Origin of the sequence: Pseudidiomarina tainanensis, assembly GCF_900115255.1 — a bacterium.
GTDB classification, from domain to species: Bacteria; Pseudomonadota; Gammaproteobacteria; order Enterobacterales; family Alteromonadaceae; genus Pseudidiomarina; species Pseudidiomarina tainanensis.
Genome location: NZ_FOYU01000003.1, coordinates 229678 through 340660, shown reverse-complemented (window position 1 = coordinate 340660; position 110983 = coordinate 229678). Strand labels below are relative to the sequence as shown.

117 protein-coding genes (1 of these 117 cut by a window edge) are annotated in these 110983 nt (G+C 47.8%); 49 read left to right on the top strand and 68 right to left on the bottom strand.

Annotated elements, in window-relative coordinates:
* Nucleotides 1-244 precede the first annotated feature (244 nt).
* Entirely contained in the window at nucleotides 245-793 is a 549-nt protein-coding gene (locus tag BM292_RS10265; RefSeq protein ID WP_092858227.1) for a gamma carbonic anhydrase family protein, read from the top strand.
* 7 nt (nucleotides 794-800) lie between these two features.
* Here BM292_RS10265 and BM292_RS10260 read toward each other — a convergent pair whose 3' ends face one another.
* The 3 genes from BM292_RS10260 to imuA are packed head-to-tail and all read right to left on the bottom strand — an operon-like array spanning nucleotide 801 to nucleotide 5960.
* A complete protein-coding gene (locus BM292_RS10260) occupies nucleotides 801-3917 on the bottom strand; it encodes an error-prone DNA polymerase (protein ID WP_092858225.1) in 3117 nt (1038 codons plus the stop codon).
* Entirely contained in the window at nucleotides 3901-5319 is a 1419-nt protein-coding gene (locus BM292_RS10255) for a Y-family DNA polymerase (protein ID WP_092858223.1), read from the bottom strand. The genes BM292_RS10260 and BM292_RS10255 overlap by 17 nt, the downstream gene beginning before the upstream one ends.
* Nucleotides 5316-5960 carry a translesion DNA synthesis-associated protein ImuA gene (gene imuA, locus BM292_RS10250; protein WP_092858221.1) on the bottom strand — a complete coding sequence of 215 codons (645 nt, stop codon included), beginning with the start codon at nucleotides 5958-5960 and terminating at the stop codon, nucleotides 5316-5318. The genes BM292_RS10255 and imuA overlap by 4 nt, the downstream gene beginning before the upstream one ends.
* A 133-nt stretch (nucleotides 5961-6093) precedes the next feature.
* Between imuA and BM292_RS10245 the strand changes: the two genes are divergently transcribed.
* Nucleotides 6094-6996 carry a 1-acylglycerol-3-phosphate O-acyltransferase, YihG family gene (locus BM292_RS10245; RefSeq protein WP_092858219.1) on the top strand — a complete coding sequence of 301 codons (903 nt, stop codon included), beginning with the start codon at nucleotides 6094-6096 and terminating at the stop codon, nucleotides 6994-6996.
* A 29-nt stretch (nucleotides 6997-7025) separates the two neighbouring features.
* Here the strand turns inward: BM292_RS10245 and BM292_RS10240 are convergent, their stop codons facing one another.
* From BM292_RS10240 to BM292_RS10215, 6 genes are all read right to left on the bottom strand, one after another.
* A complete protein-coding gene (locus tag BM292_RS10240) occupies nucleotides 7026-7622 on the bottom strand; it encodes a thiol:disulfide interchange protein DsbA/DsbL (protein WP_092858217.1) in 597 nt (198 codons plus the stop codon).
* A 38-nt stretch (nucleotides 7623-7660) separates the two neighbouring features.
* Complete coding sequence (locus BM292_RS10235; RefSeq protein WP_092858215.1) at nucleotides 7661-8659, bottom strand: serine/threonine protein kinase; 999 nt, start codon at nucleotides 8657-8659, stop codon at nucleotides 7661-7663.
* The gene (ccoG, locus tag BM292_RS10230; RefSeq protein WP_092858267.1) at nucleotides 8652-10067 is read right to left on the bottom strand and encodes a cytochrome c oxidase accessory protein CcoG; all 1416 of its coding nucleotides are present in this window, start codon (nucleotides 10065-10067) and stop codon (nucleotides 8652-8654) included. The genes BM292_RS10235 and ccoG overlap by 8 nt, the downstream gene beginning before the upstream one ends.
* A gap of 97 nt (nucleotides 10068-10164) precedes the next feature.
* Complete coding sequence (locus BM292_RS10225) at nucleotides 10165-11406, bottom strand: Zn-dependent hydrolase (protein WP_092858265.1); 1242 nt, start codon at nucleotides 11404-11406, stop codon at nucleotides 10165-10167.
* Between the two features lie 283 nt (nucleotides 11407-11689).
* The gene (locus tag BM292_RS10220; protein ID WP_092858213.1) at nucleotides 11690-12217 is read right to left on the bottom strand and encodes an alkylhydroperoxidase AhpD-related protein; all 528 of its coding nucleotides are present in this window, start codon (nucleotides 12215-12217) and stop codon (nucleotides 11690-11692) included.
* 77 nt (nucleotides 12218-12294) lie between these two features.
* The gene (locus BM292_RS10215) at nucleotides 12295-12846 is read right to left on the bottom strand and encodes a peroxiredoxin (protein WP_092858211.1); all 552 of its coding nucleotides are present in this window, start codon (nucleotides 12844-12846) and stop codon (nucleotides 12295-12297) included.
* Nucleotides 12847-13043: 197 nt separating this feature from the next.
* On the opposite strand from BM292_RS10215, the gene BM292_RS10210 reads away from it, so the two are divergent.
* Nucleotides 13044-13958 (top strand): hydrogen peroxide-inducible genes activator, encoded by a 915-nt coding sequence (locus BM292_RS10210; protein ID WP_092858209.1) that lies wholly within the window; start codon nucleotides 13044-13046, stop codon nucleotides 13956-13958.
* 32 nt (nucleotides 13959-13990) lie between these two features.
* Here the strand turns inward: BM292_RS10210 and BM292_RS11765 are convergent, their stop codons facing one another.
* Nucleotides 13991-14416: a hypothetical protein gene (locus tag BM292_RS11765; protein WP_177203834.1), complete on the bottom strand. Its 426-nt coding sequence runs from the start codon at nucleotides 14414-14416 to the stop codon at nucleotides 13991-13993.
* Nucleotides 14417-14550: 134 nt separating this feature from the next.
* On the opposite strand from BM292_RS11765, the gene BM292_RS10200 reads away from it, so the two are divergent.
* Together BM292_RS10200 and BM292_RS10195 are read left to right on the top strand one after the other, a co-directional pair.
* Nucleotides 14551-15687, top strand: a complete 1137-nt coding sequence (locus BM292_RS10200) for a PQQ-dependent sugar dehydrogenase (protein ID WP_092858207.1) — start codon at nucleotides 14551-14553, stop codon at nucleotides 15685-15687.
* A 2-nt stretch (nucleotides 15688-15689) separates the two neighbouring features.
* A complete protein-coding gene (locus BM292_RS10195; protein WP_092858205.1) occupies nucleotides 15690-17678 on the top strand; it encodes a TonB-dependent receptor family protein in 1989 nt (662 codons plus the stop codon).
* A 66-nt stretch (nucleotides 17679-17744) separates the two neighbouring features.
* Here the strand turns inward: BM292_RS10195 and BM292_RS10190 are convergent, their stop codons facing one another.
* Complete coding sequence (locus BM292_RS10190; protein WP_092858203.1) at nucleotides 17745-18425, bottom strand: type 1 glutamine amidotransferase domain-containing protein; 681 nt, start codon at nucleotides 18423-18425, stop codon at nucleotides 17745-17747.
* An 80-nt stretch (nucleotides 18426-18505) separates the two neighbouring features.
* On the opposite strand from BM292_RS10190, the gene BM292_RS10185 reads away from it, so the two are divergent.
* Both BM292_RS10185 and BM292_RS10180 read left to right on the top strand, forming a co-directional pair.
* The gene (locus BM292_RS10185; protein WP_092858201.1) at nucleotides 18506-19000 is read left to right on the top strand and encodes a PH domain-containing protein; all 495 of its coding nucleotides are present in this window, start codon (nucleotides 18506-18508) and stop codon (nucleotides 18998-19000) included.
* The gene (locus BM292_RS10180; RefSeq protein ID WP_092858199.1) at nucleotides 18993-20474 is read left to right on the top strand and encodes a PH domain-containing protein; all 1482 of its coding nucleotides are present in this window, start codon (nucleotides 18993-18995) and stop codon (nucleotides 20472-20474) included. The genes BM292_RS10185 and BM292_RS10180 overlap by 8 nt, the downstream gene beginning before the upstream one ends.
* Nucleotides 20475-20497: 23 nt before the next feature.
* Here the strand turns inward: BM292_RS10180 and BM292_RS10175 are convergent, their stop codons facing one another.
* The 6 genes from BM292_RS10175 to BM292_RS10150 form a co-directional block, all read right to left on the bottom strand.
* Nucleotides 20498-21907, bottom strand: coding sequence for a glycosyltransferase family 2 protein (locus BM292_RS10175; RefSeq protein ID WP_218151682.1), 1410 nt, complete (start codon nucleotides 21905-21907; stop codon nucleotides 20498-20500).
* Nucleotides 21894-22976: a HEAT repeat domain-containing protein gene (locus BM292_RS10170; protein ID WP_092858197.1), complete on the bottom strand. Its 1083-nt coding sequence runs from the start codon at nucleotides 22974-22976 to the stop codon at nucleotides 21894-21896. The genes BM292_RS10175 and BM292_RS10170 overlap by 14 nt, the downstream gene beginning before the upstream one ends.
* The gene (locus tag BM292_RS10165; protein ID WP_092858195.1) at nucleotides 22957-23730 is read right to left on the bottom strand and encodes a YaiO family outer membrane beta-barrel protein; all 774 of its coding nucleotides are present in this window, start codon (nucleotides 23728-23730) and stop codon (nucleotides 22957-22959) included. Before BM292_RS10165 ends, BM292_RS10170 begins: the two co-directional genes overlap by 20 nt.
* Entirely contained in the window at nucleotides 23727-24122 is a 396-nt protein-coding gene (locus BM292_RS10160; RefSeq protein ID WP_092858193.1) for a response regulator transcription factor, read from the bottom strand. The genes BM292_RS10165 and BM292_RS10160 overlap by 4 nt, the downstream gene beginning before the upstream one ends.
* A gap of 79 nt (nucleotides 24123-24201) precedes the next feature.
* Nucleotides 24202-26769, bottom strand: coding sequence for an EAL domain-containing protein (locus tag BM292_RS10155; protein WP_092858191.1), 2568 nt, complete (start codon nucleotides 26767-26769; stop codon nucleotides 24202-24204).
* 51 nt (nucleotides 26770-26820) lie between these two features.
* On the bottom strand, nucleotides 26821-27282 hold the full coding sequence (locus BM292_RS10150; protein WP_092858189.1) for a methyltransferase family protein: 462 nt from the start codon (nucleotides 27280-27282) through the stop codon (nucleotides 26821-26823).
* A gap of 47 nt (nucleotides 27283-27329) precedes the next feature.
* Here BM292_RS10150 and BM292_RS10145 point away from each other — a divergent pair, with 47 nt between their 5' ends.
* Nucleotides 27330-27896, top strand: a complete 567-nt coding sequence (locus tag BM292_RS10145; RefSeq protein ID WP_092858261.1) for a gamma-glutamylcyclotransferase — start codon at nucleotides 27330-27332, stop codon at nucleotides 27894-27896.
* On the opposite strand, the gene BM292_RS10140 is transcribed toward BM292_RS10145, so the two are convergent.
* From BM292_RS10140 to BM292_RS10110, 7 genes are read right to left on the bottom strand one after another with little or no spacing between them, the layout of a single operon-like run.
* Nucleotides 27893-28369 (bottom strand): hotdog fold domain-containing protein, encoded by a 477-nt coding sequence (locus tag BM292_RS10140; RefSeq protein ID WP_177203833.1) that lies wholly within the window; start codon nucleotides 28367-28369, stop codon nucleotides 27893-27895. The genes BM292_RS10145 and BM292_RS10140 overlap by 4 nt on opposite strands.
* A gap of 3 nt (nucleotides 28370-28372) precedes the next feature.
* Nucleotides 28373-29485 carry an ABC transporter permease gene (locus BM292_RS10135; protein ID WP_092858185.1) on the bottom strand — a complete coding sequence of 371 codons (1113 nt, stop codon included), beginning with the start codon at nucleotides 29483-29485 and terminating at the stop codon, nucleotides 28373-28375.
* 1 nt (nucleotide 29486) lies between these two features.
* Nucleotides 29487-32213, bottom strand: a complete 2727-nt coding sequence (gene rbbA, locus BM292_RS10130) for a ribosome-associated ATPase/putative transporter RbbA (protein WP_092858183.1) — start codon at nucleotides 32211-32213, stop codon at nucleotides 29487-29489.
* Nucleotides 32213-33280 (bottom strand): HlyD family secretion protein, encoded by a 1068-nt coding sequence (locus BM292_RS10125; RefSeq protein ID WP_092858181.1) that lies wholly within the window; start codon nucleotides 33278-33280, stop codon nucleotides 32213-32215. The genes rbbA and BM292_RS10125 overlap by 1 nt, the downstream gene beginning before the upstream one ends.
* 34 nt (nucleotides 33281-33314) lie before the next feature.
* A complete protein-coding gene (locus tag BM292_RS10120; protein ID WP_092858179.1) occupies nucleotides 33315-34253 on the bottom strand; it encodes a phospholipase A in 939 nt (312 codons plus the stop codon).
* Nucleotides 34240-35274 carry a saccharopine dehydrogenase family protein gene (locus BM292_RS10115; RefSeq protein WP_092858177.1) on the bottom strand — a complete coding sequence of 345 codons (1035 nt, stop codon included), beginning with the start codon at nucleotides 35272-35274 and terminating at the stop codon, nucleotides 34240-34242. Before BM292_RS10115 ends, BM292_RS10120 begins: the two co-directional genes overlap by 14 nt.
* 1 nt (nucleotide 35275) lies before the next feature.
* Nucleotides 35276-35734 carry a YccF domain-containing protein gene (locus BM292_RS10110; protein WP_092858175.1) on the bottom strand — a complete coding sequence of 153 codons (459 nt, stop codon included), beginning with the start codon at nucleotides 35732-35734 and terminating at the stop codon, nucleotides 35276-35278.
* Between the two features lie 130 nt (nucleotides 35735-35864).
* Here BM292_RS10110 and BM292_RS10105 point away from each other — a divergent pair, with 130 nt between their 5' ends.
* Both BM292_RS10105 and yghU read left to right on the top strand, forming a co-directional pair.
* The gene (locus BM292_RS10105) at nucleotides 35865-36269 is read left to right on the top strand and encodes a BON domain-containing protein (RefSeq protein WP_092858173.1); all 405 of its coding nucleotides are present in this window, start codon (nucleotides 35865-35867) and stop codon (nucleotides 36267-36269) included.
* A 133-nt stretch (nucleotides 36270-36402) separates the two neighbouring features.
* Nucleotides 36403-37266 (top strand): glutathione-dependent disulfide-bond oxidoreductase, encoded by an 864-nt coding sequence (yghU, locus tag BM292_RS10100; protein ID WP_092858171.1) that lies wholly within the window; start codon nucleotides 36403-36405, stop codon nucleotides 37264-37266.
* Nucleotides 37267-37322: 56 nt separating this feature from the next.
* Here the strand turns inward: yghU and BM292_RS10095 are convergent, their stop codons facing one another.
* A complete protein-coding gene (locus BM292_RS10095; RefSeq protein ID WP_092858169.1) occupies nucleotides 37323-37568 on the bottom strand; it encodes a GlsB/YeaQ/YmgE family stress response membrane protein in 246 nt (81 codons plus the stop codon).
* A gap of 136 nt (nucleotides 37569-37704) precedes the next feature.
* Between BM292_RS10095 and BM292_RS10090 the strand changes: the two genes are divergently transcribed.
* Entirely contained in the window at nucleotides 37705-38067 is a 363-nt protein-coding gene (locus tag BM292_RS10090) for a PadR family transcriptional regulator (protein WP_092858167.1), read from the top strand.
* Nucleotides 38048-39406, top strand: a complete 1359-nt coding sequence (locus tag BM292_RS10085) for a permease prefix domain 1-containing protein (protein ID WP_218151681.1) — start codon at nucleotides 38048-38050, stop codon at nucleotides 39404-39406. The genes BM292_RS10090 and BM292_RS10085 overlap by 20 nt, the downstream gene beginning before the upstream one ends.
* A gap of 8 nt (nucleotides 39407-39414) precedes the next feature.
* Here the strand turns inward: BM292_RS10085 and BM292_RS10080 are convergent, their stop codons facing one another.
* Together BM292_RS10080 and BM292_RS10075 are read right to left on the bottom strand one after the other, a co-directional pair.
* Nucleotides 39415-40332, bottom strand: coding sequence for a cation diffusion facilitator family transporter (locus BM292_RS10080; protein WP_092858163.1), 918 nt, complete (start codon nucleotides 40330-40332; stop codon nucleotides 39415-39417).
* 10 nt (nucleotides 40333-40342) lie between these two features.
* On the bottom strand, nucleotides 40343-40591 hold the full coding sequence (locus tag BM292_RS10075) for a hypothetical protein (protein ID WP_092858161.1): 249 nt from the start codon (nucleotides 40589-40591) through the stop codon (nucleotides 40343-40345).
* 147 nt (nucleotides 40592-40738) lie between these two features.
* On the opposite strand from BM292_RS10075, the gene BM292_RS10070 reads away from it, so the two are divergent.
* Both BM292_RS10070 and BM292_RS11885 read left to right on the top strand, forming a co-directional pair.
* Nucleotides 40739-41032 carry a type II toxin-antitoxin system ParD family antitoxin gene (locus BM292_RS10070; protein ID WP_092858159.1) on the top strand — a complete coding sequence of 98 codons (294 nt, stop codon included), beginning with the start codon at nucleotides 40739-40741 and terminating at the stop codon, nucleotides 41030-41032.
* Nucleotides 41032-41190, top strand: a complete 159-nt coding sequence (locus BM292_RS11885; RefSeq protein ID WP_092858157.1) for a CcdB family protein — start codon at nucleotides 41032-41034, stop codon at nucleotides 41188-41190. Before BM292_RS10070 ends, BM292_RS11885 begins: the two co-directional genes overlap by 1 nt.
* A gap of 691 nt (nucleotides 41191-41881) precedes the next feature.
* Here the strand turns inward: BM292_RS11885 and BM292_RS10055 are convergent.
* Nucleotides 41882-42238, bottom strand: a complete 357-nt coding sequence (locus tag BM292_RS10055; protein WP_245751911.1) for a DUF2489 domain-containing protein — start codon at nucleotides 42236-42238, stop codon at nucleotides 41882-41884.
* Nucleotides 42239-42303: 65 nt separating this feature from the next.
* Entirely contained in the window at nucleotides 42304-43146 is an 843-nt protein-coding gene (locus tag BM292_RS10050) for a hypothetical protein (RefSeq protein ID WP_092858153.1), read from the bottom strand.
* Nucleotides 43147-43511: 365 nt separating this feature from the next.
* On the opposite strand from BM292_RS10050, the gene BM292_RS10045 reads away from it, so the two are divergent.
* A complete protein-coding gene (locus BM292_RS10045; protein WP_281247512.1) occupies nucleotides 43512-44486 on the top strand; it encodes an integron integrase in 975 nt (324 codons plus the stop codon).
* A gap of 10 nt (nucleotides 44487-44496) precedes the next feature.
* On the opposite strand, the gene glmS is transcribed toward BM292_RS10045, so the two are convergent.
* The 17 genes from glmS to BM292_RS09960 all read right to left on the bottom strand — a co-directional run bounded on the left by glmS (nucleotide 44497) and on the right by BM292_RS09960 (nucleotide 61334).
* Entirely contained in the window at nucleotides 44497-46329 is a 1833-nt protein-coding gene (gene glmS / locus BM292_RS10040; RefSeq protein ID WP_092858149.1) for a glutamine--fructose-6-phosphate transaminase (isomerizing), read from the bottom strand.
* A gap of 5 nt (nucleotides 46330-46334) precedes the next feature.
* Nucleotides 46335-47699, bottom strand: coding sequence for a bifunctional UDP-N-acetylglucosamine diphosphorylase/glucosamine-1-phosphate N-acetyltransferase GlmU (glmU, locus tag BM292_RS10035; protein WP_092858147.1), 1365 nt, complete (start codon nucleotides 47697-47699; stop codon nucleotides 46335-46337).
* A 135-nt stretch (nucleotides 47700-47834) separates the two neighbouring features.
* Nucleotides 47835-48251: a F0F1 ATP synthase subunit epsilon gene (locus tag BM292_RS10030; RefSeq protein WP_055439922.1), complete on the bottom strand. Its 417-nt coding sequence runs from the start codon at nucleotides 48249-48251 to the stop codon at nucleotides 47835-47837.
* Between the two features lie 17 nt (nucleotides 48252-48268).
* Entirely contained in the window at nucleotides 48269-49654 is a 1386-nt protein-coding gene (gene atpD, locus BM292_RS10025) for a F0F1 ATP synthase subunit beta (RefSeq protein WP_055439921.1), read from the bottom strand.
* 39 nt (nucleotides 49655-49693) lie between these two features.
* The gene (gene atpG, locus BM292_RS10020; RefSeq protein WP_092858145.1) at nucleotides 49694-50560 is read right to left on the bottom strand and encodes a F0F1 ATP synthase subunit gamma; all 867 of its coding nucleotides are present in this window, start codon (nucleotides 50558-50560) and stop codon (nucleotides 49694-49696) included.
* A gap of 57 nt (nucleotides 50561-50617) precedes the next feature.
* Nucleotides 50618-52159, bottom strand: coding sequence for a F0F1 ATP synthase subunit alpha (gene atpA, locus BM292_RS10015; protein ID WP_092858143.1), 1542 nt, complete (start codon nucleotides 52157-52159; stop codon nucleotides 50618-50620).
* A 14-nt stretch (nucleotides 52160-52173) separates the two neighbouring features.
* The gene (gene atpH, locus BM292_RS10010; RefSeq protein ID WP_092858141.1) at nucleotides 52174-52707 is read right to left on the bottom strand and encodes a F0F1 ATP synthase subunit delta; all 534 of its coding nucleotides are present in this window, start codon (nucleotides 52705-52707) and stop codon (nucleotides 52174-52176) included.
* An 18-nt stretch (nucleotides 52708-52725) separates the two neighbouring features.
* Nucleotides 52726-53196: a F0F1 ATP synthase subunit B gene (atpF, locus tag BM292_RS10005; protein ID WP_092858139.1), complete on the bottom strand. Its 471-nt coding sequence runs from the start codon at nucleotides 53194-53196 to the stop codon at nucleotides 52726-52728.
* A 48-nt stretch (nucleotides 53197-53244) separates the two neighbouring features.
* A complete protein-coding gene (atpE, locus tag BM292_RS10000) occupies nucleotides 53245-53478 on the bottom strand; it encodes a F0F1 ATP synthase subunit C (protein ID WP_055439916.1) in 234 nt (77 codons plus the stop codon).
* Between the two features lie 59 nt (nucleotides 53479-53537).
* Nucleotides 53538-54395 (bottom strand): F0F1 ATP synthase subunit A, encoded by an 858-nt coding sequence (gene atpB, locus BM292_RS09995; protein WP_092858137.1) that lies wholly within the window; start codon nucleotides 54393-54395, stop codon nucleotides 53538-53540.
* Between the two features lie 16 nt (nucleotides 54396-54411).
* Complete coding sequence (locus BM292_RS09990) at nucleotides 54412-54807, bottom strand: ATP synthase subunit I (protein ID WP_092858135.1); 396 nt, start codon at nucleotides 54805-54807, stop codon at nucleotides 54412-54414.
* A 73-nt stretch (nucleotides 54808-54880) separates the two neighbouring features.
* Nucleotides 54881-55783 carry a ParB/RepB/Spo0J family partition protein gene (locus BM292_RS09985; RefSeq protein WP_092858133.1) on the bottom strand — a complete coding sequence of 301 codons (903 nt, stop codon included), beginning with the start codon at nucleotides 55781-55783 and terminating at the stop codon, nucleotides 54881-54883.
* A 14-nt stretch (nucleotides 55784-55797) separates the two neighbouring features.
* Nucleotides 55798-56595, bottom strand: coding sequence for a ParA family protein (locus tag BM292_RS09980; protein ID WP_092858131.1), 798 nt, complete (start codon nucleotides 56593-56595; stop codon nucleotides 55798-55800).
* A gap of 4 nt (nucleotides 56596-56599) precedes the next feature.
* A complete protein-coding gene (gene rsmG, locus BM292_RS09975; protein ID WP_092858129.1) occupies nucleotides 56600-57220 on the bottom strand; it encodes a 16S rRNA (guanine(527)-N(7))-methyltransferase RsmG in 621 nt (206 codons plus the stop codon).
* A 3-nt stretch (nucleotides 57221-57223) separates the two neighbouring features.
* Nucleotides 57224-59125: a tRNA uridine-5-carboxymethylaminomethyl(34) synthesis enzyme MnmG gene (mnmG, locus tag BM292_RS09970; protein WP_092858127.1), complete on the bottom strand. Its 1902-nt coding sequence runs from the start codon at nucleotides 59123-59125 to the stop codon at nucleotides 57224-57226.
* A gap of 362 nt (nucleotides 59126-59487) precedes the next feature.
* The gene (locus BM292_RS09965; RefSeq protein WP_092858125.1) at nucleotides 59488-59937 is read right to left on the bottom strand and encodes a flavodoxin domain-containing protein; all 450 of its coding nucleotides are present in this window, start codon (nucleotides 59935-59937) and stop codon (nucleotides 59488-59490) included.
* An 11-nt stretch (nucleotides 59938-59948) separates the two neighbouring features.
* Nucleotides 59949-61334, bottom strand: coding sequence for a sensor domain-containing diguanylate cyclase (locus BM292_RS09960; RefSeq protein WP_281247511.1), 1386 nt, complete (start codon nucleotides 61332-61334; stop codon nucleotides 59949-59951).
* A gap of 220 nt (nucleotides 61335-61554) precedes the next feature.
* Between BM292_RS09960 and BM292_RS09955 the strand changes: the two genes are divergently transcribed.
* Genes BM292_RS09955 through BM292_RS09935 form a run of 5 tightly spaced genes read left to right on the top strand, consistent with a single transcriptional unit; the run spans nucleotide 61555 to nucleotide 66896 of the window.
* Nucleotides 61555-64011, top strand: coding sequence for a M1 family metallopeptidase (locus BM292_RS09955; protein ID WP_092858121.1), 2457 nt, complete (start codon nucleotides 61555-61557; stop codon nucleotides 64009-64011).
* 6 nt (nucleotides 64012-64017) lie between these two features.
* Nucleotides 64018-64515, top strand: coding sequence for a DUF6702 family protein (locus BM292_RS09950; protein ID WP_092858119.1), 498 nt, complete (start codon nucleotides 64018-64020; stop codon nucleotides 64513-64515).
* Nucleotides 64516-64530: 15 nt separating this feature from the next.
* Nucleotides 64531-64992 (top strand): hypothetical protein, encoded by a 462-nt coding sequence (locus tag BM292_RS09945; RefSeq protein ID WP_092858117.1) that lies wholly within the window; start codon nucleotides 64531-64533, stop codon nucleotides 64990-64992.
* Nucleotides 64989-66062, top strand: a complete 1074-nt coding sequence (locus BM292_RS09940) for a PQQ-dependent sugar dehydrogenase (RefSeq protein ID WP_092858115.1) — start codon at nucleotides 64989-64991, stop codon at nucleotides 66060-66062. The genes BM292_RS09945 and BM292_RS09940 overlap by 4 nt, the downstream gene beginning before the upstream one ends.
* Nucleotides 66063-66077: 15 nt before the next feature.
* Entirely contained in the window at nucleotides 66078-66896 is an 819-nt protein-coding gene (locus tag BM292_RS09935; protein WP_092858113.1) for a S1/P1 nuclease, read from the top strand.
* Here the strand turns inward: BM292_RS09935 and BM292_RS09930 are convergent.
* The 3 genes from BM292_RS09930 to flgA form a co-directional block, all read right to left on the bottom strand.
* Entirely contained in the window at nucleotides 66893-67351 is a 459-nt protein-coding gene (locus BM292_RS09930) for a flagellar protein FlgN (protein ID WP_092858111.1), read from the bottom strand. The two genes, BM292_RS09935 and BM292_RS09930, sit on opposite strands and share 4 nt — an antisense overlap.
* Before the next feature lie 6 nt (nucleotides 67352-67357).
* On the bottom strand, nucleotides 67358-67630 hold the full coding sequence (gene flgM, locus BM292_RS09925) for a flagellar biosynthesis anti-sigma factor FlgM (RefSeq protein WP_165383854.1): 273 nt from the start codon (nucleotides 67628-67630) through the stop codon (nucleotides 67358-67360).
* An 88-nt stretch (nucleotides 67631-67718) separates the two neighbouring features.
* Entirely contained in the window at nucleotides 67719-68453 is a 735-nt protein-coding gene (flgA, locus tag BM292_RS09920) for a flagellar basal body P-ring formation chaperone FlgA (protein ID WP_092858107.1), read from the bottom strand.
* Nucleotides 68454-68608: 155 nt separating this feature from the next.
* On the opposite strand from flgA, the gene flgB reads away from it, so the two are divergent.
* From flgB to flgL, 11 genes are read left to right on the top strand one after another with little or no spacing between them, the layout of a single operon-like run.
* Nucleotides 68609-69013 carry a flagellar basal body rod protein FlgB gene (gene flgB / locus BM292_RS09915; protein WP_092858105.1) on the top strand — a complete coding sequence of 135 codons (405 nt, stop codon included), beginning with the start codon at nucleotides 68609-68611 and terminating at the stop codon, nucleotides 69011-69013.
* A 12-nt stretch (nucleotides 69014-69025) separates the two neighbouring features.
* A complete protein-coding gene (flgC, locus tag BM292_RS09910) occupies nucleotides 69026-69430 on the top strand; it encodes a flagellar basal body rod protein FlgC (RefSeq protein WP_092858103.1) in 405 nt (134 codons plus the stop codon).
* Between the two features lie 10 nt (nucleotides 69431-69440).
* Nucleotides 69441-70118, top strand: a complete 678-nt coding sequence (locus BM292_RS09905; RefSeq protein ID WP_092858100.1) for a flagellar hook assembly protein FlgD — start codon at nucleotides 69441-69443, stop codon at nucleotides 70116-70118.
* Nucleotides 70119-70129: 11 nt separating this feature from the next.
* Nucleotides 70130-71314, top strand: a complete 1185-nt coding sequence (flgE, locus tag BM292_RS09900) for a flagellar hook protein FlgE (protein ID WP_092858098.1) — start codon at nucleotides 70130-70132, stop codon at nucleotides 71312-71314.
* A gap of 40 nt (nucleotides 71315-71354) precedes the next feature.
* Nucleotides 71355-72098, top strand: a complete 744-nt coding sequence (locus BM292_RS09895) for a flagellar basal-body rod protein FlgF (protein WP_092858096.1) — start codon at nucleotides 71355-71357, stop codon at nucleotides 72096-72098.
* Between the two features lie 25 nt (nucleotides 72099-72123).
* Complete coding sequence (flgG, locus tag BM292_RS09890; protein WP_092858094.1) at nucleotides 72124-72906, top strand: flagellar basal-body rod protein FlgG; 783 nt, start codon at nucleotides 72124-72126, stop codon at nucleotides 72904-72906.
* Nucleotides 72907-72926: 20 nt separating this feature from the next.
* On the top strand, nucleotides 72927-73589 hold the full coding sequence (locus BM292_RS09885; RefSeq protein ID WP_092858092.1) for a flagellar basal body L-ring protein FlgH: 663 nt from the start codon (nucleotides 72927-72929) through the stop codon (nucleotides 73587-73589).
* Nucleotides 73590-73603: 14 nt separating this feature from the next.
* Complete coding sequence (locus BM292_RS09880; protein ID WP_092858090.1) at nucleotides 73604-74698, top strand: flagellar basal body P-ring protein FlgI; 1095 nt, start codon at nucleotides 73604-73606, stop codon at nucleotides 74696-74698.
* Complete coding sequence (locus BM292_RS09875; protein WP_092858088.1) at nucleotides 74698-75012, top strand: rod-binding protein; 315 nt, start codon at nucleotides 74698-74700, stop codon at nucleotides 75010-75012. Before BM292_RS09880 ends, BM292_RS09875 begins: the two co-directional genes overlap by 1 nt.
* 51 nt (nucleotides 75013-75063) lie before the next feature.
* A complete protein-coding gene (gene flgK / locus BM292_RS09870; RefSeq protein ID WP_092858086.1) occupies nucleotides 75064-76668 on the top strand; it encodes a flagellar hook-associated protein FlgK in 1605 nt (534 codons plus the stop codon).
* A gap of 23 nt (nucleotides 76669-76691) precedes the next feature.
* On the top strand, nucleotides 76692-77888 hold the full coding sequence (flgL, locus tag BM292_RS09865) for a flagellar hook-associated protein FlgL (RefSeq protein ID WP_092858084.1): 1197 nt from the start codon (nucleotides 76692-76694) through the stop codon (nucleotides 77886-77888).
* Nucleotides 77889-77981: 93 nt separating this feature from the next.
* On the opposite strand, the gene fliR is transcribed toward flgL, so the two are convergent.
* Genes fliR through fliF form a run of 13 tightly spaced genes read right to left on the bottom strand, consistent with a single transcriptional unit; the run spans nucleotide 77982 to nucleotide 88778 of the window.
* Nucleotides 77982-78761: a flagellar biosynthetic protein FliR gene (gene fliR / locus BM292_RS09860; RefSeq protein WP_092858082.1), complete on the bottom strand. Its 780-nt coding sequence runs from the start codon at nucleotides 78759-78761 to the stop codon at nucleotides 77982-77984.
* 11 nt (nucleotides 78762-78772) lie between these two features.
* Nucleotides 78773-79042, bottom strand: coding sequence for a flagellar biosynthesis protein FliQ (gene fliQ / locus BM292_RS09855; RefSeq protein ID WP_055439886.1), 270 nt, complete (start codon nucleotides 79040-79042; stop codon nucleotides 78773-78775).
* Nucleotides 79043-79051: 9 nt separating this feature from the next.
* Nucleotides 79052-79795, bottom strand: coding sequence for a flagellar type III secretion system pore protein FliP (fliP, locus tag BM292_RS09850; protein ID WP_092858080.1), 744 nt, complete (start codon nucleotides 79793-79795; stop codon nucleotides 79052-79054).
* A complete protein-coding gene (gene fliO / locus BM292_RS09845; RefSeq protein ID WP_092858078.1) occupies nucleotides 79795-80166 on the bottom strand; it encodes a flagellar biosynthetic protein FliO in 372 nt (123 codons plus the stop codon). Before fliO ends, fliP begins: the two co-directional genes overlap by 1 nt.
* Entirely contained in the window at nucleotides 80163-80567 is a 405-nt protein-coding gene (fliN, locus tag BM292_RS09840) for a flagellar motor switch protein FliN (RefSeq protein WP_092858076.1), read from the bottom strand. The genes fliO and fliN overlap by 4 nt, the downstream gene beginning before the upstream one ends.
* Nucleotides 80557-81678, bottom strand: coding sequence for a flagellar motor switch protein FliM (fliM, locus tag BM292_RS09835; RefSeq protein ID WP_092858074.1), 1122 nt, complete (start codon nucleotides 81676-81678; stop codon nucleotides 80557-80559). The genes fliN and fliM overlap by 11 nt, the downstream gene beginning before the upstream one ends.
* 42 nt (nucleotides 81679-81720) lie before the next feature.
* Nucleotides 81721-82212: a flagellar basal body-associated protein FliL gene (gene fliL, locus BM292_RS09830; protein ID WP_092858072.1), complete on the bottom strand. Its 492-nt coding sequence runs from the start codon at nucleotides 82210-82212 to the stop codon at nucleotides 81721-81723.
* A gap of 35 nt (nucleotides 82213-82247) precedes the next feature.
* Nucleotides 82248-83495, bottom strand: coding sequence for a flagellar hook-length control protein FliK (locus BM292_RS09825; RefSeq protein WP_092858070.1), 1248 nt, complete (start codon nucleotides 83493-83495; stop codon nucleotides 82248-82250).
* Nucleotides 83496-83511: 16 nt separating this feature from the next.
* Nucleotides 83512-83958, bottom strand: a complete 447-nt coding sequence (fliJ, locus tag BM292_RS09820; RefSeq protein WP_092858068.1) for a flagellar export protein FliJ — start codon at nucleotides 83956-83958, stop codon at nucleotides 83512-83514.
* A complete protein-coding gene (gene fliI, locus BM292_RS09815) occupies nucleotides 83955-85328 on the bottom strand; it encodes a flagellar protein export ATPase FliI (RefSeq protein ID WP_092858066.1) in 1374 nt (457 codons plus the stop codon). Before fliI ends, fliJ begins: the two co-directional genes overlap by 4 nt.
* Nucleotides 85321-86007, bottom strand: a complete 687-nt coding sequence (locus tag BM292_RS09810) for a flagellar assembly protein FliH (protein WP_092858064.1) — start codon at nucleotides 86005-86007, stop codon at nucleotides 85321-85323. The genes fliI and BM292_RS09810 overlap by 8 nt, the downstream gene beginning before the upstream one ends.
* Nucleotides 85991-87031 (bottom strand): flagellar motor switch protein FliG, encoded by a 1041-nt coding sequence (fliG, locus tag BM292_RS09805; RefSeq protein WP_245751909.1) that lies wholly within the window; start codon nucleotides 87029-87031, stop codon nucleotides 85991-85993. The genes BM292_RS09810 and fliG overlap by 17 nt, the downstream gene beginning before the upstream one ends.
* Entirely contained in the window at nucleotides 87015-88778 is a 1764-nt protein-coding gene (gene fliF / locus BM292_RS09800) for a flagellar basal-body MS-ring/collar protein FliF (protein ID WP_092858062.1), read from the bottom strand. Before fliF ends, fliG begins: the two co-directional genes overlap by 17 nt.
* Nucleotides 88779-88950: 172 nt before the next feature.
* On the opposite strand from fliF, the gene fliE reads away from it, so the two are divergent.
* Entirely contained in the window at nucleotides 88951-89292 is a 342-nt protein-coding gene (gene fliE, locus BM292_RS09795; RefSeq protein WP_092858060.1) for a flagellar hook-basal body complex protein FliE, read from the top strand.
* Nucleotides 89293-89316: 24 nt separating this feature from the next.
* Here fliE and BM292_RS09790 read toward each other — a convergent pair whose 3' ends face one another.
* The 3 genes from BM292_RS09790 to BM292_RS09780 form a co-directional block, all read right to left on the bottom strand.
* On the bottom strand, nucleotides 89317-89664 hold the full coding sequence (locus BM292_RS09790) for a flagellar protein FlaG (RefSeq protein WP_092858058.1): 348 nt from the start codon (nucleotides 89662-89664) through the stop codon (nucleotides 89317-89319).
* A gap of 90 nt (nucleotides 89665-89754) precedes the next feature.
* The gene (locus tag BM292_RS09785; RefSeq protein WP_092858056.1) at nucleotides 89755-90108 is read right to left on the bottom strand and encodes a hypothetical protein; all 354 of its coding nucleotides are present in this window, start codon (nucleotides 90106-90108) and stop codon (nucleotides 89755-89757) included.
* 80 nt (nucleotides 90109-90188) lie between these two features.
* Nucleotides 90189-91007 (bottom strand): flagellin N-terminal helical domain-containing protein, encoded by an 819-nt coding sequence (locus tag BM292_RS09780; RefSeq protein WP_092858054.1) that lies wholly within the window; start codon nucleotides 91005-91007, stop codon nucleotides 90189-90191.
* A gap of 223 nt (nucleotides 91008-91230) precedes the next feature.
* On the opposite strand from BM292_RS09780, the gene BM292_RS09775 reads away from it, so the two are divergent.
* From BM292_RS09775 to BM292_RS09695, 17 genes are all read left to right on the top strand, one after another.
* Complete coding sequence (locus BM292_RS09775) at nucleotides 91231-92946, top strand: HD domain-containing phosphohydrolase (protein WP_092858052.1); 1716 nt, start codon at nucleotides 91231-91233, stop codon at nucleotides 92944-92946.
* A 143-nt stretch (nucleotides 92947-93089) separates the two neighbouring features.
* A complete protein-coding gene (fliD, locus tag BM292_RS09770) occupies nucleotides 93090-94445 on the top strand; it encodes a flagellar filament capping protein FliD (protein ID WP_092858050.1) in 1356 nt (451 codons plus the stop codon).
* A 15-nt stretch (nucleotides 94446-94460) separates the two neighbouring features.
* The gene (fliS, locus tag BM292_RS09765) at nucleotides 94461-94859 is read left to right on the top strand and encodes a flagellar export chaperone FliS (protein ID WP_177203832.1); all 399 of its coding nucleotides are present in this window, start codon (nucleotides 94461-94463) and stop codon (nucleotides 94857-94859) included.
* 62 nt (nucleotides 94860-94921) lie between these two features.
* Nucleotides 94922-95224, top strand: a complete 303-nt coding sequence (locus BM292_RS09760; protein ID WP_165383855.1) for a flagellar protein FliT — start codon at nucleotides 94922-94924, stop codon at nucleotides 95222-95224.
* A 59-nt stretch (nucleotides 95225-95283) separates the two neighbouring features.
* On the top strand, nucleotides 95284-96060 hold the full coding sequence (locus BM292_RS09755) for a flagellar hook-length control protein FliK (protein ID WP_092858046.1): 777 nt from the start codon (nucleotides 95284-95286) through the stop codon (nucleotides 96058-96060).
* Entirely contained in the window at nucleotides 96057-96326 is a 270-nt protein-coding gene (locus BM292_RS09750; protein WP_092858044.1) for an EscU/YscU/HrcU family type III secretion system export apparatus switch protein, read from the top strand. Before BM292_RS09755 ends, BM292_RS09750 begins: the two co-directional genes overlap by 4 nt.
* Nucleotides 96327-96486: 160 nt before the next feature.
* Nucleotides 96487-96786 carry a flagellar transcriptional regulator FlhD gene (locus BM292_RS09745; protein WP_092858042.1) on the top strand — a complete coding sequence of 100 codons (300 nt, stop codon included), beginning with the start codon at nucleotides 96487-96489 and terminating at the stop codon, nucleotides 96784-96786.
* Nucleotides 96787-96804: 18 nt separating this feature from the next.
* The gene (flhC, locus tag BM292_RS09740; RefSeq protein WP_092858040.1) at nucleotides 96805-97350 is read left to right on the top strand and encodes a flagellar transcriptional regulator FlhC; all 546 of its coding nucleotides are present in this window, start codon (nucleotides 96805-96807) and stop codon (nucleotides 97348-97350) included.
* Between the two features lie 59 nt (nucleotides 97351-97409).
* A complete protein-coding gene (gene motA, locus BM292_RS09735; RefSeq protein WP_092858038.1) occupies nucleotides 97410-98270 on the top strand; it encodes a flagellar motor stator protein MotA in 861 nt (286 codons plus the stop codon).
* Between the two features lie 5 nt (nucleotides 98271-98275).
* A complete protein-coding gene (gene motB / locus BM292_RS09730; RefSeq protein ID WP_092858036.1) occupies nucleotides 98276-99214 on the top strand; it encodes a flagellar motor protein MotB in 939 nt (312 codons plus the stop codon).
* Nucleotides 99215-99275: 61 nt separating this feature from the next.
* Nucleotides 99276-100418 carry a flagellar biosynthesis protein FlhB gene (gene flhB / locus BM292_RS09725; RefSeq protein ID WP_092858034.1) on the top strand — a complete coding sequence of 381 codons (1143 nt, stop codon included), beginning with the start codon at nucleotides 99276-99278 and terminating at the stop codon, nucleotides 100416-100418.
* Nucleotides 100415-102499: a flagellar biosynthesis protein FlhA gene (gene flhA, locus BM292_RS09720; protein ID WP_092858032.1), complete on the top strand. Its 2085-nt coding sequence runs from the start codon at nucleotides 100415-100417 to the stop codon at nucleotides 102497-102499. Before flhB ends, flhA begins: the two co-directional genes overlap by 4 nt.
* Nucleotides 102496-104604 (top strand): flagellar biosynthesis GTPase FlhF, encoded by a 2109-nt coding sequence (gene flhF, locus BM292_RS09715; RefSeq protein ID WP_092858030.1) that lies wholly within the window; start codon nucleotides 102496-102498, stop codon nucleotides 104602-104604. Before flhA ends, flhF begins: the two co-directional genes overlap by 4 nt.
* A 1-nt stretch (nucleotide 104605) precedes the next feature.
* A complete protein-coding gene (locus BM292_RS09710; RefSeq protein ID WP_092858028.1) occupies nucleotides 104606-105097 on the top strand; it encodes a hypothetical protein in 492 nt (163 codons plus the stop codon).
* Between the two features lie 5 nt (nucleotides 105098-105102).
* A complete protein-coding gene (locus BM292_RS09705) occupies nucleotides 105103-105804 on the top strand; it encodes an RNA polymerase sigma factor FliA (protein WP_281247508.1) in 702 nt (233 codons plus the stop codon).
* Nucleotides 105805-105840: 36 nt separating this feature from the next.
* The gene (locus BM292_RS09700) at nucleotides 105841-106320 is read left to right on the top strand and encodes a DUF4199 domain-containing protein (protein ID WP_092858024.1); all 480 of its coding nucleotides are present in this window, start codon (nucleotides 105841-105843) and stop codon (nucleotides 106318-106320) included.
* Nucleotides 106321-106412: 92 nt separating this feature from the next.
* Nucleotides 106413-107042 carry a YiaD family glycine zipper/OmpA-like lipoprotein gene (locus BM292_RS09695; RefSeq protein ID WP_177203831.1) on the top strand — a complete coding sequence of 210 codons (630 nt, stop codon included), beginning with the start codon at nucleotides 106413-106415 and terminating at the stop codon, nucleotides 107040-107042.
* Nucleotides 107043-107135: 93 nt separating this feature from the next.
* On the opposite strand, the gene BM292_RS09690 is transcribed toward BM292_RS09695, so the two are convergent.
* The 3 genes in view from BM292_RS09690 to yidC are tightly spaced (at most 46 nt apart) and all read right to left on the bottom strand, a layout consistent with a single transcriptional unit that may run on beyond the window.
* The gene (locus BM292_RS09690; protein ID WP_092858022.1) at nucleotides 107136-108284 is read right to left on the bottom strand and encodes a dicarboxylate/amino acid:cation symporter; all 1149 of its coding nucleotides are present in this window, start codon (nucleotides 108282-108284) and stop codon (nucleotides 107136-107138) included.
* A 46-nt stretch (nucleotides 108285-108330) separates the two neighbouring features.
* Complete coding sequence (gene mnmE / locus BM292_RS09685; protein WP_092858020.1) at nucleotides 108331-109704, bottom strand: tRNA uridine-5-carboxymethylaminomethyl(34) synthesis GTPase MnmE; 1374 nt, start codon at nucleotides 109702-109704, stop codon at nucleotides 108331-108333.
* Nucleotides 109705-109707: 3 nt separating this feature from the next.
* Nucleotides 109708-110983 carry the 3' portion of a membrane protein insertase YidC gene (yidC, locus tag BM292_RS09680; RefSeq protein ID WP_092858018.1) on the bottom strand. 395 nt of this gene lie beyond the right edge of the window, so the window shows 1276 of its 1671 coding nt (coding positions 396-1671); the start codon falls outside the window, past its right edge; its stop codon occupies nucleotides 109708-109710.

The window sequence follows — 110983 nt, the reverse complement described above, 5'->3', positions numbered from 1 at the left end:
TTGGCGACTTCGTTGTCTGCCTCAAGCGTGGGGCGCATTTTAGAGATTTAACTCGCCGCGTCAAGCGCCTTTTTGACATTTTTATGTGTTTTTTTGCCAACTGCTGATTTTGTGAGCGAAGCGCTTCAAAAACCAACGTGATTTGCTTGATTCGCCAGCAATGACGGTTTCTGCTAGTCTTTAAGGTATGATTTAAACAGATCAAAAATATAACATTTTGGCTTAGTTTTAGAGGTAATAGAGCATGAGTGGCGATATTCGGAGTTATCGCGGTATTGAACCGCAACTGGACGAACATGTTTATATTGATAGTAGTGCCGTGATTGTGGGTGATGTTCACATTGGTGAACATAGTAGTGTGTGGCCATTAGTGTCGGCCCGGGGCGATGTGAATCGGATTCGTATTGGCGCACGCACCAATGTGCAAGATAACTGTGTGTTGCATGTTAGTCGCACAAGCGAGAGTAATCCAGACGGACATCCATTAATTATTGGCGATGATGTTACTGTCGGTCATCATGTGATGCTGCATGGCTGCGAGATTGGCAACCGTGTATTGATTGGTATGTCGGCAGTGATTATGGATGGCGCCATTGTTGAAGATGATGTCATTATTGGTGCGGGTAGTTTAGTACCACCAGGTAAAACTTTACGTAGTGGCCACTTATATGTTGGTAGCCCTGTAAAAGAAGCACGCCCACTCACCGAACAAGAATTAAAGTTTCTGCCACAGTCCGCAGCAAATTACGTGATCTTAAAAGACGATTATTTACTGCACGTGACGCCAATATAAGAAACCGTTAATGAAAATCACGCGAACGATTAGCCGACACTCCCAGTTGGGCTAATTGTTCGGTGCCATCTTCTAACTGCCCTGCAATAACATGAATCACCTCACCGTGAATCTCGACAATACCCTTTATCTTTAAAAGTTGGGCGGTGAGGTAAGCTTGGCGGAACGCGCGCGCCGTTTTTTGCCAGATAACAATATTAATGAGACCCGATTCATCCTCTAACGTTACAAAGGTTACCCCTGATGCCGTGCCTGGCCGCTGTCGACAAGTGACTAAACCGGCAACACGTACATGTTGCTTGTGGCGACAATGAGCCAACTCACTTGCTAGTTTATAACCTTTCAGTTGCTGTTGCTCTCGTAACAGTGCCAATGGATGACGCCGAATCGACACACCGGTAGTGCGATAATCAACTGCGATGTCTTGAAATTCTGCGGGCGCAGCGAGTTGTGTGGTTGGCACAGCCGTAAGCTCAGCAAATAAAGGGAGTTGTTCGGCCTGCAGTGCCAAACTTTGCCACTGACTTTGGTAACGATGTCCAGCCAGCGCACCAAGTACATCAGCACTCGCGAGCTTATGCAGGTCGGCGCCACTCAGGCCATAATCGCGAAGTTGTTGTAATGACTGAAAGCCTTGCGCAGGGCGTTGTTCTAGCAGGGCTTGCATGTGTGATTGTGACAACCCTTTGATTAACCTTAAGCCCAAACGTAACTGCATCCCCCGACCACCCGCTTCAAGCTGATGGTCCCAGTTACTGTGCTGTATGTCTGCGGGCAGTATGGTTATGTGGTGTCGCCGCGCATCTTGAATTAATTGGTTTGCTGAATAAAAGCCCATGGGCAGACTATTCAATAGCGCACAATAAAATGCTGCAGGGTAATAACATTTCAGCCATGCCGACGCATACGCTAAATTGGCAAAACTCGCCGAATGCGACTCAGGAAAGCCGTATTCGCCAAAACCACATATTTGTTGGAAAATTCTCTGCGCAAATTCTTCACTGTAACCCCGCGCTCGCATACCTTTTATTAATTTACTTTCAAACTGGCGTAATTCACCTGAGCTTTTCCAGTTCGCCATGGCGCGACGTAATTGATCGGCTTCACCACCACTAAAGCCAGCCGCAACCATGGCCAACTTAATCACCTGTTCTTGGAAAATCGGTACCCCTAAGGTGCGCTCAAGTACTTCTTTAACCGCCTCACTCGGAAACGTAATGGGCTCTAGCCCTGCGCGCCGGCGTAAATAAGGGTGCACCATGTCACCTTGAATGGGGCCTGGCCGAACTATGGCAATTTGAACCACTAAATCATAAAACGTCTGCGGGCGAAGTCGGGGGAGCATATTCATTTGTGCCCGAGACTCAATTTGGAATACACCAATGGAATCGGCACGTTGTAGCATTTGATACACCTTGGCATCTTCTTGGGGGATATCCGCGAGCCCAAGCTCCCGTTGATGGTGTTGCTGAATTAACCGTAGCATTTTGCGCAAGGCCGTTAGCATCCCAAGCGCCAGCACATCCACTTTAATTAAACGTAATGTTTCTAAATCATCTTTATCCCATTGGATTACCGTACGCTCTGGCATGCTGGCATTCTCTACCGGTACCAAATCGGAGAGTTGTGTCGAGGCAATAACGAAACCACCGACATGTTGCGATAAGTGACGGGGAAAACCTAATATAGCGTCGGTCAAAGCAAACAAACAGCGGCCTCGGTGGGTTTGCCCAAGCCCTGGAATTTTTTCTAATAGCTGCTGTTGCCAATCACTCTGCTGATCGCGACGGTCGATTTGACGTAGATAATGACGCAGCTCTTGCTCATGAAAGCCTAAAGCCTTACCAACATCGCGCAAGGCGCTACGTAACCGATAGCGAATCACCGTAGCAGCTAATGCTGCACGGTGGCGCCCATATTTTTGATAAATATATTGGATGACTTCTTCACGGCGCTCGTGCTCGAAGTCGACATCAATATCGGGGGGCTCATCACGTTCAGCCGAAATAAAGCGCTCGAATAAGACGTCGATTTGATCGGGATTGACTGCGGTAATTTGCAGACAATAACAAACCACCGAGTTTGCTGCAGAACCGCGGCCTTGATACAAAATGCCACGCTGCTGGGCAAATTGAACCAAGTCATGAATCGTTAGAAAGAAATACTCGTAGCGTAACTGCGCAATCAGCTTGAGTTCTTTTTCGAGCTTCTCTTTAACATCTGCACGCAAACCATGTGGAAAGCGTTGTTGGGCACCGAGGTACGTTAGCTCTCGTAAATGTTCACTTGCGGTTTTACCTGCAGGCACTAACTCAGCTGGGTATTCATAGCGTAATTCGCTTAAACAAAAGCAGCATTGCTTCGCAATCACGACACTTTGCGCTAACCAGGCTGACGGGTAACACTGCTGTAATTGCTCAGGGGTTCGTAGGCAGTAATCTTGATTCGGCTTTAACTGACCCACTTGCGTTTCTAATGGCTGACGACGGCGAATCGCCACCAAAACATCATGTAATAATTGCCGTTGCGGTTCGTGATAACACACCTCACACACCGCAGCGACAGGAATGTCGTGTGCGACGCTGAGTTGCTTATAATCGCTATAACGTTGGGCATCATCGGCTTCATAATGTCGGCCATAAGCCAACCACAGTGCACCACCAAACTGCTGTTTCAATTGTTGCGCGGTGACCGTTATTGTCTCACGCTCAACATTGGCTGAAGGCACCTTGAACTGCGGGCGCCATAACAACAGGCAGTCGTTTAATGTGCCCATAAAATCATCAAGAAAGACTTGGTAACTGCCTTTTTTACTACGATTTCGAGCGGTGGTGATTAACTGGCACAGCTGCGCGTAGCCTTGCCGATTGCGCACTAACACAATGAGCGTGCCAACATTTTCGAGTTGAAACTCACTACCGATAATTAAGCGCAACGGCTGCTCGCGAGCAGCTACGTAGGCTCGTACAACACCGGCAACCGAGCACTCGTCAGTGATCGCTAAGGCTTGATAACCACAGCTCACCGCACGCTGAACTAATTCGTGTGGATGCGAGCCGCCACGCAAAAAACTAAAATTGGTTAAGCAATGTAGAGCGGCAGGGCGCTTAACTGAACCAGCCATGCAGAAACCACCCTTTGTCACATTGATAAATCCAGCCTTGTCGCTGCCATTGGTCCAGTGCAATGTAGTAATCGCGGGCAATGGTATCAGCATTCCACCAACCGCTAACAATTCGCTCGGGGCCCCATTGCAGTTGCCATTGCTGCCTTTCTGTCGGTTCTGCTTGCGGCAATAACCAAGCAGGGCGCGGTAGTAATAATCCGCTACTGGTTGAGTCGCTTTGCCACGGCTTCAGCGTGCCCTGATATTCGGGACGCCAATCATCATGCACGTGCAAGCTTTGCACTTTTGATTCGCCTAAACGCGCCTGCAAACGGCTCACTAAAGCATTTAATGAATCTGTTTGAGCCTGCGGTGCTGAAAACATGGCCTGTTCTTTTGCTTGTCGTGACTCCGGTCTTTGCACCCGCACACTTAAAGCCAATACCGGTTGTTTTAATTTTTGTCGCTCTAAATGTAACTGGCTTAAACTCAATAAATCACGCTGTTGCCAGACGGCATGGGCAAATTGAATGGGCACTTGCGTTGCAGGCCCAGTGCGGTGATGAGCTCGAATCAATAACGCTCGCGTACTCCATTGATGAATTTCTAAGAAGCTTTCAACCTGTTGCAATAACCGCTTTAATGGAAACAATAACTGCGGCCAACTGTGCACCTCGGCATTTAACTCCACCTGCTCATCAAACCGATGAGGCGGGTGATAAAAGCTTTGAGGTGCTGAAAAATCACCATTTAGTTCGGCTACATAGGTTGTGATTGCGCGACCGAAGCGCGCGCCTAACTCTGCCGCCGGCAGTTGCAGTACAGCACCGAGCGTTAACAGCCCTACGTTACGGAGCTTTTCAATTTGAGGCTCTGGTAAGCCGCTATATTCAATGGGGAGCTCAGCAATCGCAGCTTTAACATCTGCCGGTTCAGTACTCAGTACGCTATGCCCCGAAGCCGCCAGCAACTTCGCTGACAATGGGCTATAACCACTACTTAAAATATAACGCAACGGCCACTGTTGCAGACGCGCTTGCATGCGCTTAACCACGCCGGCAAAGCCTTGGTGCAAGCGCAGCAAGCTTTGCACCTCAAATAATAACCCTTGCGGCGGCTGTAATACGATTTGCGCCATGTCTTGATAGAGCACCTGAGCGAGTTGCGTGAGCATGGCGCTTTCTTTGGTTGCATCGTAGTCATGCAGTTTTAGTTGTGGCACTAATGTACTGGCCAACACTTCTGCCATATCAACCTGAACACCTTGCTGCAGGGCGGCATTATTGGCTTGCACCACAGTGCGCCGAGCAGCGTGACTCTGAGTCAATGCTTGTGGCATCGTACTCAATTCAGGTGGTTGTAATGCCAACTGATAATCGAGCAACAAGTGCGGAAAGTGTAGATACAACCAGGCATTCATAAAGCACGGCGTCGCCTCGGTAAGCGGGCATCCACCCCACAAGGGAAAGGCGGTAACGGCCAACCAAAGCGACGCTTGAGTATGCGCACCGCCAAACTGTCGCTACGCTCAAGCTGTAAGCGGGTCACATAGGCTCGGGCTTCTTCTTGCTGTTGCCATGGTGTTATCACAAAAGCTAATTTTTGCTTAGTTTCTGCTGCTTGCTGCAAGCGCCGGACCGCTGTTGCACTAAGCCCGGCATGCCACATCAAGACAATGTTTACCGCATCGCTGTGTAACGCTTGCTCCGCCGTCCACAATGCTAGTTTGTCATCGGCTTCATGAACAACGACGTGCCGCGATAACGTTAGCTTTTGATAACAAAGTCCCGGAGCGTAAGGCTGTACCGGCGGATTCACCCAAAGCGCTGTTGTTGTCGCTTGGCTCAGTACTGGCAACAGTAGCGCCAACTCACCAATAAACGGCTGTCGTACCTGTAGCTCATTCACACTACCTCGCAACCAACCGCCACCTAAACGTGTATCAAGCTCAGCCCAACCACTGCTTAAGAACTGTTGTTCTGCTTTATTTGCGGGTACTTCTTGGCCTTGCCATAGCCAGCCTTTTTGCACTAATGCTTCAACTTGTGCGGGATACGCCATCGCTCACCTCGGCAAAACAATTACTGTATAAATATACAGTATACTGTAGAGGCTTTTTTAGATGCTGGCAAGTATTTCGCAAATGCGTATCATAGGCGGATAACTATCACCATAAGTACAATCTGGCGTAAACATGCTGACAACGTTGCTAATTCCGTTTCGATTATTAATTAATTTTACTTTTGCTCTGGTTTCCACTGCGGTGATTGGCGCCATGGTGATTGTTGTCGGGCTACCCAAACTACTATTGCCGATTCCGGCAGTACAGCGCCTGTTATCAACTTGGGCTAATGCAGTGTTTCGTCTCTGGGGTTATGCGATGTCTGCATTATTTCGGCTGACCCAACCCATGCGCTGGCATATTGACGGTGACAGTGAACTCCATCGTGATCGTTGGTATATGATCATGGCGAACCACCGTAGCTGGGTCGATATTCTAGTACTCATGCACTTAGCTTGTCGCAACATGCCCATGCCTCGGTTTTTCCTCAAGCAACAATTAATTTGGATTCCGATTGTTGGTCTTGGTTGCTGGACTTTAGATATGCCGTTTATGAAGCGCTACTCACGCGAACAAATTGCCAAGAATCCGAAGTTACAAGGCAAGGATATTGAAACCACGCGCAAGAAGTGTCAGAAATTTCGTCACATTCCAACCACAGTCATTAACTTTTGCGAAGGCACACGCTTTACGCCGGAAAAACATGCGAAACGCCAAAGTTCATTCCAACACTTATTACCGCCCAAAGCCGGCGGCACAGCGTTCGCATTGCAGATAATGGGCAATCAGTTTGATGCTATTTTAGATATCACGATTGTGTACCCTGACGATAAGAAGCCAGCGGTGTGGCAACTATTGAGCGGTCAATTACGCGATGTGTACGTGAATGTCGAGACGTTGCCGGTCACTGAAGATTTAATTGGTGATTATTTTGCGGATGAAGCGTTCAAAACACACTTTCAAGATTGGATGAATCAGCGTTGGCTGCGCAAAGATGAAATTATTAACCGCGTACGAGCGGACTTTTTCAACTAAGCACAGCCACACAACGATGACTTCTCGCGTTATTTCTCGAGTAAGTAACCAGCCGCTTTGACGAAATCAGCCATAAAATCTTGGCTGTCACGGAAGCCTTCGGTTTTCAGGCGATATTTACCATTGATGATAAATGTTGGCGTTGCATTGACGTTATAGGCGCGCATATCGCGGTCCATATCGTTCACTTGCTTTTCAACCAATGGGTGCTTCATTGCTTTTTCAAATTTGTCTTTGCTAACACCATTCACATGGAAAATAGCTTGTAGCTGTTCTTCTGTGGTGATTTGCTGTTTTTGCGCGTGAATACGCTCATAAAACGCTTTGCTAATCTCTTCTTCTTTCTTAAATAATTTAGCGGCAGCAAAACCTCGCGCCATGAGCTCAAGCGTTGGATGAGAAACAATGTGCGACTTCTCAAAAGCTTGTGGATAAGCCTCTTTCATCGCTGCTGCAATCGGCTCAAAACGATAACAGTGAATGCAGTAAAACGAGAAGAATTCTTTAATCTCAGGCTTCGCTGTACCTTGCTCAGCAATCACCTCATAGTGAACGTCTTCTTTAAATTCTTGCGCACTCAGTGGCAACATCATTAAAGCAACAACAACTAACAACAACTTCTTCATGGTTAAAAGGTCCTACAGTTTGTTTGTTACAAATAAGATTAATACTGCGGTTGCAATTGAATCGGGGGTTCTTGCAACGCTGCAAATTGTTCTTTCAGTGTCAGCACCTGCTGTTCCCAATACCGCTGCTCAGCAAACCATGGGAATGCCCGTTGAAATGCACTATCACCCCAACGGCGGGCCAACCACGCCATGTAGTGTATGATTCGAAAACTGCGCAAGGGTTCAATTAATTGCGTTTCTTTATTATCGAAATCGCAGAACTCTTGGTAGCCCTCCAGCAACACATCAAGCTGCAATGTCCGCTCGGCTCTATCATCACCCGCTAGCATCATCCATAAATCTTGAATGGCCGGGCCGGTGCGTGCATCGTCGAAATCCACGAACATGAGCTGCTCATCACGCAACAACATATTGCCCAAATGACAGTCGCCATGCAAACGTTGTTGCGTAAAGGCGTTCAAATCAAATTGTTGGAGATGGTTTGCTAACGGCTCCGCAATCGCAAAAAAGGCATCATGCAGATTATTCGGCAACAATGACGAGGTGCTTAACGTTGCTAGGGCATCGGTTACGTATTCTTGATAGGAAACATTGGGGCGCGTGGTGAACTGACGTTGTTTCGCCACCGCATGTAAACGCCCAATTTGTCGACCGATTCGCTCGAGCTGGTCAAGATCGCCAGGCTCAACAGCGCGTCCACCAACACTTGGAAATACCGCAAAGCGATAGCCTTCATAATGGTGCAACGTTGCGCCAGCAAGTATTAAGGGGGCTACCGCAGGAACCTCTTCATCCAATAATTCTTGGGTGAATTGATGCTCTTCTAATATCTGCGCATCGGTCCAACGTGCCGGCCGATAAAACTTCGCGACATAACGGCGATTATCATCTGCCATGAACTGATAAACACGATTTTCGTAGCTATTGAGCGCTAATAAACCGGATTGCGGGTCAACACCAACCGCCGCGAGCGCATCGGCGATACGCTCGGGGGTTAAATGATGAAAACTAAAATCGTCGTGCTGATCACTCATAGAGGAATCGACTGACATGCTGCTCACTCACATCACCGGCTTCATTAGTGACGATAAAAGTAACATCTTGCACACGTTCAGTCACATCATCAGGGTGAACAGCTAGGGTGATAGGCAAGGTTGCCACTTCGCCTGCACCAACCGTAATAGTGGCATCGCCAATTAACTTGCTACGCGCAAATCCTTGCGAGGTAATGGTATAGGTTTGCGCTTGTTGCGATTTATTCAAAATCTTCAAGGTGAATACGTTTTGTATCCAGCCATCCATGTTAATGCTGTACAGTTGATTACGATCGCGCAAGACATCAACTTGTAACGGCACGCGCGTCGAAATATCCCAAATCAGTAATGCGGTCATTACTACCATCACGACAAAGTAACCAACCGCTTTAAAGCGAAGCTTATGCGTACGTCCGCCTTGTAGGTTTCGCTCGGTGGTGAAACGAATCAGCCCGCGTGGGTAATTCATTTTGTCCATCACATCGTTACAGGCATCCACACAAGCACCGCAGTTGATACATTCGTATTGCAGACCGTTGCGAATATCAATGCCGGTTGGGCATACCTGTACGCACATATAGCAATCAATACAGTCGCCTAAGCCGAGTTCTTTCGGATCTTTTTTACGTGAACGTCCGCCGCGCGGCTCGCCTCGGTTCGGATCATAAGAAACGGTGACCGTGTCTTTATCGAACATCGCTGATTGGAAGCGCGCATAAGGACACATATGGGTACACATGATTTCACGCATCCAGCCGGCGTTACCGTAGGTGCAGAAAGCGAAAAAGACAACTGAAAAGGTTGCCCAGAAACCGGCGTCTAGCGTCCAAAATTGCGTGAATAGCTCACGTACATCCATGAAATAACCGACAAAAATCATCGCGGTCAGTAACGACACAATAACCCATGATGTATGTTTAGCTGTTTTACGCCAGAATTTATCAAAGTCCCACGGCCGTTTATCCAGCGACATACGCTGATTACGGCTACCTTCAAACTTTTTCTCAAACCACATGAAAATGAACGTCCACGTGGTTTGGGGACACATAAATCCACACCACACGCGACCGTACAACGTGGTCACGAAAAATAAAGCAAAGGCAGAAACAATGAAAATCCAAGCGAGAATAGTGAAATCTTGTGGCCACATGGTGAGGCCAAAAATGCGGAAACGCTGTTCAGCAATATCCAGCAAAATGGCTTGCTCGCCATTCCATTGCAGCCACGGTAATAGCGCAAAAACAAACAATAAAATGAAGCCAAAACTACGACGAAACCATTCCAACGTACCTTTTACATCACGCACATAAATACGGTTACGCGGTGAATAAGCGTTACTGCGTTTATCCGAATCAGGACGATGGATTTTTACCTTGTCGGCCGCCTGCACTTCGATTTTTTGTTCCATAGCCATACCGCTTCTGTTTTAGACTAGAAAATAAGCCCGATTATACACATTTTTAGTGGGTCTATTGAGGCTTTTTTTAGCATTCTAACTGTATGTTTTATTGATCAAGATCAACCTCAGACATGGCCAAAATAGTGTCTAATAATACGTTTGTACCCGCTTCAACATCATGCCAATGCGACCATTCGTCAGGTGCATGACTCACCCCATTTATTGAGGGAATAAAAATAAGCCCAGCATGCGTAATTTCGCTCAAAAATTGCGTGTCGTGACCCGCGCCACTTGGCATTCGAGTATAACTATAGCCACGTTGCTTCACCTGCTGCTCAATCAGGTTTGTGAGTGGTTCAGAACAAGGTTTCGGCGAGAGCCAACTGACTTGCTCGTATTCGAACATCAAGCGATGTCGCCGGGCGATTGCGGATAAGGTTTTACGACAGGCATTGGCAAGCTCCTTCATAATATCTTCGTCCATGTCACGGCCAACGATAGTGAAAATCGCTTCGCCAGGCACCGTATGTGGATGCCCTGGCTTCAGCTCAACTTTACCAACGGTAATACGGGTTTTATCGGTACCATTTTCGGCAATGATCCGCTCGATTTCATGGGCGAAATCGGCAAGCCCCATAAATGCATCACTACGCATATCCATGGGTGCCGTGCCGGCATGATCGGCTTTCCCTTTGAGGTGCACAATCCATTTGAATACGCCAGAGATACCTTCAACCACGCCGATTTGCAGGTCGCGTTGAAAGAGCACTGGCCCTTGCTCAATATGTAACTCAACAAAGCCTTTTAATTGTTCAGGGCGCCATGCAGCATCAAGTGCCTGCATGGCATCGAGCCCTTGTGCGGCCATCGCATCTTTCAAATACACATTATCGGCGTCATGCGCTGAGAGTAGCCATTCTGGGTTTAAGCAACCAGAAATAGCTTGGGCGCCTAGCATACCGCCAAAACGACCTTCTTCCTCGGCGGTCGCGACACCCCAAATGGGAGTTTCTATTTCCGGTTGTTGTTCATTGATGGTTTCGATCACTTCCAACGCTGCCATGACACCCAATGCGCCATCAAAAATACCACCAGCGGGAACTGTATCAATGTGAGAGCCCATTAACATAACGGGTTTATCGCGCTTGCCGCGGCCAAAAAATATATTGCCGGCACCATCCATGTAGGTTTCTAAGCCTGCTTGTTTGGCTTTATCTTGCAACCACCGCCGCCCTTCCATATCGGCATCGGTAAAGCCAATGCGGTACATGCCGCGGTCTTGTTCGTTGTAGCCGATTTTTGCGAGTTCGAGTAAATTTGCTTTCAGTCGTTCTCCGTTGATAACCATAAAACCGTCCGCTTCGCTCTTCGTTGTTCGTGCGCTTCGCTTTTCGATCGTTCGCAAGCTCACTTTTCGTATTTGTTCGTTTAAGTATAGAAGCCAAAAGGTATTTTTTCGAACAGCGAAGCGTACGAACAGCGAAGCGCACGAATAACGAATAACGCTTTTGAGGTTTTGGACAAAAAAAGCCCGGCGGAAGCCGGGCGGAAGGAGAACAACCAGATCTCAGGGAAGTTGCGCACACTATAAAACGCTAGTGTGACAAGTAAGTGACATCAGGCGATTAAAATTAAGCAATGCGTTTTGCAGTTGCTGCAGCATTCAATACCGCTGCCATTTTAATCGAGTTTTGAATCACTTGAGCTGAAATGTCGTGTTTCAGCAATACACCAACGTGTGAGTCGATGCACATACCACAGCCGTTTAATGCTGATACTGCGAGCGAGTAGAGTTCGAAGTCAGCTTTATCAACGCCTGGGTTAGCCATTCCGTTCATACGCAAGCCAGCAGGTAATTTGCTGAACTGCTTGTCTGTGCATAAATGCAAGAAGCGATAGTACACGTTGTTCATAGCCATGAGGGTCGCTGCTAATTTAGCTGCGCCATCAACGTTCGCTTCAATCTTGCCTTCAGCTTCTGCTTTCACGGCATCAATCAGCTCGTTATCGCCAATTGAATAGGCCAGTGACAATGCGGTGCCGTAAAATTGGGTCGCGGTCATACCCGAAGTATCGACATTGCCGAAAATATTCGACAAGTTGAGTTTGGTATCTTTACCGTGGTCGCCCAAACCTTGTTTGTAATCTGCAATACTCATAAATTCCTCCGCTTAAAAAGGTGCCGCTTACGCGGCACCTGAAGACATCACTAGTGTGTGGGGGATGTGATGTCTGCTTACAGGGTGTCGCCGCCTACTGCACGGTTACATGGACACAATTCGTCAGTTTGCAAGCCGTCAAGAATACGCAGTACTTCTGCAGGGTTACGGCCTACGTTCAGGTTGTTCACTGATACGTGTTGGATTACGCCATGCGGGTCAACTACGAAAGTTGCACGTAACGCGACGTTTTCGACTTGGTCACGAACACCTAAACCATCAACTAAAGATTTCACGCCGTTGTCAGCGAATGACCACTGGTTCAAGCTCTTCAGATCTGGGTGTTCACGGCGCCATGCCAATTTCACGAATTCGTTATCAGTGCTACCGCCTAAAACGATTGCATCGCGGTCAGCGAATTCTTCGTTCAATTTTGCGAACTCAACAATTTCAGTTGGGCATACGAAAGTGAAATCTTTTGGATAGAAGAAGATGATCTTCCATTTGCCTTCGAAGCTCGCATTGTTGATTGTTTCAAATGCGCTTTCGCCGTTTTCTTCTGGCATGTTGAAACCAGGTTTAACGCCGACTACTTCAAATTCTGGTAATTTATCGCCTACTGTTAACATATCGTTTGTCTCCTTGTTGGATAGACCAAGTTGCTAAAACCAAAGTTGTTGAGGCCTATCGCCTCAGCTCGGAGATAATAATAGGGGCTCGAATAAATTTGTTAAAACGAATAAAACGGATTAACATAATCGAAAATACTAATTGAACGAAAGTCGCATTCGTTACAATAACTATCACAACAACAGTGGGGCACGAGATGAGCAAACTTCCCAGCTTGAAAAATCTGAGCTATTTGCTGGCGCTGCACCAGCATCAGAATTTCAACCGCGCAGCGCAGGCGTGTAATGTCAGTCAATCAACGTTAAGTAGCGGTATTCAAAATCTTGAAGAGCAGTTGGGTTGTCAACTCATTGAGCGCGACCATAAATCCTTTTTATTCACAGGGATGGGTGAAGAAGTGGTGGAGCAGGCGCGTCAAATTCTGACTTCAACGGAAGAGTTGCTGTATTTTGCTCAAAGCCAAGGCAAAATTATGGAAGGCCCTTTACGTCTCGGCTGTATTCCAACCATTGCACCTTTTTTGCTCGGCGATTTGACCAAAAAACTCAAAGTTGATCACCCCAAGCTACAACTGAGTGTTCGCGAAGACACCACGGTGAACTTACTGCATTTATTGCGTAACGGTGAACTGGATGTCTTAGTGTTGGCGCTACCTGTTGACCTGCAAGGCAACCAAAGTTACGTACTTGGTCGTGACCCGTTCAAATTAGTGATGCACAACACGCTCGCAGAAAAACTTGCTGAGCCGGTGCAGTATAATCAGTTACCTGATAATTCGATTTTCTTGCTGGAAAAAGAACACTGTTTAACTGGTCATGCCGTTGCCGCATGCGAATTAGCCGATTCCAGTAAAATTAATCCGTTTACTGCGACAAGTTTACACAGTCTAGTTCAAATGGCGGACGCTGGACTTGGCGCCACCTTTATTCCGCAAATGGCGATTGACCGTGGCATTTTGAACGGGACTGACTTGGTGGCATTACAGCCGAGTGGACAGCAGGCATCGCGGGAAATCGGCTTGATTTACCGGCCGACCACGAATCGGCGTACAACATTTCGTAAACTCGCAGAATGTATTGCGCAGTTATTGCCAGAGCCGCTACTGAAATAGCGGCTCTGTTTCTTTATCAGGGTGTGAAAAAATTAAGGGGCAGTGCGTAATTCGCTTAAACGCGGACCAATGCTTGCTTGGTTTGGTGCCTTTTCCGCACGAACTTCCGCTTGGGTGAGATCAACGGGCTCACCAACTTCTGCTGAGATGAGCGCTTGTAATTGATCTGGAGTCAAATTCTTACCTGTGTGCACAACGCGCACATCAGAATCATCACCGGTGGCTGCAGTACCTGGTAAATATATCGTGCCATTTGAGAAGTCGACGGCAAATGCGATTACACCAGGAACCAAAAAGAATAATAATCCAATACCGTTAAGAGCCGCGACACCTGGATCGATTTTGCCACTCACCTGTCCTTTACGCTCAGGATACAAGATTGTGCCGCAGGCACTGAGGTGCAAAGTTGTTAAAATCAGAACCGCTGCTTTGAGTGTGTTACGCTTGAAATTTACCATTACTGCCTCCTTGGTTAGGCATGTTAATTTCCTGTAATAACTGAAGTGTAACGAAAAAAAAGCAATCCAAAATTCAATTTAATCTATATTTACACTAGTAAAGATTCGTAAATGATCAATAAAAGGAGCACCTTATGTTACGCAATTTACTGGCCGTGAGTGTCACAGCGGCGTTAGCAATGACTACGACAAGCGCTGTTGCAGATACGGTTTCGACAGAGCGTCACAAGGTTTCTGTGAACACCATTACGGACAAATTGAACAAACCATGGGGCATGGCCTTTTTGCCATCGGGTGAACTGTTAATTACTGAAAAATCAGGCACGCTCCGTCGTGTAACTCGCGCTGGCGCGATTAGCGAACCATTGCAAGGGGTACCGGCGGTGGTTGATCAAAGCCAAGGTGGTTTATTAGATGTCGCGGTAGATCCTAACTTTGCCGATAATCAGTTCGTTTATCTCAGCTATTCTGAAGCCGACCCAGCTGGCGGCGAAGGCAATAGTACGGCTGTGATGCGCGCCAAGCTATCAAGCAATGGTTTAACCGACGGTAAAGTCATTTTCCGTGGTGCACCGAAGTACAAAAGCGGCGCACACTTTGGCTCGCGGTTAGTCTTTGCGCCAGATGGCCACCTGTTTGTTACCCTCGGTGATCGTTATTCAGCCATGGATGACGCCCAAACACTCGATAATCATCACGGTAAAGTGGTTCGCATTAAACCAGATGGCAGCGTTCCTGCCGATAACCCGTTTGTTGGTCAAGATAACGCGCTCCCTGAAATTTGGTCATACGGTCATCGCAACGTACAAGGCGCCGCGATTCATCCAATGACTGGTAAGCTATGGACTGTTGAGCACGGCCCGAAAGGTGGTGATGAAATCAATATTCCTGATGCAGGTAAAAACTACGGTTGGCCAATTGCGACCTATGGCGTGGACTACGATAACAGTATTATCAGTGACAAAACGCACGTAGAAGGTACTGTACAACCGCATTATTACTGGGTTCCGTCTATTGCTACTTCAAATATGATTTTCTACACCGGCGATAAATTCCCTGCTTGGCAAGGTGATTTGCTAGTCGCGGCATTGAAGGGTTCGCAAGTTGCGCGTCTTGATCTTGAAGGTGATCGCGTGATGCACGAGGAAACCTTGTTCGAGGAAGCTGTTACACAACGTATTCGTGACATTGAACAAGGCCCTGATGGCTACATTTATTTGATTACCGATGACCGCGCTGGTCAGCTCATTCAGATTAAACCTGCGGAATAACTATGTTTGTAAGCAGTCACTTACTGGTTTTATCAACGCTGGCTTCGGCCAGCGTTGCTGTTGATGAAGTCATTGTGGTGAATCAAAGTCGCCCGCTGACGGCGCAAGAAACGCCCGCTTCGGTAAGCAACCGTGACGTCGATGATCAGTCGGCTGGCCTGCGAATTGATGCGGCAGAGCTACTCAAAGGTTTGGCTGGTGTACAAGCCGACTCGCGAGCAAATTATGCGCAAGATACGCGCATTACCTTGCGTGGTTTTGGTGCACGTTCCGCCTTTGGTGTACGCGGCGTTATCTTGCAACTTGATGGTATTCCGCTGAGTATGCCCGATGGCCAAGCGCAGACCTCGAGCATTCTGTTAGATGAACCAGAGAACGTGCAGGTCATTCGTGGCCCTCTGGCAACGATTTACGGCAATAGTGCTGGTGGCATGATTCAGTGGTTCAGTGCGCGTCCTGATAGCTCTGGGTTGCGTTTCGATGCCATGTTTGGGGCAAACTCAACCCAGCGCCAGCTGGTGCAAGGTGAATGGGTAACCGATGGCAATGCGGTGCGATTAACTGGCGCTCGTTTACGTACGGATGGGCCGCGTGATCATAACCGTGCTGAGCGCGATCAGCTCGCATTACGTTGGTACCACGATTTAACCGATTCGATCGAAATGATTGTGCGCTTAGATGATAACTATGCGCCGTTTCTACAAGACCCAGGCTCACTAACGCCGGAAGATTGGCAGGCCGATCCAACTCAAACTTTCAGCGGTGCGACCCGTTTTAATACCCGCAAAAACATTCACCATCAGCAGGCCTCTGTATCATTGCGCAGCAAAGATGGGTGGCATGTCAGCACCTGGAAAGGTTGGCGCGAGATTGAACAGTATTTGCCGTTCCCCGGAACCGATATTCGTGGGTCTGGTTCGGTGATCGATTTACGCCGGAGTTTTGTTGGTATTGATGCCAGTTACGATTACCGGTGGGCGCTAGCAACCCCGCTAACCACAACGTTTGGTATTCATCATGCCGAGCAGGATGATCGACGTTTTGGCTATACTAATAACTTCGGCGAACGCGGCGATTTACGTCGCAACGAATTGGGTGAGGTCACGCAACAAGCCGCTTATACCTTATGGGATTGGCGGCCAACTGAACAGCTGACGTTGCTCGGCGGGCTCCGCTACAGTGAAGTTGAATTCGCCGTCGATGATTATTTTATTGTGTCAGAAAACCCTGATGACAGCGGCGCCCAACGCCAACATGCGTGGAGTTGGAGTCTCGGCGCTAACTATGCCTTGTCAGAACAGTGGTCGGTATTTGCTGCCCGCGGCAATGGTTTTGAAACGGCAACGCTCACGGAAATGGCCTACAGCAACACCGAAACCGGTTTAAATACTGATCTTGGGGCTGCCTACAATCAACAGTGGGAAATTGGTGTGAAGTGGCAAGCGCCGACTGTGCAGGCGCAACTGACCGCATTTGTGATTGATACCACCGATGAAATTGTTGTCGACCAAAGTCTTGATGGCCGCACCACTTACACCAACGCGGGTTTAACCCAGCGTGATGGGGTTGAGCTAGAAGTAAATTGGCTGGTGCATGAACAGTGGCAATGGCGCGGCGCGGCAACTTTACTCAGCGCTGAATATGCCAACGGCGCACGCTTACCTGGCGTCGCTGAACAGCAAATTTACAGCCAACTCGATTGGAATTATCGTCCGCAACAACGTCTCAGCTTAATTACCGAGTATCGCGGTGATGTCGCCGCCACCGATGCCAATGATGTGATTGCACCGAGCCACACCCTTTGGCATTTAAACTGGCGCGGCTCCTACGCAATGGGCGACTGGCAATTGAGTCCGCGGCTGAACTTGCACAACCTTACCGATGAAACTTACGTTGGCTCCGTGGTGGTGAATCAGGGTAACGGCCGTGCATTTGAACCTGGTGTCGGTCGCGAACTACAAGTCGGCATGCAGTTTAATCGTCGTTGGTAAGCCAGCGATACATACCTTGCAGCAGTAACAAAGCCACCTCTCGGTGGCTTTCTTATGAGCGGTTATTTAATTCTTTAACTTTTTCAGTAGTTGCTCGGCAACTGCCTCTGAACTCGCTGGGTTTTGACCGGTGATCAGGTTACCGTCAACCACCGCATACGGCTTCCAATCATCCACCTTTTCATAAAGGCCGCCCAACTCTTTTAACTTATCTTCTAACAGGAACGGAACCACGTCAGTTAAACCAACCGCGGCTTCTTCACTGTTGGTAAAGCCACTCACTTTACGGCCTTTCACAATAGGGTCGCCCGCTGGCGTTTTTGCATTTACCAATACTGCTGGTGCATGGCAAACTGCTGCCACTGGCTTGTCTTGCTCCCAAAACTGCTGAATGAGGCCAATTGATAATGGATCTTGGCTTAAATCCCACAACGGACCATGACCGCCAGGATAGAAAATCGCATCGAATTCATCCGCTGTTACATCACTCAATTTGAGGGTGTTGGCAAGTTGTGTCATCGCTGCTTCATCTTCAAACAAACGCACCGTTGCATTGGTTTGGGCATCGGCCTGTTCACTATTCGGATCGATTGGCGGCTGCCCACCTTTGGGGCTCGCTAACACGACTTCAGCGCCAGCATCTTTAAAGGCATAGTAGGGCGCGGCAAATTCTTCCGCCCAAAAGCCCGTTTTGTGGCCACTGTCACCGAGCTGCTCGTGCGAAGTTAAAACCATTAAAATTTTCATGAGCTTGCTCCTATTTTGTTGCTTCGTGTTAGAGTTACATGGATGCTACAACATACTTTTTCAAGTAAGGAACAGATCACATGGCAATCGCGTGGAAGCCAGTTGAGCAAAGTTACAAAACCTATCTCCAACTCATTGTGCTTATCGACATGTTAATACTGGCAGCTATCGGCGTCGGTATTTATGTGTTTGTCCCAGACACGAGTTGGTTACCGAATCCGCTTTGGTTCGGCATCCCATGGGCAGCGTTGACGCTGTTCTTTGGATTGTTTTGGTCGGCGCGCCGATTCCAGTTTACCGCCTATGCACGTAGCGCTGAGGCGATGTATTTACGCCGCGGCGCACTCTGGCGACTCACCCGCGCCGTTCCTTTGAACCGCATACAACATGTTGAAGTTCGGCAAGGTTTCATTGAGCGCACGCTCGGTTTAGCCCATTTGACGCTTTATACAGCAGGGAGCGGCGGTGCTGATTTAAGTATTCCAGGATTGCAGTTAGCCGATGCCGAACAAATGAAAAGTGAACTGGTGAGCACGATTGCGGCTGAGCCAACCGAAGAGGCTGAGCATGACTGATTTGGTTTGGCAACGCACGCCACTACTGACCATTGGCTTCTTTATCGCCAAAGAAGTTCGCAATCTAGTTCGTAATATCACCAATTTTATTCCGGTATTAGCTGCGATTTTCGTGAGTAATAGCGACTGGTTGCCCTACGCTGTCATTGGTGGCTATCTCGTTTTTATTATTGTCAGCGCTATTTTAAACCATCATTTCTTTTTGTATGCGCTGGCTGATGATGCGGTGCATCTGCGCACCGGTGTGCTTGGCAAAAAAAGCCTGACCTTAAAGTATGAGCGCATTCAGCAAGCTGAACTCGATCAGAGCTGGTATTTTCGCCCGTTCGATTTAGTTATTTTGCGCGTTGATAGCGCTGGCTCGGCAGGGAAAGAAGTCGAAATTCCAGGTTTGCCTATCGATTTGGCGCAGCAACTGCGACAGCGGATGCTGTCACAAGCGCAAAGCACTCAACTTACACCTGAAACAGACAGTGATGCTGGCGCAATCGAAGCGGCTCCGGAAACTGAAGTCGTTTTTTCATTGAAAGAAATCATTCGCGCCGGCATCATGGACAATAAAGTTTTTGTTCTGCTAGCTGTACTGATTTATCCGCTCTCACAAACCGATGTTTTAGAAGAAACTGTGGTGCCATGGTTAGAAGCCAACATTGCGTTTCTGGAAGAAAGTTTATGGTTAAATGTCGCACTTATTGTGGCCGCGTTGGCGCTACTTTTTGTGCTAGCCATAGGCGTCACGCTGGTGCGTTATTACAATTTACACTTCAGTATTCTCAACAAGCGTTATCAAGCAAAAGCTGGTTTGTTTACCATTCGAACCGTCAGCTTTCGCTATCAGAAACTGCAACGTGTTCAGTTGCGGCAAAACCTGCGCGGGCGGTTATTAAAGCGCTTCAGCTTGCGTGTGAGTCAACTGCAACCTTCAGCTCATGCCCAGCAACAAACAGGTAACGCCTCGTTTATTCTACCAGTACTGACCCAATCGCTGGTTCGCGATCTCTGTCAATGGCTGCAGTTACCACGCCACGACAATCTTAATTGGCAACGTATTCACTTTATTGCGTTGCTGAATCCGTCATTTTGGATTGCGCTTGTTGCCCCCAGCGCTTTGGCTATTGCTTACTTTAATGACGTGCCACTGATATGGAGCTTGCTTGGTGCCGTAGCACTTTGGCTGATGATGCAAAGTTACGCGATTGCTCGCTGGCGTAACTACGGTTTTACCTTCGATAACGGCTGGTTGGCCATAAAGCGCGGCGTGTTTGGGCGTAAAGAGAACTGGTACCCACTATATAAAGTGCAGCAAATTGATGTTTACCAATCGCCCTGGCTACGTTTGTTAGGTTATGCCGATATTCTTGTGCATACCGCTGCCGGAGCTGAAGTGATTAAGTATCAACCGGCGCAGCTAGCCAAACAACTACAACGAGATTGGGCAGGACAAATCGGACGAAACTACCAGCGCTGGTTGTAAGCGGGGATTGCGTCGCGAAACACCTAATTAATACTACCAACCCGCTTCATTGCGCCCCAATGATGTTTTCGTCCACGTGCCCATTGCCAAAAACCGCGCATGCGCCACCAACTATTGAGCTGTCGGTATCCAAAATTTTCCAAAACAGCGACAACGATAAGTTGTGCGAGCGCGCGATTTGACGAATAGGTTTTGAAGGTGAGCTCTTCAAGTATCAACGAAAAAACAGACATTAACACACCAAATCCAAAAGCCGCGACAATAAAGGTGAGGGTAAAGCTGATACTCACTGCGCCGGTGATATAAAAGTATGCCGATAACGCATACGCCAGCAACTCAAGTAAAGGTCCGAGCCCCTCAAATAACAACATGAACGGATAGGCGAGCCAGCCAACGGTGCGCCCACGCAACGAGAAAAATAACTGACTGTTGCGAGTCAAACTTTCCAGAAGGCCTCGTTGCCAACGAATACGCTGATTTTTCAAAGTTTGTAAATCTTCCGGTGCTTCGGTCCAACAAACCGGATCCGGTATGAAAGCAATATGATACGGCTTTTTCTTTTGTTGAAAGTGGCGATGTAACCTGAGCACGAGCTCCATATCTTCACCAATGGTTGCCGTTTGATAACCACCACAATCTAACACCGCACGCTTTTGAAATAATCCAAACGCACCAGAAATAATCAACATTCCGTTGAGCGGCGACCATCCCATGCGGCCGAACAAAAATGCACGCAAGTATTCAATCACTTGGAATTTCGCAAGCCACGACTTGGGTAATCCGACTTTGGTTAGCAAGCCATGACGGACTTGTGAGCCATTCGCGATTCGAATCGAACCACCTACCGCAATCGTTTCAACACGATCAATAAAAGGTCGGACAATTCGCTGCAAACTATCTCGTTGTAAAATCGAATCGGCATCAACTGCACAAAAGAGCGGATACTTTGAGGCATTGATACCCGCATTTAAAGCATCGGCTTTGCCTCCATTCTGTTTATCGATCACCCGTAGCTGTGGATATTCCTCGGAGCGATAGACACCTTGAATCGCTTGCGTTTTCAGTTGCTGACGATAGGCCTCGGTATGCAAGTGGAGGTTAAATGCTTGTTGAAGCTGTTTTAAGGTGTCATCCTTTGACCCATCATTGACAACAATGACCTCATAGCGCGCATAATCTAGCTGCAAGATACTCTTCACTGAAGCAACAATACTGGCGGATTCATTATAAGCCGGAACCAATACCGAGACTGGCGGCAATAGCGGGCCATAACTTTCTGGTAAAAGCGTGTTGTCGTAATCTTCCATATAACGTCGAATCGCCCGATAGCTCATGACGTTGAGCAAAAAATAAATGGCGGTTAACCCTAAAAAGTACACAATGAATAAAAGCTGAGCGATTTCAAGCCAAGTTAAATGACTATAGGACACCATATCGAATCTCCGTCGCGACTTGCTGCAGCATTGTTTTCGCGTACTCATCAGTTAAAGTTTCAGAACGCTTCAACAGTGCGTCAATGTCAACGTTTGGCTGTTCAAGCAAGCCCTCGGCAGCCCGATAACGAACCCACCATGAGCTATCACACAGAAGCGTCCACAAGAGCTCGATATCCTGCGGTTCAGCTAAGCGGGCTAGCGCCGCTGTTGCTTGTATGCGTATTGGGTTGATATCACTACGCGTAAAAACTCGTACTACCGGTAATAGTTTGGGAGTCGAAATGAGAGCCAAAGTAGCAGCGACCACGTCGACATTATCCGAAAATTTATCAAGGGTTTGTCGGATAAACGCTTCTGACATCGGCAACTCCATCCCTTTTATCACCCTCAGTAGATACCCAGCATGTTGCGGTGAATTGGTCAAAATGCTCTGGCTAGTCGCTTCACTGAGAAGTTTCGGTGGGCATTCGCGCAAGATGGTCACGAGCCTTTCAGGCGCAATGAAATGAACGTTTTTTAACAACAAGGGTAGGGCCGTTTTTGCGTCATAGCGCATCAGCGCTCGCAGTGCCGTAAGAATAACCATACTGCTATGGTGATCCGTCAACTCTGCCAAGCGAATGACCGCTTTGGCTGACATGTGCTGCAAATCGCCCAACGCGATACAACACGCAATCAAATGCCGCGTATTATCAGATTTCATCACTCCCAGAATCCGCGGTTCAAACTTCAGCGTATCGGCAAGGCGTTGCAGACCATCATCCGCATCGCCGCGAACATATTGATGCATCTGCGACCACTTCTGAATCACCCACAAAAAGATATCAATATTGGTCTTAAATTCTTTCGCTCGAACGGGATCTAATTCAATTGCTTCGCGTTTATCGCACGCACGAAATAGCACCATTTGCCAATAGAGCTTACGTTGTTCGATTTCTTCTTGGCGCCGTTGATGTTGACGCCGTAAATAGAACAGCACGACCAACGTGAAAAGCACCGCAACTAGAATGAACAGCGCAATGGAAGAAATAATGGTGAACATTTGCTCAGAAGTGATAGCGAACACCAAATTGCGTCCCTATACGATCGTAATAATCACCTTGTTGTTGGAAGTTAAACGCCCAACGCCAATCCCAGCTTTGATTCAATTCATGTAAACCGTACAACGCGATACCTTTAACGCTGGTTGCAACAATCTCATTTGCGTTGATTTTTTCAATTTCATCACCCGCATTTAATGCAACTGTCCAGTGACTGCGTTCGCGGTAGTAATAACTCAAGCTGGCTTGGTGCGACAATCCATCACCGTCGCCAGCTTGGAGCTGTTCATACCGAATTCTATAAGCCCAGCGCCAGCGATTAATATACCGCTCTAAACCTAGACTATAGCCTTGACTAGTACTACTCGACCAACTGTTACGATGCACGCCAATACTGGCGATGTAGCCATTGCCTAATTCACGTGATGCATAACCGTTGACACTGTATTCAGGGCGCACGCGCTTTGTGGAGGAATAAGACACCTCAAGCTGGCTTTGCCAGAGCTCATTGATTCGAAAGTAACTACCAACAAACCATTCATTATCAAATTGTGAAAATCGCTCTGTTCTTTGATAACGCGCGTAACCCAACCAATCAGGCGATATTTGCCTTTCGTAATTAAGATAGCCAAGTGACCAATCGGTGTAATTGCCGCTCAGCCAATCTTGGCCAGCCCCAATCTCGAACGAGCTCTCGTTTTCAGTGTTTGCTAATGCCGACATTGATATCAGGACAGCAATAGGCACGAAAGTTAATTTAAACCAGCCAGATTTAATCACCCCTGCGAACTCCTTTTTATTTGCAGCAGCTTGCGAATACGCGCCTGTAACTCTTTCGGTTGGAAAGGTTTGATCACATAATCATTTGCGCCTTCATCCAACGCACTGGCAATATCATCTTCGTCTTGCAAATCAGTTAGGACTAACGCAGGAATGTGCATGATTTCAGGTGAACGCCGAATCCAGCGAAGTAGTTGACGACCTGTGATGATAGGTAACAGCAGATCAAGAATAATTAAATGATAAGAGGGATTCTCGCGTAGCTCCTTTTGGGCGAAGTCGCCATCACTAACCGTCTTAACTTTATAGCCTTCTCGATTCAGCAAGAACTCTAATAGCTCTCGCAACGTTTGATCATTTTCAACAACCAAAATTTGTTTGGTACTCGGCATCAGCTCACCGCTTCCTAAATCGCTTCTTTAAACTTAAAACTAGCAGAGTAGAAAGGTTCTCTCAAACTAAGAAAACTGTTTAACTTTCAGAAACAAGCTTGAGGTTTTGAGTAAATCGTTGTTGCCACTCCGCAATCGGTGCGGGTTGACCAAACAGGTAGCCTTGGAATTTTTTGCAGCCGAGTGCTTTGAGGTGCGCTAACTGTTTCTCGGTTTCTACGCCTTCGGCGATAACCGAGAAATTCAAGTTTTCGCCAAGCCCAATGATTGTTTTAATGATAATTTCATCGTTCGCATCCGCTAACATATCGCGCACAAATGATTGATCGATTTTGAGCTGTTGTAACGGTAACTTTTTCAAATAGGCCAAAGAAGCATAGCCAGTGCCGAAATCGTCGAGTGAAAAACGAACGCCAAGGTCGCCTAATTTACACATGCGTTTAACGGTCACTTCAATATTGTCGATGAGCATACCTTCGGTGATTTCAAGCTCCAACAAACCTCTTGGCATGCCCGCTTCATGCAGACAGTGCTCAACCTGCGCGACAAACCCACCATGACGAAATTGTCGTGGACTAATATTCACCGCCAGCGGAATATTTTTTAGCGCATCAATGTGCTGCCAATCCCGCAAAGTCCGACAAGCTTGTTCAATCACCCAAGTGCCGATTGGAATAATTAAGCCACTGGCTTCGGCAATCGGAATAAATTCGGCTGGGCTAATACTACCCAAATCAGGATCGGTCCAGCGTAGCAGTAACTCACCAGCGACAACTTCGTTTTGTGTATTTACTTGTGGCTGCAAATAAACTTCAAGCTCTTGATGTTGCACCGCTTTTCGAAGCGCAGACTCAACCAACATACGGCGAATAATCGCTTCTTGCATAGCTGGATTGAAAAAGCGAATGGAGCCACCACCTTGCGCTTTTGCTTCAGAAATAGCCAAGTCAGCATTTTTTAGCAAGCCGGCAACGTTATCTTGGCTATCGGAAAACATGGTAATACCAATGCTTGCAGAGGTTGTATGTTTAATGCCGCCAAGATCAAACGGTTGGGCAAGCGCATCGAGAATCTCTCGTGCCCAGTTTCGCACGTCCATAACGGCTTGGTCAGTGTCTTGACTGATATCTTCTAAAATCACGACAAAATCGTCTGACCCCAAACGCGCTGCTGTATCCGTTTCATCAATGTGCGCGCGAATACGCTGGGCGACCTCTTGTAACAACTGATCGCCGGCTGCATGCCCAAAGGTATCGTTGATGACGGTAAAATGGGTCAAATCAATCGCGACGAGTGCACCCTCATAACCCGTGCGGGTCGCACTCGTCATGGCATGTTCTAGATTTTGCAGTAGTAGCTTTCGGTTCGCCAACCCGGTGATGTTGTCGTAATACTCCAACTGCGTCAGCGACTCTTTAATATGAATATGCTCAGTAATATCAGTTGAAATACCGCACAGTGCGTATACCTGACCTTCAGTATCTTTCAACGGAATTTTCACCGAAAGAAAATGCCGAACATCACCACTTTGCGTTGCGTTGTCTTCTTCATTAGATACCCGTAGCCCTTGTTTAATAACACGCAAGTCATTCTCGCGCAGGTGCTCACAGGTTTTTGCATCAAAGAAAGACATATCGGTTTTGCCGATGATCTGCTGCGGCGTTGTTCCTAAATAATCACACACCTTTTTATTGGCGTACTGATAACGCAGATCACGATCTTTGATAAAAATGTAGGCTTCAACTGAATCTAAAATGGTATTTAACTTCAACTCACTGTGCGCGAGTTCGAGTGTGCGTTGTTGCACCCGACGACGTAAAAATAGTGACACGCCAACAACCAACATTAATGCGCTCACCAGCCCAAGTACCAGCGACCACGGGAAAGGCTCGACATCGGTGGTATTTGCTCGCCATTTTTTTAAGGTTTGATACAGAGGCGACTGCGGATTTTGCTGCCACGTTTGCAAATAGTCATCAATTTTACTCAGCACCGGCTGCATCTCTTCACGCGTTGCCGCAACAAATAGTCGCGCCGGTTGAAACATCACAGGCGTGGGTTCTAAATCAAGATCGCGGGCTTTAATATCGCCATATAAGTGATTAGCCGCCACCGCCTCTGCGCGATTATCCAGCACCGCCTGAAAACCTTCATCAAATGAATTCACAGGGATTAGCGTGACATTTAGACCAAAATTCTTGGTGATGTCGGCAAGATAATTTTCTTGGATGGAGTTTTCGAGAACGGCTATGCGGACGTTATCGAGATCAAGTAGCGTGGTGACTTTTAGATTTCGCTTACTGTAAAGTTGCGACCAAGAGTGGAGAAATGGGGTTTCATGAAACCGCAGAGTTTCACCGCGCTTAGTACTTAATGCGACATCCGGCATTAAATCGATTTCGCCGCGTTGCAGCAGCTCTAAGCAATGATTCCAATTACACGGCACGGCTTCAATACGCCAGCCCTCGCGGCTGGCCATTTCTAACATCAAATCACCAAATATGCCGGACAATTGGCCCTGTTCAACCAATATTTTCGGCGGGTTTTCATACCCCCCTACGCGCAATGTTGTTGGTTGTGAGTAAGCCGCTTGTAACCATACAAGTGCGGCAAGACCCAGAACAAGCTGCCCCCATAGTCTACGCAAGCAAATAGCCTTTTTAATGAATTAAGTTAAATATATAGCAGTGATTTTTAATTAAAACCAGCGTCTCACCTGTTTTCGATATGCAATAAATGATGGACCAAATTTCTCCTCTAGAATGCGCTCTTCTGGAATAATTTGATAGCGATTAATGAACAAAATATAGACAACTAACCACAGCAGCGCCGGTAAGCTCGCCAACCACACGCCCCAACCGGCCAGCGCCAATAAAAAGCCAAGATACATTGGGTTGCGCGTGAAGCGATAAATGCCGCTTACAACAAGCGCGCTACTCGCATTGGGATTCATGGGATTTGCCGTGGTTTTTGCCTGACGAAAGGCAATGACGCCTGCTACAGCAATAAAAGCCCCTGCCGTCACCAGCGCAAACGCTAGTGCTTTAGCGTCGGTAAAGTGCCACGCATCCATTGGCAATAGGTGTGATGTCGCGGCCATCAAGCCAGCGATGGCAAGTACCACCACAACCGGTGGAATTTTTAACTCTAAACTACGCATACCGCGACTCCTTATTTGTTTTTAGATTTGATACCATTACCGCTGTTATGTCACACAATACCATTGCCTTAAATCAACAACGTCAGCCACTAGACCACCTTGAGTCGGTCTGGCTATTCGGCTATGGCTCGTTGATTTATAAAGCGGATTTTCCATATATACAACGCCGACCTGCCAAAATTCATGGGTGGCTGCGGCGTTTCTGGCAAGGCTCACATGATCATCGTGGCACACCAGAAGCACCGGGGCGCGTGGCTACTTTAATTGAAGCGCCTGATGCCGTTTGTGCTGGTATGGCATATGAGGTAACGCCAGATGTGTTTGCCCACCTCGATCACCGCGAAAAGAACGGCTACTTACGCTTTTTCACCGAGTTTGAATGGTTAGATGGCTCAGGTTCGGTGACTGGCTTAGTCTATGTGGCGGGGCCTGACAATGAAGCGTTTTTGGGCGAAGCTTCGGAGGCTGACATTGCGGCTCACATCGCACGCTCCCATGGCCCAAGTGGCCCCAACGATGAGTACTTATTAAAACTAGCCGATGCCCTGCGTGACCTTGGCGAACACGATGCCCATGTGTTCGCCATTGAAGAAGCATTAAAAGAACTCGGTTAAGCTTTCTTCTTACTCGGTTTTGCCGAAATATAAATCGTAATGGTGCCGTCGATAACTAAGGTGCCGTCGGCACGAAAGCCTTGCACAGTAACCGGCAAATCACCCTCAACCCAAGCATCTGGCTCACTCGTTGCTACAATGCGAATATCACTATCGGCTTTTGCGGTGTAATTCACCTGCATGCCTTTGGGTATCCAACGCAAATGCTTTGGAATAGTCGCCTCAGCTAATGCGCCCATCGCCATTTCTAAACCGTTACACAGCGCAATCGCATGAACTGTGCCGATGTGATTCGCCACGGCTTTGCGCTTTTTAAAGGTTAACTCGCAATGGTTTGGCTCTAATGTTTCGATAGTGGGCTTAATGGTTTTGAAATAGGGCGCCTTGGCCGCAAACATGCGCGAGAAAAGCGCGCGTCCGAACGGATACTTCAACGTTTTGTGGTAGAGCTTCAACAGATAATTGTCAGACATAATTTACGCCATACTTGCCAGAGTTTTGCGAAAGCGCGCGAGCGCAATAATAAACAGCCCCAAGCCTATCACAATCAATGCGAAAAGCTGTGGCCAAATAATGCTTAGCCCTGCACCACGGAACAAAATGGCTTGGCTTAATTCAATAAAATGGGTGGTCGGGGCGGCGCTCATAATCCAACGAATCATGTCGGGCAAACTTTCACGCGGCGTCATCCCGCCGGATAAAATTTCCATCGGAAGTATGACCAAAATGAGTAGCAAGCCAAACTGTGGCATTGTGCGCGCAAAGCTGGCGAGAAAAATGCCCAGCGACGTGGTGGCAAACAGATGAATCGCCATACCAAGCATGAACAATCCGAGGGAACCTGCGATGGGTATGTGTAGCGCACTTTGCACCACAATAATGAGGCTTAAACTGGCAGCGACCAGCACAATGAGCGCCATTGACCAAACTTTTGCTGCCATGATTTCAAACGGTGTAATCGGCATCACCAATAAATGTTCGACCGTGCCATGTTCGCGTTCTCGCAATAGCGCGGCGCCGGTCAGAATGATCGACAGCATGGTAATTTGCGAAATCACTTCGTTAATTGCTGAAAACCAAGACGGATCAAGTTGCGGGTTGAAGCGAGCGCGAAGACTCAATTGCACCGGAATATCTATATCCACTTGAGCAAAATTCATCAGTTCTTGCTGAATAATCGCCTGAATGTAGCCGTTACCAGTAAATGCTTGGCTCATGCGTGTGGCATCCACTATCACTTGAATTGCTGGCGCATGACCCGCCAATACATCACGCTGCAACCCACTGGGCAAATGCACAATAAACGTAAATCGACCTTCGTCCATTAATTGGTCAGCGCGCTGACTATCAATCGGCTCAGGAGGTAAAAAGTAAGGCTCACGAAATGCCTGAATAAGCTGTTGCGAGAGTTGTGACTGGTCATCATCAATCACCGCAATGGGCGTTTTATGCAGTGTTTCTGGCATCGCTGAGGCGGCAGTATAGATTGAAACACTAAACGCCATCACAATAATCAGCAACAAGATTGGGTCGCGCCAAATAGCTCTGAGCTCCTTCACGCCAAGATGCAAAATGTGACGTATCTGCATGCTAACGCTCCTGCTTCCGCAATAATAACGCACCGAGCGTCAAAAGAATCGGGATACTAGCAATCAGTGGCCACAATGCCGGCCACAGGTCACTCAGTTGGAGCGCCTTGGAGAACACGCCACGAGTGACAATAATGTGGTAGGTCGTGGGGAAGATTTCGCCCAACACTCGGGCGCCGCCCTCTAATGACGGTACCGGCGTGATTAATCCGGAAAACTGTGCGGCCGGAAGTATGGTCGCTAAGGTGGTCCCAAATAATGCTGCGATTTGACTACGCACAAATGCCGACATAATGAGACCGAAGGTGGTCGCAATAATCACATAGCAGAGCGTGGCAAAGCTAAGCGCGAACCAGCTGCCAGTAACCGGCACATCAAACAGGTACACGGCAAGGACCATTAAAATCAGAAAATTGGCCATGCCAAGCACCACATACGGCACTTGTTTGCCAATTAAAAATTCAAGCTTGGTGGTAGGTGTCACATAAAAATTCAGCATTGAGCCCAGCTCTTTCTCGCGCACCACAGCTAACGAGGTAAGAATTGCCGGAAACATCAGGAGCAGTAATGGAATCACCGCCGGCATCATGGCCGGTAAACTTTTCACGTCTGGGTTATAACGAAATCGGGACTCAATCTGGGCAAGCCCGAGACCACTCGTCATGCCTTGCGCTCGAGCTTGTTGAAGTAGCCAGTGATTATGGATCCCTTGCACATAGCCTTGCACCGATTCACCGCGCATGGGTAATGACCCGTCAATCCAAGCGCCAATCTCTACACTTTCTCCACGATAGAGATCGCGCGCAAACCCTGTTGGAATTTCAATAACAAGGCTTAACTCACCGCTACGCATGCGTTCATCGAGTTCATCATAACTACTCACTGGGGCATGCGCATCGAAGTAGCGACTACCGGATAAACTCCCGACATAATCACGACTCAGTGATGTTTGGTCGCGATCAAGTACGGCGAACGACAAGTCTTCGATGTCCATATTCATGCCATAGCCCAGTACAGCCATGAGTATGACACTACCAAGCGTGGCCATAACCAAGCGGATGGGATCACGCATCAATTCAATACTTTCGCGGCGTAGATGACTCCACCAGCGCCGCCAGCTAAATAAGGTCGATTGCGGTGGCACTTGCTGACCACTAAATAATTCCTGCTGAGTTGTTGCCGATGGTGCAGTCTGCTTTTGAATTGCTTGTTGTAAGTAGGCAACAAATGCATCGTCGAGGGATTCAGCACGTTGCTGTTGCATGATGGCCAGCGGTGTGTCGGTGACTAATACTTCGCCCGCATGCATTAACGAAATGCGATCGCAACGCTCGGCCTCATTCATAAAGTGAGTTGAAATAAAAATGGTGACTTGTTGTTCGCGCGCCAAGCGCAACATAATACGCCAAAATTTGTCACGGGCTACAGGGTCAACTCCCGAGGTGGGTTCATCAAGAATCAATAATTCCGGCTGGTGAATCATCGCCACTGCGAGGCTCAAACGCTGTCGCTCGCCGAGCGGCAAATCATTGGGTAATAAATCGAGAATACTTTGAATTTCAAACTGCTCCGCCATTGTCGCAATACGTGCATCAATGGTGTCGCTCGCCAGCCCAAACAAGCGCGCATGGAGAGCAAGGTTTTGTCGCACGGTTAGCTCACTGAACAACGAGAATTGCTGCGTCATATAACCCACCCGTTTACGAATAGCGACTGAGCTTTTTTGCGCCGGCGCGCCAAACAGCCAGGCTTCTCCTTCGCTCGCTTCGAGTAAGCCGGTGAGCATTTTCATGGTGGTGGTTTTGCCGCACCCGTTCGAGCCCAAAAAACCGAAAATTTCGCCCTTGTGAACCTGTAAGTTCACATCGCGGACTGCGGTGAAATCACCAAAGCGCATGGTTAGGTGGTGGGCTTCAATAGCAATTTCGCCAACGCTGGTGTCCGCGCGTGGCGTGATTTCAAGCGGCTGGTAATCCTGTTCATGCGGGAGTAGCCGAACAAATGCTTGCTCGAGATGGTCGGATTGCGTTTGCGCCAATAAATCTGTTGGCGTCGCTTGGCGCAAAATTTTTCCGTCATACATCGCCACCAACCAGTCAAATGCGGCAGCCTCTTCCATGTATGCGGTTGCGACAACGATACTGAGCTTTGGCTGCACTTTACGAATAGCCGCAATGAGCTGCCAAAATTGCCGACGAGACAAAGGGTCAATACCGGTTGTCGGCTCATCCAGAATCAAACAATCGGGGTCATGTATCAGTGCACAACATAGCCCCAGCTTTTGCTTCATGCCGCCGGAGAGTTTGCCGGCAGGGCGTTGTTGAAACGGCGCCAAACCGGTTGCATCCAGCAGTTGCATAATGCGTTTATGTTTCGCGGTTCCTTGCAAGCCAAATAACCCTGCAAAGAAATCGACATTTTCGTAAACACTTAAAGTGGGATAAAGGTTTTTACCTAATCCCTGTGGCATGTATGCAATACGCTGATACAAGCGGGCGCGACCGCGCCGTGAACGCATGGATTCATTGAGCACCTCAATGGTGCCGTGTTGTAATTGCCGAGCGCCAGCAAGCAATGACAGTAACGTTGATTTGCCAACGCCATCGGGCCCGATAATACCTACCGTTGTTGCTGGCGGAATGTTCAGCTCAATCTGCGCCAATACTTGTTTGTCGCCATAGTGATGACACACGTCGTGCGCCTTAATGACAAATTCAGGCACGGACATTAGTTTTGACCAGTGAGTTGCAGATACTCCGGCCATGGTTTTGAGTTATCAGTGCGAACATAAGCTACCCCAGGTAACCCTGTTTTAACTTGCTCGATATATTGTTCCAGTAAGGCCTGAGAAATCTGTGCGCGCACTCGAAACATCAACTTTTCGCGCTCTAACGATGTTTCGACGGTTTTAGGTGTAAATTGTGCTTCGTCAGCAATAAATGAAATCGTTGCGGGAATGACATAGTTTGGCGCGGCATCAAGCACAATGCGAGCTTCGCTACCCAGTGCTAACTTCCCGACAACGGCGGTTGGCAAAAAGAAGGTCATATACACATCTTTTAAATCCATCATATTGAGAATGCGGCCGCCAGCACCAACAATCTCGCCTGGGCGCGCAATAATAAATTGAATACGGCCGTCGCGCGGCGCTAATAATTCACTATCACTTAACTCAACCTGAAGCCGCTCAATCGTGGCTTGCGCGGCTTCAACGGTTGACTCTGCGCCGGAGACATTGGTCTTGGCTGCAGCAATCGCCGCATCAGCGGCAGCAATTTGCGCGCGGGTAGCGGCAATCGCAGCCTCAGCGCCAATCAGTGCAGCCTTGGCATTATCAAGATCTTGTTGTGACATGGAACCTTGCTGAGCCAGCTGCTCGGTTCGCGCATAACGAGCTTTGGCTAACTCTAATTCTGCTTGGCGCTGCACCATTACCGCTTCAGCAGCTGTTTTCTCTGATTCACGCAGGGTGACTTGGCTTTGCGCGGCAATCACGGCACTTTGCGCTTGGCGATGCTGCGCCTCAGCTTGATGCAACTGGGCTTGCATAGCAGCAGTATCTAACGTAGCTAAACGATCGCCGCGCTTTACAAACTCGCCTTCACGCACATCGATGGAGGCGATGCGACCCGGTGTTTTTGCCGCAATATTGATTTCAACGGCTTCGATACGCCCATTACCGCTTGCGATATGGCTAGGTTGCTCGTTGGTCAATTCAGCAAAGTAAGTCCATGCCAACCAAGCGGCAATAACTAGCACAATAATCCGTAACACCCATTTTGTTGCCGGCTTCATGGTCACTCCATTGTCAAATCAAGCTGTACTTACTTTAGATGTTCAATAACAAGAATCCAAAGCCAATTCGGTTCTGTCGATGATTATAGTCAAGTAATGTCTCGCCATAGCCCGAAAAGAACTGAATATAAAAGCGTAGACCATCGGGCTTACTCGAATTAACCGGATGGGTAAAATCCAGTTGCCACGAGCCTTTGTCCCACGACAAGTCACGCGTAATGCGAGTCAAACTATAAGTGCTCAACGAGCTGCGCCATGACAATCGATTTTCAAAATTGCCGCGAAAACGCACCAAATCAGGGTTGTCATCGTCTTCGCTCGTCTCATTCACTCGTTGCTTCCAAGTTGATTCCCATATAACCGGCCCCCACTCCGCAGCGCCACCAAAATAAATGTAGTTCCAGCTACGCGAATCCGGTTTACGCTGACCGTTCGATTCATGAGCTAACCCGGCTTTTGCGAAACGCACTTTGGCATCGCCTGGTAGGAAATCCCATTTATCTTTCCAAGGCAGAATATAAAACACTTCAGGTTTGTAATTGGTACTACGAAACGGTGACGAATCATCCGAATTCCATGCCTGCCACAATGACGTTTGCGAGTATGCAACCCATAAATCGCCGTCTAACAACAGATCTTCGAGTAATTTGGTACGCAATGATATTTGCAGCTTTACCTCATTTGGCTTGTAACTATCCAGCGCCGTACCCGCGCCGCGCGATGGTGAGCTGGGTTGGGTATTGATATTGGAACTGTGATGTACCGGCAGAATAAAGTTGGGATTAAAGGTGCGCAGCTCAAAAATGCCGCGTTTTTGCTCTTCACTCAGCTCCCAAAACCGGCCAATCAAATCAGTTTTGACGAACGCTTCAGCATCGAGATCTTGCTCAGGTTCCGCATCGCTGACGTCTTGCGCATAGGCCAATGGTGTTGCGAACAATAACGCAACGAACCCAAGCTTAAGCTTCCACATAATATTTCTCCACCAACTCAGCACCACACAACATTGATGGCGTGTAATAACCCCCTTGAGGCTGTTGTGCCAAAATAAACTGAGCCACATCCACACCACCGAAGCTGGTGAGTTTATATCCGTTCATGACTTTAATTCGTAAGGTTTCAACCGTGCCTTTGTCGTTACGAGCTTCGCCCCAAACATACGTGATTGCCTGCTCAAGTTGCTTGTCACTCGGGCCCGGAGGCTGCTGATCGATTTTCTTCTCGAGAAACTTTTTCATGAATTCAAAACGCAATAGCCAGCGCAACCAATTCAAGCGTTTTAGCTTTTTCACCAAATTAGGCGAGGCTGGAATGTACACTTCAATATTGGGAATGCCGCTGGTGTAGTAAGCCGTTGAGACATCGCCCCAAGGAATGGTCATAGCAAACTTTTCGCCATTGCCGAAATCAATTTTTCGTGTGTGATAGGCCAACGGTACAGTCGTAATTTTACCATTATTGCGAACCGCACCGCCTTCCCCTAAACGCCGCACGCTGGTCTTTGCTGTACCGCGACTCATGCGTGATGCGGAATCAAAACCTAATGTGAGCGAGGTTGCGTCTGGGAGTTTTTGCTTAAGCTTGGCCGCTACACAATCGGTTGGGATAACATCAAAGCCTACCCCAGGGCAGAGCACCACGCCCGCATCAACCGCGCGCTGGTGCTGCGCATGAGCGTACTCGAATACACTTAATTCGCCGGTAATGTCGGTGTAGTGTGTTTTTGTTGCCAAACAGGCTTCAATCATTGGCGCAGCGGTAACTTCAAATGGCCCAGCGCAATGCACCACCACATCGATGTCTTGCAATGCTTTGTGTAACGCTGTTGTGTCGGCTAAATCGACAATGACCGAAGGCAGCTCAAGCTCACTTGCAAGACGATGAATTGCTTCGCTATTGCGTCCGGCGAGTACCGGTTGGAGCCCGCGTGACTTGGCGTGTTTCGCCATTAACATGCCGGTATAACCATTGGCACCATAAATCATCCATTTCATATTATTTCTCTCGCATTTTTGAGACAGCACTGGCGGCATTATTCATGCGCGCCGCAGCAGCAACTTCTTTGCTCACAATGGTTTTACCCACCGGTGATAGTGCGACACCAGCTAGCTTTAAATGTTGAATGCCAAACGGAATGCCGATAATCGTAATAAACAGGGCTATCGCTGACAGTAAGTGACCCAGCGCCAGCCACCAACCGAAGAAAATGAACCACAGCACATTACCTAAGCAGCCGAGGCTACCGGTTCCTAAATCGCCGCGCTGCGTGAGTTCTTCACGATCAATTGCTTCTTGCCCAAATGGGAAAAACGAGAACAACCCAATGACAAAGCATGAACGTCCCCATGGAATACCGACAATGGTGATAAAGGCAATTAAACCAGCTAACCACCAGCCAAGGCCCATAATGGCTCCGCCTAAGATAAACCACAGAATATTTCCTAATGTACGCATGTTGGGTGTCCTTGTTCGCGCAAAATGTATCAGATAGCTTCAGTGTAAATCGCAAAAGCTTTGTAAACCACCTCGAAATTTTTGTTGGCTTTACTATGTTTAGAGGCAACATCAAAACAGGAGGTTGATTATGAACACTTTAAACACTTTGATTTTGGCATCTGTCGCAGCTGTGGCGTTGTCTGCTTGCTCACAACAAGAGCAAGAAGAGACCCGCAAAGCGGCTCAATCATCATTAGAGCAGGCAACTGAAGCCACCAAGCAAGCAGCCAGTGATGCGGCAGAGTTCACCCGTGAAACGGCCGAACGTACAGGCGACTTTTTAAGTGACAGCGCCATCACAGCCCGCGTGAAAACAGCATTGTTTGAAGCGGACCAAGTCAGTGCCGGCAACATTAATGTCGAAACCATCGATGGTCATGTGGTACTCAGTGGGGTTGTCGCAACATCTGAAGAAGCCGACCTTGCTGTGCAACTTGCGCAAGGCGTTGAAGGTGTGAAGTCGGTTGAAAATGATATTGAAGTGCAAGAGTAACCACTAAGTTTCCTTTTGCTGACGGCGCCTACGGGCGCCGTTTTATTATGACTTATGTGAAAGTCGAATAATCCAAACACGGCCGGTTTGCGTTACACTCTTTGTAGAAACGTTTTGACTCAAGGAGCAACGTATGTCGAATACTTATACCCCGCCCAAGGTGTGGCAGTGGGATCAAGACAGTGGCGGTAAATTTGCCTCAATTAATCGGCCCATTGCTGGCGCCACGCATGACAAAGAATTGCCAGTGGGCAAACACCCTTTGCAGCTTTATTCGTTAGCCACACCCAATGGTGTGAAAGTGACCGTGATGTTAGAGGAACTCCTTGAATTAGGCATCACCGACGCCGAATACGATGCCCATTTGATACAAATTTTAGAGGGTGATCAATTCAGCAGTGGTTTTGTAGCGGTCAATCCGAATTCAAAGATTCCTGCGCTGCTGGATGTCAGCACGCAACCTCCGACACGAGTATTTGAGTCGGGGTCTATCTTGCTGTACTTGGCTGAAAAATTTAATGCGTTTATACCTGAAGACCCAGCGAAGCGAACTGAAACCTTGAACTGGCTGTTCTGGCAAATGGGCAGTGCACCGCTACTCGGCGGTGGTTTTGGTCATTTTTACGCTTATGCGCCAGAAAAGTACGAATACCCAATTAATCGGTATACCATGGAAATCAAGCGCCAGCTGGACGTATTAGACCGTCAACTTGCTGAGCATAAGTATATTGCCGGCGACGAATACACCATTGCCGATATGGCCATTTGGCCTTGGTATGGTGCATTAGTGACCAACCAGGTGTATGACGCGGCTGAGTTTATTGAAGCTCATACTTACAAGAACGTGTTGCGCTGGGCAGAAATGATTGCCAAACGCCCAGCCGTACAACGCGGTCGAATCGTGAATAAAACTTGGGGTGATTTAAACAAACAGTTGCATGAGCGCCATGACGCCAGTGACTTTAAATTACGTACGCAGGATAAACTAGAGAAATAATCATGAAAAAAGCCGCGCAGCGTTGTTCGAGCTTGCGCGGCTTGCTTTCGTTCAAATTAAGCTTTCTTAAAAGCGCGCACAATAAAGAGCAAGACCACCGCGCCAATCGTCGCAACGACAATACTCCAGATAATACCGCCACCGCTCGACACGCCTAAAAAGTTAAACAAAAACCCACCAATCATGGCGCCAATCACGCCAATCACCATATTCCCGATAAGACCAAAACCACCGCCTTTGACTAAGGTACCTGCTAGCCATCCAGCAATAATACCGACCAATAAGAACCATAAAATGCCCATGGTGATCTCCTTTTTCTTGTTTAAACAGGTTCTTAATAAGAGTAGCAGGTGTTTGAAATAAATAAACTTGCATACCTAATAGTTCTAGGTATAAGATTTATACCTAACAGTTCTAGGTATAATTGGAAAACGTTCTATGAACCTATCGAAAGATCTCATGGCTGCCTCTTCAACCCCGATTGTTTTGGGCGTAATAGCTGAAGGCGAAACCTACGGGTATGAAATCGTCAAGCGCGTTGAAGAGCTATCTGGCGGCGCATTGCAATGGACCGACGGCATGCTGTATCCGCTACTACACCGACTTGAAAAACAAGGCTACTTAACCTCGCGTTGGCATGTGGGCGAGTCCAATCGAAAGCGTAAGTACTACGCGGTTACCGACGCAGGAATTGCCACTTTGAATGAACAGCGCCAGCAATGGCAAGTCATTAACAATGCGCTCAGCCAAATTTGGCGCGATATGACACGGAGTGATGACCATGACGTTCAATTCGTCTAATCAAGCTTTTGAACTTGAGCAAAGCATTGCTCAGTGGCGCGAGTTTGTATTGCGTCGTGCCGCTATTATGGAAGAAGATGCCGATGAACTTGAAAGCCATCTGCGCGACCAAATCGACGCTCTGTTAGATTGCGGATTACATACCGATGAAGCATTTCTGATTGCGACGAAGCGTATTGGCAGCCTGGAAGATATGTCAAAAGAGTACGCCGAAGTACATGCCGGGCGACTCTGGCGCAACATTGTTTGGGGCAGCGATAAGCCGTCATGGAGCACCGACTTTTATCTTGCCTTACTGTTGGCTTGCTGCGCCGCCGTGCTGTTTCATTTGCCGAAACTATTTGGCGTTACGCCAGAAACCCACGAATGGGTGTATGCACGCAATTTCACGTTGTTTTGCTTACCTGTACTCGGCAGTTACTATGTGGTGAAACATCAACTTGGTTTACGCGGCTGGTATTGGCTGATTGGCGGCGCTTTGGGAATCGCAACGGTCATCAACGCCATGCCATGGCAAGCAGAATCGGCCACGCAATCGTTAAGTCTGATACACCTTCCTTTGTTGCTATGGTTCTTGGTCGGGGTGCTGTACACCGGCAATTGGTGGCAAACCGACGGACGCCGCATGGACTTTATTCGCTACTCGGGTGAGTACGCGATTTATTTTGTGTTACTAGCGCTAGGCGGCGGGGTTTTAACTGCATTAACGATAGGCATGTTTTCGTTTATTGGCATCAATATTGAATGGTTTGCGCAACAATGGCTGGTTCCTTCCGGTGCCATGGGTGCAGTGATCATTGTCGGCTGGTTGGTGGAAGCAAAGCAGGGTGCGGTTGAGAATATGGCGCCTGTACTTGCCCGCATATTCACGCCGTTATTTACATTATTGCTGCTGACATTTTTAATCATCATGCTCGTCACGGGGCGCAGTTTTGATGTTGAGCGAGAGCTCTTAATTGGTCTCGATGCGTTATTGATTGTGGTGCTGGGGTTGGTCTTGTATGCGGTGTCATCGCGCGAATCTGCGAAGGCCCCGAGTGTTTTTGACCGCTTGCAATGGCTATTGATTGTATCGGCGCTTTTGGTTGATGTGTTGGCATTAGTCGCTATCGGTGGCCGCATTGCCGACATGGGCTTTACCGCCAACCGTACTGCAGCACTCGGCGAGAACTTGATTTTATTAGTCAGTTTAAGTGGCTACGCTTGGCTTTATTGGCAATTTATTCGCGGCCGCCGCGCATTTGTTTTGCTCGAGCAATGGCAAACCCGTTTCATTTCGGTTTATGCCATTTGGGCCGCGATTGTGGTGTTTATATTCCCGTTGGTGTTCGGGTTTTAAACTGTTACTCAATGATTGTGATGGTGGTCGTGATGAGAGTTTTCATCACGGCAAACCTCACCCGGGAGTTCGAGCTCAATGGTGGTGTGACTTAACTGATACGGCAATAGCGCTTTGTCTATCGCTTCCTTCAATGTGCGTCGCTGTTCACTCTCAATATCTTCATCCAGCACCAAATGCGCAGTTAATACATGATGCTCGCCATCAAGCGACCAGAAGTGCAGGTGGTGGACATCCACGACATTCGGCAATTGCTTTAAGGTGGTGGTGACCGCCGCAACCGTATCGCTATCTGGTGCTGCTTGGAAAAAAAGCCGTGCGGTTTCGTGTAAATTACGAATCACGTTAAACAAAATGAATACAGTGAACGCAATAGACAACAACGGATCGAGAATCGGCCAGTCAACAAATAACAGCACAATACCGACAATCAGCACCGCAACCCAACCGAGAACATCTTCCATTAAGTGCCAATTAATCACGCGCTCGTTTAATGTTTTACCTTTCGATAACTTAAACGCAGCATAGCCATTGACTGCCACACCTAAAATAGCCAAGCCGATCATGCCATCCGCCATGGGCATTTGTGGATCCCATAACCGCGGAATGGCTTCGAGCAACACCCAGGTCGAGCCGATGATGAGTACCACGGCGTTAATGAAAGCGCCGGCTAAACTCAATCGACGATAGCCGTAGGTGAATTTGTTGTTCGCACGCTTACGGCCCAGCTTGTTCAGAATCCACGCCATGCCCAGCGAGAGACTATCACCCAAGTCATGCACGGCATCGGCTAAAATCGCCGTACTATTAGTTAGCACACCACCGATAAACTCGATAATGGTGAAACAAAAGTTAAGCAGAAACGCCCAACCAAGGCGTTCCGATGCCATATCTTTGCTGTGATCGTGATGGTGGTGATGGCCCATAGTTATTCCATTAGCGCTTCATCATGAGTGTTTTTAGCATGTCATCGCCCGTTTCGGTATTTAAGGTTATCAGCGACCATACGGCTGATAAAACCAGAATGACGGTGTGCGTGATCCAACTATCGAAATTAATGTCCACCACAAAACTAATGAGCCACGCACCCAAATAGGTGAGGCCAATACTTGGTAAACAAAAAATAGCAAAAGCGACCGTTACAATCACGGTCGCCAGTACAACGTCGAGTATTTTTTTTAGCATGAAATCATTTTAATTCTGAAGACTTTGATAGCCAGAATACTATGTATCTGGGCTGATGACTATCAGCCGAGGTGTTGCTTTAATAGCATTTCAGACTAAACTCTTGTTAATACCAAAATATATTATTTGTTGGTATTTGGGGGTGTTATGGCAAAAAATACAAGTATTAGTTTAGGCGCTCACTTCGATCAGTTTGTCGATAAGCTCGTTGCCAGTGGTCGCTACGCTTCCGCAAGCGAAGTTATTCGTGCCGGATTGCGTAAACTTGAAGAAGCGCAGGAGCTTCAAGAGAGTGTCGCAACCTATAACTATCGCGCCTTAATGAAAGGGCTTGATGATGAGCGTGAACAATGGCGTCGAGAAAACCAAGAAGCAATTGAATCATACAATGAGCGAGTTGAAAGCCAGGGTACTTTTAGTGACAGCGTTAGGAAATTTTGATGGGTCAATTTTGTGCATACCATAACCCTAACCCGCTCACACGCCACGAGTATCCATATTTGTTGGACGTTCAAAATAACTTATTGAATGAATTAAAAACGACGGTTGTCATTCCGCTCATGTTCTTGTCTGAAAGCAGGTCGATGATGGCCTTCTGATCTACATTAAGTTTTGACATTGGTATCCCTGATTCTTAAGAGCATAACGCTCGAGTTAAGCCGACTTGTGTAGCGGAGCCACCACTTGCCCAGACGCCTTGACGGTTGCGAAGTGCTCTACGAAGGCTGCGCAGTTCTGTCGGTCGCGACGCGCGATTCGCAGTCTGCATCGCCCGCCACGCAACCTTGGAAAGCTTTGGAAAGTATCCATCCTCGTTCCCTGCAACCAAAGCAGTGTGTAGGTTCCAAACAAGTAGGATCTAATGGCAATCGATGCGACATCTCTGATTGGAACTTCCACAATCTGATGCCTAAATTTTATTAGTCCGGTTAATGAGTCAACGATTTGGACCTCAAGTCTGATAGCTTCTTGATGCAGGGCCACTAAGCCATGGCCTTTTGCGAGGCCTTGCCAGATATCTGCAATAAAGAATGGAACAGTACTAACATGATCTCCGAGAACGGGAATGCTTGACGCAATTGACGGCTTAGTACGCCTCGTCAGAACAGCAATGGCTAGAACTATAACGACCAGTGCAGCGTAGAAGTACCATGCTGTGAGTACGTAGGTATACAAGAAGTCTAATATTTCGCGGACAATCATTGAACGGTCCTTGCCGCCTAACGCCGCCAACAGCGGCCGAGCATAGCGAGGTCCAGCGCACGAAGTGCGCGATGCTGCTTGGCTTTGTTAAGCATTGAACCTTGCTACGATAGATTTACATTCTGACAAAGAGAACTCCTTTGCCCACTTAATAGATTCCTGGATTTCTGGCTCATGCCGATTAAGGGCTTCTTGAGACCAATATTGCTTTGGTGCGCCTATCGGCAAGTGATCGATTTCTGAAGCTATGCCTGAAAACACCAAGAAATCTTTGTCGTCCTCTGGTACGCCAACCTCAAATCTTAGAGCAGACAACTCAATTGCACCCTCAAGATAGTGAATAGAACCATTGAGCATACCGCTTGCAATTTCCGCGGCACGTTTACGCTGTTTCTCGATGTATTCTTCGTGGCTCATTTTCATAGGATGCTTAACGCTTTGCATAAACGGCGACCCGTCAGGGGCGTCCGGTGGAGGCCCAAGGGGCCGTAACGAATTTGATGCATTTGTTAGGCATTACTGTAAAACGCTTCCATAAATGGGTTTGACGGCAACCCAATAACTAAAGGTGTAATGCTCATCGAGTCGTCACATACAGCATTCACGAGCCCCAATCCAGCAAATTGGTTTTGTCCTCCTGAAGGCCGAAACTGAACAAAAGCCGTAGTTGTGGTAATCCACCTTGGATCGACCACCATAGTTATTTTTCTTCCATTTGCTTTCAAGTAAACGTGCGGATCAGTTTGCAGATCTCCTCGCACAGCGGCGCGGTACTCTTCTGTACTTTGAGGCATCGCAATATTTTTAGTGCGGAATTTATCATCAAATGAAACGATCAATCCGCGAGCATCGGAGCCCAATAGCAGCGCTTCGCGCATTGGGATTGCCTTGAGCTCGACCTGTTCAAGTACTTGTTGGAAACCTGCCATAAGACCACCAAGTTCCCAGCCCAGATCATGCAGTGCAACTATCGGTCCGTACCGAGAAAGATCCAGAGAGGCGCCAGAAATCGCTGAGAGAACTTGAAGTCGAGGGACATTTAAATAGTAAAAGTTGTGTAGAGTAGTTTGCCAAGGAGCTTCAAGCGTTAGGCGATTCATTACCCAAGATCTGTGCGCCTCCTTAATGGAATGAAGGCGGTCAACAGGATACTGCTGCACATTTCCATCTATTTCATTGTGGTGGTTGAAACAGAGCAGGACGAGATTATTCTCGTGGTTTCTCTGCTGTTGTGTGAGGGTCGACTCGCCCCGCGGACCATCTGGGCGCTCGCCAACAATGTGTGCAACTTCCCCTCGAAACTGGGCAGGCGTCTCGTCAGATGGGTCCAAATAAACTCGCTCACGACACATAGCGCAGCATCCTGCGTCTCGAACCCACACTGAACGCCTTACTGTTTGAGAAACAGGCACATATCCTCCTACTGAAATGCCTAACATTTGTATAGTGTGCTGGCACATGTCGTAATCGTTCGTTTAAATTGGTAACTCACCAAAAACAATACAAAAACCATCTAAAAAGTCGCCTTTTACTGTCAGCAAAGTAAGCACGCACACTTTGCTGTTCGACTACGCCTGGTAACACTATTTTTGTTTAAATTATGTAATTGAAAATATGACATATTTATCCTACATGCAAGCTTTAAGTGTACGACTTTGAGCCGTGAAGCGTGCCGATTGATCGATTATGCTTAACTCACGATTATCAAAAATCATGGATGTTAATGATGGCGAGCCCTTTTATTGAAAAACTTCGCGCTGATATGCGATTACGTGGCTATAGCTTAAAAACTGAGAAATCTTATTTAGGTTGGATACGGCAGTTTATCTATTTTCATAAAAAACGACATCCTATTGATATGGGAGCGGAAGAGGTGAAGGCCTTTTTAAGTTGGTTGGCGAATGAGCGCCATGTTGCTGTTAATACGCAAAAAGTTGCTCTAAATGCTTTGGTGTATCTTTATCACAAAGCGCTGAATCAAGAACTAGGTGATCTTAATTTTAGCCTTGCTACTAAACAGCGTCAGTTGCCTGTAGTGCTCACACCTGAGGAAGTTCAGCGCATTTTAAACCAGCTTAGTGGTCGAAATAAGCTGATTATTGAACTCCTATACGGTAGTGGTTTAAGAGTAAGTGAGGCGCTTCGTTTGCGGGTTCAAGATATCAATTTTAGTCATTCTGCACTTACGATTCGTGACGGTAAAGGCAAGAAAGATCGGCAAACCCTTCTCAGCCAAAGACTCATTGAACCATTACAACAAGCCATTGAAACGGCTTTAACTGTTCAGATCGAGGATAACAAGAATGGACTTGGCCCATCGATGCCTAATGCGCTCGATAGAAAATATCCAAATGCTTATAAACAACCGGGATGGATGTTTGTCTTTCCGGCAACGAGCCTATGTAAGCACCCATATTCTGGGGTTCTTTGCCGTCATCATTTGCATGACAGCGTGGTTCGCAAGGCTCTACAACCTGCTGTGAAGGCAGCGAAAATATTTAAAAAGGTGAATTGTCATACGTTTCGACATTCGTTTGCCACCCACTTATTACAAGCGGGATGCGACATTAGAACAGTGCAAGAACTACTAGGGCACAACGACGTGAGTACAACTCAAATTTATACACACGTCATTGGTCAACATTATGCGGGCACAGCTAGCCCACTTGATAGGCTTATCAGCAACCAATAAAACGGTGGAATTACTCCACCGTTACCGATTTAGCAAGGTTGCGCGGCTGGTCTACATCGGTGCCTTTAATGATGGCAACGAAGTAAGACAGCAGCTGTAACGGAATGGTGTAAACAATCGGGGCAATCAGCTCGTCACAGTGAGTGACATTGATGACGCGCATGCTGTCGTCGCTCTTGAAGTGAGCGTCTTTGTCGGCAAACACGTACATGATGCCGCCACGAGCACGCACTTCTTCAACATTCGACTTGAGCTTCTCAAGCAATTCGTCGTTCGGCGCCACCACAATCACTGGCATGTCGGCATCAATCAGCGCTAATGGACCGTGCTTCAATTCACCCGCCGCATAGGCTTCCGCGTGAATATATGAAATTTCTTTGAGCTTTAACGCACCTTCCATCGCGATGGGGTATTGCGTGCCACGGCCTAAGAATAAGCTATGGAATTTATCGGCAAACTCAGGCGCCAAGGCTTCAATGCGGTCACTTAATAACAATGCTTCTTCAAGCTTCGCTGGTAAGGTTTTCAGTGACTTCAATACCGCTTCTTGTTGTGAAGCTGGCATACCGCGGAACTGACCAATGGCCAAGGTTAACATCAACAAACCAACTAACTGGGTAGTAAACGCTTTGGTTGATGCCACACCAATCTCTGTACCAGCGCGGGTCATGTATGCCAAGTCTGATTCGCGCACCATTGATGACGTACTGACGTTACAGATGGTCAAGCTACCTTTGTAGCCTAACTCTTTGCTCAACCGCAGTGCCGCCAAGGTGTCGGCGGTTTCACCTGATTGTGAAATGGTCACTAGTAAGCTATTGCGATGTACGTGCGATTGGCGATAACGGAACTCTGAGGCAATTTCGACGTTACATGACACGCCCGCCATTGATTCGAGCCAGTAGCGTGCAACCATACCGGCATGATACGAAGTACCACAGGCAACAATTTGCACATGCTCAATGTCTTTTAATAAGTCGAGTGAGCCATTACCAAATACATCGTCAGCCACATGGCCATCCACAATACGGCCTTCTAATGCGTTACGCACTGCGCTTGGCTGCTCGTGAATTTCTTTCATCATAAAGTGGCGATACTCGCCTTTACCACCGGCGTCATAATTACCATCTGACTCATGAACCTCACGCTCAACGCGCTCACCCTTGGCATCGTAAACTTTTACTTCGGTACGATTAATGTCCGCCATGTCACCTTCTTCAAGGTACATGAACTTACGGGTGACCGGTAATAGCGCCAGTTGGTCAGAAGCCACGAAGTTTTCGCCAATACCGAGGCCAATCACCAAAGGGCTACCCGAACGCGCCACGACTAAACGGCCAGGTTCACGGCAATCCATCACCACCGTGCCATACGCACCTTCAAGTTGTTGAACTGCTGCTTGCACCGCTTCAAATAGGTCACTATGGGTTTTACGCTCGTGATTCACGAGGTGACAAATCACTTCAGTGTCGGTGTCTGATGCGAAGGTATAACCTAAACCTTTCAACTGCTCGCGCAATTTTTCGTGGTTTTCGATAATGCCGTTATGCACTACCGCAATACAGTCTTCTGAAATATGTGGATGTGCATTGGCTTCGGTTACGCCACCATGAGTTGCCCAGCGGGTATGCGCAATGCCGGTTGTACCTGATAGTGGGTGCTCACCAACTGCATCTTTTAACGCCTGAACTTTACCGGTGCGACGAACACTTTCAATCACGCCTTGCTCGTTTAATACGGCTAAACCCGCTGAATCATAACCGCGGTATTCAAGACGCTTTAAACCTTCAATGAGAATTTCGCTAATACGGCGCTCAGATGTTGCGCCAACAATTCCACACATATCGCTTATCCTTTTTTCACTGGGCGTTGCCAGCCACTAATATTCCGTTGTTTACCGCGTGCTACGGCAAGCTCTTCGTCTTCCACGTTCTTGGTTACCGTTGAGCCGGCACCAACAGTGGCGTTTTTACCGACGCGCACTGGAGCAACTAATGAGCTATTTGAGCCAATAAAAGCACCGTCATCAATTTCGGTCACAAATTTATTCACGCCATCATAATTACACGTGATGGTACCTGCACCAATATTTACACCAGCGCCAATCTGCGCATCGCCTAAATAGGTCAGGTGGCTCGCTTTAGATCCTTTGCCCATGCGGGTTTTCTTAATTTCTACAAAGTTACCAACCTGGGCACCTTCGGCCAAGTCAGCGCCAGGGCGTAAGCGGGCAAACGGACCGACCGCACAGTTTTCAGCCAACACGGCTTCTTCAATCACGCTATTGGCTTTCACCCGTGAACCGGCGCCAATTTTACAGTTGCGCAGTAAGCAATTGCTTTCGATTACCACGCCCTCACCAAGTTCCACACGGCCTTCAAAAATAACATTCACGTCAACCACAACGTCGTTGGCAATGATCACCTCACCGCGCACATCAACACGCGCGGGGTCCATTAATGTGGCGCCATCTAACATGAGTTGTTCTGCTTGGCGGGCTTGATAAGCGCGCTCTAATCCAGCTAATTGCACGCGGTTATTCGCGCCTTCCACTTCGCTAATCGCTTGCGGCTGCGCTGTCGCAATAGTCACGCCTTCGTCAGCTGCCATGGCGACGATGTCCGTGAGGTAGTATTCGCCTTGGGCGTTGTTGTTGGATAAGTTGCCCAACCAACGCTTTAATGCTGCGCCATTTACCGCCATCATGCCGGTGTTTACTTCGGTAATTGTCAATTGCTCAGCGTTTGCATCTTTTTGCTCAACAATACCAATCACGGCACCGGAATCATCACGCACAATGCGGCCATAACCGGTCGGATCGGGTAGGGTAACGGTCAGCAAGGCCAAGTCTGTCGTTGCCGCTGCTGATAACAATCCCTGTAATGTTTCGCTACGGGTTAATGGCACATCACCATATAAAATCAGTACGGTTTCGTTATCGCCAAGATGCGGAACCACCTGCTGCACGGCATGCCCAGTGCCGAGTTGCTCGGCCTGTTCGACAAAATTTAACTGTTGCCCACCGAGTTTATCCATCAACACGGTGCCACCGTGGCCATAAATCACATGCACGTGGGTCGGCGTTAAAGCGCGCGCCGTATCAATCACATGCTGAACCATCGGTTTATGAGCAACAGGGTGCAGTACTTTCGGGAGCGCTGAACGCATCCGCGTACCTTTGCCTGCGGCAAGTACAACAACACTCAGAGACATGAATCCTTCCGTTTCTGTATTCGAATAAATGTAATGGGGTATTTTAAAGCCGTTTACATCAAATTAACAGGCGAAAAAAAGACCCGCAATCCAAGATTTACGGGTCTTTTCGATTTTTTAAAGCTGGCGTGCTGATTATTTGCGTAGTTTGCGAATAATCTGCAACTGAGCCATCGCTCGAGCCAGTTCTGCTGCAGCTTCTGCGTAGCTTAAGTCAGAACTTTGATCTGCAATTGCTTCTTCAGCATGTTTCATCGCTTCAAGAGCTTTTTGTTCGTCAAGCTCTTCACCACGAATGGCTGTGTCAGCAAGGACCGAGACGTTATGCGGCTGCACTTCAAGCACACCACCAGCAACGTAGATGATTTCTTCTTCGCCACCTTCTTTAACCACTCGCACCATACCTGGCTTAATAGTAGTTAATAACGGGGCGTGACCTGGGTGAATACCCAGCTCACCTTCGCTACCGGTCACTTGCAGGGTCTCAACGGCACCTGAGAACAAACGTTCTTCGGCGCTGACCACATCAAGCTGTACAGTTTTAGCTGCCATTTAAACCTCCCGGTTTATTACATTTTCTTGGCTTTTTCGACCGCTTCTTCGATGCTACCAACCATGTAGAACGCTTGTTCTGGCAGGTCGTCGTAGTCACCGTTTAAGATGCCTTTAAAGCCAGCGATGGTATCTTTCAACGATACATATTTACCTGGTGAGCCGGTGAATACTTCAGCAACGAAGAACGGCTGTGACAGGAAACGCTGAATTTTACGCGCACGAGCTACGGTCATTTTGTCTTCTTCAGACAATTCGTCCATACCCAAGATTGCGATGATATCTTTCAGCTCTTTGTAACGCTGCAATACTGACTGAACGCCACGCGCAGTGTCGTAGTGCTCTTTACCGATAACCAACGGGTCCAACTGACGTGAAGTTGAATCCAACGGGTCAACCGCAGGGTAGATACCCAAAGACGCGATGTCACGTGACAATACAACGGTCGCGTCTAAGTGAGCGAACGTGGTTGCTGGTGACGGGTCGGTCAAGTCATCCGCAGGTACGTATACGGCCTGGATTGACGTGATTGAACCAGTTTTGGTTGAAGTAATACGTTCTTGTAGTACACCCATCTCTTCTGCAAGAGTTGGCTGATAACCTACCGCAGATGGCATACGACCTAACAATGCTGATACCTCAGTACCGGCTAGGGTATAACGATAGATGTTATCTACGAAGAACAATACGTCACGACCTTCGTCACGGAACTTCTCTGCCATGGTCAAACCGGTTAACGCAACGCGCAAACGGTTACCTGGAGGCTCGTTCATCTGACCGTAGACCAATGCTACTTTGTCGAGTACGTTTGAATCTTTCATTTCGTGATAGAAGTCATTACCCTCACGCGTACGCTCACCAACACCAGCAAATACTGAGTAGCCGCTGTGCTCGATAGCGATGTTACGGATAAGCTCCATCATGTTTACGGTTTTACCTACACCCGCACCACCGAACAGACCAACTTTACCACCCTTAGCGAACGGACAAATCAAGTCGATTACCTTGATACCGGTCTCTAACAGTTCAGTTGCGCTTGACTGCTCTTCGTACGACGGTGCAGCACGGTGAATAGACATACGCTCTTCTTCACCGATATCGCCCGCTTCATCAATTGGCTCGCCCAATACGTTCATGATACGACCGAGGGTTTGTTTACCCACTGGTACCATGATTGGCTCGCCGGTGTTTTGAACGGTAATTCCACGACGCAGACCGTCAGTAGTACCAAGTGCGATACCACGCACGATACCACCGCCTAACTGCTGCTGAACTTCCAGGGTCAGACCCTTGAGGTCACCGTCGGTCACCTGCAGCGCGTCGTATACCTTTGGCACGTCTGTTTGTGGAAATTCGATATCCACAACCGCGCCAATAATTTGCACGACCTTACCTTGACTCATGACATTTCCTCTAACTCTAAAATTCTTGCAAGCTTCGCCTTAAACCGCTTCGGCGCCCGATACAATTTCCGAAATTTCCTGCGTGATCGCTGCTTGGCGTGCTTTGTTGTACACCAGTTGCAATTGATCAATGAGGTCTTCGGCGTTGTCGGTAGCGGCTTTCATTGCCACCATCCGCGCTGCCTGTTCACTAGCGATGTTGTCCACTACGCCCTGATACACAGTCGCTTCAACGTAACGACGGATCAGTAATTCTAAAATTGGCTGTGGATTCGGCTCATACAAGTAGTCCCAGCTACCTGATTGAACTTCGTCACGAGACTCAGCTTTTGGCAACGGTAGCAATTGCGCTATCGTTGGTTCTTGCTTCATGGTGTTCACAAATTTGTTATACACCACAAACAGGCGGTCGATTTTGCCTTCATCAAAGGCATCCAACATTACCTGTACAGTCCCGAGCACATCATTCACGCTTGGCTTATCACCAAGACCTGATTTTTGCGCCAGTAAACGGCCTCCAAAGCGTTTAAAGAAACCCGTAGCCTTGTTACCAATTGCTGCGAAATCAACTTCGACGCCGCTTTCTTTCTGTGCCTGTGCATGCTTAACCACCGCCTTAAATTCGTTGGTGTTTAAGCCGCCGCACAAACCGCGGTCAGTTGAAATCACAATGTAACCAACTCGTTTCACATCACGCTCTTCTAAGTACGGATGCTTATATTCTAAGTTGGCATGGGCAACATGGCCGATCACCTTGCGAATGCTGTCCGCATACGGACGGCTTGAAGCCATACGTTCCTGCGCCTTTTTCATTTTAGACGCAGCAACCATCTCCATTGCACTGGTGATCTTCTGAGTATTGTTAATACTCCCGATCTTGGTTTTTATCTCTTTACCGCCGGCCATGATATTCTCCTGTTAACTCAACGACTTGTGGCCACACATTGTGTAGCCACGCTCCGCTTACCAAGACTGCGTTTTCTTGAAGGCTTTAAGGCCTTCGTGCAGCTTCGCTTCGATGTCGTCGTTATAGTTGCCAGTTTTATCAATATCAGCCATTAGTTCAGCGTGCTCGCTACGCATGTACGAAATTAACGCACCTTCGAAGTCGAGGATTTTGTCTTTCTCTACGTCTTTCAGGTAACCCTTTTCTGCAGAGAAGATAGACACTGCCATTTCAGCCACGCTCATTGGCTTATATTGGTTCTGTTTCATCAGTTCAGTAACACGTTGACCGTGCTCAAGCTGCGCGCGAGTTGCTTCGTCTAAGTCTGAAGCGAACTGAGCAAACGCTGCCAATTCACGATACTGTGCCAATGCCAAACGGATACCACCACCAAGCTTCTTAATGATCTTGGTTTGTGCTGCACCACCAACACGCGATACCGAGATACCAGCGTTAACAGCTGGACGGATACCGGCGTTGAACAAGTCAGTTTCTAAGAAGATCTGACCGTCGGTGATTGAAATCACGTTGGTTGGTACGAACGCTGATACGTCACCCGCTTGGGTTTCGATAATCGGTAGCGCCGTTAATGAACCGGTTTGACCTTTCACTTCACCGTTGGTGTACTTTTCAACGTAGTCAGCGTTGACACGTGCTGCACGCTCAAGTAGACGTGAGTGAAGATAGAATACGTCACCTGGGTATGCTTCACGACCCGGCGGACGACGAAGCAACAATGAGATTTGACGATAAGCAACTGCTTGCTTCGACAAGTCATCGTACACGATCAGTGCGTCTTCACCGCGGTCACGGAAGTATTCACCCATGGTACAACCTGAGTAGGCTGCCAAGTATTGCAACGCTGCTGATTCAGAAGCAGATGCTGCAACAACAATGGTGTTTTCCAATGCGCCGTGTTCTTCAAGCTTGCGTACCACGTTCGCAATGGTCGATGCTTTCTGACCGATAGCGACGTACACACACTTAATGCCTGAGTCTTTCTGGTTGATGATGGCATCGATTGCCAAAGCCGTTTTACCGGTTTGACGGTCACCGATGATCAACTCACGCTGACCACGACCTACTGGAATCATCGCGTCGATTGATTTGTAACCAGTTTGTACTGGTTGATCAACTGATTGACGCTCGATAACACCTGGTGCGATTTTTTCAACTGGCTCAAAGCCGTCTGCTTCAATCGGGCCTTTACCGTCAATTGGCTCACCCAAGGTGTTTACCACACGGCCTAACAAGGCACGACCAACCGGAACTTCTAAGATACGGCCAGTAGATTTAACTTTTACGCCTTCTTGCAAGTCAGCATATGGACCCATAACAACGGCACCAACGGTGTCGCGCTCAAGGTTCAATGCGATTGCGTAACGATTGCCAGGAAGCTCAACCATCTCACCTTGCATACAGTCTGCAAGGCCGTGAATGCGAATAATACCGTCGGTTACAGATACGATGGTACCTTCGTTACGAGCTTCACTGACCACTTCGAACTGTTCAATTCGTTTTTTGATCAGCTCTGCGATTTCATTTGAATTCAGTTGCATGCTCAAGTCCCCAATTAGGATTGCAGTGCGTGTGCAAGTCGATCTAACTTGCCGCGCACCGTGCCGTCGATTACCGTGTCACCAGCTTTAATGTATAAGCCACTGACAATTGCTGCATCGACAGTGCAATTCAGCTTAACTTTGCGTGAAAAACGTTGTTCTAACGTTTTCGCTAGATTGTCCTGCTGTTTCTTCGTCAATTTCACCGCTGAAGTTACCTCTACAGCGATTTCCTTTTCGTAGTCGGCGCGTAGTTCAGCGAACAACGCAACCACAGCAGATAAAGCTTTCAAACGGCCGTTTTCGGCCATAACGCGAACAAAATTCTGGGCTTTCTCGTCCAGTTGTTCACCACATACGTTGATGAAAACTTCAACTTTCTTTTCTAGCGTTTCGGCGCTGCTCAAAAACGTAGCCATGGTGGCATCATTTGCTACCGCAGCAGCAAAGGCCAACATTTCGTGCCATTTTTCGATAGCGCCGTTCTCTACTGCAAAATCAAAAGCTGCTTTTGCATAGGGGCGAGCAACCGTAGTCAATTCTGACATTTGCACAAACCCCTTTGGTTAGAGTTCAGCGACCAGTTTTTCAACGATGTCACTGTGAGCGTCTTTATCAATTTCACGCTCGATGATTTTGCTTGCACCCGCAACAGCTAATACAGCTACTTGCTTGCGCAATTCTTCGCGTAAGCGATTGCGTTCCGCTTCAACTTCAGCGTGACCAGCTGCGATAATTGCTTCGCGCTCAGTCTCACCACGTTGTTTGCCTTCTTCAACCGTTTGCTCAGCGCGTTTCTTCGCTTGAGCAATGATTTCGGCAGCTTGTGCTTTCGCTTCTTTCAGTTCGTCAGCAATCTTTGCCTGAGCAAGCTCTAAGTCTTTTTCGGCACGTTCGCCGGCTGCAAGACCATCAGCAATTTTCTTCTGACGAGCTTCAATCGCATTATTTAGCGGAGGCCATACGAACTTCATACAAAACAGTACGAAGACGATGAACGCGATTAATTCTCCGATCAGGGTCATGTTTATATTCATTAACCCCCCCCTCCTATAAGTTCTATCGTTCGAAAGTTGAATGGCTTATTAAGCAGCGAACAATAAGAACATGGCGATACCAACACCGATCATAGCCACGGCATCGATAAGACCAGCTAGGATGAACATTTTAACTTGCAGTGAAGGTGCTAATTCTGGCTGACGTGCACACGCTTCCAAGAATTTACCACCCATGTTACCGAAGCCAAGACCAGTACCGATAGCACCGAAACCGATCAATAAAGCTACAGCGATATATTTAAGACCTAATGCTAGTTCCATTGTTTTCTCCAATATTTCAAAGGTTAATGTTAAAAAGTAAAACTAAATAAAAACAAAAATTAATGGCTTTCTGAGCTGGCCATGCTTAAGTAAACAATGGTCAGCATCATGAATACGAACGCTTGCAGCACGATAACCAGAATGTGGAATACCGCCCATACAAAGTGCAATGGCAACTGGAATAGGCCAATGGCACCAATCAAGATGAAGATCATCTCACCAGCGTACAAGTTACCAAATAGACGCAAGGCCAATGAGAACGGCTTCGCAACTAATGCGATAAGCTCAAGCAACAAGTTAAACGGAATTAACAGAGCCTGAACAACCGGGTTGCTTGCGCTAAACGGGTGTAACGTTAATTCTTTAATGAAGCCCATCACGCCTTTAATACGGATTGAATAGCCAATCATTAATAAGAATACGCCGATAGCCAAACCTGCCGTCATGTTCAAATCGGTCGTTGGTACAATCTTCATATAGACATCATGTGAGTCCATACCGAAGAATGTGGCGCCAACCCAACCAGCGAATGCAGGTAAGAAGTCAACTGGGATCAAATCCATCAGGTTCATCAAGAAAACCCAGACGAAAATGGTCAAAGCGAGTGGAGCAATGAGTTTGCTCTTACCATGGAAAGTGTCACGAACGTTGGTAGCGACCAATTCAATGATCATTTCGATAAAGCACTGCATTTTACCCGGCACGCCGGTGTGTGCTTTTTTCGCCGCTGAGCGGAAGATCATTAAGAACAGGATACCGAGTCCAATTGACCAAGCGAGGGTATCAATATGCCATGTCCAGAAACCGGCTTCACTACACGCTTTGTTGAAGGCAATACCGTTTTCGGTAGAGCACATTTTGGCGTTAGTTAAGTGGTGCTGGATATGGCTTTGGAGCGTTAACTCTTCTGCAGCCATGTTGTTTCCCACAATTTTAAGTTGATTTTAAAAATAAAATTGGTGCTAGCCATTGCACAATCAGGGCTGCGATGTATCCGCTCAAAACCGCACTTAGCGGGAGCGTGGTGAACACCAGCAGGCCTATAAGCAAGACCACAGCGAAGCTAATTTTCAAAGCTTCGCCAGCAAAAAAGTTACTGACGATTTGTTTCGCCGCGCGGGCGCCGCCTTGTGAAAAAGCGCGCCACGCAAATAGTGCTGTTGGAATAATCACGGCTAATCCGCCGCCAACAACACCCCAAAAATATGTATATCCAGCAATCGGTTGTACGAGGGAAAACACACAGGCCAGCAAAAATATAGTGCCGACTTGGGCGCGAATTAACTTCGCTGCAAGCTGTTTTCCGGTTGCTGTCAGAGTCTGTTTCACGGGCTAAAAACCTCGGTTAAAAGCCCGCGATAGTATAAAGATTTGGCGTTGAATTGCAAACAAATTGGGATGGTTAGCTATCGTGCTCTAATTGAAGGTGAGTAAGTATGCCGTCGAGCTCATCTAAGCTACTGTAATTAATGACAACTTTGCCTTTTCCTTTGCGACCATGATTAATCGCAACGGCGGCACCAAGGCGCTCACTTAAGCGCTTTTCAAGACGCTGGATATCGGCGTCAGGCTGTGGTTTTGCTGGTTTCTCTTTACTTGGCTCAAGCGCCAAACGAACCACTTTCTCAGCCTCACGTACCGTCATGCCTTTAGCCGCAATCAAACGGGCGATTTCAGCCTGAGGTTCGCCCTCAAGAGCAAGCAATAATTTAGCATGACCTAATTCAATGTCACCGCGCTCGAGCAAGGTTTTCGTTTCTTGCTGCAAGTTATTTAAACGCAGCAAGTTAGTCACCGTTGCACGTGATTTACCCACGGCGTCAGCAACTTCTTGATGGGTTAATTGGAATTCTGTTAATAAACGCTGAAGTGCGGTCGCTTCTTCCATCGCATTGAGATCTTCACGCTGAATATTCTCAATCAGTGCGATTGCCACCGCAGCTTCATCAGGTACGGGTTTAATTAAACACGGAACTTCTTGCAGACGCGCCATTTGCGCTGCACGCCAGCGCCGCTCACCAGCAATGATTTCATACTTTTCATGAGCGACTTCACGCACCACTATCGGCTGGATAATGCCTTGCGCTTTAATCGACGCAGCTAAATCTTCCAGCGCCTCAGGAGTCATGTCTTTACGAGGTTGGTATTTTCCAGGTTGCAACCACTCAATCGGTAACTTTTGCAGTTCACCTTTCGTGTAATCAACTTCAGGTACACTGTCGTGTTGCTCTTTATCGCGAGCAGTTTTGCTGGTGGTTAATAACGCGTCAAGACCGCGTCCAAGTCCTCGTTTTTTTGCAGACATAAAGCGTTTTTTCCTTAAGCTTCAGCCGCTGCTTCGGCCTTTTTTTGTTGTTCAGCACGGCGTATCAGTTCACCCGCAAGTGCTAGGTAGGCTTTCGCACCAGCGGACGATTTATCGTAATACATTGCAGGCGAGCCAAAACTCGGGGCTTCTGCTAATCGTACATTGCGTGGAATGACCGTGCGATAGACTTTTTCGCCAAAATGGTTTTTCAACTGCTCTGATACATCGTTGGCAAGTCGGTTGCGCGGATCATACATAGTACGCAGAATTCCCTCGATTGTTAAGCGTGGGTTTACCGCTTCGGCTAAACGCTCGATGGTATCCATCAGCGCCGTTAAACCTTCAAGCGCAAAATATTCGCACTGCATGGGCACCAATACTGAGTCAGCTGCCGCCATGGCGTTAACGGTCAACATGCTCAACGACGGTGGGCAATCGATAAAGATAAAATCGTATTGATCAACAACGGGCTTCAACGCATTTGCTAAACGCTGTTCGCGTGCAAACTCTTCCATTAATTTAATATCGGCAGCTGTGGTGTCGCTATTCGCAGCAATCAAGTGATACTTGCCGTTGGTTTCACGAATGATGACGTCTTGCGCAGGCTTTTGCTCAACCAATAACTCGTACGCGGTATTTTCAACGTCATATTTATCAACGCCGCTACCCATGGTTGCGTTGCCTTGCGGATCAAGATCAATGAGTAAAACTTTCCGACGTGTTGCCGCCATTGATGCAGCTAAATTTACCGCCGTGGTGGTTTTGCCCACGCCGCCTTTTTGGTTGGCAATCGCAATAATTCTGCCCACAGGACTAACCTCTCGTTGTTATTATGACCAAATGACGTTCGCCATCGGCGTCGGGAACCTGTAATCGAATAATATCTTCAACATGAAACTGCGGCGGTAAATGCTCTAATTCAGCCGCTGGATAGACGCCCTTCAAGGAATAAAACTTACCATGTTCGTTTGGCAAATGTTCACACCAATTCAGCATATCATCAAGCGAGGCAAACGCTCTACTTATCACCCCATGAAATTTTAGGTCAGGTTGATAGTCTTCTACACGACTTTGCACAGCCGTTACATTCTTAAGGCCTAATTCGTGACAAACCTGACGAATAAAGCGAATTCGTTTACCCAAACTGTCGAGTAACACAAATTCTTTTTCTGGTGCCGCAATGGCCAACGGTAAGCCAGGTAAACCAGGTCCAGTACCCACATCAATAAATCGCTGTCCTTGCAAATGCGGCAATACAACAAGGCTATCCATGATGTGGCGGCTCAGCATTTGGCGCGGATCACGAACCGACGTTAAGTTATACGCTTTATTCCATTTATGCAGTAATTCAACCAGTTTGACCAGCTGTTGTTGTTGCGTATCGGTTATCTCAAGCGCAGTTTTTGCGAGTAATTGTTGTAATTGTGACAGCATGATTTAAGCGCTTTTACGCAACAGTCCTTGTTTCTTAAGATGAACGAGTAGCATTGAAATTGCCGCTGGTGTAATGCCCGAAATACGCGATGCTTTACCCACGGTTTCAGGTTGATGTTGATTCAGTTTCGCCACCACCTCGTTGGACAAGCCTTTGATGGTTGCATAGTCAAAGTTATGTGGCAGCTGCGTGTTTTCATGGCGCTGTTGCTTCGCAATTTCGTCTTGCTGACGCGCAATATAGCCTGCGTACTTGGTTTGAATTTCGACCTGCTCAGCCGCTTTTTCATCACTTAAACCAGGGCCAATACTCTCAATTTTCATCAGATCAGCGTACGTGATTTCCGGACGGCGTAATAACTCTTCACCATTCACTTCACGAGTAATTGGTGTTTTAACTAGAGCGTTTACTTCAGCAACTGCTGGATGATCTTTGTGGATCCATGTGGTGCGCAAGCGCTGCTGTTCTTGTTCAATCGCTTCCATTTTGGCATTGAATGCCGCCCAACGCGTATCATCAACTAAGCCAAGCTGACGGCCGGTTTCCGTTAAGCGCATATCGGCATTATCTTCGCGCAATAACAAACGATATTCAGCACGCGAGGTGAACATACGGTACGGTTCTTTGGTGCCGAGTGTACTGAGATCATCGATTAAAACACCCATATACGATTGATCGCGGCGCGGCGCCCAACCATCTTTGCCTTGTACTTGCAGTGCGGCATTGGTACCGGCAACAAGCCCTTGCGCACCAGCTTCTTCATAGCCTGTTGTACCGTTAATTTGGCCGGCAAAGAACAAACCATGAATGTGCTTCGTTTCAAGTGTTTGTTTTAAATCACGTGGATCAAAGTAATCATATTCAATGGCGTAACCAGGACGTGTGATATGGGCGTTTTCAAAGCCTTTTATTGACCGTACTAACGCAACCTGAACATCAAAAGGCAAACTGGTCGAAATACCATTTGGATACAGCTCATTGGTATTGAGGCCTTCAGGTTCAACGAAAATTTGGTGCGCATCTTTATCGCTAAAGCGCATCACTTTATCTTCAATCGATGGACAGTATCGTGGTCCAACACCTTCAATAACGCCAGAGTACATTGGTGAACGGTCTAAGCCTCCATGAATAATTTCATGGGTGCGTAAATTGGTGTGCGTGATGTAACAGGAAATTTGCTGCGGATGATCCGCTTGTGATCCCATAAACGAAAATACTGGAGTTGGCGTATCACCTGGTTGTTCTTGCATGACGCTGAAATCAACGGTTTTTGCATCAATACGCGGTGGTGTACCGGTTTTTAACCGATCAACGCGCAACGGTAGTTCGCGTAATCGTTTCGCTAGATTATTTGCTGGAGGATCGCCAGCTCGACCACCTTGATAATTATTTAAACCAATATGAATTTGACCGCCTAAGAACGTGCCTACTGTTAAAACAACTGTTTTCGCAGAGAACTTTAAGCCCATTTGGGTGACCACACCAACAACGCGATCATTTTCAACGATCAGATCGTCACAAGCTTGCTGGAACAAGCTTAAATTTGGTTGATTCTCCAACATGTGACGAATGGCTGCTTTGTAAAGTGCACGATCAGCTTGTGCTCGAGTTGCGCGTACAGCAGGGCCTTTGGATGAATTCAGCGTACGAAACTGAATGCCAGCTAAATCAGCTGCATGTGCCATAGCACCACCAAGCGCATCAATTTCTTTCACTAAATGGCCTTTACCGATTCCACCAATAGCTGGGTTACACGACATTTGACCTAAAGTGTCAATGTTGTGCGTCAGTAACAGCGTTGCACAGCCCATACGAGCTGAAGCGAGAGCTGCTTCTGTGCCTGCGTGTCCACCACCAATGACAATAACGTCGTAATGCTGATGGTAAGAAGAGGTGTTTGGCATACTGAGCGATCCTAGAATTTAATCTGCATGAATGTAAAACGTAGCCGGCTATTTTAACCTGATTTAAGCAAGATCAAAACGGTTAAATTCTATTCGTGAAAAGCCTAAGGATCTAATCAATTAATTAAGATCTTTTTTTTTGATCTTTTATTACTCTTATTCTTAGGATCAGAAATTGTGTGGATAACTGCATCAAGGCGTTATGTGTTAAGGATCACAACGATCATCAAAGATGTGATTTGATCATGATCCTTCCGGTGATCAAACAGTGGATAACTAGTAGTGTTATCCACAAGGTAAGTTATTCACAGAGTTATTCAGTGGGTATAAACAGAGTTAAACCGATCTTATACAAGGATTATTCACATAGATTGAATAAAAGATTGTAGCCATGTTGATGAATTTTCGTCCGGATCATCTTGTGACATGTCAATTTCAAGATGGCTGATCAGACGTTTTGCACCCAGAATCGCAAGCATGGCATCACAATCGCGACCGGCAGCACAGAAGGTATCGTAACAGCTATCGCCAACTGCTATAACGCCGTAGCGAAGCTCGTTTAATTGGGGTTTGTGCTGGTGGAGTTCTTCCGCAAAATCGAGCATGGAATCGGCATATTCACCGGCACCATGACTGGCGACACAGCAAAGCCAAACTGATTGCTCGGTTAAACCTTCGACTAATTCAGAATAATCTGGTTCGTAGTGCAAGGCGGTGCTAAACCCGGCTTCTTTTAGTTGGTTTGACAGTTGGTCAGCAAGGTATTCTGTATTACCAGACGTGGTAGCAACAAGGATATCAATGTTTTGCATAAATGGCTCTCTTAACTGATGGCCACGACTTTGTTGCGACCCTCTTGTTTTGCTTGTTGTAAGGCTCGCGTGGCGCGCTCTACGGTTTCTTCAATTGCTTCACCAAATTGTACTTGGGCAACACCAAAGCTGCCACGTATTGGTAAAATTAAATCATCTATATGAAGGACAGGTAATTTATGCCGAAGTTCGTTGGCGCGCTTGGTTGCGGCATCGATATCGAGATTCGGCATAAAGACAACAAAGATATCTTGCTCACAACGACAGAGAATCTCACTGTCACGTAATTCGTTTTTCATGATCTGTGCGGAATCTATCAGCACTTGATCGCCAATCGCTTCACCGTAGTCGTCATTAATTTTTTTGAAGTGGTCGAGATTGTACATCGCAATACTGTGATTTTGATTTGGTCGCGATGATTTAACGACTTGGTTCACTAAGGTTTTAAACAGCCATTTTGTCGGCAGATTCGTGAGTAGATCCACCATGCTCATTTCTTGCAACTGAATATTACGTTGAATCAGTGCGGGCACGGCAACCGCGAAATACGAAATTGCGGCTGTCATATAGAGTGCAAATTGGTAGGTGATTGCTTGATCGGTTACATTAAATAAGCCCACGCCAAAAGCCATGATGACGGTAATGACAACCAGACTTGTTGTCGCAAACGACGTTCGTTCGGTAAGCACAATCCACAATTGAGGTATGGTAACAAAGAACACGAAATAGGCGATGCCTGGATGCGTGAGTTGGCTATCAAGCAGGAGAATGCCAATGACAGCGGCTGCAGCGACACAGAGTTTGAATAAAAATGGCTTTAGATTAGCGCTTAATTTACGGTCGTGAGCGTAGAACTCTTCTAGCCATGCCAATCTGGTGTTTGTAAATTTAGGCAGAATTAAGCACATGAGCGGTGCGATAACCATCACGCCAACAAGATCGCCAAGCCACCATGCAAACCAGCCTTCTTCTATTATGTTGTCGTATGTTTCGGTGGTGAATTCCCAAACGAATAAGCCAGCTATTGCGGCACATAACGCAGATACGGCGTAAATCACGAGTAATCCGATAATTCGAATCGGTAGCCCATGCTGGATGAAATGACTCAACCAATATCGTGCCGCTAACCCGCCTAACCCATAGGGAACGGTATGAGCGAGAGCAAACAATATTGCGGCTGCAAGGTGTGCCGGATCAAGGCCTTGCTGTAGTTGCTCAGTAAATCTAAATGAAAGGAAAAAGACGGCTAAGAAAATCGGAATAAACGCGCGTTTTCCAAATATTAAAAAGGCAGCAATAGATATGCCTGCTGGCATATACCAGAGACTGATAAATTCCGCAAAAGCCATGATTGTTGAAGCGTAAAATGTGCCGATCCAGAGAAAAAAGAGAAGCACGTAGGCGCTGGGTTTCACGGAAAAATCCTCGAGTTCGCTGTTATTTGTGCTTTGAAATACCAAATGTAAAGGGGATTGTTGCACTATTTTTATTCGACTGACAAGGTTTTAAGTGGACAAGAAAGCGACCAATAACCGATTTTTCCCTGTCAACGCAATGGAGCGATGCATCGGAACTTGCTAAAGTAGCGTGACGCGCGCTAACTAAAAGAGAACTAACATGAATAAATCGCTCATTCTGATTGCGACAGGACTTGTCGCTTCGTTTTTCATAAATATTGCTGAAGCGTCGGCTGTGTCTCAAACCAAAGGGACTTTTGTCGACAAATTCCGTCAGCTTGATGAAGTTTTACCTACCCCAAACGTTTACCGCAGTGCCGCTGGTGAACCTGGCGAGAGTTACTGGCAACAGCAAGCGGATTACACGATTAAAGTTCGCTTAGATGAAGAAAAGCGCCGTATTGATGCGCAAGAAACCATCCAGTATCACAATAATTCGCCATACACGCTGAAATATATCTGGATTCAGCTTGATCAAAACATCTTCCGCTCCGATTCAATCGCTGAGCGTACTGCCACTTTTAATAGCAAACCAGACGTTAACCTTGGTGGCGTTGATAAACCCGCACGGATTACCTTGAACCAACTGCGTCGTCAGCAGTTTATGGCCGATAACGAATTAGGTTTCAGCATTGATAAGGTTGCTGATGGTCGCGGCCGTGGCTTAGAGTTTGTGGTTGTTGGTACCAATATGCGAGTTGATTTGCCAAGCCCACTAAAACCAGGTCAAAAAACAGAATTAGCGATTGATTTTGGTTACAACATCGTGGAAGAAGACGCAGTAGGTGCACGTTCTGGTTATGAACACTTCCCTGATGATGCTCGTGAAGGTGGAAACGATATTTTCTTGTTAGCACAGTGGTATCCGCGTGTTGCTGCCTTTACTGATTATGAAGCATGGACCAATAAAGAATTCTTAGGAAGTGGTGAATTTACACAAGAATTCGGTAATTTCAGCGTTGAAATTGATGTGCCGGCGGACCATATCGTTGCCTCAACAGGGGTACTTACCAACGAACGTGCGGTATTAACGCCAACGCAGCGTGAGCGTTTAGAAGACGCAAAAGATGCTGACAAGCCAGTATTCATTGTGACGCCAGAAGAAGCGTTAGAAAATGAAAAGGCGGGTTCAGATAAACGTAAAGTGTGGAAGTTTGAAGCACAAAACGTGCGTGACTTTGCATGGGCTTCATCGCGTAAATTTATTTGGGATGCACAGGGCTACGAGCAAGGTGGTGATGTCCAACCGTTGGTTATGGCCATGTCGTTCTATCCAAAAGAAGGTGGCGAGCTGTGGGAAAAATATTCCACTGCATCGGTCATCCATACGATGGAAGTCTATTCACGCTTTTCATTTGATTACCCATATCCAACCTCGCAATCGGTCAATGGGCCTGTGGGTGGTATGGAATATCCGATGATTACCTTCAATGGGCCGCGCACAATTTTGCAGGATGACGGTAGTCGTACGTACTCGTTATCGGAAAAGCGCTTCCTGATTGGCGTGGTAATTCATGAAATTGGTCATATCTACTTCCCGATGGTTGTGAACTCAGACGAACGTCAGTGGACGTGGATGGATGAAGGCTTAAATAGCTTCCTTGATGGTGTTGCCGGCCGTGAATGGGATCCAACTATTCCATGGGGCGTAGAGCCGCGTTCAATTGTTGATTATATGAAATCAACTAACCAAGTGCCGATTATGACGCAATCAGATAGCGTCCTTAATTTGGGCCCGAACGCCTATACCAAGCCTGCTGCAGCGTTGAATATTTTGCGTGAAGTAATTCTAGGACGTGAATTATTTGATTATGCATTCAAAGAGTATGCTCAACGCTGGGCGTTTAAGCGTCCAACCCCGGCTGACTTTTTCCGTACCATGGAAGAAGCATCAGGCGTTGATCTTGATTGGTTCTGGCGTGGGTGGTTCTACTCCACTGATCATGTCGATATCAGCCTCGATAAGGTCTATCAATTACAACTGGATACCGAAAATCCTGATATCGATTGGGAACGTCGTCGTCAAGAAGAAGCGAATAAACCGGTATCACTATTTGTGCAACGCAATGAAGCAGAAGGCCGTAAAACTTGGGTTGAAAAGAATCCAGATATTCGTGATTTCCATGATGAAAACGATCGTTTCACAGTAACGAACAAACAACGTAATGCGTACCAGAGCTTCTTAGAGAAACTTGAGCCATGGGAACGTCGTGTGTTTGATCGCGCCATTGCTGAAGATAAAAACTACTATGTTTTAGACTTCAACAATGTGGGCGGTTTGGTTATGCCTATCTTGCTTCAAGTCACTTATGCGGATGGCAGCAAAGAAGACATGTATATTCCTGCTGAAATTTGGCGTCGTAATGCGAAATCTGTGAGTAAATTGATTGTTACCGATAAAGAAGTTCGTGAGTTTGCGGTTGATCCAAACTGGGAAACTGCGGATGTGGATATCGAGAACAACTATTACCCACGTCGTATCATGAAATCTCGTATTGAAGCCTTCAAATGGCAGCGCTCAACTGACCATGTTTCGCGCGACATCATGCAAGATGCGAAAACGAAACTGAAATCAGAACAAGAAAAGTCAGACGAGAAATCGGAAGATCAGGAGTAATCAACAATGCGTCGATTGTTGTTTGCATTGTTGAGTGTGGTGACGATTGGAATGATGAGCGCGGCAAGCGCTCATCAACTTCATACCGCGAGTACCACGGTATTGTTCAATGAACGTACGGGCAATATTGAGGTCTTGCATCGATTCTTCCTGCACGATGCAGAACATGCTGTTAAGCAGCTATTTGATAAAAAAGCCGATATTCATCAACTCGATAGCACACAAGCGCAATTTAGTTCGTATGTGTTTGAACGATTTGGATTGCAAACGTTGAACGGCGAACCGCTCTCATTAAAAGCAGTGGGCTACGAAGTAGATGGCAATAACTTTTGGATTTATCAAGAAACGCCGATTGTTGATGGTTTAAAAGGTTTACGGATTAAACACAAAGCCTTGCATGATCTTTGGCCAAGTCAGCAAAATTTAGTTAATGTTGAAGGTCTAGGCCCTATTCAAAGTGTAACCTTCCGGCAACAAGACGAGTGGCTGGAAGTTCACTTCTAAGTCAGGAGGCATGCCATGGTGCGCATGTTCGTTGCTTTTTTATCTGCTGTTGTTGGTGCCGCATTAGTCGGCACCGTTATTCAAACCCAATTTAATCTCGCCGAAATTACTGCGCTTACGGTCGATGTTGATATGGCTATGCGCATGGATACCATCATTCACGATTTGCTTCACTTCGGTCCAGTGTTTGCGTTGATGCTTACGCCAACTTTGTTAGTCGCTTTTATCGTCGCGCGCGGACTGAGTCTGTGGCGTCCGCAGTTTGAGCGTGGTTGGTTCATTATTGGTGGCGGCCTTGGCCTTGCTTGCACATTTTGGGTGGTCGATAGCCTTGCACCGATGCCAACGCTAATTGCTGCGAACCGGACGCTGGTAGGGTTTTTACTGATGAGTTCGACGGGAGCCTTTGCCGGATGGATTTTCGATAGGCTCTGGCATCCTCAGCCGCGTGAACTTGCTGAGGAGTTACCTGCATGAAACAGCTCATTTTCGCAATATCATCGTTTGTTTTGAGTGCGGTTTCTGCGCAAGCAGCAACCGTTCGCACAGAGGCGATAGCTGATAAGTTAAACTATCCATGGTCGGTCGCTGAGCTTCCAGAGGGTGGGTTTTTGGTGACAGAGCGTTCGGGGCAGTTGCTGTATGTGAGCGACAGTGGTGATAAGCAAGTCATCAAATTAGACCTGCCAGATCTTTATGCGACGGCTCAGGCGGGTTTGTTTGAAGTGTTGTTGACACCAGATTTTGTAACCTCACGCGAACTCGTTATTAGCTATTCATGCGGCACCGAAGACGCCAATAATACCTGTGTTGTGCGTACAAAACTCAGTGCACAGCCTCCATACATTGTCACTAATAGCCAGAACATCTTTACGGCGTTACCGAAAAAGGAAGGCGCCGCCCATTACGGCGCGCGCATGACTTGGCTGGCCGATAACACGCTGTTGGTCGCGCTTGGCGATGGCTTTGTTTATCGTGAGCAAGCACAAAATCTGGATAATCATTTAGGCAAAATTGTTCGCATTACACGCAATGGTAAGGCGCCAGCAGATAATCCATTTTTCCATTCGCAAGCACCAGAAATCTTTAGCTACGGTCACCGCAATGTGCAAGGTCTGATCTATGACCAAGCACGCGATTCGATCTGGCAACATGAACATGGGCCCAAAGGCGGCGATGAATTAAATAAAATTGTAAAGGGCGGGAATTATGGTTGGCCAATTGCTACGTTTGGAATTGACTACACCGGCGCAAAAGTATCGCCTTTTAGTCAACTACCTGGCGTTAAGGCCCCGTTATATCAATGGACGCCATCATTAGCGCCGGCTGGGCTGGCGTTGTATCAAGGCGACTTATTGGTCGCACACTTGGCCGGCAAAAGGTTACAGCGGCTGCGTCTTATTGATGATCAGTGGCAGTTAGAAGGTGACTATTTGCAAGAGCTGAATGCTCGTTTGCGAGCGGTTTATGTCGCGCCGTCAGGGCGTATTTTGGTGCTCACGGACAGCGCTGAGGGAAAGCTCCTACAGGTTAGTTTTGAAGATTAAGGAAGCGGACAACGTATGATGTACTTCAAATTTTTAGGTGTCGCCGCCGTGGCAATAATCATCGCGGCGGTATCAAACACTGCGACCGCTTATGGCAAGCACGGCCATAGCGCGTTCTGTCAGGCGGCGTATGAACTCGCGCAATCTCAAACCCAACAACAGATCGACAGACTGGTTGCACAACACCCAAGTTATAGTGGTTTTGGCAGTTTTTGCAGTTGGGCCGATGATATTAAAAGCGATAAAACATGGGACTGGGCGAAGCCGCACCATTATGTGAATTTTTCGCGTTCTGCAGCCAAAGTAACCGAGCAAGATTGCCCAGTACAAGGCGGTTGTGTACTGAGCGCCATTCAGCATCACTACAATGTTCTCAAACATAACCATGATGATTGGCAAGCGTTGGCATTTTTGGCACATTTCATTGGTGACTTGCATCAACCAATGCACGTGAGTTTTGCGGATGATTTAGGTGGTAACCGCGCACGATTAACCTATTTTGATCAACCAACAAATTTGCATCGGTTATGGGATACCGACATGCTACTTCGTCGTGGCGGCGAAGATACGTCAGCGAAAGCCAAGCAGCTGATTGATGGTCTATCGGTTGAAGCCGCGTTGTCGGTGACACCGGAACAAACCTTAAAGTGGGCAAATGAATCAGCTGCCATTACGCGCCGGATCTATTCAAATTATCGTGAAGGACAAGAGCTCGGCGAAGATTATACAGCACAGTGGGAGCCGGTTCTTGAACAACGGATGCAACAAGGTGCTGAGCGCTTAGCGGCAATTTTGGATGGATTATTTAGCGACGCAGCTAAAACAAAAAATTAAGCTTTGGAATTAAGGCGCTGCGGTGTGGTACCTTGACTACCGTCGGCGCCATACATGGCCGCACTGCCAGTGCCCGCGGCATCGCGCAGAATATTCAGCATTTGCTGATTGTGGTGTAAGCGATGTTGGATAAGTTCGCCGTTGAGGGTATTAAGTTGGGCAATGCGTTGCGTACGTTCTAATAAGTGTTGCCAAATGTCGCTACAGCCGGCTTGTTCTGCTGCCAGTCGGGCACCCGCCGCATCATCACTGAAACCGAGCTTTTGTTGCGCGGTATGGCGTTTAGTTTCGCTCGCCTCAATCGCTTGTTGAATTGTGTGTTTCTGTTCAGCGATTGATTGCAGTTTTTCACCATCAATTTGACCATCACCAAGCAGGCGTTGCTCTTGTTCTAGCAACGTTTGCAGTTGCTCTAAGCGTTCAACTTGATCGGTTAAATGTTGGTGTAAACTCATAACTGCTTAAATACCATCCGTGAGGCTTTTTAATAACGCTTCGGCAATATTGTCCGTATTCATGTTCAATTTGCCGTCACGAATGGCTTCGCGTAACTCTTCAACACGAGCCATGTTGACGTCTTGTGACGCATCTTGCGGGAGCTGACTTAAATGCGTCACCACTTCCGCTTGTTTGGCTTCACCAGCGTTGGCTTTATCAGTTTTCTGCGCTGCTTGTGAGCGACTAGAGTCTGATTGAGTGACGCTGTTAGGTGGTTGATAACCATTGATTTTCACGGGAAATCCCTCGCTATTATTGGCGTTGCTAGTTAAGTTATCGGCACCAACGCTAATTTCTTTAAGATTATTTGCACAGTTTTAACAGTTACTGCGCTGGTCGTGCGCGACCGGCTGCGGTGATTTCCACTCGCAACAATTGTTTGTTATTTAATCGAACGCGAATTATATCACCAATCGCTCCAGTATCCATGGCCTCGCCTGTTCGCGTTATTTGAAATCCGCTACCACTTGCCTCAATCAGCAATTCATCACCAAAATTCACGACGTTGGGACGCGATAACAGATTGGCCTGTAACACGCTATGTTGTGTTAACGACCGCCGTAATTGTTGTCCAAGCGCCTGTGCTATTGCGTTGGGCGTTGCTAATAGTGCGTGGCGCGGTAACTGGCTTAAATCGCCTTGTTGAATCGAAATATCAGTGCGTTGCAGTGTGTGATTCGCCGCTAAATCGCGTGAAGCGACCAAATACTCTCCAGTGGCGATGACATTAATTTGGACATAGCGAGACGTTGGTTGCGCTAAGTCTGTGCAGTGCAACTCAACCATAGTGCGCCCAGCTAAGCGCTGTGGTTGGCGCGTAAAGTGAGCATCAATGGAGGTGCAAGTTTCCAGCGAGCTTAATACAGCTAATGGCGTAATGATGTCGAAGCGGTGGTTCGTTGTTGTCGCGGGTAGATGGTCTGCGACAAGTTTCGCAATGGCTGCGTGACCAGGCACTTTTTGTGTATCAGAAACACTGCCCGCTACCGCGGGTGGGCCCCACAGTATAAGGGTGAACGTAAGCAGCAGCCAGCTTCTGATTGGCGCCTTATTTTGCATTGCAGCTCCGTATCGTCACTCTCAACAACAGCTCGAATTATAGACAGTTCTACAAGTTGGAATCGGCAGAATTGGGGGTAAAAAAAGCGCTTATTCGTTGCTTTGCCTTTACACAAGTCGCAGTACTCTGCAACGTGAACAGGAGGGTCTGCAAAATGATCGACAAGTTAACCAGTGCGTTGCAATTTCAACAACAAACGTTGGCGCTAAGACAACAACGACAAGAAACTTTGGCGGGCAATATTGCCAATGCTGATACGCCGAACTATAAAGCGCGAGATTTCGATTTTACCCAAGAGTTGAAGCGTGCAACCGCGCATCAACAGGGTGCGGTTAAGTTGGCGACAACGCATGCAGGCCACCTCCCACTATCAACCAGTACCAGTGCCGTTGACATGAAATACCGGGTGCCAGCGCAGAGTCGCTTGGATGGTAACACCGTGGATATGGATATGGAACGCGCTCAGTTTTTAGATAACTCGCTGCGCTATCAAGCTGATATTCAGTTTTTAGATGATCGCATCAGTGGCCTGCGTAAAGCCATGCAACCGGAACAATAAGGAAGCAACATTATGGCGATCTTTTCTATTTTAGATATCTCCGGCTCAGCGCTTACCGCGCAATCGCAACGCATGAATGTGGCCGCCAGCAACATGGCGAACGCTAATAGTGTGGCGGGACCAGATGGACAACCTTATAAAGCCAAGCAGGTAATTTTTGAGCAGCAACTGCAGGCCAACGGTGTTGGTGGTGTAAAGGTTAAAGACGTTGTGGAGTCAGAAGCGCCGGCGCGTCGCGAGTACCAACCGGGTCACCCTCTTGCCGATGAGCAAGGCTATGTGACCATGCCGAATGTCGATCCTGTTGCGGAAATGGTCAATATGATTTCTGCATCGCGGTCGTATCAAGCCAACGTGGAAGTGATGAACACCAGCAAAGACCTGTTGATGCGCACACTAACCATCGGTAAAGGCTAAGGAGAGAGCAATGAGTACGATTGATGCAAATGTATTGAATCGGATTAACCAACCCGGCGGTAACGGGCAAGTTGCTTCGAATAGCCAAGAAATGCGCGATAACTTCATGACCTTATTAGTGACCCAGTTGCGCAATCAAGATCCATTGAACCCAATGGAAAACAACGAAATGACCTCGCAGTTGGCGCAAATCAATACCGTGAGCGGCATTGAGTCGCTCAACGACACCATGCAAACCATCAACGGCCAAATGGAAGCCGCGAAAACCATGCAAGCGTCGGCCTTGATAGGTCGCGCCGTGCTCGTGCCGGGTGATCGCATTTTAGTCGGCGGCGAAGGTGAAGTTGGCGCGACACCATTTGGCCTTGAACTCAATGTGCCTGCTGAAAGTGTCAAAGTTAATATTTTCAACGCCAGTGGCATGCTGGTTCGTCGTATGGATTTAGGTAACGTTGGCTCGGGTCCGCAATCGTTCACGTGGGACGGCAAAATGGACGATGGCACAGCCGCACCAGCTGGTGCCTACAACTTTACCGTTGAAGCAACCAATGGTGATGAACAAGTCACCTCAGAGCGCTTCAACTATGCACAAGTTATCGCAGTAAGTATGACAGAAAGCGGTCCTCGCTTAGATTTGGGCGGCATTTTAGAACCCGTTCGTCTTGAAGACATTCGGCAAATTATTTAAGGAGCTCGACCATGGGTTTTTCACAAGCATTATCAGGTTTACGTGCAGCGGCAACCAATCTTGATGTAATTAGTAACAACGTTGCTAACTCGCAGGTAGTCGGCTTTAAAAGCGCGCGTGCGCAATTCTCAGACATTTATGCCAATGCTCAGGTTGGTTTAGGTGTGCGCGTTGCCGGTGTCTTTCAAGATTTTAGCGACGGTAACATTGAAACCACGAACCGTAATATGGATTTGGCCATCAGCGGTAAAGGATTTTTCCGGTTCGAAAATCAAGGCCAGATTGAATATTCTCGCAATGGTCAATTAACCATCGATAAAACCGGTTTTATTGTGAATGCGCAAGGTGCACAACTCACCGGTTACCCACAAGGCGTTGAGTTTGGCGGCCAACCTGAAGTGTTGCGCGTGCCACCGGGTGGCATTCCAGCGCAGGCATCCACTGAGTTGAAGTCGGTATTTAACTTAGATACTAGCGTGCCACTTATTGACCGCGCGACGGTACCTTTCGATCAAGCGAATCCTGATAGTTACTCCTATGCAAACTCAGTAACGCTGTACGATTCACTCGGAAATGCACACCCGAGCATGATGTATTTCACGAAAACCGCTGACAATCAGTGGGAAGTACGCATGTCTCGCGGCGGTGAGCTTGCGCCAGAAGTTGGTCAGATTGATTTTGACAGCAATGGTTTGTTGGTCGGCACCACCAATATGGATGGTTTCACATTTGTACCTGGTGACGGCGCAGCAAACATGTCGATTGCGATGGACGTAACCGGTACCACACAGTTCGCGAACGAGTTTGAGCTGACCTCCATGGAGCAAAACGGCTACATGTCAGGCACCTTGATGCAGGTTGCGGTTGCTGAAGATGGCAGCATCATTGGCACCTACTCGAACGAACAACAAGTAACTCTCGGCACTATCGCTTTGGCAAACTTCCAGAGCCTTGAAGGTTTGAAGTCAGTCGGTAATAACGCATGGATTGAGTCGAAAAACTCCGGTGTGCCAATTTTATCAGTCCCAAGTGAAGGCCAATTTGGCTCCATTATGGCTGGCGCCGTTGAAGCATCAAACGTCGATTTAACCCAAGAGTTGGTGGCCATGATTATTGCGCAGCGTAACTATCAAGCGAACGCGCAAAGTATTAAATCGCAGGATGAAGCACTACAAACCACCATGCAGTTGAAATAATTAAAGCTAGCTTAGGTAGCTAACGAAAGAGGCTTTAGCGATGGATGCCATTTTATACACGGCGATGAATGGGGCACGCCAAACACTCGATGAACAATCGGTGGTGACCCATAACTTGAGTAACGCATCAACCACGGGTTTTCGAGCGCAACTTGCGGCAGCTCGAGCGGTACCAGTGAATGGTGCTGGTGTATTGGACACGCGGGTGGCGGCAGTGACCGCCACTGGTTTGTTTGATACGTCAGCTGGTGCGATTCAAACAACCGAACGTGATTTAGATGTGGCGCTTGATCAAGCCAACTGGTTAGCGGTGCAAACGCCTGCTGGTGAGGCCTATACCAAACGTGGTGATTTGCAGATTGATGCCGACGGGCAACTCATGGTTAACGGCATGCCGGTATTAGGTGACGGTGGCCCGATTTTATTGCCATTGGGCACGCAAGTTTCAATCGGTAACGACGGTACGGTTAGCGGTATCGGTATGGGCGGTAATGCGAATGAGTTGGTTCCGCTTGACCGCATTAAACTAGTTCGTGTTGACCAGCCGAATCAGCTTCAACGCAGCGACGATGGTTGGTTTCGAACTCCGGTCGGTGCCGCGTTGCAACGTGACGAAAATGCACAACTGGTGTCTGGCGCCCTTGAGGGGAGCAACGTGAATACCATCGAAGCCATGGTGGCGATGATTGATACCCAGCGTCGTTATGACCTCAATATGAGTGTGATTACGACAGCCGATGAATCAGCGCAACAGGCGAATAGCTTGCTATCGGTGCGAGGCTAAGCACCGAGTTAAGTGGAGATAAGACATGATTAAATCGTTATGGACAGCTAAAACAGGTTTGACGGCACAACAACAACAGTTGGACGTCATCACCAATAACTTGGCTAACGTGAATACGTCGGGCTTTAAACGTTCGCGCGCTGTTTTTGAAGACTTGCTGTATCAAAACATGCGTCAGCCGGGTGCCATGAATAACGCCCAAGATAGCTTACCTTCTGGTTTGCAGGTCGGTACTGGGGTGCGCGCTGTGGCAACTGAGCGTTTGCACACCCAAGGTAGCTTAAATAATACTGAAAACTCGCGTGATTTGGCGATTAGCGGTAAAGGCTATTTTCAAGTGTTGATGCCAGATGGCTCTATTGCGTACACCCGTGACGGTAGCTTTCAAGTCAACCAAGATGGACAAATGGTGACGGCGAATGGTTTTCCTCTAGAGCCAGCTATTTTTCTTCCAGCTAACGCGATGAGTGTGACCATTGGTCAAGACGGTATCGTCACCGTGACTCAACCAGGCAACACCCAGAATATGCAAGTGGGCCAAATTACTTTAGCAATGTTTATGAATGATGCTGGCCTCGAAGCGCGCGGTGGTAACTTGTACGTCGAAACGCAGGCATCAGGCGCACCTACCGAATCGCTTCCGGGGATGAACGGCGCTGGCACGTTATTTCAAGGCTTCGTTGAGGCTTCTAACGTGAACGTGGTGGAAGAAATGGTCAATATGATTCAAACCCAACGCGCTTACGAAATTAATAGCCGAGCTATTTCGAGTAGTGACGAGATGCTGGCGCGCTTAAGCCAGTTGTAAATTAGCGAGGTAGATTGGTGATGCGCGCGGTATTTATTCTAATAGGTGGTTTGTTGTTGGTGGGGTGCAGTAGCGCGCCGCCAGAACCTGTGGTGGTTGAGCCTTATGCCCCAGTCGTCATTCCAAAAAATGCCGAAGCCGAGCCCAATGGCGCGATTTATCAGGCCAGCAATGGTTATATTCCACTGTTTGAAGACCAACGTCCACGCCGCTCAGGCGACATCATTACGATTGTTCTTGAAGAGCAGGTTAGCGCGACCAAAAATGCCTCATCGCAATCATCTCGGGCAAGTAATCTCGGGATGGATTTAGAAGGCTTACCCGATGCGTTGGAGCAGCTTGCGGAATACGGTTTTAACGTCGGTAGCGCGAATGATTTTGCCGGCTCTGGCGCGAGTAGCGCGTCGAATCAGTTCTCCGGCATTATCACCGTGCAAGTCATGCATGTTTTACCGAATGGTAATTTACGCGTTCGCGGTGAAAAGCAAATCGCGATTAATCAAGGCACCGAATACATTCGCTTCTCTGGCGTGGTGAACCCGCGCAGCATCAATGGACAAAATAGCGTGCTGTCAAGCGCTGTAGCCGATGCACGCCTTGAATACATTGGCGATGGGTATATAAACCAAGCGCAACAACAAGGTTGGTTGCAGCGGTTTTTCAATTACATCGCGCCGTTCTAACGAGGGATTTTGATATGTTGCGACAGCTTATTTTGCTCGCAGTGATTACGGTGACCAGTTGCGGTACTGCTTACGCTGAGCGAATTAAAGATTTAGCCAATTTTGCAGGTGTACGCAGCAACAGTCTGGTTGGTTATGGTTTAGTTGTTGGCCTTGATGGCTCGGGTGACCAAACCATGCAAGCGCCATTTACTGGGCAAAGCATGACCAACATGCTGGCGCAGCTTGGTGTCACTATTCCGCCTGGTACCAACATGCAATTGCGCAATGTCGCCGCTGTGATGGTGACCGCAACTTTGCCCGCCTTTGCCCGTCCGGGACAACAGCTTGATGTGGTGGTTTCGTCGATTGGTAACGCCCGCAGTTTGCGTGGCGGAACGTTATTAATGACGCCACTTAAAGGTGCTGATGGGCAAGTGTATGCCTTGGCACAAGGCAACCTGTTGATTAACGGCGCTAGCGCTGAATCACAAGGTTCATCGGCGGTCATTAATCAGCAAGCCGGTGGTCGTATTTCGAATGGTGCTACCGTTGAACGTCAGGTGGCGCTTGATTTGGCCCGCATGAATCTGCAACTGAACCTCAAAGAAGCAGATTTTACCACCGCACTAAATATGGTCGACCGCATTAACAATGAGTTTGGTTATTCGGTTGCTAGCGCCATTGATGGCGGCTCAATTGAATTGCAAAGCCCTCAAGACGCCAACGATCGCGTACGATTTATGGCTCGAGTTGAAAATATCGATGTGCGCCCAGGTGCGGCCGATCCTCGTGTGGTACTCAATTCACGTACAGGTTCAGTCGTGTTAAGTGGCCCAGTGACATTGCGTCAGGCTGCAGTAGCACATGGTAATTTGTCTGTCACCATTGCCAGCCGTCCGTTTGTGAGCCAACCACCAGCACTGAGTGGCGGGGATACAGTCACTGGCACCGCAGCAGACATCACAATCGAGCAAGAAGAAGCGTCGCTACAAATGGTTGAAGGCGTTGAGCTGATGGAAGTTGTGCAAGCACTGAACAGCTTAGGTGCAACACCGAGTGATCTCATGGCTATTTTGCAGGCGTTGCAAGCCTCCGGCGCACTGCGCGCTGAATTGGAGATTATCTAATGGCGAATTCGGTGAGCTCTGTTGGGTTGGCAATCGACGCGCAGCAACTTAACGAACTTAAAAAGCAAAGTCATGCTCAGCCGCAACAAGCAGCGGCGGAAGCAGCCCGTCAATTTGAAGCCCTGTTTATTCAGCAAATGATGAAAACCATGCGCGAAGCCGGTGGCGAGTCAGAATTATTTAATAGCTCAGCGATGCGAACATACACCGACATGTTCGATCAACAACTCGCGACCGAGGTTGCCGGCAAAGGGATTGGTCTTGCGGATCAGCTGTTGCAGCAATTGCACCAAGAGCAAGGCAAAAAGCCATAAAGTTATTAGCGCTGGTGCCGATAACTTCGGTAACAGTATTAGGGAGCAGGCATGAGTATCTTTTCAATTGGTTTAAGCGGATTACGCGCAGCTCAAACAGGGCTTTATGCCACCAGTGGTAACATCAGTAACGTCAATACACCGGGCTACAATCGTGAAATTGTCCAGCTTGGCGAAAATCGCACCAGCGGTGTATTAGTCAATGGTATTGAGCGCCAATTTAACCAATTTGTCGCAACGCGTTTGAATGCTTCTAGTGGCTCGTTAGCATCACTTGAAACCTATTACAGTCAAGTGCGCCAAATTGATAACCTCCTCTCCGATGATCGCTCCGGCTTAGCGCCGGTGATGCAAGAATTCTTTAATGCACTGGGTCAAATGAACAGTAACCCGGCTGATCCCTCAGCACGTGCCGGCGTGCTTGGTACCGCCAGCACACTTGTGAGCCAATTCAAATCCTTTGATAATTATTTGCAGGATATTGAAAGCAGCGTGAATGGCGAAATAAAGTTTGAAGTGGACACGATTAACACGCTATCGCAGCAAATTAGCTCGTTAAATAAAGAAATTCTGATTGCACGCTCAGGTAACGGCGAAGCGCCAAACAGTTTATTGAACCAGCGCGATAAGATGGTTCATGATTTATCTCAGCGCATTGATGTGCGCGTGCACGAACAAAAATCAGGCTCGTATACCATTTCATTGAATAACGGTTCGCCATTGGTTTCAGGCGACACCGCGTATCAATTGGATGCAGTAACGGACAATGCGGATCCGACCCGCGTCGCGGTTTTTTATAATGACGTGGCGGGAAATCAAATTCAGCTCAAAGAGTCGACCTTTAATCGGGGCAGCTTGAGCGGCTTAATGGAGTTTCGTTCAAAAAGCCTCGACACCATGCGGAATCAACTTGGCCAAATGGTTCGAGTTTTCACCGATGCGTTTAATCAACAACACCAAGCTGGGGTTGATTTAAACCAAGATCCAGGCCAAGCCATGTTTGGTGCTGGCAATCCAGTGGCCTATAGCAACTCGCGCAATACGGGTACAGGTACAGCCTCCGTACAAATTAGCGATGCCACGGCATTGTTGGCGGCAGATTACGATATCAAGTTGACTGATACCGGCTATGAAGTGCGCCGTATGGATAATGGGAAATTAGTGAATGCCACCTTTGATGGTGCCACCGGTACTTTGGCCTTTAACGGGTTAGAAGTGACCATGATCGGCGCAGTGAGTCAAGGTGATAGCTTCCGAGTACGACCTCTGGTGAATCAAGCACAAAGCTTTGAACTGCTGTTATCCGAAGGTTCGCAATTAGCGGCGGCGCAGTCGTCAGCGAGCGGTGATAACCGCAACGGCTTAGCGTTACTTGATTTGCAGAATCAGATGCTAGTGGAAGGCAAGGGTACCTTTAACCAAGCCTATGGCACCATGGTGAGCACACTGGGTAACCAGATAAACGTCGTTCAAGCCAACTTGGCAGCGCAAGAAGGTCTGACTGAGCAATTAACGGCGCTACAACAATCCGAGTCAGGTGTGAACCTCGACGAAGAAGCAGCTAATTTGATTCGCTTCCAACAATATTATCAAGCCAACGCCAAAGTGATTGAGACCGGAACAACGATTCTCGATACCATTTTGCAATTGCGCTAACCAGACAACGCGGAGTTTAGATTATGCGAATTAGCACTCTCACTATGTACAACCAAAGCGTGTCATCGATGAATCGGCAGCAGACCGAATTCATGAAAATTGGTCAGCAAATTGCCAGTGGTAAGCGCATCGTGAACATTTCAGATGATCCGCAAGCCATGACGCAAGCGATTAACATCGGGCAATCAAAAGCTGTTTCCAGTCAATTCAGCGATGCGCGCGTTGGTGTTCGTAATGCCCTTGCGCAAGAAGAGAGCGTATTAAACTCGGTCAATGATGTGTATTCGCGAGCGAAAACACTCATGGTACAGGCGTCGAGTGACACTTTATCTGATGCCGATCGCGCTTCGGTTGCGAGCGAAATTCGTGGGTTGTATGAATCGTTAGTTGGCTTGGCCAATACACGTGACGGTAATGGGCGCTATTTATTCGGCGGCTATCAAGATGACACTGCGCCGTTTGTGCGTGATGTGAATGGTAATGTCGATTACGTCGGCAATCCAAACGTGCGTGAGCAACAAGTTGATGGTGACCGACGGATGGCGATTGGTCATTCAGGTGATGAAATTTTTCGCTCGGTGCATGGCAGCGCCACTTATCTAGCTGATGCCGGCATGACGAATCAAGGCACTATGCAATTTAACGGGATTAATATCGTCGATTCTAATCACCCGGATTTTGGTCTGGCCTATGATATCGAATTTGCCGACAACGCTGGGCAAATGCAGTACCGCGTAAACGGTGGTGCATGGGCGGATTATAATGACCCAAGTGCGATTGGTTTAGGCGGTATCGAAGTGGAGTTGGAAGGAATGCCTGCCACAGGTGATACGCTTCGTGTGGCGCGCGGGCAAGACAGCAATATGGATATTTTTCGCAGCTTCGAAAAAGCCTTAGCGGTACTTGATAATCCAGCCAACACCGGCGCTGAAAAAGCCCAACGCACGAATACCATGCGTACGGTGATGCGTGAGTTTGATAACGGTATGGATAATGTACTGACTACCCGCGCTGAAGTGGGCGCTCGTTTAAATGAGCTGGACGCGCTGGACACGATTGGTGGCAATCGCACCTTAGCGTACGAACAGGCATTGTCTGATTTGGTTGATTTGGACTATGTGGAAGCGGCGTCGCAATATAGTGTGCGGATGGTTGGTTTGCAGGCGGCACAAAAGGCGTTTGTGGACATGAAAGACATGAGTTTGTTTAAGTTCCTTTAAAAACAACTACGATATTAGCTATTAGATATTAGATATTAGAACGGTTGTTTTGCGCTCTTCCTAATATCTAATAGCTAATATCGCTTTTGTAGTTTACATGGCGAGGAGGACTTGCTCGACCATGTCGAGGCCGAGGCGGAATAGGCGCTGAAGATATCCGCCGAGCTCGGTTGTTAGTACCGTCATTAATATGAGACCGAGTGTTAGCGACATTGGGAAACCAACCGAGAATACGGTCAGCTGTGGCGCAGAGCGGTTCAAGATGCCAAGCGTTAGGTTCACAATGAGTAGGGCACCAAACACCGGCAATGCGAGCAGAATCCCCGAGCTAAAGACTACCATGCCAAAACGCGCGACTTGTTCAAATGCACCCGCATTCAAACCGAGTGTGCCAATCGGCAAAAACTCAAATGAACGCGCAAGAATTTCCAGCATAATTAAATGCCCATCAATCGCTAAAAACATGAGAATTGCGAAGGTATAGAACACCCGCGAAAGAATCATCGTGTTAGCGCCACTATCAGGCGAAAAGAAGGTAGCGAAGGCTAGACCCATTTGTAGGCCGATATACTCACCTGCAGCCTGTACGGCGGCAAATACCACCTGAACCACCAGGCCGATGGTGACACCAATAATAATTTGCTCAACGATAATGCCGAAGCTGGCCCAGGAAAATAAGGGAATGTCGGGTAATGGCGGTAATATCGGCGCAATAATCACACTAAAAATGAGGGCTAAACCCAATTTGACTTGGTTGGGGATGCTGGAGTGACTGAAAACCGGAGCAATAAGTAGTAGCCCAGTAAAGCGGCAAAACGGCCACAGAAATAGGCTTATCCATTCTTGCAGTTGCGCGAAAGTCACCGTAATCATGCGCGACTCCGCTATTGAATCATCGACGGAATATTGGTGAATAGCCGTGTTGTAAAATCAATAATGAGTTGCAGCAAATAGGGGCCAATAAGCACTAAAACCGCGAGAACGCCTAGAATTTTCGGAATAAAACTCAAGGTCATTTCGTTAATCTGCGTTGCCGCTTGAAACAAGCTGATGAGCAAGCCCAGTAGCAATGCAGTGAGCAACAATGGGCCGGCAAGGTACACGCACAATAGCATGGCTTGGTAGGCAATGGTCATGACCGTTTCGGGTGTCATTATCGCCTCCTACACATAGAAACTGGCTGCAAGAGAGCCAATGAGCAACTGCCAACCATCAACGAGCACAAACAACATGAGTTTGAACGGCAGTGAGATAGTCGCTGGCGGCACCATCATCATACCGAGAGCCATCAGTACACTCGCCACAACTAAGTCGATAATCAAAAACGGAATAAAAATAGTAAAACCAATTTGAAACGCGGTTTTCAGTTCGCTGGTCACAAACGATGGCACTAAGACATGGAACGGCACGTCCTGTGGTGTTGCAATAGGACCAACATTAGCCAAGTTAGCGAACAGAGCTAAATCAGGTTCGCGAGTTTGCGCAAGCATAAATTCACGCAGTGGGCCGGAGGCGAGCTCTAAAAATTGCGGGAAATCGATACTGTCTTGGCTAAACGGTAACCAAGCAATGTCATATATTTGGTTAAACACCGGCGCCATAATAAAAAATGTGAGAAATAGCGCAAGGCCGAGTAATACTTGATTCGGCGGAGCCGATTGCGTTCCCATCGCAGTTCGCAATAAACCAAAGACGATGATCAAACGAACGAAGCAGGTCATCATGAGCATGACGGCCGGTAAAAATGTCAGACTCGTCAAAAATAGTAAGGTTTGAAGCGACAACGACCACTGTTGTCCACCGTTTTCAGTCGGCTCTACCAAAACACCAGGAATGGATTGAGCAAAGGCTTCAAAAGGCAAGCCGAGCGTCACGATGATTAACGATAGAAACCAAACACGACGCATTAGTTTGTCTCTTTCGATGTGTCTGAGGTATTTTTATTGAGAGCCTGTTGCAATCGAGTGGCAAAGCTATTCAGTTGCGGTTCAGGGCGCTCTTGGGCCGGCATTTCATGGAGTTTGGTGATGTTGCCGGAAGCCACGCCAAGTACCAGCCAAGTGTCTTTCAGCTCGACAATAACAACGCGTTCTCGTTGCCCGACCGATACCGAACCCACCACGCTCAGTAGTTTCGAATGCCCCAACGATGTGCCATTTAATTTACGAAACAACCAAGCGCACAGCAAAATAATACCGATGATTAAAATCAGCACTACTGTTACTTGGCCGAGCAGTGCAAGGCCGCTATCTAGCTCTACCGCAGTTGGTTCGTTCATCGATTTAACTTTTGTACTCGTTCAGAAGGCGTCACAATTTCGGTAATGCGAATACCGTATTTATCATCTAAAACAACGACTTCGCCCTGTGCAATCAGGTAGCCATTGATAAGAATATCCATCGGCTCCCCAGCTAAACCGTCTAATTCGACGACAGAACCTTGGGCTAATTCGAGTAATTGCTTGATGGTGATACGCGTACGCCCTAGCTCAACGCTCAATTTCACCGGAATATCCATGATGATATCCAGCTCATTCATGGAGCCTGCTTGTGCGGTATTTTCTAGCGGTTTAAACACACTATTCGCATTCTCGTCAGGCGCTGCATCAGCTTGTTCTTCGAGTGCATCTGCCCAAGGGTCTTGCTCGTTATCTGGGTTTACTTTGTCGTTATTCGTCATCAGAGGGCTCCTTCGCACGCAAAGGGGTAAATATACCGCCTTTATTTCGTTCCCGTAGCAGTGATTGCGGGAAACGATGATTTTCAAGTAATCGCATCACTTTAAGTGCGCGGTTATTATTCAAGCTGCCAAACTCACATTCCATAATTGGCAGGGCATTTACCGTTGCCGTGACCGTATCCGGCAGTTCAATTGGCAGAACATCGCCAGGTTTGAGTGACATCACTTGCGGAATGCGCATGGGAATATCCACAAAGTTAGCAATGAGTTCTACGCTAGAGGCTTGTAGCTCATGAGTAATGCGCTGGCGCCAAGCTTTGTCGTTACTATTGCCGCCAATGTCAGCGCGCAAGTTCGTCAGCTTGTCGCGCAAGGGCTCAACCATGGCGTAAGGCATACAAATCTTGAAATGACTGTCTAGGTTACCCACTTCAAGATGGAACGTTGTGGTCACCACGATTTCACTTGGTGAACTGGTAATCGCAGCAAACTTCGGCTGCATCTCTGAGCGCACATAACTGATTTCCAGCGGGTGCACGGCACGCCAAGATTCTTGATAGGCGTCAATCGCCAAATTCAATACACGATTGATGATGCGTTGCTCTGTGCCGGTAAATTCACGCGCTTCGTTACGCGTCATGAACCGACCGTCACCACCAAATAGATTCTCAACAATCATCGACACCATGGCGTGAGGAAATACTACGAGCGCACTGCCACGCAACGGCTTCATCGAAATAATATTGAGGTTTGTTGGCGTGGGTGTTGCGTCGGCAAAGTCGCTGAAACGTTGGTATTTAACCGACTCAACCGAAATGTCTGCATTACGGCGCAACAAATTGAACAAGTTCATGCGAAACTGTCGAGCGAAGCGCTCGTTGATCACTTCAAGCGTATGCAAACGCTCACGCACAATACGTGCTTGCGAACCTGGGTCAAAAGGTTGCTGCTTCACTTTTTTGCGCTTTGGCTTTTGAGTCAATGCATCAATACCAGCATCAACACCCAACGGCGCTGTACTCGAGGCATCAGCTTCAGCATCATCGTCGGTCGCTATGCCCGCCAATAATGCATCAAGCTCTTCTTGTGACAGTTGGTGTCCGTTACTCATGTGCTCTCTTTAAAATGTGTTCAATCACGCTTTTTACAGTGATTACTGAACAATGAATTCAGTAAATAAAACATCGTTAATGGCGACTGCTTCTTCGCCTTGATACGGCGCACTTAGCGAGTCCATGATGCTTTTCGCTAAGATTTTTTTGCCTTCCGATTGCGTGATGCTCTCGGCTTCTTGACCCGATAGTAAGACCAACAAACGATTGCGAACTTGTGGCATGTTTTTCATGAGTTCGGCTTTAACTTTCTCGCTCGGCACTTCCAGTGTTAATCCTGCATACAACAGGCGCGGACCGAACTGATCGCTCTGTAGATTCACTGTAAACGGAGAGATAGCTACAAAAACTGGATCAGTTGGCTCAGGTTCTGCTTGTGCAGAGCCCATGGCTGAAGCTGCCGCTAAGTTTCGCGTATCCCACAGTAAGTAAGTGTTGAGACCAATAAGTACCAGCATCAAAACTAGAATAATGAGCATGAGCGAGGAATTATTCCCGCCGTTTGCTACCTGTGTGTCGTTTTTACGCGCCATTTGCTTATCCTTTAATTAGTTACCAACGTACGCCTTTACGCAAAGGTGTCGACTTGACCGTTATGAGCGGCGGCAGTATGCCGAGAATTTACGCCCATGTCAGTATTCTCGGCCGATTCTGAATTTTCTACAGTGCTTTTGTTGGTATTTTGCTCATTTTGTTGCGCGTTAGCTGTCCATTGCTGAGCTTGTTGGCGTGCGTGTTGTTGCATAAATTGTTGGCTCTGATCACTCACCTGCGAGTCACCAAGCTGAATACCTTGGTTGGCAAGCGCGTCGCGCAATGTCGGCATCGCCTGCTCGAGGGCGCCGCGGACATGCTGACTATGCGTGAGAATATTCAGTTGTGCAGTCGAATCATCCATGCGCAGTTGCACTTGTAACGGGCCTAGCTCTGCCGGATGCAAACGTAACGTCATTTCATTTTGATTGTGCATGACCATTTGCATCACGTTTTGTTGTAACTGATTGGCCCAAGCTTGGCTCCCTACCGGTGTTGCCATGGTTGCGGTGGCCGCTGTCGTGCTTGGTGTTGCGACTGGCGCCTGTGCGCCTTGCGTAACTGGTGCGTCAATCATGACGATACTGGCAGACATGGCAGACGACGTTAGAGTACTTCCGGCAGTGGGTGTTGGTGTTGCGCTCGTTGGCGCTAGTCGACTTGTGTCAATTGTCGCTTTCGTATCAACTTGCTTTAATTCTGCAGATAATTGCTGCGCAGTCTCAGGTTTAATCTGTTGTTGATTGAATTGTTGCGGCTCATTTACGCCCGCCGGAGTAGACAATGTCGACGCAATGACGTTTGCTGATTTAACGTTATCTGCTTTCAGTATCGCTTGATTCAATTGCTGAGTTGATTGCTTGGCGACAGCGGATTGTTGCTGATTGACTTGCGGCATAGCTTGAACGACTGACTGTGTCGATTGTATGGCATTAGGTGCTACGCCATTAATAGCCGTGGCCTCAGGCATGACCTGAGCGCTAGGAGCTTGTGGCTGAAGCTGTTGTAATTGTGACAAAATTTGCGCGAGAGCTTCTGGCGTCAAATCTTGTTCTAATCCTATTTCCTCGAGCAGCTGCGGATTCTCACTGTTTTGCAAGTTTGCTGCGAGTTGCTGTAATTGCGCTGCTGAGGGTGCTTGGTCAAGCTCTGCGGTCGGTGATTGCAAGGCAGCAAAAAGGGCGGCAAAGCCGGTTGCCGGCGCGTTACCATCAGAGGCGGCTGGTGCACCTTTCGCGTTAGTCTGGGTGGTCGTCATTAAATTATTAAAATTAACCATCATGCTCACCTTGTTTCTCCTATCGCAGCCCGCGCTGACGCATGTACATAGCCAACGACAATTCGTCAGCTAATTTTTGCTCGCGCTTCATCGCGATTTTCACTTCAGCTGCCTGTTTACGGTCAACTAAGGTTTCATAAGACGCCAACTTACGTTGCTTGGTCTGCCAAAATTGTTGGCTTTTATCTAATTTGGTTTCTTGATCCACTAAGGCGTTTTGCGCCCGTGTAACGGCGCTATCTAAACTGGCTAAAAACTGTCGGTAGTTACTCAGTAAATTACTCGCAATACCGTTTTGCATTTGCTGTTGAAGCTGCACTGCGTAGTCGTTTCGATACTGTTGTAGCGTTTGCAGTTGCAGCGCAATCTTCTGCTTATTCTGACGCTCTTCAGCTAATAATTTTGCTGCTTCGTTACGCGCTTTCTCGGCCTGTTCGGTTAAATGTGCAAGTACGACGGTGTTCATGACGAGGTACCTCCAACTAGTTCAGTCAACCGTTGCTGCGCTTGCGCAAAAGCGGATTGTTCGGTCATTTTTTGCTGTAAGTAAGCTTCGATTTGCGGAAACTTCTGCACCGCTTGATCCAACAATGGGTCATGACCGGGGCTATAGGCGCCGACACTAATAAGGTCACGGTTCCGCTGGTAAACCGAGAATAACTTCTTCAGTCGCTGGGCTTGTTGCTGTTGTCCAAGCGTTGTCACGGATGGCATCACGCGGCTAATTGAAGCTTCAACATCAATAGCTGGGTAATGACCACTTTCAGCTAAGTTGCGTGACAAGACAATGTGGCCATCGAGAATCGCTCGGGTTGCATCGGCAATCGGGTCTTGTTGATCATCGCCTTCGGTTAAAACGGTATAAAAAGCGGTAATCGATCCGCCGCCTCGAATGCCATTGCCGGTGCGCTCAACAAGCGCCGGAATTTTTGCAAATACGCTCGGCGGATAACCCTTGGTTGCTGGTGGCTCACCGATAGCTAAAGCAATTTCACGCTGCGCCATAGCAAAGCGGGTTAATGAGTCCATGATAAGCAGCACATGTTTGCCTTTATCACGAAAATCTTCGGCTAAACGGGTGGCATACGATGCACCTTGTAAGCGTTGTAAGGGCGAGGCGTCAGCTGGCGCGGCAACAACCACTGAGCGCGCCATGCCCTGTTCACCAAGTATGTGATCGATAAATTCTTGAACTTCGCGACCACGCTCACCAATCAGCCCAACCACAATCACATCGGCTTTGGTAAAGCGAGCCATCATGCCAAGTAAAACTGACTTGCCGACCCCAGAGCCAGCAAACAAACCCATGCGTTGCCCGCGGCCGACGCTTAATAAACCATTGATTGCGCGGATACCCACGTCAATTGAAGTATCAATTGGCGCGCGTAACATTGGGTTGATGGTTTTTGTAGCAAGATAGCCATATTCTGCTTGTTTCGGTAAGGGTTTGTTATCAAGTGGGCGACCACTGCCATCAAGCACGCGGCCAAGCAAACTCTCGCCCAATGGGAACCGACGGCTATCGTTATGACCATCGTTGAGCGGCATGACCCGCGCGCCCGGCACTAAACCCTGAACGGCATCCAATGGCATTAAATAAGTGACATCGCCGGCAAAGCCAACCACTTCAGCCTCAACCAATGCCTCGCCATGCTGCGGCATTTCAATCACACAACTACTGCCAACGGGCAGTTTTAAACCAACGGCTTCTAGCACCATACCCGTAGCACGCATCAAGCGACCACACATATACCATTGAGGTAATTGATGTAGACGTTGATTGACGCTGTTGAGCGTCAGTTGCCATTGGTGTAATTGATGCTGAGCGTTAGCCATGGCGACCTCGCAATTGATGCACAATGCGTTGCCAACGGGTCTCGATAGTGGCATCGAGTTCACCATTTGCACTGACTAAACGACAACCTCCGCGCTCCAACCGATCGTCGACACGTAACTTCCAGCCGACGGAGGAAATTTCTTGCTCTAAATGCTCTTTGACTAGCTCTAAATCCTCTGGATTAAGTAGCAGTACTGGTTTGTCGGTAAGCATTGGGTCTTCAAGCAAAATGGCACGAATTAACTCTAAAACTTGTTCTGGATTTGCGGCGAGCGCCTCGCCAGCAAGCTGACGGCCAACCGTTAATGCCAGTTGCAACAAGCTCTCAGAAAGGTGTGCATCCATTCCTTGTACAGCAGCGTCGGCTTCTTTTATAAGCTCACCGAGCGGCGTTAAAGCGGCTTTTAACTGAGCGTTGTACTCGGCAAGACCAGCCTCACGGCCAAGCTTTAAACCTTCCTCATGACCGGCTTGATAGCCCGCTTCTCGACCCGCTTTAAGACCTTCTTCATAGGCTTCTTGGCGTGCTTGTTCACGCAGTTGCCGTAGTTCACTTTGCTGCTCAAACTGAGCCTCATCAGCTTGCTGTTGCTGCACGGCATCGCGCCGTTGCTTCGCCGCCAACGGTTCCATATTCCAGCTACGCCATTGGCGATTGGTATTAGACGAAGGCATCATCACCACTACTCAAGACAATTTCACCCGAATCGGCCAATCGACGCACTACTTGCAGAATAGCTTTTTGTTCGCTTTCCACTTGTGAAACTCGAATAGGACCACGTGTTTCCATTTCTTCGCGAATAAGTTGCGCTGCTCGTTGCGACATGTTGCGTAAGAATTTCTCCACCAAACCATCGTCGGTACCTTTGAGTGCCACCACCAGCGAAGTGGTTTCGATTTGACGCAGGAGCACCTGAATACTGCGGTCGTCGAGGTCCATAAGATTTTCGAAGAGGAACATTTCGTCGACAATTTTTTGCGCCAACTCGTCGTTGTACGCACGAATATTTTCCAACGCTGTGTCTTCTTGACCAGCACTAAGCAAGTTGAGAATTTCGGCGGCAGTGCGCACGCCACCCATCTTGCTCCGTTTGAGTGACTGACCGTCGAGCATACCGCCGAGTACTTCGGTCAGTTCTTGTAAGGCAGCTGGTTGCACACCCGTAAACGTTGCCACACGTAATACCACATCATTACGTAAGCGCTCTTCAAATAATTCTAAGACACCGGCAGCTTGAGCGCGGTCTAAGTGAATTAGGATGGTTGCGATGATTTGCGGATGTTCGTCTTTGATCATTTCCGCTACTTCTGGCACATCCATCATATTCAGGGCATCAATACCGATACCCCCAACTTTGTGTTCAAGCACATCTTCAATCAGTGTATTTGCGCGATCTGAGCCGAGTGCTTTGGTCAGTACCGAGCGCACATAATCATCGTATTTGTCAAACGAAGGGGTATTAGCCAAGTCACTATGGAACATTTCCAGCACAGCTTTGATGTCTGCATGCGAAACGTCTGACAGCTTCGTCATTTCTTTACTGATTTTCTGAATCTGATTCGGCGGGAAATGTTTAAACACCTCAGCCGCTGATTCTTCCTCTAGCATTAACAACAGCAATGCCGTGCGTCGCATGCCAGTCATTTCTTTGGCGACGCTTTTATCCGTTTTGTTGTCGGTAGCGTTAGACGTGGTCATCATCGTTCATCCAATTTTGTAAAATGCGTGCGACTTGACGTGGATTGGTTTGGGCAATCTCTTTCGCTTTCGCTAACGCTTGGGTGTAGCTCTTGTTGTTGCGCTGCTCTGGCCAATGGAAGCTATCGCCCGATTCAGTCGTAGCGTTGTCGTCGGCCATGTCGCCATAACCATCACCTGCTTGACGGCGACGCTTGACCACGACTTCTTCCATGTCATCATCATCACCGACAACAGCGCGTAAGGTTCCTTTGCCATTGGTGGTTGTGCCTTCAGATACCGGCGCCGCGTGTACGTAACGCTTCATGATTGGGCGCAGGAGTAATAGATAAAGCAGCAGAATGCCAATGCCAGCCAACACATAACGCACGAGGTTTTGGGCCAGTTGCATCACTGCAGGCTGCTTGTACCAAGGTTCTTCAACAAGCGTTTCTTGGTTGTTGACAAACGGGCTGTTGACCACTTCAATTTGGTCACCACGTGCTTCTTGAAAGCCCATCGCTTGGCGCACCAAACGGTTGATATAGTCCAGTTCTTCGGCACTGCGTGGCACTAATTCTGGGTTGCCTTCCTCATCAAGGACGGTGCGATGGTTAATGACGACTGCAACAGAGAGGCGCTCAAGCTGACCACGTTGATGATCTACATGCTCCACAAAGCGATCGAGCTCATAATTCACTACTTGGTCTTGCTGAACAGCGCGCGTGCCGGTTGCCGCGGTTGTCTCAGTTTCATCACCTTCAGCGGTTGTTTCAATGGGTGATGGTTCGACGCCCGGCGGCGTATTGGTTAAGGCGCCGGGAACGCCCATTGCACCAGCCCCGCTGCCTTGTAAATTGGTATTACGCTGAATACTGCGAATGGCGGCGGTTTCAGGCGTTTGGTTCGGGCTATAACGTTCAGCGGTTGCTTCGCGTTTGGAAAAGTCAACCTGCGCCACGACCTGAGCTTTTATGTTTTCGCGGCCTAAAATTGGAATTAGAATGTTTTCAATGCGTTGTTGGTAAGAGCGTTCAACTTGTTGAATATAATCGAGTTTGGAACCACTCAAAGCATCATCGCGATTATTCTGCGAAAGTAGTGCTCCATATTGGTCAACGACCGTGACGTTGTCCGGAGTGAGTTCAGGCACGCTACTCGACACCATATGTATAATGGCTTGAACTTGACCATCGCCGAGCTTGCGACCCGGTTGTAAGGTCAGAATCACCGATGCTTTTGCAGGCTCACGCTCACGCACAAATACGGAAGCCTTCGCCATGGCGAGATGTACTCGAGCTTTTTGTACTGGCCCGAGTGATTCCATGGAGCTGGCTAGCTCACCCTCTAAGGCGCGCTGGAAATTCACCTGCTCGGCAAACTGGCTAATACCAAACGCTTGGTTATCCATCAGTGAAAACCCAGCGTTACCACCTTGCGGTAATCCTTGCTCTGCCATTTGTAAGCGCAATTTATGAACTTGTTCACTTGGGACTAAGATGGTACCCGCACTGTTTAACTGGTATGGAATTTGACGCGCATCGAGTTCACTGACAATTCGGCCGCCGTCAGCTTCACTCAAGTTGCTATACAACACACGATATTCTGGAGCGCTAGCCCACATCACTAACGCAAACACCAAACCAATAAATGCCGCACCACCAATTAACAATGGTACCAGTCCACTTTGTTTAAGCTTGTTCAGCCACTGCGCCGGCGCCGCGTTCGCGGGAGTTGGGCTGTTCATTGTTTGTGCTTGCGTTGCTTCCATTGGGTATCTCAATTCAATTGGTGCACGGATTTATCTACTGCACATTATGCCCAGAGCAATGCAAGTCAAAGTGGCAATAAGCGCACTTTTTTATGCTTTATTGAACGCTTCGGTTTTGTGGTTGGTGGGTATAGTTGCTGCAATCAAAGAAGTGAATAAGAAGGAATGATTCATGAGCGTACCGGCAATTCAAACTGCATTACAGCAAATGCAAACCATGAAGGCAGAGGTTGCTGCCCCCGCGCTAAAAGTAAATTTGAATGTGCAACCAGGCGTTGAGCAAGCGCAGAGCGGTGGCTTTGCGGGCGAGTTAAAAAACTCCATCGAACGCATTAACGCGTTGCAACAAACGTCGGCTGCTACCACGACAGCATTTCAATTAGGCGACCCGAATGTATCGCTAAATCAAGTGATGGTAGACAAGCAAAAAGCTGGTCTAGCTTTTGAAATGGGCGTGCAGGTGCGTAATAAGCTGGTCAGTGCTTATAAAGATATTATGAATATGCAAATCTAGTTTTCGCTGTTAGAGAAGAGGTGATTAAGCCTCTTCTCGCACTAATAATCCGATCATTTCATGCAAATGCTGCGCAATGCGAAGAACCTCTTCGTTAGGGATCTGACGAATCACTTCACCAGTGTCTTGGCTCACAACTTTCACAATTGTGCGGCCTGAGCCATCATCAAACTCAAAATGAATACCATAGTTATTCATGACTTCATTGATTTGCTGAACAGGCTTTACGAGTTCATCTTTCTTAATTTCGCGTTGCGCTTCGCTTTGGCGCACAGCAGGTAATTGCTGTAATACGCGGTCCAAACGCTGTTTTTCTGCCGCAGCAGTTGTCACCGGCCAATTTGATGTGGCTTCATTAATTGGTGTAGCCATATTGTCATCTCCAAAAATACGAAAATGTGTCTTTTCGCTTATATTGGAATATCGGCTGATATCGTACGAACTTTAACCGCTTTTAATTCATTATAATGTCGATGCTAATGTACTGACTTTATTGTATAAATTGATAATCGCGGAGAGCGCTACTCGCTCGCTATCATCCAACTCTAAATAAGTATTCTCGCCACGTGCGCCGTCAGAGGGTTTAATGATGTTTGCATATCGAGTGAGAAGATGCTCAAGATTCATCTGAATCATCATGAGTTCCAACTGAAACTCCTGCTGATAAACCTGATATTTCTCTTTTTGCTGGGCATCCTTGCTATGTTCAATCGCGGCAGCGAGTTTACTATCCAATATAAACTCCACCGTTTTTAGCTTAGGGATCACGTCGTTAATCAATTCATGTGACGTAACCGTTGCGCCGGCAGTTTTCATTTAATTTTCCTACATACATGGCTAGAAACAATACAGGCTCCCGAAGGAGCCTGTTAACATCAATACTTCTAGTTGGTTGATTAGCCCAACAATGACAATACAGATTGTGGAACCTGGTTTGCCTGAGCAAGAACAGAAGTACCAGCTTGCTGAAGAATCTGCGCACGCGTCATGTTTGATACTTCAACTGCGTAGTCAGCGTCTTCGATACGTGAACGAGCAGCTGATAAGTTAGTTGAGGTAGTTGCTAAGTTTTCAACAACTGAATCAAAACGGTTCAACGTTGCACCTAAAGTACTGCGTGAGGTGTCGATTGTAGCCATTGCTGCGTCAACTGCGTCGATAGTTGCTTGTGAAGTTGTAGCGTCGGAAACAGACAATCCGCCTATACTCAGACCTGTTGAAGTTGCGTCGACAGTTGCAACAGCAATTGAGTCATTCAGAGTAGTGTTTGCACCAACTTGGATGTTAAGCGTCGCTGCACCATTCAATAGATTGGTGCCGTTGAAGCTTGCTCCGCCAGCGATACGGTCGATTTCAGCAACACGCTCGGTGATTTCTGTTTGAATTGAAGTACGGTCATCAGCGCTGTTAGTATCAGAAGCTGCTTGAACTGCCAATTCACGAATACGTTGTAAGTTGTCGTTGATTTGGTTTAAGCCACCTTCCATGGTTTGCACCATAGAGATACCGTCGTTTGCGTTACGTTGTGCTTGACGCATACCAGTAATTTGAGCGGTCATACGGTTCGCGATAGCTTGACCAGCTGCATCGTCTTTGGCGCTGTTGATACGCAGGCCTGAAGACAGACGTTCCATAGAAGTTTGCAATGAAGACTGCGACTTCTGGAGGTTTTGCTGACCAATCAGTGAGGTCATGTTGGTATTGATAACTGACATAGTCTTATTCCTTCTGTTTCCAAATTTGGCTGCCAAGTTTGGCCTGCCGTCGCTATGGGTTATCGGTGGGTTAAAAAAAACCTTTAGAACTTTTTTTGAAAAACCTGAAAATTTTTTTCGAAAGCCTATCTGACGCTTGCTATATTAACGAAGAGCGCATTAAAGGCTATGGTAAGCGTGCCGATAAATGGAATAAGAACATAACTATGGAAAGGAGCATCGCGTGAGCGAGGCCAGTCAACATTCTCAAACGAGCGATAATGAATTTACGCCCATCAACAGTGTGGTTGAACTTGCGACGTATTACGATGCGTTGAGTCAACCAGGTGTTGCTGTGCTGACGTTGCTTGGGCCGGCCGAGAAAGATCATCCTGTTGTACTGGTTGAACAGCTTGAAGAAGACTACTTGTTATTCGATCTCACAGCGATTCGTGATGTCGCGCCACCGCTTCGGCGCGGCGGCAAGTTTATTCTGTCCGGATTTACCCCTGGCGGCTTAGTCCGCACCAACCCATTATCAGTTCGTGAATTTACTACCGTCGACAGTCGCTTGTTGGCGTATGCGGATTGGCCGACTGAAATTCATGTCAAACAGCGCCGTGCTAGTTTCCGTGCGAGCCTGCGCATCGGCATGAACGTGGGTGTGCATGTTCGCAGCAAAGACAACGACAAAGAAGAATTGGTTGAACTGCAGGGCGATCTCAAAGATTTATCCGCGACCGGCTGCTTGGCTGAGTTTTTTATGCAAGATGGCGTATCGCGCGTACTACCGGATATTGCCACGGAAATTGAGTTGTATTTCCCAAATGGCACAAGCTTTGAAGTGAAAGCCAAAGTACGACATTTGAAAACGGATAACGATCGTCAAGTGTTAGCGGTTGGTTTTGAGTTTGAAAATGTCAGTAAGCCACAAGAGCGTGAAATTTGGGGGTATGTTCGCGAAATTGAGCGGGAAGCTTCGCGCAGTGCAGGTAATGGCGATAGCCGCAGCGAATCAGAGTTATTCCGTGTCCGTGATGATAACGACGTTAAGCTGAGTCGTCGCCACGCACATACTTATGCAACGCCGATGGCGCGCCGGATGGCTCGTATTGCCGGTTATCTTGACAGCCAGATGGTGATGCTTAAACAGGGTCAGCAAATCAATTCAGCACAACTATCGTTACATGCTGATCGTGTGCTTGATATGCTTGAGGACGATCGTCAAGAAGCGTTGTTCGCTGTGCATTGTATTCAACGCGAGTCGCGCTGGGTCAAGCACGGTTTAGCGGTCGCGATACGTTTAGCGGATTTATTAAATGCCGCCAAAATGCCGCGCGATCTGCGTAAAGCAGTTGTCGCTGCGGCAATGGTTCATGACCTTGGTAAAGGGACGTTGCCGCCGGAAATTTGGAAAGCCACTACGTTAAGTACAGACGTTTATGAAGAGATGCAAAGTCATGTGGAGGTTATTCTCGAAAAGTTAGAGGGCGTTAAATGGCTGGCTCCGGTTGTGCGCGATAATGTGATTGCACAAATTAATGAACGTATGGATGGTTCGGGCTATCCGAACGGCTTAAAGGACAAGCAGTTAGGGCAACTGGCACGCGCCGCTGCGGTGGTAGATGTTATCGATGCCATGCAACGCCATCGTCCAGATCGCCCAGCGATTTCCGCAATTGCCGCAACAAAATCCATGCAAACCCGAACTGAGCAATTCGATGAGGCCTGGGTGAAACGTTATCTGAGCCATTTTGGGCCGTTACCTATTGGCACTTTATTGCGCTTTGAAAAAGGCGCTTTTGCTTGGGTTGTTGGTCTAGATGAGAAAAAGCGCGTGAGCCGTGTTCGCGTGTCACCTCATAAGCTTGCCCCCGATGATAAGTTAGGTCCCCCCATAGAAGGCGCTGCGCTTAACGAGCTTGGGCGCATTCGCGATATTCTGGTGCCGGAAAGCTAGCGCACATTAGTATAAAAAAATATTTAAGTTGAATTAATAGTGGCCGATAAAAGTGAATAGACGGGTTTTGCGTCGCTTTTTATCGGTTTTGAATTGCATGAGTTCATGCAAACTGATTGATATGAGAAATAGGGGTTAATGGCATGGCATCAATTGCAGCGTTAGGTATCGGTTCAGGTTTAGATCTGAACGGTTTGCTGAATCAGCTTGAAGCGGCTGAGCGTCAGCGACTGCAACCGATCTCTTTACAGCAAAAGAGCTTTGAAGCGCGAATTTCGGCATATGGCAAGTTACAGAGCGCTTTAACCAAATTTCAAGATGCCAACAGTGCATTGAACTTAACTCCAACATTTAAAGCCACGAAAAGTACAGTGAGCTCTGATGTACTGTCTGTTGCTGCGGCGAACAACACACCAACGGGCACTTTTGACGTTAATGTAACGAGCCTCGCTCGTAGTTACAGTATCGCAACGCAAGGTGTTGCTGACAGCGCCGCTCAAATTGGTACTGGCGCGGGTAATGTCAGCTTCACATTAGCGAATGGCACATCTCACAGCATCGATTTAGCTGATGGAGCTACTTCACTTGAAGATATGCGTGCCGCAATTAATAACGCACAAACAGATGTACAAGCATCCATTGTAAATGACGGTTCCGGTACGCCGTATCGTTTAGTCTTAACTTCGTCAAACCCGGGTACAGAATCCGCCATTTCGAATTTAACTTTCGGCGGCGCCCTAGCTGGAAATGTCAGTACTGATGGCGCTACCGAAATGGCGGCAAGTAATGCGCAAATGACCGTAAATGGTATTGCTATTACGAGCCAATCGAACGTTGTTGAAGATGCAATCCAAGGCGTCACACTGTCGCTAGCACAACAAGGGCAAGCGCAGGTAAATATTACTCGCGATTCAGAATCCATAACAAAACAAGTTACAGATTTCGTTGATTCATTTAATGAGTTGCAGCAATTAATCACCGATATGACCAAGTACGACACGGGCTCCCAAGTTGCTGGTCAATTACTTGGCGATAGCGGAGTACGAACGATTGAGTCTCGTCTTCGAAGCCTCTTAAGTGAAACGGTCAATAGCCAGTTCACCAAGCTTGGTGATATAGGTATCTCGCGCGAATTAGGCGGCAAATTAAAAATCGATGAAAACGCTTTAGCCAGTGCTATCGAAAACGATCTACCGATGTTGCAGGAGTTTTTTGCAGGCTCCGACGCGATAGAGGGTTTTGCGGATAAGACAAAAGCTACTTTAGGTAATCTTTTGGCTGATGAAGGGCCAATCAATAGTCGTATCAAGGGATTCGAAAGTACACTCGAGCGCCTTGATGACCGTTATCTCAGAGAAGAACAACGAATAGCTTCAACTGTCGAGATCTATCGCAAGCAATTCGCGCAAATGGACAGCATGATTGCGAGTATGAATTCAACTAGCGCTTATTTGCAGCAGCAGTTTGCATCGTTGAATGCGCAATTAGGTCAAGGGTAAATAGGGGTAATTATCATGTACGGTATGCGTGGTGCTGCAGCTTATGGTCGTGTTGATGTTGAAAGTCATGTGCTTTCAGCCAGTCCGCACAAGCTTATCGCAATGTTATTTGATGGCGTACAGAAGCAAATTAAAGCCGCCAAATTACATATGGAAAACGGTAACGTTGTGGAGAAAGGTAAAGCCATCGGCAAAGCCACCGATATCGTACATTTGGGCTTGTTAGCTGCGCTAGACAAAGAGAAAGGCGGCGAACTCGCCGAGCGATTAGAGTCGATTTATTTTTATGTGAGCGAATTATTGCTCAGAGCAAACCTGAAAAATGATACCGCTAAATTAGATGAAGCGGCAGAGTTGCTCAATCAAATTGGCTCTGCTTGGAAGGAAATTCAGTCACAGGCTGAAGGGGCGTAGGGCAAGTGGCCGCGCAACCACAATTAAAACGTGACTACCTGATGTCACCGACGGAGGTCATTATGTCGTACCAGACGCTTCTGGAGCATTCGAACAAAATGCTTGCCAGTGTGCGCAATGAAGACTGGGAAGCCTTAATTGAAACGGAAGTTGAGTACGTTCGTGAGGTTGAAAAGTTAAGCCACGCCGAAGCCGCAGTTGAGTTGTCTGAGGACCAGCAACTTAGCAAATTACAACTTTTGAGCACCATCATGGATCAAGACCGTGAGATTCGGGAACGCTTAGTCGCGCGTCGTACCATGTTGGAGCAGACTTTGCTCAGCATGCAGAAAAAGCAAAAGCTCGAGCATACTTATAGCAATTGAGTAGCATAACGCCGTTATTGGATACACTGGTCCACCAAGTTGCGAAGCAACGATCAACGGTGGATTTACTCCCGCGCCATACGTTACCTGTTGCACCGGTGCAAGCGACAGCCAGCACCACAGAGTTTAGCCAAGCTGGCCAGCAAGTCGCACGGTTAATGCAACTTATTCAGTCTTTCCAGCAGCAACTTCCCGCACAATTTAACAGCACGGCACACTCCGGTAGCCAGTTTCTCGGTGGGCATATTCGACTCGATGCACCTTTGTTTCCTGGGGCAACGCAACTAGACGTTCTCACGTTGATGGGCCGATTGCAGACAATTGTGAAGGACTCCGGATTATTTTACGAAGCGTTATTAGCGCGCTGGGTTGCAAACAAAGTCCCATTCTTAACGGTACGCCAACAGCCGCATAACCTTGGACTATTCCGAGCAAACTCACCACAGATACAGGCGATTCTAGGTCAGCAACTTGAGCTATTAAGTTCAGGTATTATTCATATTGATACCGAGTTGTGGCCGCAGGCGCATTTACAGTGGTTAATTCAACCCGATGTGAACCCGCTTGTACAGCGTTGGCGTGACGAACAACGCCGTAAGCAAGGGGACGAACCGGAGCCGCCAGCGTGGAGTAGCGAATTAAAGCTGACCTTGCCGCATGTGGGAGAGATTCGAGCGCAAATGCGGCTGTCACAAAAACATCTCACGATGCAGCTACAATGCGCGGAAGTGCTGGTGGATTCATTGCAAAGTGCTACGGCGCGACTTATCGCGCGGTTACGGTTGGGTGCTGGGGTAGAAATTGACAGTATACCGGTGTCGAGGTTGCCGCAATGAACGATGATAAAGCAATCAATAAAAAGGCTGTGGCGTTACGTTATCAAGAGTTCGAGCCGGCGCCAAAAATTGTCGCAAAGGGCGAAGGCTTGATCGCGGATAAGATCATTGCTCTTGCGAAAGAGCATAATGTGTTTGTGCACGATTCACCGGAATTGGTCAATCTTTTATCGCAAATTGATCTCGATGAATATGTACCGCAAACGCTTTGGTTGATTGTTGCCGAATTGTTAATTTGGGCACATTCGGTGGATTCTGATCGTTGATTTCCCGTTTTTCATGGCTATTTGTATTACATAAAATAAACAATTGGCTATGAAATAAATACTGTAAAGAATGACCTTTACTATTGACCAACAGTGTTAAGATTTGCTAAAGATCGCAATAACGAAGAAAAACAATAAGCAGTATTGGAGAATTCCGCTCATGAGTCACAGCAAAACCATTTCTGAACTTCAGGAACTCAATCTTAGTTACCTGATGCTGGTTCAGAAATTAATCGTCGAAGATCGCGATACTGCAATTTTCCGATTAAAAATCGACGATGAATTAGCTGACCTTATTGCTGATATGTCTGCGAAAGAATTAACCATGTTGGCCCGCCAACCTCAAAGTCTATTGCAACCTAATTTGGGTCCAGTAAGTCAGTTGAAAGCCATCCTGACAAATAAGCGGGATACTGGCATGCAAGCGACCCATTTAGCAATGCATATGGCTTCTGCATAACCTAAGAAAGAGTCATGAATGACTGCCAAGAAACTTCTTGAAGAACTGAATCAGGTGCAGCTTGCAATTGAGCTTATTGAACTTGGTGCTCGATTGCAGGTATTAGAATCTGAGGTGAGTTTAAACCGTGGCCGATTGGTTCGGTTGTATAAGGAAGTATCAGGTAAGTCACCTCCCAAAGGAATGCTGCCGTTTTCAACTGATTGGTTTATGACGTGGCAGCCGAATGTGCATTCATCGTTCTTCTACAACATCTACTCTCGTTTGCGCGAAGGCCAGAAGCTTGAACGCATGCAGGCGTTTATTAAAGCTTACAAACTGTACCAAGAGCATATTAAGTTAAGCGGCGAAGAAGAGGTTCTGGCTTTAACCAGAGCATGGACATTAATCCGCTTTTTTGAGAGCGACATGTTCCAGTTGTCTAAATGTACTTGCTGTGGTTTGCAGTTCGTTAATCATGCTCATACACCAGACGCGGATTATGTATGTGGTGTATGCCAACCGCCATCAAGAGCCGGTAAGCCACTTAAACAAAAAGTGGCAAAATTGCGAAAAGATATTTAAGTCTCAAGCTACCGCGCCGATAAACTTCTTAGATGTGTTTTTAGATAGAGGAAGCGGCCGTGTTAATAGCTATCGGTTTTGTTGTGGTGTTATTGTCCGTGTTTGGCGGTTTCGTACTAGCCGGCGGCGCGTTGGGGCCTATTTTTCAGCCGCTCGAATTATTAATTATTGGTGGTGCCGGCATCGGCTCTTTCATTGCCGCCAATAATGGCAAAGCAATCAAAGCCACACTGCAATCGGTCAAACGCTTTAAGCGCTCAACCAAGTACAATAGCGAGACCTACCTCGAATTACTCGCCGTTATTTATAAGTTACTCAATAAAATGCGCCGCGACGGCATGTTAGCGGTTGAACGTGATATCGAAAACCCCGAAGAAAGTGCTATTTTTCAGGAGCATCCAGACGTTCTTGAAGATTCAATGATGCTGAATTTCATTGCCGATTATTTGCGTTTAATGATTAGCGGCAACATGAATCCGCAAGAGCTTGACGAATTGATGTTGCATGAAATCGAAACCTTTGAGGCTGAAGCTGAAATCCCAGGCGATGCGTTGCATAAAGTGGGCGATGCAATGCCAGCTTTTGGTATCGTAGCCGCAGTGCTTGGGGTTGTACGTGCGTTAAGTACAGCTGATGTACCACCAGACGTTATGGGCACCATGATCGCTCACGCACTGGTAGGTACATTCTTAGGTATTTTATTGGGTTACGGATTTATTAACCCGTTAGCTAGCCGTGTGGAGCGCCAAGTAGCGGAGCTGGTGAAGACTTTACAGGTTATCCGTGTGACATTGCTCGCAAGTATGCACGGATACGCTCCACAATTAGCGGTAGAGTTCGGTCGGAAGGCATTACATACTTCAGAGCGACCAACTTTTACTGAACTTGAAGACCATGTTCGTGGTGCCAAAGCGGAGTAGTCGTCATGGCAGATGAACATCGCCCGATAATCATTCGACGCAAAAAAATCGTTAAAAAGCACCATGGCGGCAGTTGGAAAATTGCGCTTGCCGACTTTATGACGGCGTTGATGGCGTTGTTCTTGGTCATGTGGATCTTGTCGATGTCGAGTGAGAAAGAGCGGCAAAGTATTTCTGAGTATTTCCAGACGCCATTGCTGGTTTCTATGGCTGGTGGCGAGCGTTCGAGTAATGCTGCTAGCGTCATAAACGGTGGTGGAGCTGATCCGATCCACACCGATGGTGAGCAAGCTCGCATTGACTTACGTCGCCAAACGCGCCCAGCGGATGTGCGGCGCCACTTTAACGAAATTCGCCGCCGTGTTGAGGCGGCAATCGAAGCCGACCCTGTGTTACGGGCATTGAAGGCGCAATTACAGTTTGATGTCACCCGCGAAGGCTTGCGAATCATGATGCTCGACACCGAGACCAAACCGATGTTTGAGGTGGGTAGCGATCGGATCGCACCCTACATGGAGCGCCTTCTGAGAACACTGGCACCTTTGTTAAATGAAATTCCGAATGAAGTGACCATCAGTGGCCATACCGATAGTTTGCCGTATGCTGGTGGCGAGCGAGGCTATAGCAACTGGGAGCTTTCGGCAGACCGTGCCAATGAATCACGAAAGGCGCTGTTGGACGGGGGCTTTGAGCCTGACCGGTTATTACTTGTGATGGGCGCAGCCGATAGAATTCCACTTGATGGCACCGAACCCAATGACCCTCGCAATCGCCGGATTACGATTGTGGTGCATACATTCGAATCAGCTGAGTTTATCAAACGCCAAGGCTTTTTCCCCCAAGATCAAGCTGAACTCGATGCCAGTCTTGAACCCGATGTTCAGCAATTGAACGAAGAGTTTCAGCGCGCGACCAACGCAACCGATCAAACGAAACAGAAATAAGGGGTTCTAACCCCTTTTTTCGACCCTTAGCTCTTGCCTGCTATACGCAATAATTGGTGTCATGGCAGAAGAACAAACAAGTGACCAAGAAAAAACAGAAGACCCCACGGCCCGAAGGTTAGAAAAATCTCGGGAGGAAGGTCAGGTTGCGCGATCGCGCGAGCTGACCACGTTTGTGATCCTGTTTGGTGGTGTGTTAATGCTCTGGGCGCTCGGTAGCACCATGTACCACAACCTTGGCTTAGTGATGGAACAAGCCTTCTTGTTTGAACGGTTGCAGGTTTCTGAACCCGGCCCCATGTTGCAGAATGTGTTGGAGCTCGGTCAATCGGCACTGTTTTCGTTATTACCTTTATTCGCCGTCATGATGGTGCTGGCACTGGTTGCTCCGGCTTTACTAGGCGGTTGGGTGATATCCGCCAAAGCGATGGCTCCGAAGCTAAGCAAACTCAACCCGATTAAAGGCTTAAAGCGCGTATTTTCTACGCAGGCGTTGGCCGAACTTGGCAAAGCGATTGCAAAGTCGGTACTGGTCGGTAGCGTCCTGATGCTGTTTTTGTGGGATCAGAAAGCGAATTTTCTGCGACTCATGAGCCTTGAAGTCAAACAAGCACTAGGTGAAGCCATGAGCATGGCCGCATTAGCTTGTTTCTTGATGATTCTAACCTTGTTAGTCGTTGTTGCCTTTGACGTACCGTTCCAACTATTCACGCACACTAAAAAATTGCGTATGTCGAAAGAAGAAGTGAAGCGGGAGAGCAAAGAAACCGAAGGTGACCCGCACGTAAAGGGTAAGATCCGACAGCAACAACAAGCCATGGCGCGCCGTCGGATGATGACCGAAGTACCGAAAGCTGATGTGATTGTGACCAACCCAACGCATTATGCGGTGGCATTGAAATACGATGATAGTAATATGGGCGCCCCGCGCGTGGTGGCCAAAGGCACGGACTTGGTGGCGCAACGCATTCGCGAACTCGGTGATGAACATAAAGTGCCACGACTAGAAGCGCCGCCGTTAGCTCGAGCATTACATACCCATGTTGATTTGGGACACGAGATTCCTGCGCCGTTGTATACGGCAGTTGCCGAAGTTTTGGCGTGGGCATTTCAGTTGAAGCGAGCGCGCAATGGCGCGGCTTTAATACCACCGACGCCAACCAATATTTCAGTTCCTGACGATTACGAGGTACCTGCACCATGAAGTTAAGCATGAATGCGCTAGCCGGCAGCTTAAGCTCAGCTCGCTTACAAGTGCTTGTAGGGCCAGTTCTTATTCTCATGATTCTGGCAATGATGGTATTGCCGTTACCTCCATTTGCACTAGATTTCCTATTTACCTTCAATATCGCGCTGTCGTTAATGGTGTTGTTGGTAAGTATGTTTACCGAAAAACCATTAGAGTTCGCGGCGTTTCCAGCTGTGCTGTTGTTTTCCACGTTGCTCCGGCTATCGCTCAACGTGGCCTCAACCCGTGTCGTACTGATGGAAGGACACAATGGCGGTGACGCCGCAGGAAAAGTCATTGAGGCATTCGGGCAGTTTTTGGTCGGTGGTAACTTTGCTGTCGGCTTGGTCGTTTTCTTAATTCTAGTGATTATTAACTTTATGGTAATCACCAAAGGCGCGGGGCGTATAGCCGAAGTGGGCGCTCGCTTCACTCTCGACGCAATGCCAGGTAAGCAAATGGCAATTGACGCCGATTTGAATGCCGGACTGATTGGTGAAGAGGAAGCACGCCGGCGTCGTCAAGAAGTCGCACAAGAAGCAGAATTTTACGGTTCAATGGACGGTGCCAGTAAATTTGTTCGCGGTGACGCCGTGGCTGGCATGGTGATTATGGTCGTGAATATTATTGGCGGCTTATTAATTGGTGTCATGCAGCACGATATGAGTGCTGGCGCCGCGGCTGAAACCTACGTGCTGTTAACTATCGGTGATGGTTTGGTGGCACAGATTCCAGCATTGATTATTTCAACCGCTGCCGGCGTCACCGTGTCGCGGGTGAATACCGACCAAGACGTTGGCCAGCAGTTAATCAAGCAACTATTTGTTAGCCCGAAAGTATTGATGTTGGCGGCCGGGGTCATCGGGATGTTGGGTTTAGTTCCGGGCATGCCTAATTTCGTATTTTTACTCTTCACCGCCATGCTCGGTGGTTTCGCTTGGTATTTGCATAAACAGCAAGCGGCTGAAAAAATTGCTGTGGCACAATCTGAGCAAGCCGCACCAACGCCTTCTTTTAGCGCACCTGAAGCAAGCTGGAATGACGTTCAACTGGTTGACACCTTGGGTATGGAAGTGGGACATCGATTAATTGCCTTAGTTGATGACTCGCAACAAGGCGAGCTGCTTGGTCGCATCAAGAGTGTGCGCAAAAAATTTGCCCAAGAAGTTGGTTTTCTGCCGCCGGTGGTGCATATACGCGATAATCTCGAACTCAATCCGAATACTTATACCATCACCTTAAAAGGCGGTGAGATTGGACGGGCGGAGATTCACCCCGATCGCTGGTTAGCAATAAATCCAGGTCAGGTGAGTGGCGAGGTAGAAGGAATTGATACTACCGACCCAGCATTTGGTTTGCCGGCGAAATGGATTGGCCAGGATCAACGCGAGCATGCACAGATATACGGCTACACCGTTGTGGATGCCAGTACAGTGGTTGCCACGCATTTGAATCACTTGCTGCAACGCTATGCTTCTGACCTTCTAGGACGCCAAGAAGTGCAGCAATTGGTAGATAAACTATCTGAAGAAAACAAAGCGTTAGTTGAAGATGTCGTACCAAAATGTGTTACCGTGACCACCTTACAACGGGTATTGCAAAACCTACTTGAAGAAGATGTATCCATTCGCGACTTACGAACTATTTTCGATACCCTGGCGGAATTCGAAGGGCAACAGGCCGATGCGCATGAGTTGACGGCGCGAGTGCGAATTGCTTTGGGTCGCAACATTACCCAGAAATGGTTCGGTGGCGCGCGCGAATTGCAGGTTATTGGGTTAGATGTGTCATTAGAAAATATGTTATCGCAAGCACTACAACAGAACAGTTCATTGGAACCTGGGTTGGCAGTAACCCTACAAGAGCAAACGCAGAAAGCTTTGCACCATGCCGAAACAATGGGATTAGCACCGGTACTTGTTGTTCCACATCAATTACGCCCATTGTTGTCGCATTTCTTACGCCGGCAGCTACGTGATTTGGTGGTATTATCTCAGGCCGAGATTCCGGATGACCGAACCATTAAAGTTGTTAGCGTAATTGGAGGGTCACAATGACCATTAGGCGCTTCCGAGCAGCCAGCCACAAAGACGCGATGCGCAAAGTGCGTGATGCACTCGGCGAAGATGCGGTGATTGTGTCCTCGCGTAAGACAGCGCAAGGTGCTGAAGTATTCGCCATTAGTGAAGCTGATTTAGCACAATTGCAAGATGCTGATGAGGTACCAAGCCCTGCATCGCCGGATTTTTCTGGTATTGCTCAGCAATTGTTAAGCGATATGCAGGACATGCGTGCCATGCTACATCAACAGCAAGGCGAGAAGGCGCCTGATGATAATCGTAAGCGGTTATATCGTCAGTTACGCGCTGGAGGCTATAGCGATGCCTTAAGTCGTCAGTTGGTAGCGTTGTTGCCCTCTGCATTGAATCACTCTAATAAGACCTATCCGGAAGCGCTTAAGTGGTTACAGCAGCAGATTGTTGCGCGTATTTCTCATCAATCTGAGATGCGTGTGAATGATTGGGAATTGCTACAACATCAAGGCGTGATGGCGTTTGTTGGACCAACTGGGGTAGGCAAAACGACCACGACTGCTAAGCTTGCAGCTAATTATGTGATGCAACATGGCAACGACAGTTTGCTGTTAGTGACAACCGATAGCTATCGAATTGGTGCGCAGCAGCAGCTAGCGATATATGCCGAACTGCTCGACGTACAAATGCACGCATTAGCTGATGGTGACACTCTCGATTCGTTAGCGGAAAAGATGCACGGTAAACGTTTGGTGTTGGTGGACACTGTTGGCATGAGCCAACGTGATCAACGCTTGGCGCAAAAAATCGCTGCATTAGGTAGCGCGGAGCATCGCGATTCAACTCGTTTGGTGCTGTTATTAAACGCTGCCGCGCAACAAGAAACGCTGGATGAAGTCGCTCGGATTTATCAGCGTATTGCGCGCGAAAGCGACTTAATTATTCACGACTGCATTTTAACTAAGTTAGATGAAACCGCTCGTATGGGTGGTGTGTTGGACACCGTTATTCGTCATAAATTGACGGTGCAAGCAACGGCGTCGGGGCAGCGTGTACCAGAAGACATCCGCGTGCCGGATATTGAGCAATTGGTGGCCGATTCGTTAACGGCTGAGGTGAGTTCGTCGCAGTTAGCTGAAAGTGAATGGGAGCAAGCGAGCGAGACGCTTGAGCCCTCGCAGGTATTTGCTCATGGTCACCTGATTCAGTCTAACATGCAGGCCTTACGGCAACAGATTCCACACTTTGATGAGCTTGTGCAGGCGCTAAAACTCAAGCAGTTGCCGGATCATTGGGCGAATACTGCGTTTCCAGATGAGCTGAATATGATTCGCTGGGCGGCACCGCAACCATTGCAGGGATGGAGTCATTTAACGCCCCATTTGGGTTTGAATAAGCGAGGTTTGCCCTTATTACCACCCGTTTTACACAGCGCTGAGAATCCAGTGCTGGTAGATATGGCGTTAGCACCTGTGCAGTTATTCGATTATTTACCCCAACCTGAGCTACTGGATATTTTTTCTCAGCACCAAACCGGTTGGTTAGCCACACTGAACCTGAATCATAAAGTGCAATTTCAAGGGCAACCGTTCACGGTAAATGGCCTTGTCAAAAAGCATGGTATTCCGCTAAGTAAACACACCATTTTATACCGTGGCGAGCGGCGACGTCTTGAACTCACTATTGCGGCGGCTGAAACCGAGCCAAGCCAGCAGTTAGTGCAAGTCATATACGGCGAACTCCATGGCGGACCGAGTAAAAATCCAGTGCAGCGACGCTATTGGTTAGCCGACGGTAATTGTACCGCTGAACAAGTGGTTGAACGTACGCGCGCCATGTTGCAATTGGAAGAATTTGCGCGATTGACACGACTCGCTTGGCGGTCACTGGGCAAGTATGAATTAGACAGCCGTACTCAGTTAGGCCTAGCCGGGGCGTTGGCTGCTGTTGCGCTACATGTTGAGTATCACGCTGCGGCTCAATTTGCCGGGCTCAGAGGTGAACTGTTGAGCATTAGTGGTAAACGCGGTCGTGTTCAAGGTGATAAGTTATTGCCGGCGATTTTGCATGTAATACATGCCTATGATTCCTTAGTAGTAGCAGGCCGAGAAGTAGAGGCACAAGGGTAGTATGAGCGATCAGGCAGCGAGTTTGCGGCAGTGGGCCGCCAAACGTGATGGCGATGATTCAGCCGCTGAAGCGTGTTCAGAGGTGGTTTCTGCAGATAATGCGTCGCGCAATCTCGAGCAGGTGGTTGTATTGGGATTACCGAAGTTTAGCGACGGCTATGCGTTGAAAGCAGCTGCAGTTTTTCAGCGCTGGGAAGAACAGGGCATGAAGTGGGTTGGTAGCGCCGATCGATGGCGTGTCATTCCAGTATCGCTTGAATACCCAGATTTTGATAAATTGGTGGGCAATTATCCTCGCTGGGCGGTTTGGGTTGAGGATGATTTAGATAGTTTTGCTCGAGTGTATCGAGTACTCAAACGCATTCATGAGGTAGATGGTCCGCGGCGTATTGTCGCATTGCACCCACCGATGGCACGACAAGGGTTGCTCGCCAACATACAAATGGTTGCGCGCCAGTATTTTAACATTGACGTATTGGTATTTTCGGGCTGAAAAATATGTATACAGCTGAAGGAAAGTTCAACAAGCACAGTATTATCGAACAGTACTATCCACTCGTTCGTCGTCAAGCATTTAACTTGAAAGTTAAGCTGCCGGCCGGCGTTGACGTGGATGACCTGATTCAAGCTGGCGTTGAAGGCTTATTAAGCTGTGTTGACCGCTTTGACCCAGATTCAGGAGTCGCTTTTTCAACTTATGCGCATCAGCGTATTCGCGGCGCGATGATTGATGAGTTACGTAGCCGAGATTGGCTACCGCGCAGCGTACGTCGCAATGGGCGTGAGCTTGAGCAAACCATTCGCAAACTAGAACAGCGTCTAGGGCGGCCGCCCGAAGAGCGTGAAATTGCAACTGAGCTCAATATTGAACTGGCGGAATACCATCAACTGCTGTTAGATACCAATAATGGCTTGGTTTTATCCTACGACGAAGTGGTTGCTGAAACTCCAGGCAACGAAACCAATGATGAAGAAGAAGCCGAGCCGGAAGCACAAATTGGCAATGCACAACTAAAACAGCTATTAGTAGAAGCACTTGATATGTTGCCAGAGCGTGAAAAATTAGTCATGACGCTCTATTATCAAGAAGAGCTTAACCTCAAAGAGATTGGCGCAGTACTCGATGTTACCGAATCGCGTGTATCACAGTTACATAGCCAAGCGATCAAGCGAATTCGTTCACGGGTTGCCACCGACTAACCCAAATAACGTACTCAAAGTACAAGTAGGTGCTTGATGAACAATTATAAATTAGAAATTCGTTGGGGCTTTATTTTTAGCGTGGCGATGCTGCTCTGGTTGTTATTAGAGCGTTTAGTGGGATTGCATAGTACGTATATAGCGCAACATATGATGTGGACCAATTTGTTCGCCATAGTAGCTATTGCGATTTACGTGTTTGCGCTTCGTCAGAAAAAAATACACGAACTGAATGGTCGCATGACTTGGAAGCAGGGCTTTATGTGTGGCGTAGGGGTGACTGTTGTCGTTGCCATTTTGTCACCGCTTACCCAATGGCTTGCGCATACCTTCGTGTCCCCTCACTTTTTCACCAATATGGTTGAGTATGCCGTAAGTAGCGGCAATATGACCGAAGCTCAAGCTGTGGACTATTTTTCGTTACAAAGCTATATGGTTCAAGCGGTTATTGGTGCTGTCGCAATGGGGGTGATTACCTCAGCGGTGGTGGCCTTATTTGTGCGTAACGCCAAATAACGAAGCGTTAATTTCAAGCAAACGCCACGGCAGAATTTCTTTACTGTGCTAAATTGTATGTAACTTGCATTTGGAAAAAAAGGAATCTCAGCATGATGAAAAAATTAGCTGTAGCCGTTGCAGTATCGTCACTTGTTGTGACGGGTTGCGCGAATATGAGTAATACCCAAAAAGGTGCCACTATTGGCGCCATTGCTGGCGCGGTGATTGGTAAAGGTACCGGTGATCACGATAAGAGCCGCTATGTTTGGGGTGCGGTGGCTGGTGCTATTGCTGGTGGCGCAATTGGCGCGTACATGGATAAGCAAGAGCAAGAGTTTCGCGACGAGCTCGCCGGTAGCGGTGTTCAGGTGATTCGCGACGGCGATAACATTCGTTTGCAGTTACCAAGTAACGTCACATTTGCGGTGGATAGCACGACGATTGCATCGAGCTTCGATCCGGTGCTTGTTGATGTTGCCAAAGTGCTTAATCGTTATGAGAAAACGACCATGTTGGTGGAAGGTCATACCGATAGCACAGGTGATGCCAACTACAACCAACGCTTGTCAGAGAACCGGGCATTGGCGGTGCGCAATCACTTGGTGGGTAATGGTGTCGATCAGCGTCGCGTGACGACTGTCGGTTATGGCGAAACCATGCCAGTTGCGGACAACAGCACTGCTGATGGACGCCAGCTGAACCGTCGCGTTGAATTACGTATCGTGCCGAACGAAGCTTAGTAGGTTAATTTAGCTATTAAATAGAAAAAGCCGCTGATTTCCCATGAAAGAAATCAGCGGCTTTTTTGATCATGTCTGATATCGAATGGACGCTTAGCTCTGTTTCGACGCTTGGTTCACGAGCAATGCGATGGCGCCATCGCCCGTCACGTTACAGGCGGTACCAAAGCTATCTTGCGCCATGTAAAGCGCGATCATTAAGGCAATTGCAGTTTCACCAAAGCCAAGCATTGAGCCCAATAAACCCACCGCAGACATCACCGCACCACCAGGCACACCTGGTGCCGCCAGCATCACCACGCCCAACATTAAAATGAAAGGCAGAATGGTTAGGAATGATGGAATCGCTAATGCGCTATGTAGATACATCACTGCAATGGTGCAGCTGACGATGGTGATTGTAGAGCCGGCTAAATGAGTGGTTGCACATAACGGAATAGCGAAGTTAGCCACGTCTTCATCAACATTATTGGCTTTCGCGCTACGTAACGTTACCGGAATAGTTGCAGCGCTCGACATGGTGCCTAACGCGGTAAAGTATGCTGGCAACATGTTTTTGATGAGCGTGATAGGGCTGATTCCGGCTTTTAACCCGGCGACTGTAAACATGCTGATGATGTACACCCAATGCAATGCCACGGCTAGTAATAGTACGATACCGAATGTTTTAAGTGTACCGAATACGGTGCCAGCTGCGGCCATTTCGGCGAATACACCAGCAATATAAAATGGTAATAAAGGAATAATGACTTTACCGAGTAGTAACTCAATAATATCGCGGCCTTGATCAGAAAGTTGTTTCAGTTGTTCGGCGCGCGTGGCGGTGATACCTAAACCGAAAATAAAGGCCAAAACCAGCGCTGTCATGATGCCAAATACCGGTGGCATGTCTAAGGTGATAAATGGCTCTAAAACAGCTGTATCAGATGCTTGTGCGGTTTTTGCTGCAGTAGTTAGCATAGGTACGACAATACTTGCCACGAAATAAGCGACAGTACCCGCCACAATTGTTGATAAGTAGGCGATACCTAGGGTGCGTCCCAGCAGTTTTCCAGAGTTTTGTGGTAAACCGGCAATACCGCTGGTGATAAAAAACAAAATCAATAATGGAATGGTAAAGAATAATAATTGGCCGAATAGCTCTTTGAAGGTCAGTAGAAGTTGGGTCATCCAGTCAGGCGTATAAAGCCCAATCAAAGTACCGACGACAATCCCTAAAACTAGTTTAATAATTAAACCCATCGTTGTTCTCGCTTATGATTTTATAGGTGCAGAGGGTTGGTTTATGCTATTTACCGATACAAAAACTACTGAAAATTTTGCCAAGCAAATCGTCAGAGGTGAACTCACCGGTGATTTCATTCAAGTGCTGTTGAGTAATGCGTAGCTCTTCTGCGAGTAGCTCACCGGCCAAATTCATTTCCAGTTGCTCTTGTCCTGTGATGAGGTGCTCACGGGCATGCTCGAGGGCATCAAGGTGACGGCGACGCGCCATAAAGCTGCCTTCGCTGGTGGCGGTATAACCGACGCAGTGTTTTAAGTGTTCACGTAGCAAATCAATTCCGCGTCCGGTTTTTGCGCTGAGATGAAGTACGGGAATGCCACCAATGTCTTCGATGATTATCGGTTCTTCATTCAAATCGACCTTGTTACGAATAACAGTAAATGGCAGGTCATCCGGCAACTGCGCGAAAAACTCAGGCCAAATATCGGCAGGATGAACCGCGTCGGTTTCAGTCGCATCAACCATAAATAGTACACGGTCAGCACCACGAATTTCATCCCATGCGCGTTGAATGCCAATACGCTCGACTTCATCGGGGCTTTCCCTTAAACCGGCGGTATCGATGATGTGTAACGGCATTCCATCAATTTGAATATGCTCGCGCAGAACATCACGCGTGGTACCAGCAATCGCCGTGACAATGGCTGATTCACGGCCGGCGAGGGCGTTTAATAACGACGATTTTCCGGCATTAGGTCGACCGGCGATCACCACTTTCATGCCTTCGCGTAATAACGTGCCTTGCTTTGCTTGCACCATCACTTGTTGTAGCCGATCGATAATCGCCTCAAGATCAGCTGCAACTTTGCCGTCACTCAGGAAGTCAATTTCTTCATCGGGGAAGTCAATCGCGGCTTCAACGTACATGCGCAAATGAATCACTTGGTCGACAAGTTGGTCTATCTCGTGTGAGAAACCGCCCTGTAGGCTTTGTAGGGCTGCTTTAGCGGCTTGTTCTGAGGTAGTATTGATGAGATCAGCAATCGCTTCAGCCTGAGTCAAATCGAGTTTATCGTTTAAAAATGCGCGCTCACTGAATTCGCCGGGGCGAGCGGGCCGTACTTCAGGGAAATCCAGAATTGCCTTGATGATCATGTCGATGAGTATGGGGCCGCCGTGGCCTTGTAACTCAAGCACGTCCTCACCGGTAAACGAGTTTGGTCCTTGAAAAAAAAGCGCAATGCCTTCGTCAAGCACTGCGCCATCAAGGTCTTTAAACGGTAAGTACTCCGCCTTACGTGGAACTGGGCAATGCCCCAACATGCGTTCAGCAACGGTTCGCGCTGCCGGGCCACTAACGCGTACGATGCCGACACCGCCACGCCCAGGAGGCGTGGCTTGTGCAACGATAGTGTCGTTCGTTAGCTCAAAGTCCATCACTTATTTCTTTTTACGACGTTCCATCATGCCTTTCTTTTCAAGGCCGCTATAAATCCACTGCATCTGACCAATGGTAATTAAGTTGCTGCTCAACCAATAAAGTACGAGACCAGCAGGGAACCATAGGAAGAATACCGTAAAGATTACTGGCATATATTGCAGTAGCTTCTGCTGCATCGGATCGGTTGCAGGGGTCGGTTGCAACTTCTGCATAATGAACATCGATGCACCCATCAGAATAGGCAAGATAAAGTATGGGTCTTTTGCTGATAAGTCGTTAATCCACAGGAATAACGGTGCATGGCGCAATTCAACACTTTCCAGCAGTACCCAGTAAAGCGCTAGGAAGATTGGCAATTGGAGAAGCATCGGCAAACAACCACCGAGTGGGTTTACTTTTTCTTCTTTATACATCTTCATCATGGCTTGTGACATTTTCTGACGGTCGTCGCCATAGCGTTCACGAAGTGCTTGCATCTTCGGCTGAATCATCCGCATTTTAGCCATTGATACGTACTGTGCTTTGGTTAGCGGGTACAACAAGGCCTTGATGATGATGGTGATTGCGATGATTGACAGACCCCAGTTGATGAGGATGCTCTGTACCAATTGCAGTAATTTGAAGATTGGTTGTGCTAACCACCACAGGAAACCGTAATCGACGGTCAGGTTCAAATCTTCTGCAACCAGAGCCATGGCGTCTTGGTCTTTTGGACCAACAAACAATGTTGAGCGAATCTGTGCTTCAGCACCTGGTGCAACAGTCGCGGTTGGGTAAAGTACGCCCATAATCGCTTGGTCGCCGCCGACAATGCGCGAGAATAATTGCTTGGTACCTTCGCCGCGTGGAATCCATGCAGATACGAAGTAATGCTCAAGCATTGCAACCCAACCTTTTTGAGTTTCGCGGCTTAAACGTTGATCGCGCATGTCATCAAACGCATATTTTTCGTAACGGTCTTCATCCCAAGAATAAGCACCACCTTTATAGGTTGGCATCATCATGTTGCCTGAACCTTCAGTCATGATTTGCTTAAGTTGAGCATAGAATTGGAGCTGCTTATGGGTGGTCGTCGCATTGCGAATGGTATAGACCACGTCGACAGCGTAAGAGCCCTTGCTAAACACAAAGGTTTTAATCACTTCGCTACCATCTTCTAGGGTGTAGTAAAGAGGTACTTCGAGTTTGTCACCGGTTAGTTGGAACTCAGTTTGTTCTACGTGGAACACTGGGCGACCTTGTGCTGAGTCGGTACCGTCAGCGCCAACGAGACCT

Excerpts from the sequence above, each read along its gene's own strand:
- BM292_RS10265 (WP_092858227.1), top strand. The coding sequence starts at position 245 with ATGAGTGGCGATATTCGGAGTTATCGCGGTATTGAACCGCAACTGGAC.
- BM292_RS10260 (WP_092858225.1), bottom strand. The coding sequence starts at position 3,917 with ATGGCTGGTTCAGTTAAGCGCCCTGCCGCTCTACATTGCTTAACCAAT.
- BM292_RS10255 (WP_092858223.1), bottom strand. The coding sequence starts at position 5,319 with ATGAATGCCTGGTTGTATCTACACTTTCCGCACTTGTTGCTCGATTAT.
- imuA (WP_092858221.1), bottom strand. The coding sequence starts at position 5,960 with ATGGCGTATCCCGCACAAGTTGAAGCATTAGTGCAAAAAGGCTGGCTA.
- BM292_RS10245 (WP_092858219.1), top strand. The coding sequence starts at position 6,094 with ATGCTGACAACGTTGCTAATTCCGTTTCGATTATTAATTAATTTTACT.
- BM292_RS10240 (WP_092858217.1), bottom strand. The coding sequence starts at position 7,622 with ATGAAGAAGTTGTTGTTAGTTGTTGTTGCTTTAATGATGTTGCCACTG.
- BM292_RS10235 (WP_092858215.1), bottom strand. The coding sequence starts at position 8,659 with ATGAGTGATCAGCACGACGATTTTAGTTTTCATCATTTAACCCCCGAG.
- ccoG (WP_092858267.1), bottom strand. The coding sequence starts at position 10,067 with ATGGAACAAAAAATCGAAGTGCAGGCGGCCGACAAGGTAAAAATCCAT.
- BM292_RS10225 (WP_092858265.1), bottom strand. The coding sequence starts at position 11,406 with ATGGTTATCAACGGAGAACGACTGAAAGCAAATTTACTCGAACTCGCA.
- BM292_RS10220 (WP_092858213.1), bottom strand. The coding sequence starts at position 12,217 with ATGAGTATTGCAGATTACAAACAAGGTTTGGGCGACCACGGTAAAGAT.
- BM292_RS10215 (WP_092858211.1), bottom strand. The coding sequence starts at position 12,846 with ATGTTAACAGTAGGCGATAAATTACCAGAATTTGAAGTAGTCGGCGTT.
- BM292_RS10210 (WP_092858209.1), top strand. The coding sequence starts at position 13,044 with ATGAGCAAACTTCCCAGCTTGAAAAATCTGAGCTATTTGCTGGCGCTG.
- BM292_RS11765 (WP_177203834.1), bottom strand. The coding sequence starts at position 14,416 with ATGGTAAATTTCAAGCGTAACACACTCAAAGCAGCGGTTCTGATTTTA.
- BM292_RS10200 (WP_092858207.1), top strand. The coding sequence starts at position 14,551 with ATGTTACGCAATTTACTGGCCGTGAGTGTCACAGCGGCGTTAGCAATG.
- BM292_RS10195 (WP_092858205.1), top strand. The coding sequence starts at position 15,690 with ATGTTTGTAAGCAGTCACTTACTGGTTTTATCAACGCTGGCTTCGGCC.
- BM292_RS10190 (WP_092858203.1), bottom strand. The coding sequence starts at position 18,425 with ATGAAAATTTTAATGGTTTTAACTTCGCACGAGCAGCTCGGTGACAGT.
- BM292_RS10185 (WP_092858201.1), top strand. The coding sequence starts at position 18,506 with ATGGCAATCGCGTGGAAGCCAGTTGAGCAAAGTTACAAAACCTATCTC.
- BM292_RS10180 (WP_092858199.1), top strand. The coding sequence starts at position 18,993 with ATGACTGATTTGGTTTGGCAACGCACGCCACTACTGACCATTGGCTTC.
- BM292_RS10175 (WP_218151682.1), bottom strand. The coding sequence starts at position 21,907 with ATGGTGTCCTATAGTCATTTAACTTGGCTTGAAATCGCTCAGCTTTTA.
- BM292_RS10160 (WP_092858193.1), bottom strand. The coding sequence starts at position 24,122 with ATGCCGAGTACCAAACAAATTTTGGTTGTTGAAAATGATCAAACGTTG.
- BM292_RS10150 (WP_092858189.1), bottom strand. The coding sequence starts at position 27,282 with ATGCGTAGTTTAGAGTTAAAAATTCCACCGGTTGTGGTGGTACTTGCC.
- BM292_RS10145 (WP_092858261.1), top strand. The coding sequence starts at position 27,330 with ATGTCACACAATACCATTGCCTTAAATCAACAACGTCAGCCACTAGAC.
- BM292_RS10140 (WP_177203833.1), bottom strand. The coding sequence starts at position 28,369 with ATGTCTGACAATTATCTGTTGAAGCTCTACCACAAAACGTTGAAGTAT.
- BM292_RS10135 (WP_092858185.1), bottom strand. The coding sequence starts at position 29,485 with ATGCAGATACGTCACATTTTGCATCTTGGCGTGAAGGAGCTCAGAGCT.
- rbbA (WP_092858183.1), bottom strand. The coding sequence starts at position 32,213 with ATGTCCGTGCCTGAATTTGTCATTAAGGCGCACGACGTGTGTCATCAC.
- BM292_RS10125 (WP_092858181.1), bottom strand. The coding sequence starts at position 33,280 with ATGAAGCCGGCAACAAAATGGGTGTTACGGATTATTGTGCTAGTTATT.
- BM292_RS10120 (WP_092858179.1), bottom strand. The coding sequence starts at position 34,253 with ATGTGGAAGCTTAAGCTTGGGTTCGTTGCGTTATTGTTCGCAACACCA.
- BM292_RS10115 (WP_092858177.1), bottom strand. The coding sequence starts at position 35,274 with ATGAAATGGATGATTTATGGTGCCAATGGTTATACCGGCATGTTAATG.
- BM292_RS10110 (WP_092858175.1), bottom strand. The coding sequence starts at position 35,734 with ATGCGTACATTAGGAAATATTCTGTGGTTTATCTTAGGCGGAGCCATT.
- BM292_RS10105 (WP_092858173.1), top strand. The coding sequence starts at position 35,865 with ATGAACACTTTAAACACTTTGATTTTGGCATCTGTCGCAGCTGTGGCG.
- yghU (WP_092858171.1), top strand. The coding sequence starts at position 36,403 with ATGTCGAATACTTATACCCCGCCCAAGGTGTGGCAGTGGGATCAAGAC.
- BM292_RS10095 (WP_092858169.1), bottom strand. The coding sequence starts at position 37,568 with ATGGGCATTTTATGGTTCTTATTGGTCGGTATTATTGCTGGATGGCTA.
- BM292_RS10090 (WP_092858167.1), top strand. The coding sequence starts at position 37,705 with ATGAACCTATCGAAAGATCTCATGGCTGCCTCTTCAACCCCGATTGTT.
- BM292_RS10085 (WP_218151681.1), top strand. The coding sequence starts at position 38,048 with ATGACGTTCAATTCGTCTAATCAAGCTTTTGAACTTGAGCAAAGCATT.
- BM292_RS10080 (WP_092858163.1), bottom strand. The coding sequence starts at position 40,332 with ATGGGCCATCACCACCATCACGATCACAGCAAAGATATGGCATCGGAA.
- BM292_RS10075 (WP_092858161.1), bottom strand. The coding sequence starts at position 40,591 with ATGCTAAAAAAAATACTCGACGTTGTACTGGCGACCGTGATTGTAACG.
- BM292_RS10070 (WP_092858159.1), top strand. The coding sequence starts at position 40,739 with ATGGCAAAAAATACAAGTATTAGTTTAGGCGCTCACTTCGATCAGTTT.
- BM292_RS11885 (WP_092858157.1), top strand. The coding sequence starts at position 41,032 with ATGGGTCAATTTTGTGCATACCATAACCCTAACCCGCTCACACGCCAC.
- BM292_RS10055 (WP_245751911.1), bottom strand. The coding sequence starts at position 42,238 with ATGCAAAGCGTTAAGCATCCTATGAAAATGAGCCACGAAGAATACATC.
- BM292_RS10050 (WP_092858153.1), bottom strand. The coding sequence starts at position 43,146 with ATGTGTCGTGAGCGAGTTTATTTGGACCCATCTGACGAGACGCCTGCC.
- BM292_RS10045 (WP_281247512.1), top strand. The coding sequence starts at position 43,512 with ATGTTAATGATGGCGAGCCCTTTTATTGAAAAACTTCGCGCTGATATG.
- glmS (WP_092858149.1), bottom strand. The coding sequence starts at position 46,329 with ATGTGTGGAATTGTTGGCGCAACATCTGAGCGCCGTATTAGCGAAATT.
- glmU (WP_092858147.1), bottom strand. The coding sequence starts at position 47,699 with ATGTCTCTGAGTGTTGTTGTACTTGCCGCAGGCAAAGGTACGCGGATG.
- BM292_RS10030 (WP_055439922.1), bottom strand. The coding sequence starts at position 48,251 with ATGGCAGCTAAAACTGTACAGCTTGATGTGGTCAGCGCCGAAGAACGT.
- atpD (WP_055439921.1), bottom strand. The coding sequence starts at position 49,654 with ATGAGTCAAGGTAAGGTCGTGCAAATTATTGGCGCGGTTGTGGATATC.
- atpG (WP_092858145.1), bottom strand. The coding sequence starts at position 50,560 with ATGGCCGGCGGTAAAGAGATAAAAACCAAGATCGGGAGTATTAACAAT.
- atpA (WP_092858143.1), bottom strand. The coding sequence starts at position 52,159 with ATGCAACTGAATTCAAATGAAATCGCAGAGCTGATCAAAAAACGAATT.
- atpH (WP_092858141.1), bottom strand. The coding sequence starts at position 52,707 with ATGTCAGAATTGACTACGGTTGCTCGCCCCTATGCAAAAGCAGCTTTT.
- atpF (WP_092858139.1), bottom strand. The coding sequence starts at position 53,196 with ATGAATATAAACATGACCCTGATCGGAGAATTAATCGCGTTCATCGTC.
- atpE (WP_055439916.1), bottom strand. The coding sequence starts at position 53,478 with ATGGAACTAGCATTAGGTCTTAAATATATCGCTGTAGCTTTATTGATC.
- atpB (WP_092858137.1), bottom strand. The coding sequence starts at position 54,395 with ATGGCTGCAGAAGAGTTAACGCTCCAAAGCCATATCCAGCACCACTTA.
- BM292_RS09985 (WP_092858133.1), bottom strand. The coding sequence starts at position 55,783 with ATGTCTGCAAAAAAACGAGGACTTGGACGCGGTCTTGACGCGTTATTA.
- rsmG (WP_092858129.1), bottom strand. The coding sequence starts at position 57,220 with ATGCTGTCACAATTACAACAATTACTCGCAAAAACTGCGCTTGAGATA.
- mnmG (WP_092858127.1), bottom strand. The coding sequence starts at position 59,125 with ATGCCAAACACCTCTTCTTACCATCAGCATTACGACGTTATTGTCATT.
- BM292_RS09965 (WP_092858125.1), bottom strand. The coding sequence starts at position 59,937 with ATGCAAAACATTGATATCCTTGTTGCTACCACGTCTGGTAATACAGAA.
- BM292_RS09955 (WP_092858121.1), top strand. The coding sequence starts at position 61,555 with ATGAATAAATCGCTCATTCTGATTGCGACAGGACTTGTCGCTTCGTTT.
- BM292_RS09950 (WP_092858119.1), top strand. The coding sequence starts at position 64,018 with ATGCGTCGATTGTTGTTTGCATTGTTGAGTGTGGTGACGATTGGAATG.
- BM292_RS09945 (WP_092858117.1), top strand. The coding sequence starts at position 64,531 with ATGGTGCGCATGTTCGTTGCTTTTTTATCTGCTGTTGTTGGTGCCGCA.
- BM292_RS09940 (WP_092858115.1), top strand. The coding sequence starts at position 64,989 with ATGAAACAGCTCATTTTCGCAATATCATCGTTTGTTTTGAGTGCGGTT.
- BM292_RS09935 (WP_092858113.1), top strand. The coding sequence starts at position 66,078 with ATGATGTACTTCAAATTTTTAGGTGTCGCCGCCGTGGCAATAATCATC.
- BM292_RS09930 (WP_092858111.1), bottom strand. The coding sequence starts at position 67,351 with ATGAGTTTACACCAACATTTAACCGATCAAGTTGAACGCTTAGAGCAA.
- flgA (WP_092858107.1), bottom strand. The coding sequence starts at position 68,453 with ATGCAAAATAAGGCGCCAATCAGAAGCTGGCTGCTGCTTACGTTCACC.
- flgB (WP_092858105.1), top strand. The coding sequence starts at position 68,609 with ATGATCGACAAGTTAACCAGTGCGTTGCAATTTCAACAACAAACGTTG.
- flgC (WP_092858103.1), top strand. The coding sequence starts at position 69,026 with ATGGCGATCTTTTCTATTTTAGATATCTCCGGCTCAGCGCTTACCGCG.
- BM292_RS09905 (WP_092858100.1), top strand. The coding sequence starts at position 69,441 with ATGAGTACGATTGATGCAAATGTATTGAATCGGATTAACCAACCCGGC.
- flgE (WP_092858098.1), top strand. The coding sequence starts at position 70,130 with ATGGGTTTTTCACAAGCATTATCAGGTTTACGTGCAGCGGCAACCAAT.
- BM292_RS09895 (WP_092858096.1), top strand. The coding sequence starts at position 71,355 with ATGGATGCCATTTTATACACGGCGATGAATGGGGCACGCCAAACACTC.
- flgG (WP_092858094.1), top strand. The coding sequence starts at position 72,124 with ATGATTAAATCGTTATGGACAGCTAAAACAGGTTTGACGGCACAACAA.
- BM292_RS09885 (WP_092858092.1), top strand. The coding sequence starts at position 72,927 with ATGCGCGCGGTATTTATTCTAATAGGTGGTTTGTTGTTGGTGGGGTGC.
- BM292_RS09880 (WP_092858090.1), top strand. The coding sequence starts at position 73,604 with ATGTTGCGACAGCTTATTTTGCTCGCAGTGATTACGGTGACCAGTTGC.
- BM292_RS09875 (WP_092858088.1), top strand. The coding sequence starts at position 74,698 with ATGGCGAATTCGGTGAGCTCTGTTGGGTTGGCAATCGACGCGCAGCAA.
- flgK (WP_092858086.1), top strand. The coding sequence starts at position 75,064 with ATGAGTATCTTTTCAATTGGTTTAAGCGGATTACGCGCAGCTCAAACA.
- flgL (WP_092858084.1), top strand. The coding sequence starts at position 76,692 with ATGCGAATTAGCACTCTCACTATGTACAACCAAAGCGTGTCATCGATG.
- fliR (WP_092858082.1), bottom strand. The coding sequence starts at position 78,761 with ATGATTACGGTGACTTTCGCGCAACTGCAAGAATGGATAAGCCTATTT.
- fliQ (WP_055439886.1), bottom strand. The coding sequence starts at position 79,042 with ATGACACCCGAAACGGTCATGACCATTGCCTACCAAGCCATGCTATTG.
- fliP (WP_092858080.1), bottom strand. The coding sequence starts at position 79,795 with ATGCGTCGTGTTTGGTTTCTATCGTTAATCATCGTGACGCTCGGCTTG.
- fliO (WP_092858078.1), bottom strand. The coding sequence starts at position 80,166 with ATGAACGAACCAACTGCGGTAGAGCTAGATAGCGGCCTTGCACTGCTC.
- fliN (WP_092858076.1), bottom strand. The coding sequence starts at position 80,567 with ATGACGAATAACGACAAAGTAAACCCAGATAACGAGCAAGACCCTTGG.
- fliM (WP_092858074.1), bottom strand. The coding sequence starts at position 81,678 with ATGAGTAACGGACACCAACTGTCACAAGAAGAGCTTGATGCATTATTG.
- fliL (WP_092858072.1), bottom strand. The coding sequence starts at position 82,212 with ATGGCGCGTAAAAACGACACACAGGTAGCAAACGGCGGGAATAATTCC.
- BM292_RS09825 (WP_092858070.1), bottom strand. The coding sequence starts at position 83,495 with ATGATGGTTAATTTTAATAATTTAATGACGACCACCCAGACTAACGCG.
- fliJ (WP_092858068.1), bottom strand. The coding sequence starts at position 83,958 with ATGAACACCGTCGTACTTGCACATTTAACCGAACAGGCCGAGAAAGCG.
- fliI (WP_092858066.1), bottom strand. The coding sequence starts at position 85,328 with ATGGCTAACGCTCAGCATCAATTACACCAATGGCAACTGACGCTCAAC.
- BM292_RS09810 (WP_092858064.1), bottom strand. The coding sequence starts at position 86,007 with ATGATGCCTTCGTCTAATACCAATCGCCAATGGCGTAGCTGGAATATG.
- fliG (WP_245751909.1), bottom strand. The coding sequence starts at position 87,031 with ATGATGACCACGTCTAACGCTACCGACAACAAAACGGATAAAAGCGTC.
- fliF (WP_092858062.1), bottom strand. The coding sequence starts at position 88,778 with ATGGAAGCAACGCAAGCACAAACAATGAACAGCCCAACTCCCGCGAAC.
- fliE (WP_092858060.1), top strand. The coding sequence starts at position 88,951 with ATGAGCGTACCGGCAATTCAAACTGCATTACAGCAAATGCAAACCATG.
- BM292_RS09790 (WP_092858058.1), bottom strand. The coding sequence starts at position 89,664 with ATGGCTACACCAATTAATGAAGCCACATCAAATTGGCCGGTGACAACT.
- BM292_RS09785 (WP_092858056.1), bottom strand. The coding sequence starts at position 90,108 with ATGAAAACTGCCGGCGCAACGGTTACGTCACATGAATTGATTAACGAC.
- BM292_RS09780 (WP_092858054.1), bottom strand. The coding sequence starts at position 91,007 with ATGTCAGTTATCAATACCAACATGACCTCACTGATTGGTCAGCAAAAC.
- fliD (WP_092858050.1), top strand. The coding sequence starts at position 93,090 with ATGGCATCAATTGCAGCGTTAGGTATCGGTTCAGGTTTAGATCTGAAC.
- fliS (WP_177203832.1), top strand. The coding sequence starts at position 94,461 with ATGTACGGTATGCGTGGTGCTGCAGCTTATGGTCGTGTTGATGTTGAA.
- BM292_RS09760 (WP_165383855.1), top strand. The coding sequence starts at position 94,922 with ATGTCGTACCAGACGCTTCTGGAGCATTCGAACAAAATGCTTGCCAGT.
- BM292_RS09750 (WP_092858044.1), top strand. The coding sequence starts at position 96,057 with ATGAACGATGATAAAGCAATCAATAAAAAGGCTGTGGCGTTACGTTAT.
- BM292_RS09745 (WP_092858042.1), top strand. The coding sequence starts at position 96,487 with ATGAGTCACAGCAAAACCATTTCTGAACTTCAGGAACTCAATCTTAGT.
- flhC (WP_092858040.1), top strand. The coding sequence starts at position 96,805 with ATGACTGCCAAGAAACTTCTTGAAGAACTGAATCAGGTGCAGCTTGCA.
- motB (WP_092858036.1), top strand. The coding sequence starts at position 98,276 with ATGGCAGATGAACATCGCCCGATAATCATTCGACGCAAAAAAATCGTT.
- flhB (WP_092858034.1), top strand. The coding sequence starts at position 99,276 with ATGGCAGAAGAACAAACAAGTGACCAAGAAAAAACAGAAGACCCCACG.
- flhA (WP_092858032.1), top strand. The coding sequence starts at position 100,415 with ATGAAGTTAAGCATGAATGCGCTAGCCGGCAGCTTAAGCTCAGCTCGC.
- flhF (WP_092858030.1), top strand. The coding sequence starts at position 102,496 with ATGACCATTAGGCGCTTCCGAGCAGCCAGCCACAAAGACGCGATGCGC.
- BM292_RS09710 (WP_092858028.1), top strand. The coding sequence starts at position 104,606 with ATGAGCGATCAGGCAGCGAGTTTGCGGCAGTGGGCCGCCAAACGTGAT.
- BM292_RS09705 (WP_281247508.1), top strand. The coding sequence starts at position 105,103 with ATGTATACAGCTGAAGGAAAGTTCAACAAGCACAGTATTATCGAACAG.
- BM292_RS09700 (WP_092858024.1), top strand. The coding sequence starts at position 105,841 with ATGAACAATTATAAATTAGAAATTCGTTGGGGCTTTATTTTTAGCGTG.
- BM292_RS09695 (WP_177203831.1), top strand. The coding sequence starts at position 106,413 with ATGATGAAAAAATTAGCTGTAGCCGTTGCAGTATCGTCACTTGTTGTG.
- BM292_RS09690 (WP_092858022.1), bottom strand. The coding sequence starts at position 108,284 with ATGGGTTTAATTATTAAACTAGTTTTAGGGATTGTCGTCGGTACTTTG.
- mnmE (WP_092858020.1), bottom strand. The coding sequence starts at position 109,704 with ATGGACTTTGAGCTAACGAACGACACTATCGTTGCACAAGCCACGCCT.